The organism is Pseudomonas saliphila (genome assembly GCF_008638345.1).
Classification (GTDB): domain Bacteria; phylum Pseudomonadota; class Gammaproteobacteria; order Pseudomonadales; family Pseudomonadaceae; genus Halopseudomonas; species Halopseudomonas saliphila.
Window position 1 is genome coordinate 1 of sequence record NZ_VTVA01000011.1, and the last position, 115,343, is coordinate 115,343.

A 115,343-nucleotide genomic window follows, 5' to 3' on the forward strand; every position below is an offset into this window, starting at 1 on the left:
TGTGCGCCAGACAAAAGCATGGCGGATCCGAGGCTGGGTTGGGACAAGACCACACGGGTTGTCTAACTCTGTCTATAAGGAGCCAAGTCAAGGTCACGAGTAGTTAAGAAGGTGAATGCACTAGCGTCACCAGCAAGCTCAAAAATATCTGCCGGCTAATCAAACCGTTCGCCGCCAATTTAACTGCTCGACTTCCGTATATGCTTTAGTGTTTTAAGTAATAACCAAATACGTCTAAAAAACAATTTGTTCTATCTGTTGGGCTTAGGTAACCTTCCTGCTCCGATCGAATGTAAGAATGCGCGAGCATATATTTGGAGGTTTTATGGTCAGTTTTGTCGCTTTATCCAAGCGTACGGGTTCAACAGTCGCAATGTTATGCCTTGGCATTGGGTTGTCGATGTCGCCTGCCCAGGCTGCTGACCAGGAGCTGCTGAACTCCTCCTATGACATCGCTCGCGAGTTGTTCTCCGAATACAACGAGCTGTTTGCCAAGCAATGGAAAGAGCAGACTGGCAAGACAGTCGAGATCAAGCAGTCCCACGCGGGCTCTTCCCGTCAGGCGCAGGCTATTCTTCAAGGCTTGCGGGCCGATGTAGTCACGTATAACCAGGTGACCGATGTCGATATCCTGCATCAGCGCGGCAACCTGATTCCCGAGAATTGGCGCGAGCGCTTGCCAAACGCGAGTTCACCCTATTATTCAACGATGGCGTTTCTGGTACGCGAGGGGAACCCCAAGAATATCCGTAATTGGGACGACCTGGTTCGCGATGATGTCAGCTCAGTTTTACCTAATCCCAAGACTTCGGGAAATGGTCGTTACACCTACCTTGCGGCTTTGGGCTATGCCCAGAAGACCTTCGGCGATGATCAGGATGCCATCGATGATTTTCTGCGAAACATGCTTGGAAACGTAGCGGTCTTCGATACTGGCGGACGTGGCGCGACGACTACATTCGTTGAGCGAGGCATTGGTGATGTATTGCTCACCTTTGAGGCCGAGGTCAATAACATCGCGGCTCAGAACGAAGGCTACGAAGTCGTGGTACCTAAGATCAGTTTCCTGGCGGAATTTCCGGTGACCTGGGTTGACGAGAGCGTGAAGAAGAACGGTACTGAAGAATTGGCCAAGGCCTACCTTGAAAATCTGTATACCGAAGACGCGCAGCGCCTGATCGCGGGTTTCTATAACCGGGTGCACAACGAGACGGTCAAAGCCGAGTTTGCGGACCAGTTTCCCGAGGTGGAGTTGCTCCCTGTTGAGGAAATTGGCGGCAGCTGGGAGAAGGTGATGAAAGAACACTTCGCCAGCGGCGGCAAGCTCGACCAACTCCAACGTCGGTAATACGTCCCTCAGATGAATCAATCTCCCTCCGGCTTGTTGCCGGGCCGTTCCAGCCAACCCGGTAAGCGAGTCTTGCCGGGTTTCGCTTTGAGCCTTGGCGTTTCGCTATTCTTTATCAGCATCGTTCTCATCCTGCCAGTCACGGGTTTAATCGTGCAAACGGCGGGCATGGGTTGGGCTGAATACTGGGCAGTGATTACCGATGAACGCGTGGTCGCCTCCTACAAGGTAACGCTTTGGGCCGCTGCTTTGGCCTCCATCATTAATGGCGTTGTTGGCTTGTTACTGGCTTGGGTTCTTGTGCGCTATGAGTTTCCCGGCAAGCGGCTGATGGACGCGCTTGTGGATCTTCCGTTTGCCCTGCCCACCGCCGTTGCGGGCATCACCCTAACCGCGCTTTTTGCACCGGATGGCTGGTACGGTCAGCTGTTCGCGTTGCTGGGCATCAAAGTTGCCTTTACGCCGCTAGGTATCATCGTAGCGATGTCTTTCACCAGTCTGCCGTTCGTTGTCCGCACGGTGCAGCCGGTGCTGGAGGATTTTGCGCCGGAAGATGAAGAGGCCGCCGTGAGTCTCGGTGCATCGGACTGGACGGTATTCCGGCGCATTCTGTTTCCTGCAATGTGGCCCGCTCTGATGACCGGTGTAGCATTGTCATTCACCCGTAGCCTTGGGGAATTCGGCGCGGTCATCTTTATCGCAGGCAACATGCCCTACGTCAGCGAAATCATCAGTTTGATGATTTTTGTCCGCTTGCAGGAATTCGACCATGCCGCTGCGAGTGCGATAGCGTCCGTAGTGCTGCTCGCGTCGCTGATTCTGTTACTGGGTATCAATCTTTGGCAGGCGCGTTATTTGCGCCGGTTGCAGGGGCGATAACCGCATGGTTCAACGTAAAACGATGCGGGCGGGTGATCAGCCGTGGGTGAAGGCCACATTGATTGGTGCGGCGGTGGCCTTGACCGTGCTGATGCTGGTCATGCCGTTGGTGATCATCTTCACCCAGGCCTTTTCCGGTGGGTTACAGACGTATCTGGGCAACCTGACTGACAGCTTTACCTTGCGTGCCATTGGCCTGACTCTCTTCGTGGCGGCATTGACGGTGCCTATCAACCTGGTATTTGGTGTATTTCTCGCCTGGCTGGTCACGCGTTTCGAGTTTCCCGGGCGCAAGGCGCTGATCACGCTGATCGATATTCCCTTCGCCGTGTCACCCGTTGTAGCAGGCCTGTTGTATTTGCTGTTGTACGGCAGTAACGGCTGGTTGGGTAGTTGGCTGGCCGACCGTGATGTGCAGCTTATGTTCTCCTGGCCTGGCATTGTCATGGTCACAGTATTCGTTACTTGCCCCTTCGTTGCGCGCGAATTGATTCCGTTGATGCAACAGCAGGGGCGCGAGGAGGAAGAGGCCGGCGTGGTGCTGGGTGCCAGCGGTTGGCAGCTGTTTCGTCGGGTGACCCTGCCTAATATTCAATGGGCGCTCCTGTACGGCGTAGTGCTGACCAACGCCCGCGCGGTCGGCGAGTTTGGTGCGGTGTCGGTTGTATCAGGCAACATTCGCGGTGAGACCAATACCCTGGCACTGCATGTCGAGTTGTTATATCAGGATTACAACGTAGTTGGCGCCTTTGCCAGCGCCTCGCTCCTGGCGGGCATTGCGCTGATAACGATCGTTGTGAAGAGTTTTGTGGAGTGGCGGCAAGCGCGTCAGCGTGCCCCCTTGAATGATCAAACGGAAAACCGCTGATGAGTATTTCCATCGAAGGTATCACCAAGCAGTTTGGCTCCTTTAAGGCGCTCGACAATATTTCCCTCGAGGTGCCAGACGGCAAATTGATCGGTCTGTTGGGCCCATCCGGCTCCGGCAAGACAACCTTGTTGCGGATCATTGCGGGACTCGAAACTGCCGATAGTGGTCGTATCCTCTTCCACGGTGAAGATGTCACGCAGTTGCATGTGCGCGAACGCCGGGTGGGATTTGTGTTCCAGCATTACGCGCTGTTCCGGCACATGACCGTGGCTCAGAACGTGGCCTTTGGCCTGGAAGTTCTGCCCGCCAAGGAACGACCCAAGGCGGCGGAAATACGGCAACGTGTGGACACCCTCCTGGAAATGGTTCAGCTGGGTCATCTGGCCAACCGGTATCCTGCACAACTGTCCGGTGGACAGAAGCAGCGGATCGCGCTGGCTCGGGCTTTATCGATGAAACCGCAAATTCTGTTGCTGGACGAGCCCTTCGGCGCCCTGGATGCCAAAGTCCGCAAGGATCTGCGCCGCTGGTTGCGCACCCTGCATGACGAGTTTCACTTCACTAGCGTATTTGTGACCCACGATCAGGAAGAAGCGCTTGAGCTGTCTGATCAGGTCGCAGTCATGAGCGCGGGCAAGATTGAGCAGGTCGATTCGCCACAAGGTCTGTACGCTGAGCCGGATAGCCGTTTCGTGTTCGACTTTCTGGGGCACGTCAATGTATTCGCTGGCAGTCTTGAGGGTGTTCGGCTGGCACAAGGCGACGCATGGATAGATCTACTCCAGGCGTTGAGTGCGGTGACGGCGCAGCTCTATATGCGGCCCCACGAGGTCAGGCTGCAGGATGAGCCTCATACGTCGGCCAATCTGCCACTGCGGATCGAGTCGATCAGCCTGGTGGGGGCCGAGGTCCGCCTGGAGCTAATCCCCTGCGGATGGACGGCCGAAGAGCCATGGGAGATTGGCATCAATCACGCCGAGTTCAATCGCTGGAAGCCGCAGCGGGGCGACCGCTGCTATGCTGTACCCTATGTCGGACATCTGTTCGATGATCAGGGCGGGCAGCCGCAGACGTTGAGCTGGATCAGGCGTTGAGTGCGTAGCCGCCTTCCCCTGCGGAGGCTGGCCCGAATGAATCTTTACGATCAATACCTGTTGCCCCGTCTTATTGATTTCTCCTGCAGCCTGGGCGATGTCATGGATCTTCGCGCCCGCATAGTGCCCTACGCCGTTGGGGAGGTGCTGGAAATAGGCATCGGCACCGGGCTGAATCTCAAGTTTTACGATCCGCAACAGGTTACGCACATCGTGGGCGTTGACCCCGCTGCGCAGATGCAGAAGCTGGCCGAGCAACGCGCAGCCGCGTTAACCATACCTGTCGATATGGTCGCATTGGATGTACAGGGAATCGACGCCGAAACAGCGCGCTTTGACACCATTGTCATGACCTTCACGCTCTGCAGCATCGCCGACCCGATCTCCGCGCTGGTGGAAATGCGGCGGGTCCTTAAGCCCGAAGGACGCCTGTTGTTCTGTGAGCACGGCCTGTCCCCGGATGCCTCGGTACGGACCTGGCAGGATCGTCTGACACCCCTGTGGAAGCCCCTCGCTGGTGGTTGCCACCTGAACAGGGATATACGGGCGTTGCTCGAAGCGGGTGGGTTTCGCCTAGGCGAGCTGCACACAGGATATATCAAAGGGCCCAAGCCCATGACGTATGTGTATCACGGCTGGGCAGCGCCATCCAGCGACTGAGGCGCGAGCTGCATGGGGCAGGGCAGTGGCATCTTGGCAATGCCTCGGAGTACCATTGCGCGACCCGGACAGTGGATGCGCCGGGATGAAGGACGTGCTGCCACGAAGGCGGCCTATTACATCATCAGGAGATGACTTTTCAATGTTCAAGAAAACACTGCTTGCTGCGCTGGTATCCGGCGTAATGATTTCTGGCGTTCAGGCGGCCGAGATTCAGCCGAATGGTTATTTGTTCGGTAATGTTGGTCAATCGGATGCGGATGCATCTGATATAGGAAATGGTCTAGACGCCCTTTCAGAAGCTATCGCTACCGATTTCGGGTTCGAAGGAAGTTCTTCTTTTGATGAAAAGGACTCTGCATTTAAGATCGGCGCAGGGATTCAGCTAAATCCTCATGTTGCCGTGGAATTCCAATACATCGACCTGGGAGAAATTGCTTACAAATCGAAGGGCGTGAATAGTTCCGGTGAAACCGGTGTTCTAAAAGCCACTTCTGGGACCGAGGGTTTCGGTGCAAGCCTGGTGGGTACGCTACCTTTTGACCGGTTCAAACTGTTTGGCAAAGTTGGTTATCACAAGCTGAAAACGGAAGTTAAAGCGAGCATCGATCTGAGATTGGTGGGAGGAGCACAATTTAGCGATGAAGAAAAAGACGACGCCACCGAATGGGTCAACTCCCTCGGCGTAGGCGCTTCCTTCGCCTTCACTCCTACGGTAGAGCTGGTCGCTGAGTACGAGCGCTACAGTGATGTAGCTGACGAGTACGATGTGGACTTCGCCTCCATCGGCCTCCGTTACAACTTCTAAGCACTAACCAACCTGACTGTCCGGCCGCAGCGCCGGACATTCAGGCAGGTGACCATAGCCCACCGTTAAACTATTCCTTCCAGCTTCCAGCTTCCAGCTTCCAGCTTCCAGCTTCCAGCCCAAAGCCTACGAGCCCAGAAATCCCTCGCCACATCTTTCGCTCGAAGCCACTTCCCATTTCCACTATAATCGCGCGCTTTGTTCACGCCGGGGGCGACCCCCTGCTGCCGGGCTGGAAGGAGGTGACGCAGTGATCAACACGCCGTATTACCTGATCGACAAGAGCAAGCTGCTGCGCAATCTGGAAAAGATTGCCTATGTGCGGGAGCATTCCGGCGCCAAGGCATTATTGGCCCTCAAGTGTTTTGCGACCTGGTCGGTATTCGACCTGATGAGCCAGTACCTGGACGGCACCACGTCGTCGTCGCTGTATGAGGTTAAGCTCGGCAAGCTCAAATTCGGCGGCGAGACGCACGCCTATAGCGTGGCCTACGCGGATGACGAGATCCAAGAGGTTCTGGAGCATTCCGACAAGATCATTTTCAACTCCATCAGTCAGTTGCAGCGCTTCGCCGACGCCTCCAGCAATCACGTCCGCGGGCTGCGTCTCAACCCGCAGGTCAGTAGCTCGGATTACCTGATAGCCGACCCTTCGCGTCCGTTCAGCCGGTTGGGCGAGTGGGATGCGGAGAAGATCGCTGGCGTGATTGATCAGGTGTCCGGCTTCATGATCCACAACAACTGCGAGAACAGTGACTTCGACCTGTTCGACCAGATGCTCACTCAAATTGAGCAGCGCTTTGGTTCCTTGCTGGAGAAGGTTGAGTGGGTCAGTCTCGGTGGTGGGATCCATTTCACCGGGGAAGGCTATCCGCTGGACAAGTTCTGCGCCCGGCTGAAGGCATTCGCCGAGCGGTACGGCGTGCAGGTGTTCCTCGAGCCCGGCGAAGCGGCCATCACCATGAGTACTACGCTGGAAGTCACGGTGCTGGACACCCTGTTCAACGGCAAGAACCTGGCGGTGGTCGACAGTTCCATCGAAGCCCATATGCTCGATCTGCTTATTTATCGTCAACCTGCCAAGATGGAACCCTGTGATGGGCAGCATTCCTACATGGTATGCGGTAAATCCTGCCTGGCCGGGGATATCTTCGGCGAATTCCAGTTCGATAAAGCACTGGCCATTGGCGACAGATTGTCATTTATCGACGCCGCCGGTTACACGATGGTCAAGAAAAACTGGTTCAATGGCGTGAAGATGCCGTCTATTGCCGTGCGCCAGCTTGATGGCCAGGTCGAACTGGTCAAGGAGTTCGGCTTCGAAGACTTTGTTAACGGCCTCTCCTGAGGCCATCACCCAAGCCTTTTCCAAGGAGGCGTTTCGAGGAAGAGACATGAAGAAAAACGTTCTGATTATTGGTGCCGGTGGCGTTGCACAGGTGGTTGCGCATAAATGCGCGCAACATAACGACCTTTTGGGCAACATCCACATCGCTTCGCGCACTGTCGAAAAATGCCAGCAGCTGGTCGACAGCGTGCGGGAAAAGGGCAGCCTCAAGGTTGCCGGTGAATTGCAAGCCCATGCTCTGGACGCGCTTGATATAGAAGCGACCAAGGCGCTGATTGCCAAGACACAGTCGCAGATGGTCATCAATGTTGGATCGGCTTTCATCAATATGTCGGTGCTGCAGGCCTGTATCGAGACGGGCGCGGCCTACCTCGATACTGCCATCCACGAAGAGCAGGACAAGATCTGTGAGACGCCCCCATGGTATGCCAACTATGAGTGGAAACGCCGGGAGTTGTGCGCCGAGAACAACGTGACCGCAATCCTTGGCATCGGCTTTGATCCGGGCGTGGTGAATGCCTATGCGGCGCTGGCGGTGAATGAGTACTTCGACAAGGTCGACGAAATCGACATAATCGACATTAACGCCGGCAGCCACGGGCGCTATTTCGCCACCAACTTCGATCCGGAAATCAATTTCCGCGAGTTCACTGGTCGGGTGTGGTCCTGGCAGAACAGCCAATGGACGCAAAACCAGATGTTCGAAGTCAAGCGTACCGATGATCTGCCGGTAGTGGGCCAGCAAACCAGTTACATGACAGGTCATGACGAGTTGCACTCGTTGTCGCAGAACCTGAATGTGCCGAACATCCGTTTCTGGATGGGCTTTGGTGAGCATTACATCAACGTCTTCACTGTGCTGAAGAACCTCGGCTTGCTGTCGGAACAGCCGGTGACAACAGCCGAAGGGCTGGAAGTGATACCGCTCAAAGTGGTCAAGGCGGTATTGCCTGATCCATCTTCACTGGCGCCTGACTATCAGGGCAAGACCTGTATCGGCGATCTGGTGAAAGGGCAGAAGGACGGTAAGCAAAAGGAAGTGTTCATCTATAACGTCGCCGATCACGCAGAAGCCTATGCGGAAGTCGGCAGTCAGGGCATTTCCTACACGGCAGGCGTACCCGTGGTGGCAGCCGCCATTCTGATTGCGCAGGGAGAGTGGGACGTGCAGAAGATGGTTAACGTCGAGGAGCTACCGCCCAAGCCGTTCATCAATCTGCTCAACGAGCTTGGCCTGCCGTCGCGAATTCGCGATGAGCAAGGAGATCGTGCGCTGAGCTTCTGATTACGCGCGTCAAAAAAGCCGGCCTTGAGTAATCAGGCCGGTTTTTTCGTGTCTGACTATGCCGTGGGCATTTCCGCCGCGCCGCAAACTGGTCCGGCTGGCAGCGCTTCAGGGCAGACGGCTCACCAGTTCAACGCGACGGTTCTGTGTTCGGCCTTCTTCGGTGGTATTGCTGGCCAGTGGCGCATAGGGACCCATACCCGCCGAGTGCAAGCGCCCGGCAGCTACGCCGTAGTCCTTGACCAGCGCCTGGACCACAGATTCTGCACGCTCAGCTGACAGCCGCAGATTGAGCTCGAGCGAACCCACATCATCGGTATGCCCGACCACATAAAATTGCAGCGCGGGATAGTCATTCAGTAGCTCGGCAACCGACTCCAGAGCAGGTTTGGACTCCGGTCTGATGGTCGACTTGCCGGTGTCGAACAACACCCCTTCTATTGAAGCCTTGCCGGATTCCTCAAGCTCGGTATGCAGCAGGTCCGAATCCACAGCAACCAGGCCCATCTCGATGGGACCTGTTTCGATAATGGCCTGCTGCACGGCGGTATCGCCCCGGTATTCGCCAATAAACAGAGCGATATAGGCTTGGCCTTTTACTGTGTCGCGTCGGGCCACCAGATAATGCGGGTCACGATAATAGTTATAGACGTTGCCGGTATTGGCGATGAGTGCGCCAAGGGCGCGGATTTCAGTGGAATTGCCACAGGCGTCCCGTGAGCATTCGTAAAGGATTTCAAATCCCGCATCCGCCAGGGCGGAGGTGTAATTGCGGTACACCTTGAGGGTCGACACCTTGGTCAGTTCGTAGAAATGCCGGGTAAGCTCGCCGGTCAGGTCGATCTTTTCGAACTCGTCGACATTGCGCGCAGCCGTGACAACACTCACGGGAATGCTGAAATGCTCATAGTCACTGTGGGTGCGTTCGCGAATGCGTGCCCCCGGATAGCGCGAGAGCAAGGCATGATCACGCGCCCGCTGGGCTGGTGTTATGACGGCGATCTCGGTATCAAGGTCGCGTGGCTGGTCGAGATAGCTCAGATCGATGCTGATCAGATCGTCCCGTACCTGGGATTCCTCGATGATCACCTGTTGGACCGCAGCCTCACCGTCGTCGCCACCAATGAACAAGGCCAGATGAGCTTTGCCTCCATCGGCTTCGGCGAGGATGTAATAGGGATCTTGCCAGAAGGTAAACACGCTATTGCTGATGGCCAGCTTCCCGCCGAGATCCTGTATCTGACGCTGATTGCCGCATTCATCGCCGCTGCATTCGAACAGAATATTCATGCCGGCACGCTCGATCGCCGCCTTGTAGTTCTGATATACCTTCAACGTCGAGGTGTTGCGGATGCGGTAGGTATGTCGGGTCATGTCGCCGATCAGCGTCAGTTCCGGAAAGTCCATACTGGCGGCTTCGGGCGGCAGGCCGGTCGGTAAGGAAAACCGTTCAAAGCTGACCTGTTGGTGATTGGTCGCCCGGGCTTCAGGGAAGCGACTCAGAAGGGGATGGTCAGGCGATTTTGCGACAGCACACATCGGCGCAGCAATCAGAATCAGGGTCAACACGGCGTAGCGAAACATGAGGCTATATCCTTGGGCGAAACATTCCTGGGATGTCGGGCTCACCTACAGCATGCTCCGGAGGGAGCGGGGCCGCGAAAAGTCCATTGCATTGGCTAGGGAAGCGGCTGCTGAATGCATCGGATCACCCGGAACTGACAGCCGAAAGCCTTGAATAGTTCCGCTGGTGGCTGCGACACCAATTGTCGTGGTCGGGCCTGATACTATTCGCCCATTAACACAGCCGTGCAACATCGCCGGCCGTACAGCATGTTACGGAGTATTGATGCAGCATACTGAGCCGCTGGTATCAGGTCTGATGATTATTCACGGCAACCGCCTGGAGTCGCTTCGCCAGCTGGTGGTCAGCTGGGTAGCGGGTCATCCGCTGCGACCGCTCGAAAACGAAGTGGTGCTGGTGCAGAGCAATGGTATTGCTCAATGGCTCAAGCAGGCACTGGCGGCGGATGTAACGGATGATGATACCAGCGGTTGCGGTATTGCGGCGGCGTTTGATGTGCAGCTGCCGGCACGTTTTCTGTGGCAGGCCTATCGCAGCGTGCTGGGGGCCGAAGCGGTCCCCACCACGTCGCCGCTGGACAAGGCGCCGCTGACCTGGCGGCTGATGCGCCTGCTGCCAGCGCTGGTCGATCGTCCTGACTTCGAACCGCTGCAGCGATTTCTGGCTGACGACGATGACTGCCGCAAGCGCTATCAGCTTGCAGAGCGTCTGGCAGACCTGTTCGACCAATATCAGGTATACCGCGCCGACTGGCTGGCCGACTGGGCGGCAGGGCGAGACCAGATCCGCCATGCGCGCGAAGGCATCAAGCAACTCGAACCAGCTGATCGCTGGCAGCCGGCGCTGTGGCGCGCCTTGCTGGAAGATGTTGGTGCCGCGCGCCTGGCCGATAGCCGCGCCGGCATCCATCCGCGCTTCGTCGAGGCCTTGCACGCCGCAACCGAGCGACCTGCCGGTTTACCACGCCGGGTGATCGTATTCGGTATTTCTTCCCTGCCAGCACAATACCTTGAAGCCCTGGCGGCCGTCGGGCGCTTCAGCCAGGTGCTGCTGTGTGTACTCAATCCCTGTCAGCATCACTGGGGCGACATCGTCGGCGACCAGGATCTGCTGCGCCATGAATATCAACGGCAACAACGGCGCCCTGGTACACCGGCGCAGCTGGACGAGTACAGCCTGCATCAGCATGCGCACCCGCTGCTTGCTGCCTGGGGCAAACAGGGTAGGGACTATATCAATCTGCTCGACAGTCATGATGACCGCGCCAGCTATGAAGCGCAGTTCACTGGACTCAACGGCGGCCGCATCGACCTGTTCGACACGCCGGATACCGATCACCTGCTGGGCCAGCTGCAGGACGATATTCTCGACCTGCGGCCACTGGCGGAAACGCGGGCGTTATGGCCGGTAGTCGATCCGGCGACCGACCAATCCCTGCGCTTTCACCTGGGCCACAGTCCGCAGCGCGAGGTCGAGATCCTCCACGATCAGTTGCTCGCCTGGTTCAACGAAGACCGCAGCCTGCGTCCCCGCGATATCATCGTCATGGTCCCGGATGTAAACGCTTATGCACCGCATATCCTCGCGGTGTTCGGTCAATACGGCGTTGAGGACCAGCGCTTCATCCCCTTCACACTGGCCGATCAGGGCCAGCGGGGGATTGATCCGCTACTGATTGCGCTGGAGCACCTGCTTCGGTTGCCCGAGAGCCGGCTGCCGGTCAGCGAAGTGCTGGATCTGCTGGATGTGCCGGCGTTGCGGCAACGCTTTGCTATCCATGAAAGCGACCTGCCCACGCTGCGGCGCTGGATCGAAGGCGCCGGCATTCGCTGGGGGCTCGATGCCGAGCGTCGGGCCGAACTCGGGTTGCCCAAGGGACTGCACGCCAATACCTGGCGGTTCGGCCTGCGCCGGATGCTGTTGGGGTATGCGGTCGGTACTGGCGATCCCTGCGGTGATATCGAGCCCTATGACGAAATAGGCGGTCTGGATGCGGCTCTGATTGGCCCACTGGTAGAGCTGCTCGATACGCTGGATCGCAGCAGCAGGCAACTGGCCGGGCAGGCCAGTTGTGCGCAATGGGGAGAGCGTTTCCGCAGTCTGCTTGAGGATTTCTTTGCCGCCGACACCGAACGCGACCAGCGTCTGCTGACCCAGCTCCAGGAAGGGCTCGATGGCTGGCTGGAACTCTGTGAGAGCGTGGCGCTGGAAGATGCGTTGCCACTCAACGTCGCCCGCGAAGCCTGGCTCGGCGCGGTCGAACAGAGTCAGCTGAGCCAGCGCTTTCTGGCGGGTGCCGTCAACTTCTGCACGCTGATGCCAATGCGCGCAATCCCGTTCCGGCGTATCTGCCTGCTGGGCATGAATGATGGCGATTATCCGCGCGCGCAGCCGCCGCTGGATTTCGATCTGATGGGGCGCGACTACCGGCCCGGCGACCGTTCACGTCGGGAGGATGACCGTTACCTGCTGCTGGAGGCACTGTTGTCCGCCCGCGAACGGCTGTACATAAGCTGGATCGGGCACAGCATTCGCGATAACAGCGAGCGTCCCGCCTCGGTGCTGGTCGGGCAACTGCGGGATCACCTGCAGTCGGGCTGGCGCCTGGTCGAGCAGGGCGATCTGCTTGATGCATTGACCATCCAACATCCGCTGCAGCCCTTCAGCAAGCGCTACTTCCAGCAAGATAGCAGGCTGTTCAGCTACGCCAGCGAATGGCTGCCGATGCATGAGGCCCCCTCCGAAGCGCAGACCGATACGGCGTTGCCGGCGATGCCGCCCGAAGCGCCTATCGAGCTTGAGGCGCTGCAACGCTTCCTGCGTAACCCGGTCGCGCATTTCTTCAGTGCCCGGCTCAAGGTATTTCTCGATGACCGCACCGAGAACCTGATCGATCATGAGCCCTTCGCCCTGGATGGACTGCAGAATTATCACTTGAGCCAGACGATTCTGGAGCTGAGCCAGCGGCTCGAACCGGAGGTGGATATTGACCAGGCCTTGCAAGGATTCGCCACCCGGCTCAAGGGCCAGGGCCAGTTTCCGCTGGCCGGGTTCGGCGAGATCGCGGCCAGCGAACTGTTAGCGCCACTGGCTGATCAGTTGCGCCGTTACCAAGCCCTGTGCGCCGGCTGGGGCGCCGTGCAGGAGACGCCGTTGCCCTTGCACGGTCAGCACGCTGCGCTGCACCTGGCCAGCTGGCTGAGCGGATTGCGCGGTGCGCTGCATGGAAGTGCGCTGGCGCGGATTCGCCTGGCGCCAGGCAGGGTTCTTGACAGGAAAACCAATGGGCCGAACTGGCGCAAACTGCTGGCGGACTGGACCACCCACGTGGTTGCCTGCGCCAGCGGCTACGACCTGCACAGCTATGTGGTGGCAGGAGATGCCACCATGCACTTCAAACCGGTGCCGAAGGATCAGGCAACAACAGTATTGGGTGTCTGGCTCGAAGACTATCAGGCCGGGCTGGAACGGCCCTTGCCCTGCGCACCCGAAGCGGCCTTTGCCTGGCTCAAGGGCCTGGCCAAAAAGGATGAGGCGCTTGCCGCAGGCGAGGCCGTCAAGGCCTACGAGGGCAACTGGAAATCACCTGGCGAAGTGGGCAAGAGCGCGGTACTGCAGCGCCAGTATCCGAATTTTGCCAGCCTCAGCCTGAACGGCGAGTTCGCGCTGTATTCCGAGCGGCTGTATGCCCCCCTGGTGCAGGCCAGCCTGGATAAGCTGGTCACGCTTGTCGAACCGATGGAGGAAACGGCATGAGCACGGATGCGCGCCCACTGGCGCTGCGTTTCCCCCTGCGCGGGAGCCGGCTGATCGAGGCCAGCGCCGGTACCGGCAAGACCTTTACCATCTCCGCGCTGTATCTGCGACTGGTCCTCGGCCATGGAGGCAGCGAAGCAGGCCTGGGTCGCGAGCTGCTGCCACCGGAAATCCTGGTCGTGACCTTTACCGATGCGGCAACGCGCGAGCTGCGTGATCGTATTCGTGCCCGGCTGGTCGAAGCGGCGCAGGCATTTCGGGGTGAACTGACCGGAGCTGACGCGGTACTGCAGAGTCTGCTGGATGATTACGCCGCAGCGGATTGGCCGGCCTGTGCGCGCCGGTTGGACATTGCCGCGCAGTGGATGGATCAAGCCGCCGTCTCGACCATTCACAGCTGGTGTCAGCGCATGCTGCGCGAGCATGCCTTCGATAGCGGCAGCCTGTTTTCCCAGCAGCTGGAGACCGATCACAGTGAATTGCTGGCCGAGGTGGTGCGCGATTATTGGCGGCAGCAGTGCTATAGCCTCAGCGCCGGTGCGTTGAGCTGGGTGCGCCAGTTCTGGGGCGAGCCTGATCATCTGATTTCGCAGGTCAAAGCCTTGTTTCAGGAGTCGCTGGAGCATTCCGGACAACCGCTGGATGAGCTGATAGTACCGGTGTTGGCCCAGGCCGAAGAGCGTCTGGCGCAATTAAAAGCGCCCTGGGCTGCCTGGGTCGATGAGCTGGAGTCGCTGCTTGATAAGGCGGTGGATGCCGGCTATGTGGACAAGCGCAAGGTGCAGAAACGCTACTACGCGCCCTGGTGCGAGAAGCTGCGCGGTTGGGCCGGCGATGCGCCGATGCAGTTGCTGGATCTGCCGGACGCAGCCTGGAAACGTCTGTGCCATGACGGGCTTGCTGAAGCCTGGAAGAGCGGCGACGTGCCAGCGCATCCTGCGCTGGATGCGCTGGCCACGTTGCAGGCCGATCTTCAGGCGTTACCCAATCCCAGACAGACCGCGCTGCGTCACGCGGCTGCCTGGATCCGCCAACGGTTCGAGCAGGAAAAACGCCGCCGCGCCGAGATGGGTTTCGATGACATGCTGGTCCGTCTCGATGTCGCCTTGCATGGCGCCAATGGCGAGCGACTGGCGGACGTCATCCGCCGACAGTTTCCGGTGGCTCTAATCGATGAGTTTCAGGATACCGATCCGCTGCAGTACCGGATCTTCGATCGAGTGTACCGGGTAACGGATAACGATCCGGCGTACGGATTGTTTCTGATTGGGGATCCGAAGCAGGCGATCTATGCGTTTCGCGGGGCGGACATCCATACCTACTTGCAGGCGAAAAAAGCCACCGCTGGACGCCACGAGAATCTGGACACCAACTTCCGCTCCAGCCACTCGATGGTCAAAGCGGTCAACCGGGTGTTCAACCTTGCCGAGCAGCGCCCGGATGGCCGCGGCGCCTTTCTGTTTGCCGACGGCGATGAGCGGCCGTTGCCCTTCATTGAAGTTGCGGCCAAGGGCCGTCCGGAAGTCTGGACTGTGGGGCAGGAAACGCCGGCAGCGCTGACCGCCTGGCAGCTGTCCAGCGAAGAGCCGCTGGCCGGTGGCGCCTATCAGCAGCAAATGGCGGCGCGCTGCGCCAGCGAGATGGTCCGCTTGCTCAATCTGGGTCAGCAGAATCAGGCGGGTTTCCTGCATCCGGAGCATGGCATGCGCGCCCTGCGACCCGCTGACATGGCGGTGCTGGTAAGGAGTTTCCGTGAGGCACAGGCAATACGCAGTGAGCTGGCGGCACGTGGCGTGCGCAGCGTCTATCTGTCGGACAAGGACTCGGTGCTGGCCACCGGCGAGGCGACGGACGTGCTGCGCTGGCTGCGCGCCTGCGCCGAGCCGGATAACGACCGTCTGCTGCGCGCGGCACTGGCCAGCGCGACGCTAGGTCTGACCTGGACGGTACTGGACGAGCTGAACCAGGATGAACGCATCTGGGAGCAGCGGGTATTCCAGTTCCGCGACTACCGTCGGGTCTGGCTGCGCCAGGGCGTGCTGCCGATGCTGCGCAGGCTCATCCATGACTTTGACTTGCCGGCGCGTCTGCTGGCTGAAAGTGACGGTGAGCGGCGTCTGACCAATCTGCTGCATCTGGCTGAGCTGCTGCAACAGGCCTCCCGCGAGCTGGACGGCGAGCAGGCACTGGTGCGCCATCTGGCCGAGCTGCTGGCCAACCCCTCTGCCAATGCCTCGGATGAACAAATCCTGCGCCTGGAAAGCGATGCAGCCTTGGTCAAGGTGGTGACCATTCACAAGTCCAAAGGCCTGGAATACCCGCTGGTGTTCCTGCCCTTCATCTGTGGCGTCAGGCCCGTCAATAAGGACGCGCCGGTACGCCTGCATGACGGCGACACCGCGAAGCTGATACTCGAGCCGACGGACGAGGACGTGAAGCAGGCCGATGCCGAACGCCTCGCCGAAGATCTGCGCTTGCTGTATGTCGCGCTGACCCGTGCGCGGCATGCCTGCTGGCTGGGGATGGCAGATATCAAACACGGCAGCGCCAAGACCTCGATCCTGCACCGTTCGGCTGTAGGACAATTACTCAATGACGGTCAGCCGCTGGCGGATTCCGCCGCTCTTACCGGCTTGCTGGCGCAGTGGAGCGCGCCGGGCATCGTCGAGACGCTGGCGGCGCCATCGGCCTTCGATGAAACCTTCCAGCCCGTGACGGGGCCTGAGCCGGAACTGCATGCCCGACATACGCAGCGCCGCGCGGCCGAGCATTGGTGGATAGCCTCATACAGTGCCCTGCGCCCGGACGACAAGGTGCTGCAGCGCACCCGCTCGGATGATGCCGCACCGGACAGCCCGGCGGCGCAGAAGGCCACCGATGATGACCGGCGTTCGGTCTTCGTGCCGCTAAGTGCGGGGGAGGTGGCAACCATTCATCGCTTCCCGCGCGGCCCCGGGCCCGGCACTTTCCTGCACGGGCTGCTTGAGCTGGCGGGCATGGAAGGTTTCGACAAGTTGGCGACCGCAAGCGCCTGTGAACCCTTGCTGCGCCCGCGCTGCGTGCGCCGTGGCTGGGAGCTGTGGACGGCGCCTCTGGCCGAGTGGCTGAGCGGGTTGATCAAGCGACGCTGGCCGTTGCCGGAAACTGAAGCGCTGAGTCTGGCAGGGCTGGCGCCCGAGCAGTATCAAGTCGAGATGGAGTTCCTGTTTGCCGCCAGCCGGGTGGATGGCCAGCAGCTGGATGCGCTGGTTCAGGCCCACGTGCTGCCCGGCCAGCCGCGCGCGCCGCTGGCGCCGGAGCGGCTCAACGGTCTGTTCAAGGGCTACATCGACCTGGTGTGTGAGCATGATTCGCGCTACTACGTGGTCGATTACAAATCCAACTGGCTGGGGCAGGACGAAACGGCTTATACTGAGACGGCGATGGCGTCGGCGGTGCTCGAGCACCGTTACGATCTGCAGTTTGTCTTCTATCTGCTGGCCCTGCACCGTCAGCTCAAGGCCCGTCTGCCAGGCTATGACTACGACCAGCACGTGGGGGGCGCCGTGTACTGGTTTGTACGGGGCGCTGCAGCGGATAACGCCGGCATCTGGCATTGCCGCCCGCCGCGCCAGCTCATTGAAGCGCTGGACCGCCTGTTTACCGGTGAAGCCATAGTGCTGGACGAGGTTCTGTCATGAGCGTCGAACAACTAAATCTGCTCAGCAATCCTGAGATTGACCCTAACCCGTTGGCCCAGCCGAGTGCGCAGACCTTGGTTGCACTGACTGACACCCAAGCCACGCTGGGCTTGCTGGATCAGTGGGTAGCGCTTGGCTGGCTGCGCGCGCTGGATCGTGCGCTGGCCGCCTTCATGCTCGAACTGGATGCCGATAGCTCGCCGTTAACCTTGATGGCCGCCGCACTGACCAGTCATCAGCTGGGACATGGGCACGTGTGTCTGGATATCGGCGAGACGCTGCGCGCCCCGGATTTTGCCCTGTCGCTACCACCGGAGGGCGACGAAGCGGCGCTGGGTGTGGCGCTGCCTTCACAGGTGCTCGCTCCGGTACAGACGGCGGACTGGCTGGCGCTGCTGGCGGCCAGCAGCCTGGTCGATAGCGGCATCAGTGGTGATTGCGGTCAACCGCTGGTGCTGCACGGAGCGCGGCTCTACCTGCGCCGATACTGGCGGTACGAACGCCAGGTAATGGATTCGCTGCGCCAAAGGCTCAGCCGGCCATCGCCGTTACCGGAAGGATTTCAAGCAGGCCTCGAACGGCTGTTTGCCAGCAGCCAGACGCAGCCGGATTGGCAGAAGCTGGCCTGCGCCGTGGCAGCGCGGGGCGCGTTCAGCATCATCACCGGCGGGCCCGGGACCGGCAAGACCACCACTGTGGTCCGGCTGCTGGCGCTATTACAGGAGCCGGCCGTTAATGCAGGCCGACCCTTGCGCATCCGTCTGGCGGCGCCCACCGGCAAGGCCGCAGCGCGCCTGACCGAGTCCATCGGCAGACAGGTCGGGCAACTGACACTCAGCCCGGCGGTGCTCAGCGAGATTCCCACGCAGGTCACCACAGTTCACCGTTTGCTGGGCAGTCGCCCGGATACCCGGCATTTCCGCCATCACGCCGGTAATCCGCTGCCACTGGATGTGCTGGTGGTGGATGAAGCCTCGATGATCGATCTGGAGATGATGGCCAATCTGCTGGGTGCGCTGCCGGCTCATGCACGGCTGGTGCTGCTCGGTGACAAGGACCAGCTGGCTTCAGTGGAGGCCGGCGCAGTGCTGGGCGATCTGTGTCGCGATGCTGAAGCGGGGCGTTATAGCCCCCAGACCCGCGAATGGCTGGAACAGGTTGGCGGGCAATCGCTGGCGCCGGTGGGCCTGGAGGAGGGCGATCCGCAGCAGCACCCGTTGGCGCAGCAGACGGTCATGCTGCGGCATTCACACCGCTTCGGTGCCAACAGTGGTATTGGCGAGCTGGCGCGGGCGGTAAATCGCAGTGATCCGCAGGCAGCACGTGCGGTATTGAGCGCAGGCTATGCCGATATTCGCAGTCGGCTGCTGGGTTCGGTCGAAGATGCGGCGTTGAGCAAACTGATACTGGGCACCTTTGTCGACGGCTTACCCGGGTACGCCCAGTATCTCGGCGTATTGGCTGACGAGCGCCCCAGTGCAGACACGCCTGCGGCCAGTCCCGCGTGGGAGGAGTGGGCGCGCTCGGTTTTGATGTCCTTCGACAGTTTTCAGGTGCTCTGTGCGGTGCGCAAGGGCCCCTGGGGTATTGAAGGACTGAACCGGCGTGTTGGTGACATTCTGCAGCAGCGCGGTCTGCTCGATACCAGTCAGGTCTGGTACGAGGGGCGGCCGGTGCTGGTGACGCGCAATGATTACAACCTGGGCCTGATGAATGGCGATATCGGCATCGCCATGAAGGTCAAGGACAAGCCCCTACGTGACGGCGAGCCGGAACGGCTGGTGTTGCGCGTAGCCTTTCCGCGTAACGATGGCTCCGGCACACTGCGTTTCATTCTGCCCAGCCGTCTGACCGAGGTGGAAACCGTGTTCGCCATGACCGTGCACAAATCCCAGGGTTCGGAATTCGCCCATACGGTGTTGATCCTGCCCGAGACACGCAGCCCGGTATTGACCAAGGAGCTGGTCTACACCGGGATCACCCGTGCCAGTCAGCAGTTCACCCTGGTGGAAACCCGCCAGGGTATTTTTGAGGCGGCGGTGGCGCAGCCGGTGCGCCGCATCAGCGGCTTGAACCTGAGCACGACATGATCAGCTGACCGGTTGCTGTCCCTTACAGGCTGCCAGTAGCGCCTTGAATATGCGCCGCTGGCGGCTGATAAACAGCAGGAATTCGGGATGCCATTGCACACCGAGCAGGAACGGATGGCCCGGATCTTCGATCGCCTGGACGATACCGTCGAGGTCACGCGCGGTTACCTGCAAATCCACCCCCACCTGATCGATGGCCTGGTTGTGCAGACTGTTGATTCTGCACCGATGGGTGCGCAGCAGGCGACTGACAAAGGTGTCCGGCACGACCATCAGCGTCTTGAGCGGCAAAATGGTCCAGCGGTTGGAGGTCATTTTGCGGTGGGATTTGAGCTCCTGGAACAGATTGCCGCCGCGCCGTGCATTGAGCAACTGAGCCCCGCGGCAAATGCCGAGTAATGGCAGATGCCGTTTGAGCGCGTCGTCAATCACCGCGATTTCCAGCGCGTCGCGTTCAGCGTCGTATTTCGGGTGAACTTCTGGTTCGGCGGCATACAGCACCGGATCAATATCATGACCGCCAGTTACCACGACGCCGTGGTATGTCAGCGACTCTATCTGATCGCCAGGGCGCACCTGTATCGGCTCGCCGCCGTACAAGCGCACCACAGTGGCAACCAGAAATCGCGGGCCAAAGGCCCCTCGCATGGGACCGGTAATCGCAATAGTCGGTTTGCTCATTCAGCTTTGCGCAACCAATGCCTGCGAGTTTCCTCGGCCCAGCGTGACAATAGCCGCCCGACGCCACGCTCAAGATGATCGGAATAAGCCCTGCAACAGGCTTCGAGACGCGGCGCGTCGGCCGCCAGATACTCCACTTCAAGCCAGTCATTCCAGGCCAGATGCATGCCCCAGCCGGGCTGGTCAATACGGCAATCCGGCAGACGATAGTGCAGCGTGGGGCGTGGCTTGATCAGTTTGTCGCCGGTGTATGCCGCGACGCGGTGCGGATCCAGGTATTTGAACAAGGGCAACAGGTCCAACGCCCGGTTGCGCGTCGGGTTATCGCGCAGATAATCGCTGATCAGTGTGGGCAGATTCGGCCGGTAGGCCGGGTTGATCATCTGGCGGACATACACCGCCGGGAAGGGGTCGACATAGGAGGTGAGCTTGCGGGTCATGTTGATATTGGCACGGGCGTGCAGCCAGTCGTACAAACACATGAAGGCCTTCAGGTAGGCGCAGATGGTGTCGGCGTCAGTGTCAGGCATCTCTGGGTTGAACTGCATGCCGAAGGCATTGGTCACGCGGTCGGCGGTCCCCTTGGCGCCGGCTTCGCGCAGTTCGACGATCAGTGTGTTGACCTCGCCGAGCCGGTCCATGGGCAGCGGCGGGCTGACCAGTTCCAGCGGTACCAGGCTGTCGGCGACCCACTTGAGCAGGTCTTCGGCGGAGGACATGATCTCGTCGCCAAAATCCTCCTCCATGCGCTGTTCGCGCCCCATGTTCTTCAGCAGACGAAAATCCAGTTCCACCACCCAGTCGCCCGCCGGATCGCCATGCAAGGTGCGTTCATAGCGGCTGCTGGGCTCGACCGTACAATTAAGAAAATCAGCCGCAACGGATGCCAGCCGGTCGATATCCAGCCCGTTCATTTCCAGCTCTACACCGACCCGGCGCAGGTTGCCTTCGGCATTGGTTCGCCACGGCGGCAACGGAAAAGCAATATCCGATGTACTCATGCAAGGCTCCCCGGATTGTAAGTGTGGACAGACTCTAGAATACGACAGCGAAACAGAGTTCAATCTCCCAACGCAACGCCATCCAGCCGTGGGTCAGCCCCACCGCGCCAGTTGCCATCGATCCGCTCCATGCCATGCAGTCCACTGGTCATGGGGAGGATCCTGACTTCGTGGCCACGCTGCTCCAGCTCCGGGCCCAGGGCTTCAAGTTCGGTACCGGCTTCAAGTTCGATGCCCAAGCCGCGCTCGACCATGTTCGGCAGCGCCATGGCATCCTGGATATCCATCTCCCAGTCCAGCACGCCAATCAGTGTCTTGAGCACGTATCCGGGAATGCGACTGCCCCCCCGCGAGCCGATCACCATTCGAGGCCCGTTTTCATCGAACACGAACAGCGGCGTCATTGAACTGCGCGGGCGTTTACCCGGCCCCACCGCGTTGGGATGCGGGTGATCGTTCAGCAGTGGATCGAAGGTGAAGTCGCTCAGCTGATTGTTGATAACAAAGCCCTGGCTCAGCATGCGGCTGCCGAAGGGAGTTTCGTTGGAACTGGTCAGCGCAACCAGATTGCCGTCGCTGTCGACTACGCTGAAATGCGAGGTTCCCTGTTCCTCCGGTTCCGTCTCGGGGCTGAGCTCGCGCATTTCCACGCGTTGGCCCGGCTCGCCCGGTCGGGCAATTTCCATGGCCTTGCCTGGATCTATCAGCGCGGCACGCTGGCGCAGGTACTGCCGGTCGAGGAGCTGATCGACCGGCACCACGACAAAATCCGGATCGCCGACATAATGGTTACGGTCGGCAAAGGCCAGGCGGCTGGCTTCGGCGATCAAGTGCACTGTGGCGGATGCATGCGGTGGCATATCCGCTAGCGGGAAATGTTCGAGCATGCCGAGCGCCTGCTGCACGATCAGTCCCCCGGCGGAGGGCGGACCAGCGCTGCATAGCCGCCATTGGCGATAGGGCGCGCACACCGCATCACGCTTGATCGCCTGGTAGCTGGCAACATCCTCGACGGCCAAGTCGGTTTGGCCCCAACGCGCGTCCTGTACGCGTTCGACCAGACGTTCGGCAATCTCGCCCTGATAGAACGCCTCGGGGCCCTGGGTGGCCAGCGTGCTCAAGGTGTCGGCCAGTTGCGGATTGCGCAGGGTCGGCGCGTTGCCTTCGAGCTGTTGACGAAAATAAGCGCGCGTATCGGCAAATAGGCGCAGGGACCAGTCCGCTTCAATTTGCTTCTGCAGGCGCGGTGGCATGGGCAGGCCCTGCTCAGCGAGCGCAATGGCGGGCTCGAACAGTTCAGCCCAGGTCAGCTTGCCGTGCTCTCGATGGGCCTGCCCCAGCATAGCGATCAGGCCCGGCACGCCCACGGAGGAGCCGCTGGGGATAGTCAGCGCCCGGGGGTGGCTGACGCCTAAAGTCATAAAACGGTCGGCCTGGGCCGCGTGGGGCGCAGTTTCACGCCCGTCATACATGAGCGTGTGGTTATCCTCAGCATCATGCAGCAATAAAAAACCGCCGCCACCGATACCGGTCTCCGGCGATTCGATAAAACCCAGCACCATCTGCACCGCTATGGCGGCGTCGACTGCGTGCCCACCGCGGCGCAGCATGTCCAGTCCGGCCTCCACCGCGGCGGGGTGGGCCGCAGACACCATATGACGGGTTGCCAGACGCTGTTCGGCAGGTTGTTCGATGCGCTGGGTGGTGGCTGGATCGCTCCCTGAGCAGCCTGCCAAAACTGTGAGTCCCAGGCCGGTGAGGGCGATAATCGACGTTTTCAGTGAACAGGAGGCGTAGAAGAGTGATCTGAGCATGCAAACGAGGCTAATAGCTGATGAGCTGGCCGTCTACCGCAATGTTTCTTGGTGTAGAATTGCCGGCTAATCATTTGATATTCAACAGGCAGGATATGACGAAACTTGCAGAGTTCCGGGCCGCCGAGCGCAAGCTCGCCGAGCAACTGGCTCACTTGGAAGCCTTGCAGCAGGATACCCAACTGCAAAGCGAACTGGCTTTTAACGACGAACTGAAAACCTTGATGAAAGATTACAACATGCCGGCGCGAACTGTCCTGGCGATACTTCGCTCGGCATAACGGCGGATCTTCAGTCCAGTTTCGGTAATGTTCTGATGCCAGGCACGCTATTGTCGGCGCGGGCGGCAATGCAATTGTCTTGCCCAATCGATTGATGGCGATGTCCCATCTGGCTTCAGATCTATATCATGTGCGTCCTATTTAGCTAGCGAACCCTCACCAGGTTGCCCGGGTTCGGCAGCGGACGCAGATGCAGCGCACTTCCTTACGACTCTCAAGCCCCCGTGTGACGCTTGTCAGAGGGTTTGGGCTGAACTATGGTCCAGACAATCGTGATCGTCTCGCTTTATGTGCCGTGTTAACCGCGGCCGCCTTCAGGAGTATTCCCCCGTGGAAAAAGAACGGCCCACTAATCAACCTGCCCCGCCGGAGCAGGACAATCTGGAAGGCATCCCGGCTCCCAGTGGCGAAACCAACCTTATCGATACCGATTATGTGATTGGTCAGGACAATATCACCGGCCAGTTTTCATTCTCACTGGATATCCATGGCAAGGTGTTCCTGATCTCGTCGCTGACTATCCTGGTGTTCGTGATGCTGACGCTGGCATTGCAGAATGAGGTGGCGCCGATCTTCAACGCGATCCGTGACTGGATAACGGGGAACATGAGCTGGTTCTTCATCGGGGCCGCCAACGTATTCGTGGTGCTTTGTCTGTTTCTGATTGTCTCTCCGCTGGGCAAGGTGCGCCTGGGTGGCAAGGACGCCGTACCAGATCACTCCTATCTGGGCTGGTTCTCCATGCTGTTTGCTGCGGGGATGGGGATCGGTTTGATGTTCTATGGCGTGTCCGAGCCCATGTCGCACTATTCCGCTGCGATGGGTGGAACTGAACTTGCCGAAGGTGGCGCGCGTACGGATTGGGCACCGCTGGGCGGCGCCGAGGGCGACTCTGCAGCCGCAGCCCGGCTGGGTATGGCCGCGACTATCTTCCATTGGGGCCTGCATCCCTGGGCTATCTATGCCATCGTCGCGCTGGCGCTGGCCTTGTTCTCGTACAACAAGGGTCTGCCGATGAGTATCCGGTCGATCTTCTATCCGCTGCTGGGTGAGCGGGTATGGGGTTGGCCAGGGCACGTCATTGATATTCTCGCGGTGTTCGCCACGCTGTTCGGTCTGGCTACCTCGCTAGGGTTGGGTGCGGAGCAGGCCGCTGGCGGGATCGACTACCTGTTTGGCATTGCGTCGACGAATGCGGTCAAGGTACTGCTGATCGTCGCGATCACTGCAGTTGCGCTGGTCTCGGTTATGGCTGGGCTGGACAAGGGGGTCAAGCGCTTGTCGCAGCTGAATATGGGTCTCGCCATTCTGCTGTTGGCTTTCATCATAATCATGGGGCCAACGCTGGCCATTCTGTCCGGGTTCTTTGAAAACCTCGGCTCATACTTCATGCATCTGCCGGCGCTGTCCAATCCCATCGGTCGGGAGGATGCCAACTTCAGTCAGGGGTGGACTGCCTTCTACTGGGCCTGGTGGATCAGCTGGTCGCCCTTCGTCGGGATGTTCATTGCCCGGGTCAGCCGTGGTCGTACCGTCCGTGAATTCCTGATTTCGGTTCTGTTGGTGCCCACTCTGGTATCGGTGCTATGGATGACAGCCTTTGGCGGCAGTGGTATCAGCCAATTGGCGGGAGGCTTTACCGGTGTGCAGGATGCGGCGCTTGAGCTCCAGTTGTTCGTTATGTTGAGCGAACTGCCGTTGGCAGCGATCTCCTCATTTATCGGCATCATCCTGGTGGTCGTGTTTTTTATCACTTCCTCTGACTCTGGCTCACTGGTGATTGACGCAATTACCGCTGGCGGCAAGATCAATGCTCCGACCCCGCAGCGGGTGTTCTGGGTAATCATCGAGGGTGTGATAGCCATCGCCTTGTTGCTTGGCGGGGGACTGGTCGCATTGCAGGCCATGGCGGTATCCACGGGTCTGCCATTCACCCTTGTGCTGCTGGTCGGGTGTGTGTCGATCGTCAAGGGGCTGCGCTCCGAACCGCGCTAATACGAGCGACAACAGAAGGGCGCGATCAATGAGATCGCGCCCTTTTTTGTGCACGGTTATTCGCGTTCAGCTATCGCCAGAGCTCGCGCACGGGGATATCCGGGCGAAAATGCGTGGCCACCTGGGCCTGTAGCAGTTCTGCGGTGGCCAGTGCGTCAGTCAGAGCATGATGGGACTGATATTGCGGCAGGCCGTAGCGACTGCGACTGTCGGCCAGCCGAATGGATTCGGGCTGCCGACGCAGCAGCCAGTTGAATAGCCCGGTTTTCTGTCTGGGGTGAATCCGGGCTTCCAGGTCCATGGTATCGATGACCGGAAAATGGATGCCTTCGCCCAGATAATGCCGCAATGCCTGATCGAGAAACGCACGCTCAATATTCCGGTAGTGCACCACCATCACCTTGCCAGCCATGGCCTCGAGCAGCTCGTCCAGCACTTCGATCAAGCGTGGCGCCGTCTCGATATCCGAATGCGTGATGCGGTGGAACGTGACGGATTCGCTGATCAGCTCAGACGGCGGCTTGACGACCCGGTAGAGCGAGCCCTGGCAACGGATTCGTGCCAGATCCATCGGTACCAGACCGAAACTGAGGATGGCGTGTTTCTTCGCATCGAGCCCGGTGGTCTCCATATCGAGGGCCATCAGCGGCACCTCGTTCAAGGGCGTATCGGCTGCAACGGCCCCCGCCTGGTAATACTTCACCAGGTCCGGGTGGTGCGCGGTATTGGCCAGACTGGCAAACAGGGTCCGCCAGTCGGGTGTGCTTTCAGGCTGGGCAGATCGTCGCTGACGTTCCTTCATAGCGTCCGTGTCGACTGCAGGCTGGGATAGCGGAAGCGCAGGAATTTCTGTGCATTGCTGAGAACCTGGAACGCTTCCTTGAGGTTGTGCCGTTCAGCCGTGGTGACCATTTCCGGTTCCACATTATTGTCCGGCTCGCGATCCTGCTCGATATCCATCGCCTGATGCCGGGTACGCACCGTGGACAGGAACTCGAGGGCGTAGCGTAGCCGGTTCACCGCCTCCGGGGGCATCAGCTTGGTCTTCGCGATCGCGTCGAGGCGTTCGAACGAGTTTTGCGCCTTCGAGCCACAGGCCAGCGCATGTACGCGTATCAGATCAGTCAGCGGAGCGGTGCCACGGCGCTTGAGATTGATCACATTCTTCTGCTCGCCGTCGGTTTCCATGACAAAGGTGCGGAAAAACCCAAGCGGCGGTGTACGGTTCAGGGCATTGCGCGCCATTGCGGCAAGGAAGCGCTCATTGCGGCTGGCCTTCTCCGCCACAAGATCCTTCAATGACTCGACCATCTCGGCTTCGCCATACACGCTGTCCAGATCGAAGAAGATCGAGCTGTTCAACAGCGTTTCCGGGTTAGGCCGATCAATCCAGTTGTTGAAATAGGTCTTCCAGACGCTGAGCGGCTGCCGCCATTTGATATTGGTAGCCATGATTCCACCCTTGCAATAGGTATAGCCGCAGGCAGCCAGCCCGTCGCTGACCAGTGTCGCCAGCTCAAGGAAATAGGCATCGTGCTGCTCGGGAACAAAGCGATCATCCAGGATAAGCGCGTTGTCCTGATCAGACACAATCAGTTGCTCGTCCCGGGCCATGGAGCCGAGCGCCATGAAGCAATAGGGCACGGGCGGCGGGCCCAGGTGTTGCTCGGCGAGCTCAAGCAGGCGCTGGGTGAAATTGCGACCGATGCTCGACATGGCACTGCCGATCATCTGGGCACTGGCATCTTCATTGACCATCCTGAGAAAGGTGGCGCGCACATCCGGCAGCAGCTTGGCCAGATCCTTGATGCTTTGCTTGTTGAAGATGTTGTTGACCAGATACAGGCTGCTCTGGGATTCGTACTTGATGATGTCCGACAGGTTGATTACCCCGATCGGGCGCCTGCGGTGCACAACCGGAAGGTGATGGATATTGTTGCGCAGCATGCACAACATGGCCTCGAACACCGAGTCATCGGCCTGCATGGTGATGGGATGCTCGGTCATGACCTCGCTGACCAGCGTGTCCGATGGAAGACCTTCGGCCACCACGCGGGTCCGGAAATCCCGATCAGTGATGATCCCGACCATGATCTGTTGGGCGGTTGCCGCTGAGGTGCTATCGGTAGCGGCGGGGCCGCTGTCAGGAACGACGATGACCAGAGACGACACGCTCTCCTCGGTCATGATTGCGGCTGCCTCGCGAATCGTCGCGGTTAATGGCGCGGTCACTGGCGTACGCGAGACAAGCCTGCGCACCTTGATCTTCATCAGCTCGCTGGCCTTGGCATGCGTATCTACGGCGGTCTTCAGGCGGGACTGGCCTTCGGCCTCGACGAAATCCGCGAAGCTGTCATGCTCTTCGCAGAGTCGTTTGAACAGTTTGTCAGGAATCAGGTAGAGCAGGCTGTCTTCGATCGCTCGAGCGGGAAAACGCACCTTGTTGTCGCGCAACAGACCGAAATGGCCAAAGATGTCGCCCTCGGTCAGACGGTTGTAAAGATCACCGTTGCGGCGATAAATCTCGACCGCTCCGCTGCGCACATAATACAGATGATGGCATTCTTCATCGAAGTGCAGAATGTCGGTGTGCGCGCGGACGTAGCTGACCTCGACCTGAGGTGCGACCTCATTGAGGACGTCCTCATCCAGCATATCGAATGGTGGAAAGCGACTCAGGTGGTCACGTATTTCGATGAATTCAACCTGCATGCCACTTTCCTTTATTGGAGTCTGGTCCAGACCATGCCCAACTGCCGGCCAATCAGCAACCCGGGAATGCTTTATCTGCCTCGATTGTAGTAACGGCGAGCCACGGTGCAAATCCGGCTGACCAGCCAGCGTCCGGTTTTTTATCCACATGGCCATCATCAAGTCTCGACAGGGCCATCGCCTAAGCCACACAATCAATGCGCCTGAATGGCGGAAGTATCTCGGTTTATCAAACGTCGTAGGGATCGCCTGAATGACCCGCTATTTCAAGACCGCAGAACGCCTGGTGCTCGCCGGTCTGCTCATCCTGCTCATCTGGTTGCCACTGCCGCTGGGCAGCAACCGAGACTGGTCTGCCGCATTATTGATCTTCGCTGTGGGGGGGCTGGCAAGCGTCTGGCTGGCGCTGCAGATGCTGCAGAATCTCTCATTGGGTTCGGGCTTCAAAAAGAGCCTGCTGCCGCTCGGACTGTTGGTCGCAGCCCAGGGCTGGGTCGCTATCCAATGGGCTGCGGAGCTGACCATGGATTCAGCGGCAACCTTCCAGTATCTGATGTTAGGGTTGGCGTACTGCCTGCTCTATCTGCTCGTGATGGGTCTGTTCCGCACGCGCAAGCGCTTGTCGGTGTTGCTCGGTGTGCTGGTGGTCAGCGGCGTGGTACAGGCCTTCTACGGCACCATGATGACGCTGTCCGGGCTTGAATGGTTGATCGTCGGTCCGAAGGATTTCCACGTCGGCCACGCGACGGGCACCTTCGTTAACCGCAACCACCTGGCGGGCTATCTGGAGCTGACGCTGGCGGCAGGCATCGGATTGTTGCTCGCACTACGCCAGGTTGGCAGGTTCCGCTGGGCGGGTCTGTTCGACACCATGATGGGGCCGAAGATGCGGCTGCGTCTGGCGCTGATCATCATGGTGATTGGCCTGGTCATGACCCATTCGCGCATGGGCAATACCGCCTTCTTTTCGAGTCTGCTGCTCGCCGGTGGACTGTTCCTGGTGTTCGACAAGCAGCACCGGCTGCGCAACGGGCTTCTATTGGCAAGTATTCTGCTGATCGACATGTTGATTGTCAGCCAGTACTTCGGCCTGGATCGCCTCAAGGAGCGGCTGGTCAACACGCGCTTCTCGGACGTCGTGGTGGATGGTGCGGTGGTGGAGCAGGCCAACGAATTGCGTGGCACTGTATTCAATCAAGCGCTGCCCCTGGCGACGGAGCGGCCATGGATCGGCCAGGGCGCAGGGAGTTTTGAGACGGTGTTTCCACCCTACGCCGGCAATTTACCGCTGCATTATGATCACGCGCACAATGACTTTCTGCAGTTCTTCATTGAGTACGGCGTGATCGGAAGCCTGCCTCTGGCTCTGTTCGTACTGGTGTCACTGTTCTATGCGCTGAAAGCGATGACTCAGCAGCACTCACTCTACCGTAGCGGTGTGGGATGTGGGGCAGCGCTCGGTATAGTCGCGCTGATGCTGCATTCGCTGACTGATTTCAACCTGCAGATCCCTTCCAACGCCGCAACCTACGTCGTCATCTGTGCCATCGCTGTGTTGGCCAGTACGCACAGAGTTGGGTCGGGACGCAGCAAAAGGAAGCAGAGCAGCGAAGAGCAAGCAGAAGAAGGGAGCCTTGACCTGGCTGAAACATCAGTGCCAGTAGATCACTCGATTACATGACGTTTGTTATCACGCGGGCCACTTCGGAACCCGTTGCGTCCGACATAATAAAAGAATTGCGGAATACCTATCACATAGCGTCTGAATAGCCGTTTTGGCTCCTTGCCAAGACGGTAGACCCACTCCATGCCGGTCTTGCGAAATATCATCGGCGCGCGGGTAAAACGCTCGGCAGAGAAGTCCAGAATCGCGCCGCCACAGATCAACAGAGCCGGCAGGTCGAGTTCACGTTTAATCCGGATAGCCACGTCTTCTTGTTTGGGCATGCCCATTGCAAGCACGATCACAGGAACTTTATTGCTATCACAATGCCTCTCAACGTATTGCGCGTAACTTTCTTCGGGCTGGAAGCCGTCCATTGCATGAAACGGTTGGCCTTGAAAGAGCTTGCGTGCGCCCTTGGATAACCAAGGCTCACGGGTTCCCAGTGCGAAGAACTGGTAGCGACTGGCATCGGTTCGGATCAGGTAATCAATTACCTTCGGAATGAAATCTGAACCGTTCATATTTGCTTTCGGCGATCGCCCATTCAGCTTGCACGCGATCTTGACGCCAATACCGTCGCGCAGAAGGTAAGACATCTGGGAAAAACGCCGGCGCATTGGCAGATTTCGCTGCGCAAGGTTATAGGCGTGCTGATTAAGGAACGCCAGCGTCGTGGGGGAGTCAATGGCTGCGAGTTTCTGCAGTAGGGCATCAGATTGACTCTCATCGATCAGCAGCAATTTATTGATCAGGGGGTCGTGACGCTTGAGCAGAGAGTTAGTCATCGAGGACCTCGTATTACACAATGGTTCATATGAGTACGTTTCGACGGGTATTGGTTCAATTCGGACTGTGGAAATTAATGTCCAATACACAGGTTGTCGGATGACTCAATCGGGGTAGCCATTCAGCTGAGTCGTCGAATTCTCGGAGAAATTGTAGATGGCCTCGTGCTATGTGACTGGCCATCGATAAACCCATCAGGAGGATCTAGCAATGAGACAACCAGGCCTGAAGACAGTTCGTAAATGGTTGATGTGCGGCACCTTTGGTCTGCTTTCAGCAGGTGCAACGGTAGCGAGTGCATCGGTCGATCTGATCGGCATCAATGTGGCGGGCGCCGAGTTTACCGGGGGCAAGTTGCCAGGTAAGCATGGGACGCATTATTTTTTCCCGCCGGAGGGCTACTTCGAATACTGGAGTGAGCAGGGGATCCACACGGTAAGGTTCCCAGTCAAGTGGGAGCGGCTGCAGCCCAGCCTGAATGGCGAGCTGGATGACGTATACGCCTCGCTGGTGGACGACATGCTTGATCAGGCGAAGGAGTACGACATCAAGGTCATTCTTGACGTGCATAACTATGCGCGCTATCGCAAGAAGGTCATCGGGACCGAAGACGTCCCGGTCAGCGCTTATCAGGACCTGATGGAGCGGATTGCCAAGCGGTGGCAGGGGCACGACGCACTGTTTGCCTACGACATTATGAACGAGCCGTATGGGTCGGCCGACGAGTTGTGGCCGGAAGCTGCTCAGGCCGGGATTGACGGTGTTCGCAAATATGACAAAAAACGACCGCTGTTGATTGAAGGCGCTTCCTGGTCAAGTGCGGCCCGCTGGCCGCGCTATGCCGATGCGTTATTGGAGCTCGAGGATCCTGCCGACAATATGGTGTTTTCTGCGCACGTGTATATCGACGAGGATGCCAGCGGTAGCTACAAAAAAGGCCCTGGCAAGGATTTTGAGCCGATGATCGGGGTGAAGCGTGTGGAGCCCTTCGTCAATTGGCTGAAGGAGCACGGCAAGAAAGGCCATATCGGCGAGTTCGGTATTCCTAATGATGACGAGCGCTGGTTGGATGCCATGGACAAACTCCTGGCCTATCTCAACGAGAACTGTATCCCCATTAACTATTGGGCAGCCGGCCCTTCGTGGGGCAACTATAAGCTGTCGATAGAACCAAAAGATGGAGAAAAGCGACCTCAGGTGGCGCTCCTGAAGAAGTACGCGGCCAAGGACAATTGCTCTGACTTCGGACCTGCCAAGGGCTGAATGATGCTCAACGTCGGGCGGCAGATGAGCCGCCCGGCGTGGCCTGCCGAGCCGTCAGCGTTCGGAGGGTAGATGGAATCCGGACATTAGGCGCCGTATTTTGCTGATTGCCTTGCGTCTGAAGGTGAGTCCTTTGCGCATGACCTGGATCTTCAGCGCAGGCAGGCTCATGCCGGGTGCAAACATCTGGTTGGCCTGGATGCAAAACACCGGTTTGTTGGTCAGACGCATGATATACATGGCGACGTCTTCATCGTTCTCGATGAAGAGTATCGAATGCGGGTCCTGGTTGTAGATCCGAGCCTTGAATGCGGTTATTGCCGCATCCGTCGGCCCCAGGGGGGCTGGGGTATCCAGCATATGCAACTGGCCGAACTCAACGCCATGGCGTTCTAGCCATCGCTCCGTTTGCGCGCGGTATTTTTCCGGCCGGCGGGTGATCAGATGCGCGACGGGTACTGATGGGGTGAACAGCGGTGTAGCGTTCTCGATAAAGGCTGCATAGCTGTTGTTGTCATGCATATCCGCTGTGGTCGGCTCTACATACAGTATTCCGTCGATATCCAGGCAGGCGTGCCGCATCAGATTGTGGTGCAGAATATTCCACTCGAATAGTCGTGGTTGCTCTACCGTTTCCAAATATAGGTCCACATTGCCGGTGTTCTCCTTCTGAGCAAAGGCGGCCATAGTGATCACCTCTCCCTGATAGACCGACTTGACCATTTCGACGGCAGCCAGCATGGAGTTACCGGAGGCAATGCTATCGTCTACCAGCAGGATTTTTTTTGCATCCCAGGGCTTAGCCAGCTGCGCATGTTTATAGGTCCTGGTATTGCCCTTTTTCAACTCGTCGTTGCGGTGGAAGGAATACAGATCAGTGAGTGGCAAATTCAACTTGAGCGAGATAATGCTGGCCACCAGAATGCCGCTCCGCGGAATCCCCACGACGAGATCGACGTCGTGGGGCACCTTGCTTGCGTATTTGTTTGTCAGATTTGCCAGGTCGCTGACACTTCGATAGTTCATTGGCGCTGCTCCTTGCGTGCTGTTAGCAGCTCGGGTGATTACCTATCAATTCAGGTGGCGGAGGCCTTGGTATTGGCTTCCGTAACCCGCCCATAGTTATCAGCAAAGCGAATAATGTCGTCTTCTCCAAGATAGGAGCCAGACTGGACTTCAATGAGCTCAAGGGGAATCACACCGGGGTTTTCCAGAGAATGTACCTGGCCAATCGGGATATAGGTCGACTGGTTCTCGGTGACCATATAGGTCTCTTCTCCGTTAGTAACGCGGGCCGTGCCGGATACCACGATCCAATGCTCGGCACGGTGGTGATGCATCTGAACCGATAGCTTGGCACCCGGCTTCACGGTGATACGCTTGACCTGATAGCGCTGTCCGTTATCGATGGAGTCATACACCCCCCAAGGCCGGTACACTTCGCGGTGGTTAAGATGCTCGCCACGATCGTCGCGCTTGAGCTGTTCCACGATGCGTTTGACGTCCTGTGCCTGACTCTTGTGGGCGACCATGATCGCGTCTTTGGTCTCGACGATTATCAGATCCTCGACACCCACAGTAGCCACCAGGCGGTGTTCTGCATGCACATAGGTTCCCTTGGTGCTCTCGCTAAGTACATCTCCTTTGAACACGTTGCCCTGCTCATCCTTCGGGCTGACTTCCCACAACGCGGACCAGGAACCAATATCACTCCAGCCGACATCCAGCGGAACGACCACTGCATCGGTGGTTTTTTCCATGACGGCGTAGTCAATTGAGTCTTCAGGGCAGGCAATAAAGGCTTCCCGGTCGATACGCGTGAAAATCATGTCCTGGCTACTGCCGGCAATAGCTTTGCGGCAGGCGGCAAGGATATCCGGGCGGAATTTCTCCAGCTCTTCCAGGTAACGGCTGGCGCGGAACATGAACATGCCACTGTTCCAGTAGAAATCCCCCGATAACAGATAGTCCTTGGCGGTTTCAAGATCCGGCTTCTCGACGAACTTGGCGACTTTAAAACCACCAGGACCTTCAGAGGCGCCTTTTTGTACGTAGCCATAGCCGGTTTCCGGATGCGTGGGCACGATACCGAAGCTGACCAGCTTGCCCGCTTCGGCAAACGGCAAGGCGACGCCGATACGTTCACGAAAACCTGCTTCGTCCTGGATCAGGTGATCGGCGGCAAGAATCAGCAGTACGGGATCGTTACCGTCAGCAACAGCCTGCAGCGCAGCAAGCGCTACCGCAGGGGCGGTATTGCGGCCTGCGGGCTCGAGCAGGATCGGAGCCTGTTCCATCTTTAGCTTTCGCATCTGTTCTGCGGCAAGAAAGCGATGTTCTTCATTACAGATCAGTCTGGGTAGCTCGATATCGAGACCTTCCAGACGCTTGATCGTCGCTTGCAGCATGGACAACGAAGCATCCGCGAGTGGCAGAAACTGCTTGGGATTCAGCTGGCGCGAAAGCGGCCAAAGGCGCGAGCCGGTGCCGCCCGACATGATGATGGGGATCATTTCTAGACTCCTTTATATGATAGCGGCTGTCTGTTTTTGAGCTGCTTTACGAGTATGGGGATGAACCGCAAGCCGTCCCGTGCGTAACGACCGGACAGCCTGCGTGGTTCGCTGCAGATGCGGTGCAGCCATTCGAGATACAGTTTCTGTACCCATTCGGGCGCACGCGGCACGGCGCCAGACAGAAAATTCAGGGAGCCGCCGACGCAGAGGCCCACCCCCTTGGCTTTGCCGGTCTGCAGTACCTTGTGCGCCAACACTTCCTGGGTAGGACAGCCAAGGGCAAATACCACCAGCTGTGCAGGGTGGGCGACAATGAAGTCCAGGCAAGCTGCAGTGGCCTGTTCATCCTTGATAAAACCCATGGGGGGGTAGTGGTGGTAAAAGGTGATGCCGGGGAATTTCTCCCGCAGGAGCGCCACATTGGGTGCATCACAACCCACCACGCAGACTTTCCAGTGATGCTGGTCTGCCAGGTGAATGAGGCGAGCCGTCAGCGTGCTGCCCGGAATGGCTTCGGGGATATCCAGGTTACAGATCTTCAAAAACGGCAGCAGAACGCGACTGTCGCATATTCGGTGGCTGGCCTGCTCGTAGGCGGCACGAAGTTCTGGGTCATCCTTGAGTTGAACGACGTGATTGACATTGGGTGTGACAATATAACTAAAGTCATCCTGGCTGGTCGTGCGGATTTCCTCGACCAGTTGTTCCTCGGAGCCTTCGTAGAATTCAATATCAAAAGCTTTCAATGCAACCTCCCTGGCATTTGAAAACAGCCTACAAATGCGTACGTGTGAATGTGCTGCGTTCAGGCTGCGCGCTTATCCCGCGCAGCCTTGATCGATTTGATATGGGCATGGACGTAGTGCAACCCATACAGGACGTAGTTCTTAAATGAGGATAGCTTGAGAAAACGCCTGCGGATGTGTACATCTTCCTTGATCGCGGCGAACCGGCGCTGCTCGGAAACGCCCGTCAGATCGAAGATGCACAGCGGTTCGGCAAGCTGCAGAACGTCGCGCGGTTTCTCGATACCGTTGGTAAATTCGATGATCATGCAATAATCGGCCGACAGCTTGTAATCGTCGCGAAAGCGCACGCTGCTCAGGTGTTCATTCTCGAAGTACATCGCCTGATGGCTTGAAGGCATGCCGATAAACAATCGATCGATCGGTTTGGCGAGTGATTCGATCAGTTTGCCGCTGCCCGTGCGCAAGTAAAAATCACCGTAGATGAATTTTGGACGAACCTCCGCCTTCTCGACCGCCGCAGCAACCTTTTCCAGGACGGTTTCGTCATAGAACATGTCGCCGCTGTTCAGAAAGATCGTATAGCCAGGCAACGCGGACCCTTTGACCAGCCCCTTGTTCATGGCGTCATACAAACCCTTGTCAGGCTCAGACGTGATGTCTGCCTGTGGATCCTTAATGTGTCCAAGCCATTCGACCGCTCCGTCATTGGACGCACCATCGATCACTATCCAGGTAAAGTTCCGATGGGACTGCCGAACAACACTCTGATAGGTCTCCTTGAGGCCTGCCAGGTTATTCCAATTTATAGTTACGATACTGAAGTGGACCATTGCTCACCCGGTTGAGTTGTCGAGGCGACGTTGTTTCGGTTGCTTGCACCTTGGAGTAATAGAGGAAACAGGCTGTTGTAATACCCAGCATGTCTCCCCCGTACATGATCGCGTTGGACATCACCATGTTGATGATGCTGAAAATGAAGCTCAGCTGGAAGGCTGCCAGCAGGTCGCCCTTGTGCTTGCAGCGCCGCATGATGGTCAGATACATGCCGTAGAAAATGATGGCGATAAAGGGAGTCAGGAAGCCAAAGCGATGGTATACGCCGACAATACCAACATCCGATAAGTAGAAGTGCGGGTTGTACAGCGCGTGGAAGCCTTCGTTCCACTGCAGCGACAACGCGCCCTTGCCTATATAGTTGTTCTCCCTGATGGCCTGCATGATCGTGGCAATGGTGTTGTCCCGTACCCCTGGTCCGGTGGTGGCTTCTTCGAACAACATATTGAAGCGCACGATCTGCTCTGCCCAGAACTCCGGAATCAGGAAGAATGAGGCGACCAGAATCAGGCCCGCCATCGCCCCGACCTTGATCATCGAGTCGACACGGTTGCGGAAGATCCACAGCGCCGCCAGGGCCCATATAAGCATGGTGCCGCGGGTCTGGATGACCAGCCAGAGGTAGGCCGCGAAGTACAGGACCAAGGCCAGCTTGCCGATCGACAGCTTTTCCTTGAGCTGATACAGCAGCATGAATACCGCAATCGTGACGTAACCCGAGCCTATGCGATAACGGTTCGGTCGCAGAGGGTTGTTACCCCAGTCGACCTCGTCCTTGGCGAAGGAAACCGACGCGTTGTCGGGGATGATGCTGAGGTAGTACATGAAGCCGATGACGGTCGCGAATACCGCCGAATACAGGAAGTACTTCTCGAGATGCTTTTGAGTTGGTGCCGTTTTGATCAACAGTAACAACGCAACAAAGAAACTCAGCCACATGAAGCTCCGGCGCTCTTCGAGCAAGCCGTAGACCAGCGGTTGGCCATAGTTGAGGTTGGCGAGGACCGCCGACGAGACGGGCAGCAGCAGTCCGAGAAAGATGATCCATAGGGCTGTTTTTGATTGATAAACCCGTCGCCAGGTAACAAACAGAGCGCCCGCTACAGCAATCACGCCCAGCAGATACAGTTCACGGAGAAAGGGGATGCCCGCCTTCTTATCGTCGGTCAGGAAGAAGACTTCCGAATTCAACAGAATAAGAATAAAAAGCAGGTTCCTGTACGCAAGCAATTGCTTGAACAATGGCGATTTCCCTTTCTGTGTTGAGACTAGTCACGGCTGCGAGGTAATGGACGACCATTCGGCAACAGAATTTGGCCCTAAAGCTGACAAATAGTTCCCGCCATACGTCGGCCGGGGTTGTTCAGAGTCAGGCGACGTAGGCCTTGGTATGCAGATGGACGTCCTGCGAGGCTAGCATCTCCGGCTCAGGCCACCATCGATAGGCGTCATGCTGGATCGATGGTGGTTGCAAATCGCAATCGGGCGGCAGCTTCAATTCGTAGGCTACCACCACGTAATGGGTGTCTGGAGTGGCACCAAACACACTATCGCGATAAAAATGTTCGAAGATGCCAAGTAGGGTGGCACTCTCACGGGAGAATGCCTGACCCAATTCGACCTTCGTCAGCCGCTGGAAAGCGGCGTCGAGCTTTTCATTTTTATAGATCCGGCCTCCTGGCACAAACCATGACCCCTGGGCGGGGCGGTTTAACCGCTGGCCCAGGAGGATCTCGCCTTGAGGGTTACGCACAACCAGGTCAATCGAAACCAGCGGGGTGCCGACCACGACGGTGCGGAAGGCGTCTGCTTCGAGGAACATATCAGCCGCGCGCCTCGTCCATGTGCTCGACAAACCAGCTATAGGCATCACGCAGACCGTCTTCCAGACCAATCTGCGCGGACCAGCCAAGTGCTGCCAGGCGCGATACATCCATGAGTTTGCGTGGCGTGCCGTCGGGCTTGCTGGCATCAAAGCTCAAACGGCCCTTGAAGCCGGACACCTGACTGATGGTTTCCGCCAGCTCGCGGATGGTGCAATCCTGACCGGTGCCCACGTTGATATGCGAGAGCATGGGTTGAGTATGCTGCTGATAGGTGCTGCTATCCAGGTTCATGACATGCACACTGGCGGCGGCCATATCGTCCACATGCAGAAACTCGCGCATCGGCTTGCCGCTGCCCCAGACCACCACTTCCTCATCACCACGCTGGGTCGCTTCATGGAAGCGGCGCAGCAGGGCAGGGATGACGTGGCTGTTTTCCGGATGATAGTTGTCATGCGGGCCATAGAGGTTGGTCGGCATCACGCTGCGGTAGTCACGACCGTACTGGCGGTTGTAGCTTTCGCAAAGTTTGATGCCGGCAATCTTGGCAATGGCGTAGGGCTCGTTGGTCGGTTCCAGCACACCGGTCAGCAAGGCTTCTTCGCGCATCGGCTGGTCTGCATTCTTCGGATAGATGCACGACGAGCCGAGGAACAATAGCCGCTGAACATCATTGGCATGCGCTGCCTGAATGATGTTGGCTTCGATCATCAGATTCTCAAAGATGAACTCCGCCGGATAGCTGTTGTTGGCGTGAATGCCGCCGACCTTGGCGGCAGCCAGGTAGACCTGGTCGATGCGTTCTTCAGCGAAGAACGCATTCACCGCTGCCTGGCTGAGCAAGTCGAGCTCGTGCCGGCTGCGGGTGATGATGTTGCGGTAGCCAAGGGCCTCCAGCCGGCGCACGATGGCTGAGCCGACCATGCCCCGGTGTCCCGCCACGAAGATTCGCTGGTCGAGATCCTGTTGCATACTCAACCCTCCACGGTAACCGGAATGTCGTGGCCGTGTTCTTTGAGCAGGGCGTGACGCTTGGCAACCTTGAGATCCTCGCGGACCATCTCGGCGCACATTTCCTGAACCGTTATTTCAGGCGTCCAGCCTAGCTTGGTCTTGGCCTTGGTCGGATCACCCAGCAGGGTTTCCACTTCGGCCGGCCGGAAATAACGCGGATCGACTCGCATCAGCACATCCCCTACCTTGACGCCTGGGGCCAGATCGCCTTCGACGCTTTCGACGATGGCTTGCTCATCAACACCGGTGCCCTCGAAACGCAGGGTGATGCCCAGCTCGGCGGCCGACCAGCTGATGAATTCGCGCACTGAATACTGCACGCCGGTGGCGATCACGAAATCCTCAGGCTGGTCCTGTTGCAGCATCATCCACTGCATACGCACGTAGTCCTTGGCGTGTCCCCAGTCCCGTAGCGAATCGATGTTACCCATGTACAGGCAGCTTTCCAGGCCCTGGGCGATGTTGGCCATACCGCGGGTAATCTTGCGCGTCACGAAGGTTTCACCGCGACGGGGCGATTCGTGGTTGAACAGGATGCCGTTGCAGGCATACATGCCATAGGCTTCGCGGTAGTTCACAGTGATCCAGTAGGCATACAGCTTGGCCACCGCGTAGGGCGAGCGCGGGTAGAAGGGGGTGGTTTCCTTCTGCGGTGTTTCCTGCACCAGACCGTACAGCTCGGAGGTGGACGCCTGATAGAAACGGGTCTTCTTCTCCAGACCCAGCAGACGGATCGCCTCAAGAATACGCAGGGTACCCATGGCGTCAACATCAGCGGTGTATTCCGGTGCTTCAAAGCTCACGGCTACGTGGGACTGTGCGCCCAGGTTATAGACCTCATCGGGCTGCACTTCCTGCAGGATGCGGGTCAGGTTGGACGAATCAGACAGGTCGCCATAGTGCAGCACGAAGTTCTTGTTCTCGACATGCGGGTCCTGATAGATGTGATCGACGCGCTGGGTATTGAACAGCGAAGCCCGGCGCTTGATGCCGTGCACTTCATAACCCTTCTCGAGCAGGAACTCTGCGAGGTAAGAACCATCCTGCCCGGTGATACCTGTGATCAAAGCCTTTTTGCGTTCCATTTTCTTAATACTCCGGTCGTAATTGCAATGAGTTGAATTCGTTTGAATCTGGTCGTCGTCTATCGTGATCTGGCGCTGCGAAGCAGAATTTGAACGCGCTCGCGGAAGCCGAAAAGAATGACCTGTACCGATGGGAACTTGTAAAAAAAGCGGTACATGTCGTATTCGGTTTTCGGCGTAGTCAGGCTGGCGCCATTCAGTTCGGCAGAATCGATCAGGGCAATGCCGTCGCCCTCTATGTCATGCATGACGCTGAGCTCCATGGGCTTCATAGATAAGCTGAAGTTGAACAATCCCTTCTGACTGGTGCGGGTCAGTTGCAGCCCGCTGCGGCAATCCTTGCAACCGTAGAGGTTTACGGTGAAGTCGTAGGCGGCAAGCCTTTCATTCTGCTTCTTGACGCTGGCGGGGAGCAGTTCGCTGAACGCGTCGTACATAGCCAGGCTGCCTTCCCGAGGCGCGAACTGGTAGTCGATACTCTGCTGCTGGATGGCAACCTGAAAGCGTGAAGAAGCGATGTTGAAATGTTGGCCCGGGTCGCCAAAATTAGTGGTAAGCGACCGATAGGGGTACACGAAGAACTTGTTGCGCGAAATGATATAAGCGTTGTACAGCTTGAGCCACGACGATTCCGGCCAGCTGCGGATGTCCGCGGGAATATTGTCGATGTGCGCGATATCCGTGCCGTTCTTTTCCATCCATGTGCGAAACCCGGTCCATTGATTCCGCGACCAGGCCTGCCCCCAGGAGGCCGCCAACTGCATGAAATAGACATCGGCATTGCCGTTGTCGATGGGGGTGAACGGAAGATTTGCCGTCTGGTTAAACTGCAGGCTATACAGGCTTATGCCGGCAATTTCCGGATCGTTGGCATAAAAGCCAAGGGCGGCCGTGGTGTATTGATAGAAGTAGGGCGACGCAAAGAGGTCGTCCTCGAGAATGATGACGTCCCCATACTCTTCGGTCAGATCGCCACAGCTAAGCACGTGCTCTCGCAGCCCAAGACGGGTCTTGTGCGCGATGATGCGCTTTTCGCCAAACGGCCAGTCGAACTCCTCTGCGACCTCGCGCGGTTCATCCATGCCGGAGTTATCCAGGCTGATGACCAGCCGCACGTTACCAGGCGGATAATGTGCCTTGCGCAGCGAGCCCAGCAAGCGGCTCAGACTCTTCGGTCGGTTGTACCCGATGACAATAATGGTAGGTAAATTCAGGGGCATAACGTCTCGCAACCAGAGTTGAGGAAAATTGATAAAGGTGCACCGGTCAGGTAATCAGGCACTACGGTACCCCCGGGCAAACCTTCTGCGCGATTCAACAGCTGTCAGCACAACCAGACACAAATAAATGGCGACACTGGCGATGGTGAAAGCGATCACCGTGCTCAGTGAATCCTCTAGTAGCGCCGCACCGATGAACAACGCGGATATACGCAGGGTGGTGCTGACGATTTCAAATACCAGTGACAATCTCTGCATAGAAAGAGCAGGGAAGGCTACGGTGCAGGGGCGGCTGACAAAAATGGCGTATTCGGCCAGTGCCAACCAGCTGGCGAATTCGCCCGCTGAGGCCCACTCTGAGCCGAATACCAAGGCAAACATCCAGGGCCCGAAGAAGAACACCGCGCCAAAGGGCACAAGACCCACAATCGCCAGCCCGGCAACTGCCTTCATCAACATCGCGGTGATGGGTTCCTGGCGGTGGATGGCCTGAGTGATTTTCGGGTAATACACGTCCGCGACCGATTTGCCGATCAGATGTGTCGGCATGCTCAACGCTTGTTTGCAAAGCGTGAAGTAACCGGCGGCAGCCGGCCCGAAATAGGCGGCGAGCACGAGTGTCGGAAGGTTCTGCGATACGGTGTTGATAAACATCTGTGGTGCGCGGAACAGCGGAAAGTCACTGTAGCGCTTGGCAACCTCAAGGGTGTCGCCTTTCACGTGCTGCTCGCGAGGCGAATCATCGACCGTGCTGGCGCCGCCGCTCCTGCGAATGCCAAACAGCAGCATCAGGGCATGCAATAGCGGACCGAGCGCGGTGGTAATGACCAGCACCGCGGCGGAGGCGTGAATCCAGCCCGCCGCGCTGCGGATCAGGTTATGTAGTAGGGAATGCGTTATGGCCACCTTGGCCGTGACCCGGAACAGCTGATGGCGGATCAGCCATTGCTGTGCAATTTCCAGGGCTGCGCCAAAGAACATCGTCAGCGGCAACAGCATCAGGAAAGGCGTGATTTCGTCGACGCCCATCTTCTGCACCAGTGGCGCGCCGAAGAAGTACAGCAACAGTGCCGAGAGCCCGGCCATGCCGACGGCAATCATCAGGGACAGCCTGACCACCGCCCCGGCATCTGCGTTGCGTTTGGGCAACACAATGGCCATCGGATAAGACAGGGCGGCAGCAGGGACGATCATCATGACCACACCCATGAACACCCCGAGAACGCCGTAACTTTCCGGGCCGTACAGCCGGGTAATAACCGGCATGAACAGCATGGTCAGCACCTGCGCGCCGGCGGTACCCGAGACGACGGTGAGGATGTTGCGAAGCAGTTTGCTACGCATCTGCTGGCGCAGCCGCTCGCTAAACCTAGACCATCGGGATCCGGGTTGTCCGTTTGCGTTGATGTCGACCTCCACTGTCGGCGCGCTGTTAGGCATTGATACTCATGCGGCCGATGCCGTAATAATCAAACCCGGCACGCTTGATCTGAGTCAGGTCGTACTGGTTGCGGCCATCAATGATCAGAGGCTGCTTCAGCAGCTTCTTCAGGGCTTTGAGGTCTGGGCGACGGTAGGGTTTCCACTCTGTAACCAGGATCAGCGCGTCGGCATCGATTGCGGCTTCGTACTGACCTTCAACGATCTCCAGCTTGCCGTCGGCGAACCACTCTTCAGGGAACTCGCGCCGAGCGGTTTCATGCGCCACAGGGTCACAGGCTTTGACCGTCGCGCCGGCATTAATCAGGCTGTTGATCAGCACCACGCTTGGCGCTTCGCGCATATCATCAGTGCCTGGCTTGAACGCCAGACCCCAGACTGCAAAGCTCTTGCCGGCCAGATCGCCGTTGAAATGCCCGTTGACCTTGCTGAATAGTGACTGTTTCTGCAGGTCGTTCCTCGCTTCCACAGCCTGGAGCAGCTTGGGCTCGAAATCGTTCTTATGGGCCATACTGATCAGTGCTTTGACGTCTTTCGGAAAGCAGGAGCCGCCATAGCCGCAGCCGGCGTAGATGAAGTGGTAGCCGATCCGCTGATCCGAGCCGATGCCCAGGCGAACATTTTCCACATCCACATCAAGCCGCTCACACAGGCTGGCGATCTCGTTCATGAAGGAGATCTTGGTGGCGAGCATGGCATTGGCTGCGTATTTGGTCATCTCTGCGTCACGCACACCCATGAACATCATCCGCGGGTGGTTGCGGATGAAGGGCGCGTAAAGCTCGTTCATGATCGTGCGGGCCCGCTCGCTGTCGGTACCGATAACGATGCGGTCGGGATGCATGAAATCATCGACGGCAGCGCCTTCCTTGAGAAACTCCGGGTTCGACACGACGTCGAATTCGATATCCAGGCCGCGTTTCTCGAGCTGTTCGGCTACAGTAGCGCGAACCATATCGGCGGTGCCGACTGGGACTGTGGACTTGTTGATGATGACGGACGGGCGGGTGATCAGGCTGCCGATCTCCCGTGCTACGTCGACGACATACTGAAGGTCCGCGGAGCCGTCTTCGCCGGGCGGCGTGCCAACGGCGATAAAGAACACCTCGGAGTCGTCGATGGTGTCCTTGAGCGACGTCGTAAAGCGCAAGCGGTCTGCTGAAAAGTTGTCAGTGACGATATCTTCCAGACCGGGCTCGTAGATCGGCAAGATGCCCTTCTTCAAGTTATCAATCTTGTTCGGGTCGATATCGACGCAGTAAACGGTGTTGCCCATCTCTGCAATACAAGCGCCCGTTACGAGTCCTACATAGCCGGTTCCAACAACAGTAATATTCATGGCGCTTCCTTAAAATTGAACGAAATCTACTTGCACACCCCGGCGGTGGCCGGGGCTGCGTTTCATGTCTGGGGGTGTCTTTCTATCAACCCGAGTAGCGGTAGCCGGTCAGTACACGTCCCGCGAGAACAGCGTAAAGGGCGTGCGGAACAGGATCTTGATATCCAGCCACAGTGACCAATTGTTGATATATGCCAGGTCCTGTTCAACGCGTTGCTGCATCTTCTCGATGGTCTCCGTCTCGCCGCGATGTCCGGTGACCTGGGCCAGCCCGGTAATGCCCGGCTTGATGCGGTGACGTGCCATATAGGCAAGGATCTTGTCGCTGTAATAATCGTTGTGCGTCACAGCGTGCGGACGAGGGCCGACCAACGACATTTCGCCGCGTAACACATTGAATAGTTGCGGAAGTTCATCGATTGAGGTGCTGCGCAAGATCTTGCCCACCGGCGTAACGCGCGGATCGTCGCGGGTAGCCTGTTTGACGATGGTGTCATCGTCATGCATCCGCATGGACCGGAATTTCATCACATGGATGATCTCGCCATTCCAGCCATGGCGAGGCTGGCGGAACAGTACCGGGCCGGGCGAGGACATCTTGACGGCGATAGCTGCGCCGATCAGCAGCGGGCTGAGTGCAACTATTGCCAGCAGCGCAACACCTCTATCGAGCAATTCCTTACTGAACACAGAAGCAGGATGAGAGCTGAGCGGCGTCTCATTCAAATAGATGGCAGGTAGTTGCTCTATCTGCGAAATCGACTGATTCAGGAGCGGCATCCGACCGAAATCAGGAATCCAGACCACGTCGACACTGAGATCGAGCAGGGTGATGTACAGTTTCTCGATATAGGCGACCTCATCGAGGCTCAGTGCGATGTAAACGCGACGGATACCGTACTGTTCGACCAGTTCGCGAACCTTGGACAGATCGCCAAGGACCGGGAAACGCGGGTCCAGGGTCTCGGTATCAGGCTTCGATGTGATCAACCCGACCAGCGGAACGCGATTGGAGCCGTGCAACCGCTTCGCCAGCTCATAGGCGGCAGGACCGGAACCGATAATAACGGAGGTTCTGCCAAGCCGGAGCTTGCTGGAGTGGCTGTTCCCAAAGTAGCGCAGGGGAATATAGGCCGCTGCCTGGATCAGGTAGCCGAGTACCGCCCACTGCAACAGGATCTCGGAAGAAAACAGATGCATGCTCTGACTGGCATAGGTAATCGCCATCAAGCCCGCCAGCAAGGTCGCCCACCCACCCATCAGATGCACCAGGCCGGACAGGTAGCTATGCCGTTTGTGGTAGACATGAAGCAACATATACGCAGGCACGGACCCGAAAACGGTGATGACGATCAGCAGTCGGTACTGAGTGGAAACCACGCCCAGATGCTGGTAAACCAGATAGCAAAGTAGTCCGCTGACCAGAAAGATAGCGCACAGCCATTGGCCCCAGAAGGTAAGCCCCCGACGATTCACGGCGGGGTTGGTGCGTTTGGCGATCATTGTGAACCTTCCTCCTTACATATCTGCTGTTTAGCTTTGGTAGCCGAGCCGAGACTCCAGCACAGCGGGGTGGCGAGACCTGAAGTGCTGGCCAGGTTATACATCTGCAATGCTTCCCTTTTGCTGACCGCGGCTGAACGGCTCGCGGCCTGGAGTGTGATGGCACGCTGGTGCGTATTCAGATCGCTCCATGCCGAGAATCCCAGCGCCGCGAGATCACTGTCCAACTCAACGCGGCCCGCGCCCAGTTCGCTGGTGCGACGCAGGGCCAGATCAAATTCATCATCCAATTGCTGCAATCCCTGTTTTGCATACGCCAGCCTGAGCCATGACCACGGCCAGGCTGGACGTACCTCAACTGATTTACGGAAGGCTAGCAGCGCGTCTCGTTTCTGAGCCTCGATCCCGGAACCCTCGGGTGCGACCAGAGGCCCCCATAACAGGATCCTGCCCAAGCGATCCAGATACTCGCCATTGGCGATGGGAGCGCGCGCGACGGCACTTTCGGCTCGCTGTAAAGACATGTTCCAGTAGCCCTCGCTGGGCGGTTGGTCCGAGTTTTGCCAATAACGCAAGGCCAACTCCGCATGCTCGCTGGCTACCCCTGCGTATAACATCGGAACCGAGAGCATCAGGCAGACGATGGAGGCCGGCAACGCAACGATAAAAGCCAGCTTCTGCGCGAACGGCGCCTGCTCGGAGACGCGGCGGGGGGGCGTGCTTTTTGTATATGGGCCGTTAACAGCGGATATGGTCATTTCCTAACATCCTTGCCTTTGTCCTTCGCCAAGTTGGCATCACACATCTGATCGTCCGCGATCAGTAATTTCCAGTATTCCGTAATGCGCTCATGCAGGATGAGCCGTGATGTATCTACGACAAGCCATTGCACGTTGTGTTCCCTAAACAATCAGATGGACTTGGCAATTTTTGCTACCGGCCAGATAGACGGTAATCACGCAGCCGGATCTGCTTCCAGGCTAGTCTCTGGAGGCATAGCTCAGGTGGGCTCAAAGCAGCGTACGCAGGATAAAGTCGAGGTTGCCAGTGTCGTGCCGTGCCACCGTCAGGTGGACCGCACGAAGGCAAAGGAAATGAGAAGGCTCGTATGTTTACCTTGAATATTAACGGTAGAGCTTAAGCGTTCTGCTCGCTGTAACCGTAATGATCGTAGTAACCACTGTATTCACCCTTCTTGGCGGCTTTCTTTACATCGACCTGGTTGAGCACTACGCCGACGATGGATGCGCCGCTCTGCAGCAATTGGCCCACACCCTTCTGCGCCATATTAATGGAGGTGTGCTCCGACTTGATGACGTAGATAACCGAGTCCGCGTAGGTCGACATCAACACCGAATCGCTGACTGCCTGGGTTGGAGGCGAATCGATGAGGATGTGGTCGTATTGCTCCTTGGCGCGCTCGAGGAACTTGGCAAAGCGCGGCGATGCAAGCAGCTCCAACGGGTTCGGCGGTACGGCACCCGCAGTCAGCATATCCAGCTGATTATCGACAGTCTGGATGCAATCCTCGGCCTTTGCGGTACCCGAGATCAGGTTCGCCAAGCCAGGCGTGCCAACCGGGAAGTCGAAGTTTTTCGCCAGTGTTGGACGACGCAGATCGGCGTCAATCAACAACACGCGTTGCAGCTGACTCAATGCGAATGCCATATTTGCCGCCACCGAGCTCTTACCTTCGGAAGGCACAGAAGAGGTCACCACGATGACTTTCTGCGGCCGGCTCATATCGGCCAGCATCACACTGGTACGAATGGTCCGGATCGCCTCGCAGAACCGCATGTCGTCGCCTTTCTCGAACAAGTGTGCCACCTTCTTCTGCTGCTTCTTGGCAACCAGAGGCACGATACCCAGTACTGGCAGGTTGAGGTTGTTCTCAACGTCCTCGGCACTCTTGAAGGTGTTGTTGAGGAAGTCAGCAATCAGCGCTATAGCTACCCCGGCAATGAATGACAGCACACTGGCCAGCATGATCAGCAAGCGCGTATTAGGTGCAGCAGGCGTGGCTGGTGGCAAAGCCTCATCGACAATGCGCGCATTAGTGCTGCTCAGGTCCTGTGTCGCAGTGGTTTCACGCAAGCGGTTCTGGAAGGTTTCGTACAGTTCCCGGTTACTTTCCACGTCACGCTCGAGCTCCCGAACCTTGAACTCCTTGCGGGAAATATCCTGGATCTCTTCCTTATTCTGGTCGAAGGAGGCGCGCAGTGAGCTTTCGTTCGCTACGGCGAGCTGATAGTTACGCTCGATACCTGCTACCACCTGTTCAACCTGCGCTCGCAAGCTTGCGGTGGCCGCAGCCAGATCAGACTGGGCCGCTTGCATGGCGGGGAAGCGTTCGCCATAACGGCGGGACAATTCCTCGACCTTTGCACGGGCGCGCGCCTGCTCGGATTTGAACTGCTGGATCAGAGGATGGCCCAATACGGCTGGCACGCTAGCCATCCGTTCCCAGCCCTGGTCTTCCATTGCCTGAACCTGGCGATACTGACTTTCCGCCTCAGCACGCTGGCTGCGGGCATCAATCATACGGTCGCCGGTCATTGCGAGATTATCTGCGCTAACGGTGCCTACGCCACCGACATCTACCAGGCCTTCTTCTTCACGAAACTGCTGAAGACGGTTTTCTGCTTCCTTAAGGGAGGTACGCAGCTCGGCAAGACGGCTATTCATCCAGGTGGTTGCCGCCATGGACATTTCCATCTGGGCCTCGAGCTGACCTTCGATGTAGCTGTTGGCCAGGGAGTTGGCTGCCTGCGCCGCAGTCAATCGATCGGCCATTTCCACGGAGATCCTGACCAACTGACTCTTGCCTTCAACATCTGCAGTGGTGCGTGTCATGAAGTCACGTGTGACGGCGTCCATGATGTCCGCTTCGGTCATCGGAGCGGCCGTTTTTGACGGATCTTCTCCAAGTACCATGCTCTTGGTGCGACGCACCATGCCCTTGACGTCGATCAACGGCTGGGGACGCTGACGCGGGTCGAATTCAGGGTGTTCGGTAAGATTAAGCTCGCGCACCACACGTTCAGCAACGCCGCGGCTGTTAATCAGACCAAGCTGAGTTTGCAGATATTCGCTTAGTTGTCCGGTGTTGTCGTAAACGCGCTGAAAATCTACCAGCTGATCGCCTTTGGATTCGATCATCATGGTGACGCTGGCCCGGTAGATGGGTGTCATCTGCATGACAGCCAGCGTAGCCAGCATGGTGACGACCAGCACGAGCGAAATAATGCTCCATTTACGGGACCATAGCGCGTGCCAGATCTTTTTCAGGTCGATATAGTCTGCGTCGTCGTCAGTCTGCATAGGCTGCCACTGGCGGTCAGGTCGTATGGAGCTGTTCATGCTCAGAAGAATCCTTGGTCAATAGTAATGGTGTCACCTGGCTGAACGATAGTGCCCAGTGACGCCCGCTCTGCGGCACGATTTTCATCAGATCCGCGAACGATGGTTATGCGGCGCGTCGAGGCGCGCTCGGTAAGCCCGCCCGCGAGCGCGATGGCGCGGTCAAGCGTCAGGCCCGGCTGGTAGGGATATCCACCAGGCTGTTTGACCTCACCGCTGATATAAAATTCGCGATAATTGATTACGCTTACTGACACCCGTGGGTCGACCAGGTAACCGTCTTTCAGAGCCTCGGTGATCAGTTGCTCGATTTCTCGTGGGGTCTTGCCCTTCGCTTCAACCGCGCCGAGGAAGGGATAAGAGAAGGTCCCTGCATCGTTCAGCCGGATTTCTGCAAAGGTGAGATCAGGCTCGCCAAAGACGCTGATGCGCAACACGTCTCCGGAGCTGAGGCGATATTGTGTATTTGCTGTAGCCTGAAAACTCAGGCCGAGCATTAATAGGATTGTTGCTGTTCTAAGAATATGTTGGATAGACATGTTTGCTCTCTCCATCTAGCTGTTTTTCAGCGCTGTGGGGGATGTCATCCCCATAGCCTGGCCTGAATCCGTTTACGGATTCAGGCGTTGCGGCAGGTGTTAATGTTATCGAAGCAGCGCTCAGCCGGACGCTGAGCGTCAAAGGCTCATGTTAAGGCTAACTAGATAGACATTGCGTTCGTAGCTATTGAAGTAACGTGACGAGTCATTTTCCGACCGACGGTACCCGACGGTGATGTCAGCCCAGCGATCAAATGCATAGTTGACCCCAACACTGTAGGCAGTCCGTTCGTCGTCACGGTCACTGGCCTTGTATTCCCGATCGGAGAACTGATACTCGAGCTCAGTACTGATACGCGGCGTCCAGCCATGTGTCCAGCTGAGCGCCGTGGTGACATCTTCGACGGTTGAGGCATCATCTTCACCCTCGTCGAAGGCGCGGCGGGCATTGACCTCGAACGTTGAATAGGTGCGTGGGGACCAGGCGACACCCACTTCCCACATGGGGCTGGTGAAATCGTCGCGCGCGTCACTGTCGAACTTCTTGCGTTCAGCACCAACGCGGACTGTACCAGTGGTTTTCGCTGTAGCATCCCAAGTGGCGCCCACCAGGCCTGCCGTGTTGGTTCCGTCGCGGCTGAAGCGGTCGTCAACGTAATCGTGTTGAGTGTGGCGGACCTCAACGATTGAGCGCGTGCGGCCACCGATACGGTGGAACCAGGTGCTGCTGACGCCGAGGCTGTCGCGTTCCTGATCTTCGTTGATATTGCCGCTGTTGTGGTACCGGCGCTGCTCGTAGTTGGTGGCGAAGTCGAGCTGGTTGGAGGCGCTAACGGCACCAAAGGTATAACCCAGACCGGCTATTGTACGACTGTATTTGTCGTTGTAAAAGTCACGTCCGGACAAGTCGCCAGCTAGCTCGTCGGTGCGGCTTTTGGTGTCATCGTTGATGGTGTCTTCAATGCGGTGATAGCCGATATTGCCGCGCACTCGGTGGCGAGAGGTCAGTGCCAGGGCGCTCTTGAGTGTGAGGTGATGGTCTGTATTGGAAGCGTCGCTGTCATCGTGATAGATGTCACTATTGAAGGAGTACTTCAACTCGTGCTGGCTGTTGCGATTTTCCGCGCTCAGAGCAAAGGTCGGCTCAATGCCCGTAACCCATGAATCTTCTGCGTCGTCACGCACGCCGCGATAGTTGTCATCGTAGGCTTCGGAAACGAGCAAGGTTGGCGTGAACTGAAAGCCGCGGACATCAATGCTCATTGGCTCGATTGCCCAACTATAGGCAGATACGGAGGTCGCGAGCGAAGCGGTCAGAAATTTGGAGAGCCTCATAAAGCAGTCTTCCTTCTCGGAAATGAAAGATTGTTGTTCTCTTGAACGGTAGTGATCAGCTGGAACTAGCGGTGGTTCCGCCGCCGGTTCCGCCCCCTGAGCCGCCTCGTGGGACGTTCAGGGAGGATGGCGCCAGGATCTTCGAGGGTGCCGCGCCAGCAGCGGCGGGCAGTCTGTCAGTCACTGCGCTGACAATTTCCTCGGCTTGATCAGGTGCTGCTGCTACCGCCGCTTCCACAATCTCTGCAATCTGATCGGGCGCTGCATCGATAGCGGCCAAAGCGATATCGCTGGCCAGCTCGGGAAAAGCTTGAACGGCCCGCGTGACGATGTCGACGACTTCATCGTTACATTCCGTGATGCGCTGCTGAACCGCGACAGTTACCGCCTGCCGTTTATTAGCAGTGTTGTTGAACTGGTGCTCTGCAGAACTCGCACAAACGTCCGCCGCCAGGGCTGGCAGGCTGGTAAAGCCTAGGCCCGACATAGCGAGCGCCGTAAGTGGCACAAGCAAAGTTTTCCTCATCATCAACTATCTCCTTGGTAGATATAGACTACCCATGCTGACGCCGTAGCGTTGTTGACTCAGTCACAGATGCAGGAAAGTGCGCAGTGCGCCTCACCCGCTCTCAGTTTCAGGTCATGCCTTGTTTCAGTGCGTTCACCTAACCAACAGGCACGCTACCGCCCAAAGGTAACACCTTTGTTTTCAGCGGGTTGATCAGCCGATAGGTCGCAATTTGTACGCCCTCCGGTTTCCCTGTTATCGCTCAATTCAAAACGCTGCAAAATGTGCACCCGCCCTGTTAATCATGCTCGTCAAAGATTTCTGGCCGCAGCCACTGACAACGCGCGAAATATCGCGGGTCGCAGGAAGGGCAGCCCAGTTGTCCTGAGTTTTTATTATTGCGAAGAGGTTACCGGGAAACATAGGCTGCTCCTGCCGCTTCACCTTGCCGGCGGGAAGCTTTTCTACCCGACTGCTCGGGTTGAAGCGCTCGAGGCCTTGATGCGCGAGGTGCTCGCCCGTACGATCTTGCTGTCGGGTTCTGCACTGTATGGGAGACCAGGCGACTTCCGGCATTTCCCTATGGTTGTTCATAAGCCCTCCTAGCCTTGAGGCACATACCGCGGAACATGTTTGCTGCCATTAAATCCGTTGAGGCATCAAATCGCTATCAGCGGATTCGATCGCTCCGAAAGACTAGACAGAGCTTTGATCGAAGAGTTCCAAAAGTTTTATCCAGCGAAGCATGCTTTTCGATGGCTGGCATTCTGGCAAATTGGTCCCAACTGTCAGGCGAGGTCCGGTGAGTATTCATGGACGACTTAGGTGAGGAAAAACCTGGTTTGAAAAGCTGTTGCGAATCAGTGGGATGGGGTTCGAAGCCGCGCAGTGCGGGGGTTGGCGCCACGTTTCTGTCGCCTGGAGTCAAGTGGGTTTGAGCATCCTCAGCGCTGCCGAACACAGCGCAACGCTTAGCGCGCCTTGACAGACAATCGCTTTCCGTTCATTGCCAATCAGGCCCGTCCACGCGCCGTCTATTCCTGAGGGTGCAGCGAACGCCACTTTTGCCGAGCTCGGTTACCGAGCGGGGCGTTCCATCGCTCGCTCACCAAGGCATAATGATGGCATCTCGGGGTTGGGTGCGCGGCTCTTCAGGCGAGGCCTCCTTGCTTGAACGCCTTTACCTGATCGGTTTCTATTCCTATGGTGAGTATCAGACAGCTCGGGAGTGCCCATGTCAGAGAAATTGAGCGAACAAGATGAGCAACCCTCTGCGCCGGCTTGCACCCTTGACTATATGGAGCTGGGCGTGGAGCTCGGCGAGCCAGTTCGGACGAGCCAAACCTTGCCTGAAGAGGTCGCTCTCGCGGTGAGTTACAACGGCATAAGCCAGGCGGTGATGATGGTCACGCCTGATGCGCTTGAAGACTTCGTGATTGGATTCAGCCTGACCAGTGCCATGGTGGTCTCACTTGGGGATATCTATGACATCAGGCTGAGCGGTGAGGGCGAAGAGCGACGAGCGGACCTGGAAGTGAGTAGCCGTGCGTTCTGGGCCATCAAGCAGCAGCGTCGTCATCTGGCGGGTAACAGCGGTTGTGGGTTATGTGGTGTAGAGGCCCTGGACCAGGCGCTGCCGAAACTGACCCCGCTCGAACGGGGCGCGCTGCCTGATTCTGCTCTATTAGAAAATATGCGTGATCGCATCGCCGATGCGCAAATACTTGCACGCCAGAGTGGTGCACTGCATGCCGCGGTATTCGTCGACCGAGCGACTGGTGACATCCTGTTATGTCGCGAAGACATCGGCAGACATAACGCCCTCGATAAACTCATAGGGGCTATCTATCGAAGCTCGCTGAGTCCGAGTGCTGGTTTCGCGGTAGTGACCAGCCGCTGCAGTCTCGAACTCATACACAAAGCCGTGCGTGGACGAATCTCCACCCTGGTGTGTCTGTCCGCGCCCACCGCCTTGAGCGTACAGTGGGCACGGGCGCACGGGCTGAACCTGATTCACATTCCACATCGCAGCAGGCCACGGGTGTATAGCCCCGCGCCTTCGAGTTAGATTCATTGCTGCGTTGCTGCAGATGCAAGAGCCCGTGTGCAAAGACTTCCCGATGGTGCTTTGTTTGTTTGGCTCACTGAGCCTTGAGCAGCGCCTCCACTTCGCCAGGCGTAAGTACCTTGCCTACCGATACGACCTTGTCGTCGATCGCCAGGGCAGGGGTAGACATCACGCCGTGGGCGGCGATATCGACCACATCGGTTACTTTGATGATCTCTGCGTCAATGCCCAGATTGCGTGATGCCTGCTGAGCGTTCTCAGTGAGCGCGACGCATTTCTTGCAGCCGGACCCGAGTATTTTGATGATCATGGATAGTGCTCCTTGAATGGATCAGAGAAACAGATAGCTGAAGGTGTTGAACAGATAACCAATCAACATGATGCCGATCACCACAATGCTGAAAAACATTACCAGCAGGGGCGTCTTGACGACTTTTTTGAGCATGATCAGTGCGGGCAGCGACAGTGCGGTCACCGCCATCATGAATGCGAGCACGGTGCCGAGGCCGACTCCCTTGGCCACCAGCGCCTCCGCAATCGGTAAGGTCCCGAATATGTCGGCATACATCGGCACGCCGACCAAGGCGGCCAAGGGCACCGACCACCAGTTGTCCTGACCTATCGCGGCAGAGATCAGATCTTGTGGAATCCAATTGTGAATTGCCGCGCCAATACCTACGCCGATCAGGATATACAGCCAGACTTTCTGGATGACATCGGCGACCTGCTCTCGCGCATAGCTTAGGCGGTCGCCAAGCGTCAGTTGTTCCAGCGGAAGATCCAGCGCCTTGTGCTGGGTAACGAACGCTTCGACGTATTGTTCCATCCGTGCCTTGCCTATCAGCGAGCCGCCGACGACGGCCAGGACGATACCGACCACCACGTAGGCCAGCGCGATAGACCAGTTGAAGATGCTGGCAAGCAGGATCATGGATGCCAGATCGACCAGCGGCGATGAGATCAGGAAAGAAAAGGTGACTGCCAGTGGGAGTCCCGAGCTGGTGAAGCCGATGAATAAAGGGATCGATGAGCAGGAGCAAAACGGTGTGACCGTACCGAGCAATGCGCCGGTCAGGTTTGCCCTGAAGCCGCGCATACCGCCGAGAATTTGCCGGGTGCGCTCAGGAGGAAAGTAGCTCTGCACCCAGGAAATCGCGAAAATGAGCACCGACAGCAAAATGAAAATCTTGATCACATCGTAGATAAAGAAGTGCAGGCTCCCGCCCAGACGGCTGGACATGTCCAGGCCGAACACGTCTTCGACCAGCCGTTGCACCAGATAGACGAGCCAGTCCATGCGCAACAGCTGGTCATTCAGCCACTGGAAAACAGCCATTGTCGTTCCTTCAGCTAGCGGGCAGAGCGCGCTCGTACCAGGCGCGGCTATTGTTCACAGTGCGTACCAGCCAGAGCATAACTGGCACTTCGATCAGCACACCCACGACGGTAGCCAGCGCTGCGCCAGAGTTGAAGCCGTAGAGCACGATCGCCACCGCCACTGCGAGTTCGAAGAAGTTCGATGCGCCGATCATGGCGGAGGGTCCGGCGATATCATGCCGCACCTTCAGCTGGCGGTTGAGCCAGTAGCCCAGCGCGGCGATGAACAGCGTTTGCAGCAGGATGGGTACCGCGAGCATGGCGATGATCAGCGGCTGTTCGACAATGGCTTCCCCCTGGAAGGAAAACAGCAGCACCAGCGTGGCCAGCAGGGCGATGGTAGAAAATGGCTGGATGCGAGACAGCGTGGTCTGAAAGACGTCCTCGCCCCGCTTGCGCAGACGGTTCCGGATGAACTGAGCGATGCTCAACGGGATGACGATATACATCACCACCGACAGGATGAGCGTGTCCCAGGGGACGGGAATTGACGAAACGCCGAGCAGCAATGCAACGATGGGCGCAAAGGCGAAGACCATCACTACGTCGTTTACCGCTACCTGAGTAAGGGTGAAGTTGGCGTTGCCGTTACACAGGTTGCTCCAGACGAAGACCATCGCGGTGCAAGGGGCCGCGCCGAGCAGGATCAACCCCGCCACGTAACTGTCGATCTGATCAGCCGGCAGCCAGCCGGCGAACACGTGACGTAAAAACAACCAGGCCAGAAAGGCCATGGTGAAGGGCTTGATGGCCCAGTTCACCACCAGGGTGATACCCATTCCCGCCCGGTGCTGGAAAACCTCATGCAACGCACTGAAGTCGATTTTCATCAACATCGGAATGATCATCACCCAGATCAGTACGCCGACCGGAATGTTTACCTTGGCGATCTCGAGGGCACCGACGGCTTGGGCCGCTTCCGGGGCGAACAGGCCGATCAAAGTGCCGGCAACAATGCACAGAAAAACCCATAGGGTCAGGTAGCGCTCGAAAAAGCCGATCGGTGCACCGGCAGCTTTTTTGCCAAGGGTTTCGCATTGGGTAGACATAGAGCGTCGCTTATCTCAAAGGGTGAAACGGGTCTTGGGTAAGGAGTGGCGCGGCGTTGAGCTAGCAGCTGTCGCCTAGCTCGCTACGCATATACGTTTTTTCGAATATGAACCGCTGGCCGGTATTATGCAAGCGGTTGTTATCGCACGGGGGCGTCTTATATCGTGTAAATATTCGCTTTACAGTATATATGCAAATCAATATATTCGGCTCTTGCGATAGCGCTGTCCGTTCGCACCGGTACGTCAGTTGCGTACCGGTCCACTCGCCATCAAGCAGCGAGCGGGTGAGGATCAGGGTGAAAAGCGCGTGACGAGGTAAATCATGGTTGAACATCTAACGCCAGCCACTGTGTTCAAGTGTCTGTCCGATGAAACCCGGGCCCGCATCACATTGTTGATTGCCGGTGAAGGGGAGTTATGCGTCTGTGAGCTGACCGCTGCGCTGGAGCAGAGCCAGCCCAAGATATCGCGGCATCTATCGCTGCTGAGAGGGTGCGGCATCCTTGAGGACCGGCGGCAGGGTCAGTGGGTCTACTACCGTCTGCATCCGCATTTGCCGGACTGGGTGCATGACATGCTGCAGGTGGTGCTGTTGGCCAACAAACGATGGATGCGCCCTGATGCCGAGCGACTCGAAGGCATGCGCGACCGCCCTGGGCGGTTGGCGGCCTGCAGCTGATAGAGCGGCGCCCAGGAAGGCTATGTCCCGGCTTGAAGCAATACTGAAATAGCGCGAATCGGCGCCCTGATGCGGAAAGAGATATGAACGACACCTTGCCCAATATCGATCCTGAGCTTATCGACCTGCCAAGCGCGGACAAGCTCGGGCTGTCTGGAGACCTGGCGCATAAGCCGCGCATCTTGCTGCTGTACGGCTCCAACCGTGAGCGGTCGTTCAGCCGTTTGCTGGTTCGGGAGGCGGCCCGCCTGCTGCAAAGCTTCGGCTGCGAAACGCGGATATTTGATCCATCCGGGCTGCCACTACCCGACGACGCGCCAGATACCCACCCCAAAGTGCGGGAGCTGCGCGACCTCATGCTCTGGTCTGAGGGGCAAGTGTGGTGTTCGCCGGAGCGTCACGGCGCGATGAGTGCGGTGTTCAAGGCACAGATCGACTGGGTCCCGCTGAGTCTTGGCGCGGTGCGGCCTACCCAGGGCAAGACCCTTGCGGTGATGCAGGTCTGTGGTGGCTCGCAATCGTTCAATGCGCTGAACCAGATGCGCGTGCTGGGGCGCTGGATGCGCATGATCACCATCCCCAACCAGTCATCGGTGCCCAAGGCGTTTCTGGAGTTTGACGAGGCGGGGCGCATGAAGCCTTCGGCCTATTACGATCGGGTAGTCGACGTGATGGAAGAATTGGTCAAGTTCACGCTACTGACACGGGGGCGCGGTCATTATCTTGTCGATCGCTACTCGGAGCGCAAGGAGTCGGCCGAGGCGCTGTCATCACGGGTCAATCAGCGCTCGATCTGAGATCTGGCAAACATATCATCGCGCCGCAGGCGCCTGACGTAAGGATTCAGCATGACCATCAAAGTAGGCATCAACGGCTTTGGCCGCATCGGACGACTGGCCCTGCGGGCCGCATGGGACTGGCCGGAATTCGAGTTTGTGCAGATCAACGACCCGGCAGGTGATGCAGCGACCCACGCGCACCTGTTGAACTTCGATTCCGTGCACGGCCGGTGGCAGCATGAGGCGACAGCTGAGGGCGATCACATCCTGATCGAGGCCAAACGCATCCAGGTCACCGCCAACAAGGCGATTGCCGATACCGACTGGTCCGCCTGCGATCTGGTGATCGAGTGCAGCGGGAAGATGAAAACCGTTGCGGTGTTGCAGGGCTATCTGGATCAGGGCGTCAAGCGCGTGGTCGTCAGTGCGCCGGTGAAGGAGCCTGGCGCGCTGAACGTCGTGATGGGCGTCAACGATGAGCTGTTCGATCCCGCGCAACATCGGATCGTCACCGCTGCGTCCTGCACCACCAACTGCCTGGCGCCGGTGGTCAAGGTGATTCATCAGAATCTCGGTATTCGGCATGGCTCCATCACGACCATCCACGATCTGACCAACACCCAGAGCATTCTTGATCAGCCGCACAAGGACCTGCGTCGCGTCCGCGCTTCAAGCATGAGTCTGATTCCGACCACCACGGGCTCGGCCACCGCCATCGCCGAGATATTTCCCGAGCTGCGCGGCAAGCTCAATGGCCACGCCGTGCGCGTCCCGCTGGCCAATGCCTCGTTGACCGATTGCGTTTTTGAGGTCGAGCGGGAGACCACGGTGCAAGAGGTCAACGATCTGTTCAAGGCGGCGGTCAGCGAAGGGTCGTTGAAAGACATCCTGGGCTACGAGGAGCGCCCTTTGGTCTCCATCGATTATCGCACCGACCCACGTTCCTCGATTATTGATGCACTGTCGACCATGGTGGTTAACGGGACCCAGGTGAAAATTTATGCCTGGTACGACAACGAATGGGGCTACGCCAACCGCACTGTTGAGCTGGCGCGCAAGGTCGGGCTGGCCGGCTAATTCGTCGCTGTCAAAATAACTCGGATCCGATTCATGCAAGCCATTGCTCTCCTTTCCCCGGAAGTCCGCCAATACCTGGTGGTGACAGGAAACTACTGGGCCTTCACCCTGACTGACGGGGCGTTGCGCATGCTGGTGGTGCTGCATTTTCACCAGCTGGGGTATCTGCCCCTGCAGATTGCGATGTTGTTTGTCTTTTATGAGATTTTCGGCGTCATCACCAATCTGGTCGGTGGTTGGCTAGGCGCGCGCCTGGGTTTGAACCGGACGATGAACATAGGCCTGGCCCTGCAGGTGGTGGCGCTGCTGATGCTCACCGTCCCCAGTGTCTGGCTGGCGGTCCCCTGGGTCATGGCGGCGCAGGCGATGTCCGGTATTGCCAAGGACCTCAACAAGATGAGCGCCAAAAGCTCTATCAAGTTGCTGGTTCCCTCCGCTGCCCAGGGCACGCTGTACAAGTGGGTGGCACTGCTCACCGGATCGAAGAATGCACTGAAAGGCGTAGGCTTCTTTCTCGGTGGCGTGCTGCTGGTGTGGCTGGGATTCCGCGGGGCCGTGCTGGCCATGGCCGTGGTGCTGGCGCTGGTCTGGATTAGCAGCCTGGTATTGCTGAAAAAGGATCTCGGCCGGGCGAAAGCCAAGCCGAAGTTCAAGGACATCTTGTCCAAGAGCCGGGCAATCAACGTGTTGTCGGCCGCACGTATGTTTCTGTTCGGGGCGCGGGATGTCTGGTTCGTGGTCGCGCTGCCGGTTTACCTGGCGAGCACCTTCGGTTGGGATCACTGGCGCGTAGGCGGCTTTCTGGCGGCCTGGGTCATCGGCTACGGTATCGTGCAATCCTTCGCGCCGTTGATAACCGGGAAGGCGCGGGGCCATGTTCCGGATGGTCGGGCTGCATTGGTGTGGGCATTGCTGCTGGCCGGATTGCCGGCAGCTATTGCGCTGGGTCTGGGCGCTGAGCTCCCGGCGCAATGGGTGCTGCTCGGCGGTCTGATGCTGTTTGGCGTGCTGTTCGCGGTCAACTCCTCACTGCATAGTTACCTGATCGTTTCCTATGCCAAGGAAGACGGGGTGTCGCTGGATGTGGGCTTTTATTACATGTCGAACGCCATGGGCCGGTTGATTGGGACGGTGCTGTCGGGCTGGGTATTTCAAGCCTACGGACTGGAAGCCTGTCTCTGGGTTTCAAGTGTCTTTGTGTTGTTGGCCGCTTTGATCTCGATTGCGTTACCGCGGCACGTGCCGGTGGAATCCTGAGCGTTGTCTTGATTCGTTGAAGCGGGACCGGCAGATGGCAAGCCGGCCCGCACTTCTTGTGTCCATGCGGCGAGGTCTCAATTGCCTTTCAAAGGCTCAGCCCGGGTATTCGAATACCGCGTTCATGGTGACTCCTGGTCGTCGGCCCAGCGGTCGGCGGCCTCAAGGTCGCTGAACCGGCCTTCCACCCAGTGGCTACCGGCTGCGGTGTGTTCCTTTTTCCAGAAGGGCGCGCGGGTTTTCAGGTAGTCCATGATAAAGGCACAGGCTTCGAAGGCATCCTGCCGGTGGGCGCTGGCGGCAGCAACGAACACAATGGGTTCGGCCAGTTCCAGCTGCCCGACACGATGTACTACGTGTACTGCCTGCAGTGGCCAGCGTTCGCCAGCCAGCTCGGCAATACGTTGGAGAGACTTTTCGGTCATGCCGGGGAAATGCTCGAGAAAAAGCCCCTGCACCGTCTGCTGTTGATTGAAGTCGCGTACATAACCGGTGAAGCACACCAGCGCGCCGATAGCTGCATCGCCGGCATGCACGCTGTTGGTCAGTTCACCCGGATCGAATGGTGCAGTCTGCACCTTGATAGTGATCACGACTAACCTCCGGTAACCATGGGGAAGAACACCACTTCATCGCCTGCCTTGACCGGCGTGTTCAGCGAGCACATTTCCTCGTTCAGCGCACACATCAAGGTGGAGTCTTCGAGGATGGTCCAGGGTGCGCCGCGTCTTGCGAGGTGATCGCGCACATCTCCGAGGGTCCGCCAGTCCTGCTGCCAGTCCAGTTGCAGCCGTTCAGTCTGCAGCTCTTCCTTGTATTTAGCGAAAAACAATACGGTGATCATCACGGGCTCCTGTCAGTCCTGGTTGTTGCGCAGATAGTGGCCGGATTTGCCGCCAAGCTTTTCCTGCAGATGGACATGTTGGATCTGCATATCCTTGTCCACCGCCTTGCACATGTCGTACAGCGTCAGTGCGGCGATCGAGGCGGCAGTGAGGGCTTCCATTTCAACGCCAGTTTGGCCGGCCAGCTTGCAGGTAGCGGTGATCAGCACATGCTCCGGCGGCCGGGCTTCCAGATTGACCTTGATGCTGGTCAGCAGCAGCGGGTGGCAGAGGGGAATCAGTTCATGGGTGCGTTTTGCGGCCTGGATGCCGGCGATACGCGCGACGGCAAACACGTCCCCCTTGGGATGGCCGCCGTCCTGGATCATGGCCAGTGTCTGCGGCCTCATCTGCACCAGCGCCTCGGCGGTGGCCTGGCGTTCGGTGACTGATTTGGCCGTGACATCAACCATGTTGGCGCGGCCCTGGTTATCGAGATGGGTAAGCATGTGCAATCCTATGGTGGCGCCTGGGCCAGCAGTGCGAGTTCGTTGAAGTTGCCCAGTCGCGGGTCGTCGGGCGGGTAATCCAGCGCGACGGGTTCAAGGTCAAGCAAGGCCCGCTGAACGCTGCGCTGCCCGGCCTGCCACTGCGCCTGCAGATTCAACAACAGGGCCGTGGGTAGCAGACTGAACAGCGGTTGCCAGTAACCCTCTTGGCGAATCATTACCGGGCGCTTGCCTGCGTGTCGTTGCAGATCCTGCAGGAGCTGACTGTCGATCAGGGGCGCATCGCAGGGCAGCACTAACAGGTATGGGTGCTGCGCGATTTTCAGCGCTTCAATGATGCCGATAAGCGGTCCGGGAAAATCGTCACTGGGGTCGCTGATCAACTGGTCGGCCAGCGTGCGGTAACGCTGGTGGTTGCGATTGCAGGAAATGATCAGGTCATCGGTCAGCGGCTGGGCCACGCGCTGCACATGTTCAATCAGCGCATGCTCGCCCCAGCGTACCCAGCCTTTGTCCTGTCCACCCATCCGCTGCCCGCGACCGCCGGCCAGCAGCAGGATGCTGCAGCGTGCCAGAGCTAGAGGGGTAGGGCGGTGAGTGCCGGACATGCTCAGTAGTACCTGTTCGAGGGGTTATGGATGTTCGCTATGCTCAATAGTGTGTCACAAACGGCTGTATTTGAAGCGTGGCCCCATCCCGGCGTTGAAACAAAAAATATACATTCGCAACACCGTTCCGTGAAGCCAGGCCTTGCGCTGCACTCAAATGCCTGGGGGAGTCAGTAGTATGGCCTCTACCCGGTCGATGGCTTAGGTCGCACGTCGACTGCGTGCGAATGTCGGTGACCGATTGCTGCGTCGCTGTATTTACTGCATATCCGAAGACATGACCTTTCTGCCGCGCCAACAGGTGCTGACGTTGTAATGAGAGCAGCGGTCGACCGGCGCGTTATGTGCGCCTGCAGCATCACCCGCAAACCCGTATTGGTTTCATCTCCCCGCATAATCATAACTTCAGCCGTACCCGCAACCGGGTACGGCTGACCGCCGAGGGTCGCTTGCTGTTATATCTGGGCAACGATCATGACCTGGATATGCGTGCCTTACTGCGGTGGCATCCGCTGGCTGACCCTTCGGTGCTTGAGGCAGTCAAAACAGCCCTGAAATACAAGCTAGAACGCCATGGTATGCGAAGCTTTTCCGGTGCATTTTCGCGGGTGGTGGGCTTGGATGCGGCTCACTCTCGTGACTTGGCAACATCTGGCTATACTTGAGCGGTGAGGGTGCCCGCTTGCTCTGAAGTCAGGTCAAGATGGCTAGCACCGTCCATAACAGGAGCGTTCCCATGTCAGGCACATTTGAAGTTTACGAGGACAAGAAAAATGAGTTCCGTTTCCGGCTCAAGGCCGGCAATGGCCAGGCGCTTCTCTCCAGCGAAGGGTATAAGAACAAATCCAGCTGCTTGAATGGTATTGAATCGGTCAAGAAAAATGCGCTAGACGCAGCCCGCTACGAAAGCAAGGACACCGCCGCCGGCAAGTTCATGTTTAATCTCAAAGCGGCAAATCACCAGGTGATTGGCACCAGTCAGTCCTATGCCTCGGCTGCTTCTCGCGACAACGGGATCGAGTCAGTGAAAAACAATGCCCCCGAGGCGAAGGTCGTTGATGTTGACGGCTGACCGGTGACGAGGGCGCGGCCATTCTGTGCGTCCCTGATACCTATCGACAGCTCGCTCGGCGGTTTCGGACAGTAGCTTGCCGTAGGTCATTGATTCCCCTTTGTACCAGACACAAAAAAGACGCCTGTAGATTGCTCTTGAGTAATCCGGCGATATGACGCTGAGCGGTGCGTCGAGCGATCTCTGGGTGCAGAGCAAGTAGCTCTCCCAAGCTCAGGCCGTCATTGGTTGCCTGGATGCTGCTCAATCGTTTGGTGCTGGATGACATGACAGAAGTGGCGCCATATTTGAACAATATGGCACCGTTATGGCGCGGTTTGAGGAATCGCGCCCTATGCGGAGTAGATTGTGGCGCGGTTCTGCTTGCAAGCACCTTGAGTGGAATACCCCATGGCATACCGGAGCTCATGGGCCGTCGTGGGCGCTATCAAATATTGATGATGCCGAAATCCCGTGCTCACTGGATTGCAGGCACAAAAAAAGACGCCCGGAGGCGTCTTTATTTGCTTTATTTGGTGGAGCCGGGGGGATTTGAACCCCCGTCCGCCAGTCCGCCGCTGTCGGTTCTACATGCTTAGCCATCTCAACTGAGTTAACTCCTCACCGCCCGAGTGGCAGGGTGTTTGGAGCGAGTTGTGTAAGTTTTTAGCCGCTTCGTCCACAACGTACTAGGCGACGATTCTGTTCTATATGACAATCATTTCGAGTTTACAGAAATCCTCTAATGATTGCTGGAGCCGAAGCTACCAGTAGTGCGACTAGGCTGCTTACGCAGCTAGTTGAGCACCGTAATTGTCATCATTGGCAATTATAGGTTTTGCAACAGTTTATTTACGAGTTCTGTTACCAACTCGGCATGCCCCTCAAGTTTTGTAACCGTCGTCGAATCCTAATCGGCCCCAAAACCATCTTGGTACGGGACGGAGTGTAACGTAAGCGGAGAGTGTTACCAAGGGGGGGGATGTTTCAAAAAGCTACCAGCGCAAAGAGGGGAGCGTCTACCTCACGGACTGAGTTACCAGAGACTTCCCGGCTACGCGAGCATGCCAGGCGAGGGCCGGTCATGCGACGCGCAACGTTTATATATCAGCGGTGATTTTCGCGCACTATCCTGGCTTTGTCACGCGCCCAGTCGCGATCTTTTTCAGTTTCGCGTTTATCGAAATCCTTCTTGCCGCGTACCAGGGCGATTTCACATTTCACAAGGTGTCGCTTCCAGTACAGCGCGATGGGCACACAGCTAAAGCCTTTCTGCTGAACGCCAGTGAGCAGCTTGTCCAGCTCGCGCGCCTTGAGTAGCAACTTGCGGGTGCGTGTCGCGTCGGCATACACATGGGTGCTGGCGGTCGTTAGCGGCGTGATGTGTGCGCCAAGCAGGAATGCCTCGCCGTCCTTGAGCAAAATGTAGCTGTCGACCAGCTGGACCTTCCCGGCCCTCAAGCTTTTGACTTCCCACCCGGTCAGGGCAACGCCCGCCTCGAAGCGATCTTCGATGAAGTATTCGTGTTTGGCCTTCTTGTTCAGCGCGATGGTGCCGCTGTTGGCCTGGGGTTTCTTTTGGTTGCTCATAGGCGGCGTATTATAGGGAGTGAACATTGATTCGGCTATCACCGTCATCGCCCGCTCTTGTGGCGACTGCGCAGAATCTGGACAATGCCGTTCTTTTCCAATATGGATCGGGCATTCAGATGGCCAACGAAAGCGTATCGATACATGGAATCTGGTCAAGTCGGTGGGTGTTTATCCTGGCGGCGACTGGATCGGCGGTGGGCCTGGGCAATATCTGGAAGTTCCCTTACATGGCGGGTGCATACGGCGGCGGTGCCTTCGTGCTGGTGTATCTGGTGTGTATCGCGCTGATCGGCCTGCCGATCATGCTGGCGGAAACGGTGCTCGGCCGCCGCGGGCGACAGAGTCCGGTCAATACTCTACGCAGCCTTGCGGTGCAATCCGGCGCCTCCCCGCGCTGGTCCTGGGCGGCGACCATGGGCATGACTGCCGCCTTGCTGATCCTCTCCTTTTATAGTGTGGTCGCGGGCTGGTCGCTGGATTACATCATTGGAATGGGGCGGGGCGAGTTCGCCGGTATTGACGGAGCGGGAGCCGGTGCGCGTTTCGATTCGATGACGGCAGATCCCTGGCGGCTGACGCTATGGCACACGCTGTTCATGCTGGTAACCGGTTATATCATCGCCAAGGGCGTGGTCGCGGGGCTTGAGCGAAGCCTGCGGATCATGATGCCGCTGCTGTTCGTCTTGCTGGTCGTTCTGCTCGGTTACAGCCTGACCACCGGCTATTTCATGCAAGGCGTCCAGTTCCTGTTCCACTTCGATTTATCCCAGGCGCGGGCGGGCATTCTTGCAGCGATGGGCCATGCGTTCTTTACGCTGAGCATTGGTGTCGGCTCAATCATGGTGTTCGGCTCATACATGCCGAAGAAGTCCTCCATCGGTGGCACGGTGCTCACGGTCGCGCTACTGGATACAGTGGTCGCGCTGACCGCCGGCCTAGCGTTGTTTCCGATCGTGTTTGCCGCCGGTCTGGAGCCCTCTGCGGGTCCAGGGTTGATGTTCGTCACGCTGCCGATTGCCTTCGGCAATGTGATGGCGGGCCAGGTTTTCGGGGTGATTTTTTTTGTATTGGTCGCTATTGCGGCCTGGAGCTCGGCGATTTCCATGCTTGAGCCGGCGGTCGCCTTCTGGATTGAGCGCTCCGGAAAAAGCCGTGCGCGAATTACCGCCGTCATCGCCAGTATCTGCTGGGTGGTCGGGCTGGGGTCGGCGCTGTCCTTTAACGTGCTGGCAGATGCCAAGTTTTTCGTCGTGGATGCCGATGGCTGGAGGCTGTTTGCCTGGGGCGCCGAAGGCGGCAAGACGTTCTTCGATACCGTTGACTATGTGACCAGCCGCATCATGTTGCCGCTGGGCGGGCTGTTGTTTGCATTGTTTGCCGGCTGGGTACTGGGGCGCGACGTGTTCAAGGCAGAGCTGGGGCTAAAATACCCGCGGCTGTTCCCGGTGGTGTATTGGTTGCTACGCTATGTGGCACCTGTCGGCGTGGCGATCGTATTTGTCACAGAACTCTACAATTGAAGTGCCCATGACTCATATCCAACGTTCTGCATTGCTGCCCTATCCGGCAGAGAGCCTGTTCGAGCTGGTCAATCGTGTTGAGCGCTACCCGGAATTTCTCCCCTGGTGCACGGCTGCAGAGGTTCTGGAAGAAAGCGAGCACAGCATGCGGGCAAAGCTGACAGTAGGCAAAGCGGGTATCCGCCAGTCATTCACGACGGTCAATCAGCTTGAGCCCGGTTCCAAGATTGATATGCATCTGGAAAACGGACCTTTCACCTCTCTGCACGGGGTCTGGGAGTTCCGCGCCCTGAGTGATCACGCTTGCAAGATCAGTCTTGACCTGCAATTTACATACTCGGGGCCGGTGGTGAAGGCGACACTGGGACCGCTTTTCAATCATGCCGCCAACACGCTGGTCGAAGCGTTCTCGCAGCGCGCCAAGGAGCTCTACGGTGGTTGATAAAACCATAGCGGTGGAGGTGGCCTACGCGCTACCGCAGAAACAGAAAATAATCAGTCTGGTGGTGCCAGAGGGTACAACCATGCTGGAGGCAGCGCGGCTGTCGCGAATCGACGAGCATTTTCCCGAGCTGGATATCGAGCAGAGTGCCATGGGGGTTTTTGGCAAGACGGTGCCCAAGCCGGCGGAACGGCAGCTTAAAGCGGGAGAGCGCGTGGAGATTTACCGCGCGTTGATTGCGGACCCCAAAGAGGTTCGCAAGCAGCGGGCCGCCAAGGCTAAAGAGGCCAAGGCGGAAGAGGCAAAACAGGAATAGAGCAACTCAGGTCGACGGATCTGAGCATCTTGCGATGCTGCTTCCGCTTCACATGGCCAGGTTATTCGCCGGTGCCCAGTGGTGCACCCAGATCAACCGGATAGCTTTCGGTCGTGGGTGTTTCCGGACTCTGGCCACGCATGATGGCTTCGTCGCGGCTGGTGCCAGGCTGGAAATCGCCTGCAAGCCCTACCAGTTGGTCGTTTTCAAAGGTCAGGCTGACGCGCTCCTGCTCCCGGGTATCATGACCGGCTCGCATGCTGTACAAATAATCCCAGCGGTTCGGCGCAAAGGTATCCTGGATCAGCGGCGTACCCATGATAAAACGGACTTGCCGAGTGGTCATACCTGGGCGAAGCTGGTCAATCATTTCCTGCGTGACTACATTGCCCTGCTGTACATCGATTTTATATACGCCAGGAAAGCCACAACCAGCGAGGCTCAAGGCAGAGGTACATATAAGGACACAGAGGATTCGGTTCAGACTGTTTGGCATCGCGTGGTAACATCCACTATCGTGAGTCGGCTGAATGGCCTTGAATCATACCCGACAGATCCCGCCCTGCGAAGCGCTGAACGAGAAACTACCCATGGTTGAAAATCAAGAACTGCGGAAAGCTGGCCTGAAAGTCACGCTTCCGCGCGTCAAGATCCTGCAGATGCTGGATAACTCACCAGACCGCCACATGAGCGCCGAAGACGTCTACAAGGCACTGATGGAAGCGGGTGAGGATGTCGGCCTTGCCACCGTTTACCGGGTATTGACCCAGTTCGAATCCGCCGGTCTGGTGGTGCGCCACAATTTCGACGGTGGACACGCTGTATTCGAATTGGCCGATGGTGAGCACCATGATCATATGGTCTGCCTGGATACCGGTGAGGTGATCGAATTCTACGATCCGGAGATCGAGCGCCGCCAGCACGAGATCGTCAAGGAGCACGGCTACGAGCTGGTGGACCATAATCTGGTGTTGTACGTGAAAAAGCGCGTCTAAAAAGACGCTTTCGGTGGCAATAACATAACGCCCTTCCTGTACCAGGGAGGGCGTTTGTCGTTGTGCAGCTGACTGCTATTCAGGGCTGACCAGCAGCTTGCGTGCGTGGGCTAGAGACTCCTCGGTCATGTCGATGCCGCCCAGCATGCGTGCAACCTCATGGACGCGGCCGTCACGGTCCAGGTTGTCAATGCAGGTGCGCGTTGATTTGCGCGACTGTTCCTTGCGGACAAACAGATGCTGATGTCCCTGTGCAGCGACCTGGGGCAAATGCGTGACAGTCAGCACCTGGCCGCGCGCGCCGAGCTGGCGCAGCAACTGTCCAACGATCTCAGCGGTGGGCCCGCCAATTCCCACGTCTACTTCATCAAACACCAGGGTCGGCACCCGCGAGGTCTGAGCAGTGATGACCTGGATACCGAGGCTTATCCGCGACAATTCGCCCCCCGACGCGACCTTGGCCAGAGGTTTGGCGGGCTGGCCGGGGTTGGCGCTGACCAGAAATTCGACATTTTCCAGCCCGTGCGGTGAATGCTCGTCCGATTTGTTCGCCGTTAACTGCACCACTACCTGACCACCGGGCATGCCCAGTTGCTGTATTTCGTGGGTGACGGCTTCCGCCAGCCGGTTGGCCGCCTTCTTTCGCGCCGTGGTCAGTTGGCCTGCCAGCTGCTGATAGTGAATACGAAAGGCATCCAGTTCCTCGGCCAGTTGTCCGGAGTCGGCGTGGCTCCGCTCGATGCTTTCGAGTTCGTCGATCAGCGTCTGCTGCAGGGCCGGTAGTTCGTCCGGATTGACCTTGTGCTTGCGGGCTAGCTCGTAAATGGTGCCAAGACGCTCTTCGATCTGTTGCTGGCGCACCGGGTCAGCTTCGAAATGATCCAGGTAACGGGTCAGTTCGCCGACGGCTTCTTCCACCTGAATTTGCGCACTGGCCAACAGGGTATTAGCTTCATCGAGATTCCGATGGCTCGCCTGCAGGTTGCCCATGCGCTGCAAGCTGGCGGTGAGCGATTGCAACACGCTGCCGCTGTCGTTCTCGCTGCACAGGTTGATCACCTGTTGGCATGAATGCAGGATCTGCTCGGCATTGGCCAGCTGCCGCTGATCGTTTTCCAGCTGATCCAGCTCGCCGTCCTGCAGGCTGAGATTGTCGAGCTCTTCCAGTTGGTAGGTCAGCAATTGTAGGCGAGAGCTTTGCTCATCACCGCGCTGGCTCGCCTTGAGCAGCGCCTGCTCGGTTTGCCGGCAGCGTTGCGCCGCCAGTTGTACCTGGCGGGCCAGCTCGCTGGCGTTGGCGTAATTGTCCAGCAACCGGCGGTGGGTGTCCGTCTTGAGCAGTGACTGGTGCTCGTGCTGACTGTGAATATCAATCAGCATTTCGCCCAGTGCCTTGAGATGTTGCTGCGGGCAGGGGCTGCCGTTGATATAACCGCGCGATCGACCCTCTGCAGTCACCACGCGACGCAGGATAACCTGATGGTCTTCACCGGCAAGGTCGCGCTCATCCAGCCAGGCAATGGCTTCCGGGATCTCGCTGATATCAAAGGTCGCCAGCAGATCGGCCTTGCTGGCGCCGGGGCGTACTGCGCCGCTGTCAGCCCGGTCGCCGAGCGTCAGTGCCAGGGCATCCAGCATGATCGACTTGCCTGCACCGGTCTCACCGGTGATGACCGTCATGCCGTTGGCCAGCTCCAGTTCGAGGTGATCGACAATGGCATAGTTGTTCACCGCCAGATGTACCAGCATCGCCGTGCTCCTGGGTAATAGGTCTGGTTATTTATACAGTAGTCCCGCTTTGCCGTTCAAGTCCCCGGATGATCCTTTTGTCATGAAGGTTGTTAGCCTTGAATCACCGGTGGCCGACCCCATATAGAGGTCAGAGCATTTTTATGTACTTATTATCGACAGGAGAGATTCATGGCGGACGAACAGAAGCAGGACCTGAACGATCAGGAGCCCGTTTTCGAGGAAGCGCTGGAAGGCGATGAATCAGAGGATCTGGCTGCGAAGGTGGCCAGTCTCGAAGAGCAGTTGGCTGCTGCGCAGGATCAGGCTCTGCGAGCGGCCGCTGATGTACAGAACGCACGCCGGCGCGCCGAGCAGGAAGTTGAAAAGGCGCACAAGTTTGCCCTTGAGCGTTTTGCCAATGACCTGCTGCCAGTACTCGACAGTCTGGAGCGCGGCATCGAATTGTCTGATGAGCGTGATGAAGCCCTCAGGCCAATGCGCGAGGGTATGGAGCTGACGCTGAAGATGTTTGCCGACACGCTCGGTCGTTATCAGATTGAAGAAGTGGATCCTGAAGGTGAACCCTTCAACCCCGAATTGCATCAGGCGATGACCACAGAGGAGCGGGACAGCATGGAGCCCAACACCGTGGTCCGGGTGTTTCAGAAAGGCTATACGCTCAGTGGTCGGCTTCTGCGCCCGGCGATGGTGGTAGTGAGCAAGGCTCCCGCCAACAAGCCCGCCTCACCTTCGATCGACGAACAGGCTTGAAATTAAATCGAGTGACCCCACTAAGGGTTCATCAGTAGACAATCCCGCCGCGGGTATCACGCGGCATACAGATTCGGAGAATTTAGATGGGCAAGATAATCGGTATCGACCTGGGAACCACCAACTCCTGCGTGGCCATTATGGAAAACGGTACGGCCAAGGTAATCGAGAACGCTGAGGGTGGTCGCACCACTCCTTCGATTGTGGCGTATACCAACGACGGCGAGACGCTGGTTGGTCAATCTGCCAAGCGTCAGTCAGTGACCAACCCGCAGAACACCCTTAACGCGGTCAAGCGACTGATTGGTCGCCGCTTTGAAGAAGATGTCGTTCAAAAGGACATCAAGCTGGTCCCTTACAAGATTCTTAAGGCCGACAACGGCGACGCCTGGGTAGAAGTAAAGGGCGAGAAAATGGCGCCTCCGCAGATCTCTGCTGAAGTGCTGAAGAAGATGAAGAAGACTGCCGAGGATTATCTGGGCGAGCCAGTAACCGAAGCGGTCATCACGGTGCCTGCTTACTTCAACGACAGTCAGCGCCAGGCCACCAAGGATGCCGGTCGGATTGCTGGTCTGGATGTAAAGCGGATCATCAACGAGCCAACTGCTGCCGCACTGGCATACGGTATGGACAAGTCGCGTGGCGACTCCACTATCGTTGTTTATGACCTTGGCGGCGGCACCTTTGATATTTCGGTTATCGAAATTGCCGAAGTTGACGGCGAGCATCAGTTTGAAGTGCTGGCTACCAACGGCGATACGTTCCTCGGCGGTGAAGACTTCGACATGCGCCTGATCGACTATCTGGCCGACGAATTCAAGAAGGAAAACGGTGTTGATCTGCACAACGATCCACTGGCCCTGCAGCGACTGAAAGAAGCGGCCGAAAAAGCCAAGATCGAATTGTCTTCCAGCAACCAGACTGATGTGAACCTGCCCTACATCACCGCAGACGCATCCGGTCCGAAACACCTGAACGTCAAGGTTACCCGGGCCAAGCTGGAATCGCTGGTCGAGGAACTGGTCAAGCAGAGCATTGAGCCTTGCCGCATCGCCATGAAGGACGCTGGTCTGGATGTGTCCGAGATCAACGAAGTGATTCTGGTCGGTGGTCAGACCCGTATGCCGCTGGTACAGCGCACCGTTGCTGAATTCTTCGGCAAAGAGCCACGCAAGGACGTGAACCCGGATGAGGCGGTAGCTGTAGGCGCTGCGATCCAGGGTGCGGTTCTGTCCGGTGATGTGAAGGATGTTCTGCTGCTCGACGTTTCCCCGCTGTCTCTGGGTATCGAGACTATGGGTGGCGTGATGACCACATTGATCGAGAAGAACACCACCATCCCGACCAAGAAGTCGCAGGTGTTCTCGACGGCTGATGATAACCAGACCGCCGTGACCATCCACGTGATGCAGGGCGAGCGTAAGCAGGCGTCGCAGAACAAGTCGCTGGGCCGTTTCGATCTGGCAGACATTCCGCCAGCTCCGCGCGGTGTGCCGCAGGTCGAGGTGAGCTTCGATATTGACGCCAACGGTATCCTGAACGTGTCCGCGAAGGACAAGGCGACTGGCAAGCAGCAGTCGATCATCATCAAGGCTTCTTCGGGTCTGACCGATGAAGAAATTGATCAGATGGTGCGTGATGCTGAGGCCAATGCCGAGGAAGACCGCAAGTTCGAGGAGCTGGTCACTACCCGTAACCAGGCTGACCAGTTGGTTCACGCCACGCGCAAGACGTTGACCGAAGCTGGCGACAAGGCGACTGAGGAAGAGAAGACTGCAATCGAGACCGCTTTGGCTGACCTCGAATCCGCAATCAAGAGCGATGACAAGGCCGATATCGAAGCCAAGATCAACGCTCTGTCCGAAGCTTCCGGTCCGCTGGTGCAGAAGATGTATGCCGAGCAGGCGCAGGCTGCCCAGGGCGGCGAGTCTGATGCAGACGCCGGCCAGGATGGTGCTGATGACGTAGTGGATGCCGAGTTCGAAGAGGTCAAGGACAAGAAATAAGTCCTTGAAAGAACGGTGTAACTACTGACTGTATGCAACGCGGGAGCTATTCCCGCGTTGCTGTTTGTAACGGACCCTTGGGTCTGTTGACGTTTCCCCGCGGCGCGCGGCGAAACGTCAACAGAGCTTGAATGAAGGAATGATAAAACGATGGCCAAGCGTGATTATTATGAAGTGCTGGGCGTAGAGCGCGGCGCTAGCGATGCCGAGCTGAAAAAGGCCTACCGCCGCCTGGCGATGAAGCATCATCCGGACCGTAATCCGGACGACCAGGGCTCGGAGGAGAAATTCAAGGAAGCCAACGAGGCTTATGAAGTTCTCACGGACGCCAACAAGCGCGCAGCCTATGATCAGTACGGCCATGCTGGCGTCGATCAAAGCATGGGTGGTGGCCCCGGCGGATTCGGTGGTGGCGGCGGCAACTTCTCGGATATTTTCGGGGATGTCTTTGGAGACATTTTCGGCGGTGCCGCAGGCGGGCGTGGTCGTTCCAATGTGCAGCGCGGCAGCGACTTGCGCTATACGCTGGAGCTTGATCTCGAAGAGGCGGTACGTGGCACGTCGGTCACTATTCGCATACCTACCCTGGTTGGCTGTAAAACCTGTGACGGCAGTGGCGCCAAGAAGGGCACCAAGCCAGTCACCTGTACTACGTGCGGTGGTCACGGCCAGGTGCGCATGCAACAGGGATTCTTCTCGGTTCAGCAGACCTGTCCCCGCTGCCACGGTACGGGCCAGATGATTGCCGATCCCTGTAATGACTGTCATGGCCAGGGGCGCGTCGAAGAGCACAAGACCCTGTCGGTCAAGGTTCCAGCGGGCGTCGATACGGGCGATCGTATTCGGTTGGCCGGTGAAGGCGAGGCGGGCGTTAATGGTGGGCCGGCGGGCGACCTCTATGTGGTGGTCTCGGTTCGCGAGCACAAGATATTCCAGCGCGACGGCAAGAACCTGTACTGCGAAGTACCGATCAACTTTGCTGATGCAGCCTTGGGTGGTGAGCTTGAAGTGCCAACGCTGGATGGCCGCGTCAAACTGAAGATCCCGCAGGGCTCGCAAACCGGCAAACTGTTCCGCCTGCGCGGCAAAGGTGTGACCCCGGTGCGCGGCGGTTCGGCAGGTGACCTGTTGTGTCGGGTGGCGGTCGAGACGCCGGTCAATCTGACCAAGCGTCAGCGCGAGCTGCTCGAGGAGCTACGCGAAACCCTGGAAGCGGAAGGCAGCAACCAGTCGCCCAAAGCGAAGAGCTGGTTCGAAGGCGTGAAGAACTTTTTCGAGGACATGAAATTTTGACCGGGGCAGATATGAGACGCGTAGCGGTGACAGGTGCGGCCGGTCGCATGGGCAAGACGCTGATCGAGGCGGTCATTCAGACCGAGGGCGCCGCTGTACTAACGGCGGCGATCGAGCGAGCGGGTAGCTCGCTGGTCGGCGCCGATGCCGGCGAGCTCGCCGGCGTGGGCCGGCTCGGCATTGCTGTAAGTGGCGCGCTTGAGAACGTTATGGACGAATTCGATGTACTGATCGATTTCACTCATCCGAGCAGTACCCTGGTCAATTTGGCGCTCTGTCGCGATGCCGGCAAGGCCATGATTATCGGTACCACCGGGTTTTCTGAGGCGCAGAAGGCCGTAATTGCCGAAGCGGCGCAGGACATTCCGATTGTCTTCGCGCCGAATTTCAGCGTAGGCGTCAATCTGTGCTTCAAGCTGCTGGATATGGCGGCGCGGGTCATGGGCGATGACGCCGATATCGAGATCATCGAAGCGCACCATCGGCACAAGGTCGACGCGCCATCGGGCACGGCGTTGGGTATGGGTGAAGTGGTGGCCAAGGCGCTCGGGCGGGATCTGCAGCAAGTAGCGGTCTACGGCCGCGAAGGTCAGACCGGCGCGCGGGATCCCCAGACGATTGGCTTTGCGACTATTCGAGCCGGTGATGTAGTGGGCGACCATACCGTACTGTTTGCCTCCGAGGGCGAGCGTGTCGAAATCACCCACAAGGCATCCAGTCGCATGACGTTCGCCAAGGGGGCCGTGCGTTCGGCTCTCTGGCTGGGCGGTCGACGGGCGGGTCTATATGACATGCAGGATGTGTTATCGCTGCGCGACTAGGCAGTGTGTAGTCGGGAGGTATTCAGTCGGGCGCTATCGCTAACCGTTTCTCGACAGCGTTCAGCGCCTGGCGCCTGCCTCGCTTGAGGTCAGGCGTTAGGTATCAGGCATGCTGGAAGATCAAACCCCGCGTTTGAGCGCGTCGCGGGAAAGGTTGTTAAGCGTGCTGGTATTACGCAATAGGTAGAAGGCTGCAATGGTCGGCACCCAGTCCGCGCGGTGATCCAGCAGTCGAGGCTTGATGAAGTTGTACTGCTTCTCCAGCTGATCGAAGGTCGCTTCCAGCTCGGGGAACAGCTGGCGCAGTTCACCGGCGCGCTTACTGATACTCGCATCCATTTCGTCGAATAATCCTTCCTTGGTTTCCACGAAATACACCCCGATAGAGCTGAACATACTGTTCTGGTAGAGCAGCAGGATCTGGTTGGTTTCCAGGCTCTGGCGGTGCAGGGTGAGCAGATCCTGCGGAGCCGTCTCAGTCAGTGCGTCGTAGGCTGCGGCTGCGGCCTTGTCCAGTTCAGCGTGGGCCATCATGATCTGGTTGACGGTCGCCAGATGGTAATGCGCTTCTTCGGTTGACTGACCTTCGAGCTGACGAATCAGCGATACCAACGCATCGTAGGGTCTGCGCAGGTCAGATGGGTTATCCATTTTACGTAACAGCTGGTCCATATTCTTCAGGGCGCTGTTATAGGTCTCGCGATTGCCGGGTTCGCGTACGCGCTCGAACAGGTTGTTGTCGATCAACACATAGGTGCCGGTGACATAACCGTCGCTGCGAAATTCGTGGAGGTTTTGCAGGTTCTGAAGTTCTGTCGCTTGAATCAGGGGTGCGACACTAAGCAGTGCCAGCACGAAGTAGCGTCTTAGGCGCAATATCATGGGAGTTCTCTCCATCCTTTTTTTATTGTCACACAGCTCTGCGCTTCACAGCATCAGTGGCTGGGCTGTATCCGTTCACACTTGTTTTAACACAACTGCCACAGCTTTAGAAACAGATTGACATTCTGTCCCGAGCGATAAAGATCGGCGGTTGTGCCTTGCACCAATTCCTGTGGTGGTCCTTCGGTCTGGATATATGCTGGACGATCCCTTAGAATGCCGAGCTAATCTGTCTATCCAGCGCGCATCTGACAATGCCATAAAGTAAACGGGATGAAGTGTCCAACACCTCGTTCCCGCTTTTGTGCAGCCCGCGTTTAGTAAAACTTGTCCGCTCTAATCGGAGGTTTTCTTGTCCAAACCAGCCATTCTCGCCCTTGCTGACGGTAGCATTTTCCGTGGTGAGTCCATCGGGGCCGACGGTCAGACCGTAGGTGAGGTTGTTTTCAATACAGCCATGACCGGTTATCAGGAGATCCTGACCGATCCGTCCTACGCGCGCCAGATCGTCACGCTGACCTATCCGCACATCGGCAACACAGGGACTGTCGCGGACGATAGCGAGTCGTTCAAGGTGTGGGCTGCCGGTCTGGTCATTCGTGATCTGCCGCTGCAGGCCAGCAACTGGCGCAACACCCAGCCTCTGGACGCTTACCTGGTCGAGAACGGTACGGTTGCCATCGCCGGTATTGATACGCGCCGCCTTACACGCATTCTGCGTGAGAAAGGCGCGCAGAACGGCTGCATTCTCGCAGGTGAAGATGCAACTGAAGAGCGGGCGCTGGAATTGGCGCGTGAGTTCCCGGGGCTGAAGGGCATGGACCTGGCCAAGGAAGTCAGCGTCAAGGAGCGTTATGAATGGCGCTCGAGCGTCTGGTGCCTGGAAAGCAATAGCCACGCAGAAATCGCCGCGAGCGAGCTGCCTTACCATGTGGTTGCCTTCGATTACGGCGTCAAATACAACATCTTGCGCATGCTGGTCGCCCGTGGATGCCGTTTGACGGTCCTGCCGGCGCAATCCACTGCTGCTGATGCGCTCGCCTTGAACCCGGATGGCATCCTGCTGGCTAACGGACCAGGCGATCCGGCGCCTTGTGACTATGCAATCGAGGCGATCCAGGAGTTGCTGAAGACCGATATACCGATTCTGGGTATCTGCCTGGGGCACCAGTTGCTGGCCCTGGCTGTAGGCGCGCGCACGATGAAGATGGACAACGGACATCACGGTGCCAACCACCCGGTGCAGGACCTGCGCACAGGTGAAGTAATGATCACCAGCCAGAACCACGGTTTCGCTGTGGATGAATCCACCTTGCCGGCCAATGTGCGCGCGACCCATAAGTCGCTATTTGACGGCACCCTGCAGGGTATCGAGCTGACGGATAGAGAAGCGTTCAGTTTCCAGGGACACCCGGAAGCCAGCCCGGGCCCCCACGATGTGGCTCCGCTGTTCGATCGTTTCATCGAGACCATGGCCAAGCGCCGCTAAGCCGCCGGTTCACTTAGGATTTTTAGACGACTATGCCAAAACGTACAGATATCAAAAGTATTCTGATCATCGGCGCTGGTCCGATTGTCATCGGCCAGGCCTGCGAGTTTGATTACTCCGGTGCTCAGGCCTGTAAAGCGCTGATGGAAGAAGGGTTCCGTGTCATCCTGGTTAACTCCAACCCGGCCACCATCATGACCGACCCGGCGATGGCCGACGCGACCTATATCGAGCCAATCAAGTGGCAGACCGTGGCGCGGATCATCGAGAAGGAACGTCCGGACGCCGTGTTGCCGACCATGGGCGGGCAGACCGCACTGAACTGCGCGCTGGATCTGGAAAAACACGGCGTGTTGGAGAAGTACAACGTCGAGATGATCGGCGCCAATGCCGACACCATTGACAAGGCCGAAGACCGCTCACGTTTCGACAAGGCGATGAAATCCATCGGCCTGGCGTGCCCGCGTTCGGGTATTGCCCATGATATGCAGGAAGCTAATAACGTCCTGGATCAGGTCGGTTTCCCCTGCATCATTCGCCCCTCTTTCACCATGGGCGGCTCGGGCGGCGGTATTGCATACAACCGCGAAGAGTTCGAAGAGATCTGCACCCGCGGCCTCGACCTATCGCCAACCAACGAGCTGTTGATCGACGAGTCGTTGATTGGTTGGAAAGAATTCGAGATGGAAGTGGTCCGCGACACCAAGGACAACTGCATCATCGTCTGCGCCATCGAGAACTTCGATCCCATGGGCGTGCACACCGGTGATTCCATCACGGTTGCCCCTGCGCAAACGCTAACTGACAAGGAATACCAGGTGATGCGTAATGCGTCACTGGCGGTGCTGCGTGAGATCGGTGTGGAAACCGGCGGCTCCAACGTCCAGTTCGGCATCAACCCGGTCGACGGCCGCATGGTTGTCATCGAGATGAATCCGCGGGTGTCACGCTCCTCCGCGCTGGCCTCCAAGGCCACTGGCTTTCCGATCGCCAAGATCGCCGCCAAGCTCGCAGTGGGTTACACCCTGGATGAGCTCAGCAACGATATTACCGGCGGACGCACTCCGGCTTCCTTCGAGCCGTCTATCGACTATGTCGTGACCAAGATTCCGCGTTTCGCCTTCGAGAAATTCCCCAACGCCGACGCACGCCTGACCACTCAGATGAAGTCGGTGGGTGAAGTCATGGCCATCGGTCGTACTTTCCAGGAATCCCTGCAGAAAGCGCTGCGTGGACTGGAAGTGGGTGTGTCTGGCCTCGACCCCAAGGTCGATCTGAGCAGCAGTGACGCCCAGACTGATCTGGTACGTGAGCTGACGGTGCCTGGCGAGCAGCGCATCTGGTACATCGGCGATGCGTTCCGCTCAGGCATGAGCGTTGAGGACATTTTCGAGCTGACCAATATCGATCCCTGGTTCCTGGTGCAGATCGAAGATCTGATCAAGGACGAAGAGCGCGTCAAGACCCTGGGACTGGCCGATTTTGACCATGACCTGATGTTCCGTCTCAAGCGCAAGGGCTTTTCCGATATTCGCCTTGCTGCGTTGCTGGCCGTCAGCGAGAAGAGTCTGCGTCGTCACCGGCACAAGCTGAACGTATTCCCGGTATACAAGCGGGTGGATACCTGTGCGGCCGAGTTTGCGACTGACACCGCCTACATGTACTCGACCTATGAGGAAGAGTGCGAGTCCAACCCCTCCGACCGTGAAAAGATCATGGTGCTGGGTGGTGGTCCGAACCGCATCGGTCAGGGCATCGAATTCGACTATTGCTGCGTCCACGCGGCGCTGGCAATGCGCGAAGATGGTTACGAAACCATTATGGTCAACTGCAATCCGGAAACCGTATCGACTGACTACGACACCTCGGATCGTCTGTATTTCGAGCCGGTGACCTTGGAAGACGTGCTGGAAATTGTTCGCGTCGAGAAGCCTAAGGGCGTCATCGTGCAGTACGGTGGTCAGACCCCGCTGAAGCTGGCCCGTGCGCTGGAAGAAGCCGGTGTGCCCATTATCGGCACCAGCCCTGAGTCGATCGACCGCGCCGAAGACCGTGAGCGCTTCCAGCAGATGGTCGAGCGGCTGAATCTGTTGCAGCCGCCGAACGCTACCGTGCGCAGTGAAGAAGAAGCCATTCGCGCTGCGAGCAAGATCGGTTATCCGCTGGTGGTGCGTCCGTCTTATGTATTGGGCGGTCGGGCGATGGAGATCGTCTACCAGGAAGAGGAACTCAAGCGCTATTTGCGGGATGCCGTGAAGGTGTCCAACGACAGCCCGGTGCTGCTGGATTACTTCCTCAACTGCGCAATCGAGATTGACGTGGACGCGGTATCGGACGGCACCGACGTGGTGATCGGCGCGATCATGCAGCACATCGAGCAAGCGGGTGTGCACTCGGGTGACTCCGCGTGTTCGCTACCGCCTTACTCGCTGCCGGCACATATCCAGGACGAGATGCGCGATCAGGTCAAGAAAATGGCCCTTGAACTGGGCGTAATCGGCCTGATGAACGTGCAGCTGGCGCTGCAGGATGACCGCATCTACATTATCGAGGTCAATCCCCGTGCCTCGCGCACGGTGCCCTTTGTATCCAAGTGCATTGGTGAATCCCTGGCGAAAATTGCGGCGCGCGTGATGGCCGGGAAGACGCTCAAGGAGATCGGTTTCACCAAGGAAATCGTGCCCAAATTCTACAGCGTCAAGGAAGCGGTATTCCCCTTTGCCAAGTTCCCTGGGGTTGATCCGATCCTGGGGCCGGAAATGAAGTCCACCGGCGAAGTGATGGGCGTGGGCGACAGCTTTGCCGAGGCGTTTGCCAAATCACAGGTTGGTGCCGGCGAGGTGCTTCCGCAGGGCGGCACGGTGTTCCTCAGCGTACGCGAGGACGACAAGCCGTTCGTCGCCGAGATGGCTGGCGAGCTGATCGAGCTCGGCTTCGATGTGGTCGCGACCAGCGGTACAGCGAAGATTATCAAGGCTGCCGGACATCAAGTGCGTCGGGTTAACAAGGTGACTGAAGGGCGTCCGCATATCGTCGACATGATCAAGAACGATGAGGTCAGTCTGGTGATCAATACCACCGAAGGCCGTCAATCCATTGCCGATTCGTACTCCATTCGCCGCAATGCGCTGCAGCGCAAAGTGTACTCCACGACCACTCTGGCCGGCGGTCAGGCGGTGTGTATGGCATTGAAATTTGGTCCTGAGCGCGCTGTCCGGCGACTTCAGGATCTGCACGAGGGGGTCTGATCCATGAAATATCCAATGACCAAGCAAGGCGCAGAGGCGCTTGAGACAGAGCTAAAACACCTCAAGAACACCATGCGTCCGCAGATCACCCAGGCGATCGCCGAAGCGCGAGAGTTGGGTGACCTCAAAGAGAACGCTGAATACCATGCGGCCCGCGAACAGCAGGGTATGGTCGAGGCGCGCATTCGTGACATCGAAGGTCGGTTGTCAAATGCCCAGGTAATCGATCCCACCACGATCCCGCATTCCGGGAAGGTGATCTTTGGTACCACGGTCGAAATCGCCAACGTCGATACTGACGAGTCAGTGGTGTACCAGATCGTGGGTGAAGATGAAGCCGACATCAAGATACGCAAGATTTCGGTCGGCTCGCCGATTGCCCGGGCGCTGGTCGGCAAGGAAGAAGGCGATGTCGTTGCGGTCAAGACCCCGAGCGGCGTGGTTGAGTATGAGATCGTCGAGGTGCGTCATCTGTGATCGGAGCGCCCGCCGTGCCCGCGTTGCGTAGCGGTCGTGTTGCCTGGCAACTGACCGCTACGCTCTGGGTGGGCGGCATCTGGATGTTGCACTTTGTATTGTTGCCCGCTCTGGAAAGCTTTGGGTTGGCGCCGATGCTGACCGACGAGATCGGTAGCTTCATGCGGCCTTTGATGGTGGCGTTCGCTGCCATTTGCGCCGTTCTCCAGTTGATAATTGTCTGGACGGCGGTGGGCGGAGATTGGTGGAGGGATGTGCGTGGCCAGCTATTGCTGCTGGTGTTGGCTGCAGCAGCGGTCTTTTTCGGGGCAAAATTCATTGCAGCGGGAGATTATATCCAGCTGTTCTGTTACCTGATTCTGGCTTTCGCAGGTCTGGTGCTGGTTCTGCAACCACGTCCGGATGAAACCGGACGCTAGCCGCAATCCAGTCACAGGTTCTTGTGGCGCACCAGATTGGATAATTGCGCATTGGGCTTCTTGGCGGGGCGCAGTAGAATCGCCATCTTGCCGATCACCTGCACCAGCTCAGCGCCGCTGGCTTTGCACAATTCTTCAATCAGCGCCCGCTTGCTGTCACGATCGGCAACGCTAAGACGAATCTTAATGAGTTCGTGGTCGGTGAGTGCACGATCAAGTTCAGTCATCACGCCTTCGGTGAGGCCATTTTCGCTGACCATGACAACCGGCTTCAGGTGGTGACCAATACGTTTGTAGGCTTTCTTCTGTTCGGAGCTAAGCGCCATAATATTCTGATGCGTTCCAGTTTCGTTGAATGTAAACGCGACTAGTTTAACTGTCAGCGACACACGCTGCACGAGGTATTCCGTGGCTCAATCCAAAACCAGCAAAAGCTGGCTGAAAGAACATTTCGACGACCCCTATGTGAAGAAGGCGCAGAAGGACGGATACCGTTCGCGCGCCAGCTACAAGCTGCTTGAAATCCAGGAGAAGGACCGGCTGCTCAAGCCCGGTATAACGGTGCTGGATCTGGGTGCGGCACCGGGAGGCTGGTGTCAGGTGGCCAGTCGTCTGATTGGTGACAAAGGCCGAATCATTGCTTCGGATATTCTGCCGATGGACAGTATCGCCGATGTGACCTTCATAGAAGGCGACTTTACTGAGGACGCGGTATTTGAGGAAATCCTCCAGGCGATCGGCGATCAGCAGGTTGATCTTGTTATTTCTGATATGGCCCCCAATATGAGTGGGACGCCTGAAGTAGATCAGCCGCGGGCAATGTATCTGTGCGAGCTGGCGCTGGACATGGCGGGTCAGGTGCTTCGTCCCGGTGGCAACTTCCTGGTGAAGGTGTTCCATGGTGAAGGTTTTGATGAGTACTTCCGGCTAATGAGAGGTCAGTTTGACAAGCTGGTCACCCGTAAGCCCGGCGCATCAAGGGGGCGGTCCCGTGAAACCTACCTGTTGGCTAAAGGATATAAAGGCCCGCAAGCGTAAGTGGCGCGACATAGCGCGTAACATTGCCGTGCCTGCCGTGATGCCAGAAACTGGTGTAAGGTAGGCATATATATGAAGAATTCAGTCAGGCCTGGTCGCTGTCGCGGCGGGGCAAGAGGGTAGCGATTTGAACGATATGGCGAAAAACCTCATCTTGTGGTTGATCATTGCCGCGGTCCTGGTGACGGTGATGAACAATTTCAGTACTCCCACCGAAACCAATACCCTCAACTACAGCCAGTTTCTCGAAATGGTCGAGGATCGTCAGGTTGAGCGCGTCGTTGTTGACGGGTTCGAGATCGAAGGGCGTCGCCGTGATGGCACTACCTTCACCACAGTGCGTCCGGCAATTCAGGACAGCGGGCTGATTGGTGACCTGCTCGAGAATGACGTCATCATCGAGGGCAAACAGCCTGAACAACAGAGCATCTGGACTCAGTTGCTGATTGCCAGCTTCCCGATTCTGATCATCATTGCCATCTTCATGTTCTTCATGCGTCAGATGCAGGGTGGAGCGGGTGGCCGCGGCGGTCCGATGAGCTTTGGCAAGAGCAAGGCGCGGATGCTCACCGAAGATCAGGTCAAGACGACCTTTGCGGACGTGGCTGGTTGCGACGAGGCCAAGGAAGAGGTCAGCGAACTGGTCGAGTTCCTGCGTGATCCGGGTAAGTTTCAGCGCTTGGGCGGGCACATTCCCCGTGGCGTGTTGATGGTGGGTCAGCCAGGTACCGGTAAGACGTTGCTTGCCAAGGCAGTTGCGGGCGAAGCGAAAGTGCCGTTCTTCACCATTTCCGGCTCGGATTTCGTTGAGATGTTCGTGGGCGTCGGTGCGAGCCGCGTGCGCGACATGTTTGAACAGGCGAAAAAGCACGCACCTTGCATTATCTTCATCGATGAGATCGACGCCGTCGGTCGTCACCGTGGAGGCGGTATGGGCGGTGGCCACGATGAGCGTGAGCAGACGCTGAACCAGCTGCTGGTGGAAATGGACGGCTTCGAAGCCAACGACGGTATTATCGTTGTGGCCGCGACCAACCGTCCGGACGTGCTCGACCCGGCGCTGATGCGTCCCGGCCGTTTTGACCGTCAGGTCGTCGTCGGCTTGCCCGATATCCGTGGCCGTGAGCAGATTCTGAAGGTCCACATGCGCAAGGTACCGCTGGGTGATGACGTCGCGCCGACCAATATTGCGCGGGGTACGCCGGGTTTCTCGGGTGCCGACCTTGCCAACCTGGTCAACGAGGCCTCGCTGTTCGCCGCCCGGGGGGGTAAGCGCGTCGTCGAGATGAAAGAGTTCGAGATGGCCAAAGACAAGATCATGATGGGCGCCGAGCGCAAATCGATGGTCATGTCTGACAAGGAAAAGCTCAACACCGCTTACCACGAGTCAGGCCATGCGATCGTTGGTCGCCTGGTTCCAGAGCATGATCCTGTGTACAAGGTGTCGATCATTCCGCGCGGCCGTGCGCTGGGTGTAACCATGTTCCTGCCCGAAGAAGATCGCTACAGCCTGTCCAAGCGGGCACTGATCAGTCAGATCTGTTCGTTGTTCGGTGGTCGTATCGCCGAAGAGATGACCCTGGGTTTCGAAGGTGTGACCACCGGCGCCTCCAATGACATCATGCGTGCCACGCAATTGGCCAAGAACATGGTGACCAAGTGGGGCTTGTCCGAAAAGCTGGGTCCATTGATGTACGGCGAGGACGAAAACGAAGGTTATCTCGGCCGTATGGGTGGTGGACAATCTTCCAGCGTGTCCGGTGAGACGGCCAAGCTGATCGATCAGGAAGTGCGTCGTATCATCGACGAGTGCTACGCCACTGCGCGCCAGCTGCTGGAAGAGAATCGCCACAAGCTCGATCTGATGGCGGAGGCGCTGATGAAGTACGAGACCATCGATGCCGAGCAGATCAACGACATCATGACTGGCAAGCCACCCCGCGAGCCCAAGGGTTGGCAGGGCGACGATAGCCAGGGACCGGGCGCCTCGGCGAGTGTCGGTGATGATCCGGCCACAGATGTGACTACCGGCGACGACAAGCCCAAAGATGGCGGTATAATCGGCGGCCCTGCTGGCGAACACTGAAGCGTAGATGACTAACTTGCCTACCAGCTCCCGATTGCCTTGTGGCGATCGGGAGCTTGATCTTTCCCGCACCCATGTCATGGGTATCCTCAATATCACTCCCGATTCCTTCTCTGATGGCGGCCGGTTCACGCTGATGGACGCTGCGTTGGCGCATGTCGAGCAAATGCTGGCTGCTGGCGCTACACTCATTGATGTGGGCGGGGAGTCGACCCGCCCGGGCGCTGCGACCGTAAGTGTTGCGCAGGAAGTCGAACGGGTGGTGCCGATGGTTGAAGCCATCAAGGCGCGATTTGATACCGTTGTTTCGGTCGATACCAGTACGCCGGAGGTGTTCACTGAATCGGCCAAAGCGGGTGCTGGGTTGATCAACGATATTCGCGCTTTGTGCCGCCCTGGCGCGCTGGAAGCGGCTGCCGCAACGGGGTTGCCTGTGTGCATCATGCACATGCAGGGCGAGCCCGCGTCCATGCAGGAGGCGCCGGTGTATGCATCGGTGCTCGATGAAGTAAACCAGTTTCTAATGGAGCGAGTTGCGGTCTGCGAAGCGGCGGGCATCCCGCGCGAGCGCTTGGTGCTCGACCCCGGTTTCGGTTTCGGCAAGTCGCTCGAGCATAATCTTCAGCTGTTCAATCGACTCGATGCATTACAGCCGGCTGGATTGCCCGTGCTGGTTGGCGTGTCACGCAAAAGCATGATTGGCCAGGCACTGAATCGTCCTCTGGATCAGCGTCTGGCCGGCGGTATCGCCCTGACAGCGCTTGCGGTAACCAAGGGCGCGCGCATCATTCGGGTACATGATGTGGCTGAGACCGTGGATGCCGTCCGCATGATCGAAGCAGTGCTCTCCGCCTGAGCCAGGCTGAACCAGACAGAATTCTAAGGATTTTTGCACCATGGAAAAACGCTATTTTGGAACCGATGGCATTCGCGGTCGGGTTGGCAGTCATCCTATTACCCCTGAATTCATGCTCAAGCTCGGCTGGGCGGTAGGCATGGCATTTAAACGCCAGGGCCAGTGTCGGGTCTTGATCGGCAAGGACACGCGGATTTCAGGCTACATGTTTGAATCGGCGCTGGAAGCAGGCTTGTCCGCCGCCGGTGCCCAGGTTCAGCTTCTCGGGCCGATGCCGACGCCTGCGATCGCCTATCTAACGCGTACCTTCCAGGCTGATGCCGGAATTGTGATCAGCGCATCGCACAATCCCTTCTACGACAACGGCATCAAGTTTTTCTCGGTTACCGGGAGTAAGTTGCCGGATCATCTGGAACTGGAAATTGAACGACTGGTTGATTCGCCGATGGAAGTCGTGGATTCGGCGTTACTGGGTAAGGTGGCGAGGGTTGAGGATGCTTCAGGCCGCTATATTGAATACTGCAAAAGCAGCGTGCCTACCAGTACCAGCTTCAAGGATTTCAAATTGGTGCTTGATTGCGCGCATGGTGCTACCTACAAGGTCGCGCCGAGCGTATTCCGGGAGCTTGGCGCCGACGTCACAGTGATTGGTGCTCAGCCGGACGGGCTGAACATCAATGCTGGCGTTGGGTCGACCGATCTGGGTGCACTGCGTCAGGCGGTGCTTGAGTCGGGTGCGGGTCTGGGTATCGCGTTTGACGGTGACGGCGACCGGGTGTTGATGGTCGACGAGCGGGGCGAGGAAGTCGACGGGGATGAGCTGTTGTTTATCATCGCCCGCGATATGCAGCAACGCGGACTGCTGCGCGGGGGCGTGGTCGGGACCCTGATGACCAATCTCGGGCTCGAGCTGGCATTGAAGGACGCGGGAGTGCCTTTGGTGCGCGCCAAAGTCGGTGATCGCTACGTGATGACCGAATTGCGAGAACGTGAGTGGATCCTCGGAGGCGAGTCGTCAGGGCACCTGGTATGCCTGAATCATACGTCCACCGGGGATGGAATCATCGCTGCGCTGCAAGTGATGCGTGCGCTGCAGCTTTCGGGAATGACGCTCGGTGCAGCGCGCAAAGGGATGCGCAAGTGTCCGCAGAAGCTAGTGAATGTGCGCTATCAGGGCGGGCAGGGTTCGCCGCTCGATCACCCCGAACTGCAGGCTGGCGTAAGGCAGGCAGAGCAGCGCATGGGTGAAGCGGGGCGTGTGCTGTTGCGTCTGTCCGGCACCGAGCCAGTCATCCGCGTAATGGTCGAGGGCCAGGATGCCGAGCAGGTTGAAACCGAGGTCGGTATTCTGGCCGAGCTGGTAACCCGGTTGTTCGGTGCTTGCTGAGTAAAATGCGGTTGTTTCACCCGGGCATCTTGGGTAAGATTGGCGCCCGCTTGAGCTGAGAGGTTTGGCATGCGTCGTTCGCTGGTCGCCGGAAACTGGAAAATGCACGGTACTCGGCAATCCGTTGAGACCTTGCTTGGTGGACTGAATCAGCAGGATTGGCCTGAAGAGGTTGATCTCGTTATCGCGCCGCCTGCGTTGTATATCCAGCAGTGTCGCGAAGCGCTGGAGGGTTCTCCAGTCAGCCTTGCGGGGCAGTCATCCGCCACCCAGGCCGAGCCTGGCGCGTTGACCGGGGAAGTGTCACCGGCGCAGCTGCGTGATGCGGGATGTGAATATGTGCTTGTTGGTCACTCCGAACGACGCAGTTTGTTTGGCGAGACGGACGAGATGGTATGCAAGAAGTTTGCAGCCGCGCTGGCCTGTGGTTTGAGGCCTATTTTGTGCGTTGGTGAAACGCGCGAGCAGCGGGATGCGGGTGAAACCGCTGAGGTTGTCGGGCGTCAGTTGCAGGTCGTGCTGGAGTCTTTCGGTGTTGGCGGTCTGGCCCAGGGTGTGGTCGCGTATGAGCCAGTCTGGGCAATAGGTACGGGCCTGACGGCATCGCCAGAAGAAGCTCAAGATGTACACTCGATGATCCGTGGTCGGCTGGCGATGCTCGATGATGAGCAGGCCCGCTGTGTGCAGATTGTCTACGGCGGCAGCGTCAAGGCAGATAATGCCGAAGCGCTTTTTGCCATGCCGGATATCGATGGGGGGCTGGTTGGTGGAGCTTCCCTCAATGCAGATGAATTTGGTGCGATAGCTCGTGCCGCGGGACGCGCATAATGATTGAGACGGTAGTTATAGTTGTTCACCTGGTCGCTGCAATTGCTCTGGTCGGTCTGGTACTGATCCAGCAGGGCAAGGGTGCTGATGCAGGCGCGTCCTTTGGGTCCGGCGCCTCCGGTACGGTATTTGGCAGTCAAGGTTCAGCTACTTTCCTAAGTCGCTTGACAGGCGCGCTGGCCGCTGTATTCTTCCTGACTTCTTTGGGTCTGGCCTACTACGCCAGCGATTATGCAGCACGATCGCTCGACAGTGGTTTGCCTGATCCGGTGTTGCGTTCCGAGCCGGCTGCGCCGGTTCTGAGCGAGGATATTCCTGTTCTTGAAGAGCAGGCACCTCAGGCTCCTGCTGCGACGGATGATGTACCCGCCGTCAAGTAAGCCTAAAGTTTTGCGGAAGTGGTGGAATTGGTAGACACGCTATCTTGAGGGGGTAGTGCCTTAGGGTGTATGGGTTCGAGTCCCATCTTCCGCACCAATCACTCAGGGTCTGCTCTTGCAGGCCCTGCTTTGTTTTCGGGCTGTGCGTGCCGGTTGTCTTGTTGGGCTGCCGGGCGTATAATTCATGCCCTAGATTCGACGCGGGGTGGAGCAGTCTGGTAGCTCGTCGGGCTCATAACCCGAAGGTCGTAGGTTCAAATCCTGCCCCCGCAACCAGTCAAAGGCCCCTTTTTAGGGGCTTTTTGTTAGATGTCTGGACTTCCTCGGAAGTGGCCAGCAACCAGGATGGGCTTAAAGGCCCATTTTTTATTCATGCGAAGCAAGGTGGTGAATTTGTCCGGCAAAGTATCTGAGTTGGAAATGCTTCTGGTCCCGATTATCGAAGCTTTAGGCTATCGTTGTTGGGGCATCGAGTATTTGTCTCAGGGCCGTCATACCCTTCTACGCGTTTATATCGATCATCCGGACGGGATCAGTGTCGAGGCCTGCGCAGCAGTTAGTCGCCAGGCCAGCGCCGTACTGGATGTTGAAGATCCCATTACCGGGGACTATACCTTGGAGGTATCCTCCCCCGGCATGGATAGGCCGCTGTTCACTCTGGAGCAGTTTGCCGCTTATACCGGTGAACAGGCCAAACTCAAATTGCGCGTCCCGTATGAAGGACGGCGGAATTTTCAAGGTGTCATCCGCGGTGTTGAAGGTGATGAGGTGATTCTTCAGGTCGGGGAACACGAATACCTGCTGCCCATCGACTCGATCGACAAGAGCAACATTATTCCGCGGTTTTGAGCATTTTTCGGGCTCCAGTGGCCCCAATGGACGGCGTTAGGCGAGGCATACGATGAGCAAAGAAGTGCTGCTGGTTGTGGAATCTGTTTCCAATGAAAAGGGCGTACCGCCCGATGTGATTTTCGAAGCATTGGAACTGGCATTAGCCACAGCAACCAAGAAGCGTTACGAAGATGAAGTAGATGTACGGGTGCAGATCGATCGGCAAACGGGCAACTATGACACCTACCGTCGCTGGACTGTGGTGGCTGATGAGGATTTCGAAGAACCCGACATGCAACTGACGCTTGATCAGGCCGAAGCGCGTGATCCGGATCTGAAAATCGGCGATATGATCGAAGAGAAGATCGACTCCGTGGAGTTTGGTCGCATCGCGGCGCAGATCGCCAAGCAGGTTATCGTGCAGAAAGTGCGCGAAGCCGAGCGCGCGCAAGTGGTCGATGCCTATCGCGATCGCCTGGGCGAAATCATCAGCGGCACAGTCAAGAAGGTTACGCGTGATAGCGTGATCGTGGACTTGGGCAACAATGCCGAGGCCGTTCTGCCACGTGAAGAGATGATCCCGCGTGAGACGTTCCGCACCGGCAGTCGCATTCGTGCTCTGCTCAAGGAAATTCGGGCGGAAAACCGTGGTCCTCAGCTGGTGCTGTCACGCAGTGCGCCGGAGATGATCATTGAGCTGTTCCGTATTGAAGTGCCGGAGATTTCCGAGGAGTTGATCGAGGTAATGGGCGCAGCTCGTGATCCGGGCTCCCGGGCGAAAATCGCCGTGCGCTCCAAGGACAAGCGTATTGATCCGCAGGGCGCCTGTATCGGCATGCGCGGTTCGCGCGTCCAGGCTGTCTCTGGCGAGCTTGGTGGTGAGCGGGTCGATATCGTACTTTGGGACGATAATCTGGCGCAGTTTGTCATCAATGCGATGGCGCCTGCAGAGGTTGCCTCTATCATCCTCGATGAAGACACCCACACGATTGATATTGCAGTTGCCGAGGATAACCTCGCGCAGGCTATTGGTCGTAGCGGACAGAACGTTCGCCTGGCCAGTCAACTGACTGGCTGGACGTTGAACGTAATGACCGAGGAAGCGATCGTTGCTAAACGTGAAGCCGAAACGGGCGACATTCTGCGCGGGTTTATTGAAGAACTGGACGTAGAAGAAGAGCTGGCCCAGATGTTGGTCGAAGAAGGGTTTACTTCACTCGAAGAAATCGCCTACGTCCCAATGGAAGAAATGCTGGGAATCGACGGTTTTGACGAGGATATCGTCAGTGAACTGCGCGCACGAGCCAAGGATCGGCTACTGACCAGGGCGATTGCCAGCGAAGAGAAGCTGGAAGAAGCCCAGCCCGCCGAAGACCTCCTGAACATGGAAGGTATGGATCGGGCGCTGGCGTTCCAGCTTGCAGCAAAAGGCATCATCAGCATGGAAGACCTCGCTGAGCAATCGGTCGACGATCTGCTGGATATTGATGGTATTGACGAAGCCCGTGCTGGCACGCTGATTATGGCTGCCCGGGCTCCCTGGTTTGAATAACCGGTCGGTATAGCAGTACCCCCCTGCGAATACGCAGGGACCCGACTGAGGAGAGAAGTGAATGGCGGAAGTGACGGTCAAAGAATTGGCTCAAGTAGTAGGTACTCCGGTTGAGCGCCTGCTACAACAAATGCAGGAAGCCGGGTTAGCGCATTCAAGCGCTGAGCAGCCTGTATCCGATGATGAGAAACAAAAGCTGCTGACGTTCCTGAAAAGCGCCCATGGTGATTCAGGTTCCGAACCGCGCAAGATTACGCTCAAGCGTAAGACGATGAGCACGCTTAAAGTGGCGGGTAGCAAAACCGTCAACGTCGAAGTGCGCAAGAAGAAGACCTACGTAAAACGCGAGCCCGATGCGCAGGAAGCCGAGCGTCAACGCGAAGCTGAAGAGCAGCGGATTGCTGAAGAAGCACGTCTGGCAGCCGAGGCGGAAGCCAAGCGGCAGGCAGAGGAAGCTGCCCAGCAGGCTGAGGAGGCTCGCAAGGCCGCCGAGCAGCAAGCTGCTACAGCTACCCAAGTCAGCGCTGCACCTGAACAGGCCACAACACCGGCCGCAGCGCCCGTTGCTGCGCCAGTGCAGGCTGAAGCGACTCCGGTCGAGCAGCCCAGAAAGAAAGAAGAGCAGCAGCGCCGCAAGGCAGCGCCCACGCGTGACGACGATAATGAGCGCAACCGTAACAAGCGCGCCAGCGGGGCCAAAGGCCGCAACGCACCGCGTGCTTCCGACGATGATGACGCGCTTGCGCGACGTCGCGGCGGTGGTGGCAAGCTCAAGGCGCACAAAAAACGTAACCAGCACGGCTTCGAGAAGCCGACAGGACCAGTAGTGCGAGAAGTAGTAATTGGCGAGACCGTGACCGTAGCGGAACTGGCACAGAAGATGTCGGTTAAAGCTGCTGAAGTCATCAAGTACATGTTCAAGAACGGCAACATGGTGACCATCAACCAGGTGCTGGATCAGGACACCGCGTCCATTGTCGCCGAAGACATGGGCCACCAGGTCAAGCAGGTCAAGGACAGCGATATCGAAGACCGCCTGGTAGAAGCTTTGCATTTCGAAGGCGAAGACGTGAGTCGTGCTCCGGTCGTGACCGTGATGGGTCACGTTGACCATGGCAAGACCTCGTTGCTCGACTATATACGTCGCACCAAAGTAGCGTCCGGCGAAGCGGGCGGCATCACCCAGCACATCGGTGCCTATCACGTCCAAACCGACCGTGGCATGGTGACCTTTCTCGATACGCCCGGTCACGCGGCATTTACTGCGATGCGTGCCCGAGGTGCCGAGGCGACCGATATCGTGATTCTGGTTGTTGCAGCCGATGATGGCGTAATGCCTCAGACCGAAGAAGCGGTCGCGCATGCCAAAGCCGCCGGCGTGCCGCTGGTGGTTGCAGTCAACAAGATCGATAAGGAAGGCGCGGATCCGGATCGCATCAAGCATGATCTGGCTGCACGTCAGGTTATTCCTGAGGAATGGGGCGGTGATACCCAGTTCGTACACGTATCGGCGAAGGTCGGTACCGGTATCGATGAGTTGCTTGAGGCGGTTCTGCTGCAGGCTGAATTGCTTGAGCTCAAGGCCCAGCCTACTGCTCCAGGCCGCGGCGTTGTGGTTGAGTCGCGTCTTGACAAGGGCCGTGGTCCGGTCGCAACCGTATTGGTTCAGAATGGTACGCTGCGCCAGGGCGACGTCGTGCTTGCAGGCGTCAACTACGGCAAGGTCCGGGCGATGTTTGACGAGAACGGCAAGAGTATCAAGGAAGCTGGCCCATCGATCCCTGTTGCTATCCTTGGTTTGGACGGCACCCCGGGCGCTGGTGATGAACTGACGGTTCTCACCGACGAAAAGAAAGCGCGCGAAGTGGCGATGTTCCGTCAGGGCAAGTTCCGCGAGATCAAGATGGCGCGTCAGCAGTCCGCCAAGCTCGAGAACATGTTCGATAACATCGGCCAGGGCGAGAAGAAGACGCTCAACGTGGTGCTCAAGGCCGACGTGCGTGGCTCGTTAGAGGCACTTCAAGCCTCCTTGGTTGAGCTGGGCAACGAAGAAGTTCAGGTCAAGATCGTGTCCGGTGGTGTGGGTGGTATTACCGAAACCGACGCGAACCTGGCACTGACTTCCAATGCGGTGATCTTTGGTTTCAACGTGCGGGCTGATGCTTCGGCGCGCAAGATCATCGAGAGCGAAGGTCTCGACCTGCGTTACTACAGTGTGATCTACGAGATCATCGATGACGTCAAGAAGGCCTTGACGGGTATGCTGGGCAGCGATGTGCGCGAGCAGATCCTGGGTGTGGCCGAAGTGCGCGACGTGTTCCGTTCACCCAAGTTCGGTGATATCGCTGGCTGTATGGTCATCGAAGGCACCGTCTACCGTAATCGCCCGATCCGCGTTCTGCGCGAAGACGTGGTGATCTACGAAGGCGAGCTGGAATCCCTGCGCCGCTTTAAGGATGACGTCCCTGAGGTGCGCAACGGCATGGAATGTGGCATCGGCGTGAAGAACTACAACGATGTCCGTCCCGGCGACCGTATCGAAGTATTCGAGCGGATTCAGGTAGCGCGGACGCTCTAAGGCGTTAACGGCAAGCGGCAAGCTATAGGTCTTCCGGCAGTCCAATGTGACTGCCGAGGCTCGGCTTGCCGTTTGTTGTTTTAGGGTTATACCGATTTCTGGTGTAACGCGGATTGAGGTAGTCAGGGCTGCTCTCGTTCGGCAACGAGCTTCGGCTGACACTGGCAACCAGAGGTGAATTATATGGCCAAAGAATACAGTCGTACCCAGCGCGTTGCTGATCAGATGCAGCGTGAATTGGCTCAGCTGATCCATCGTGATGTGCGCGATCCGCGGATCGGCATGGTCACCCTTACTGCGGTCGAGGTCAGCCGTGATCTGGCGCACGCCAAGGTCTATCTCACGCTGATGGGTGAAGCAACCGAAGAAGAAATTGCTCAGAACCTGTCTGCTCTGAAAGACGCGGCGGGATTTCTCCGGGTTCAGCTTGGACGGTCCATGAAGCTGCGCAGCGTCCCGCAACTGCACTTCCATTACGACGAAAGTGTTCGCCGCGGCGTGCATCTGTCTTCGTTGATCGAGCGTGCGGTCGAGGAAGATCGCCAGCATCCCCGGGAAAGCGAGGAGTAACGGGTGTCAGCACCGCGTAGCAAACGCCGGGATATCGACGGCGTACTGATTTTCGACAAGCCGTTGGGGATGACTTCCAACGCGGCCCTGCAGAAAGTGCGCTGGTTGTTCAATGCGAGCAAGGGCGGCCACACCGGCAGTCTGGATCCGCTGGCCAGTGGTGTATTGCCGCTGTGCCTGGGGGAGGCCACCAAGTTTTCGCAGTACTTGCTGGACGCTGACAAGGGGTATGTCACCGAAGCACGCCTGGGTATGACCACCACCACTGGTGATGCCGAAGGCGATGTGCTCGAGATGAAGCCGGTCCAGGTCAGCCAGGCCGATGTGGAAGCAGTGCTACCCCGGTTCACCGGAGATATCGAACAGATCCCGCCGATGTACTCGGCGCTCAAGCATGAAGGGCAGCCGCTTTACAAACTGGCCCGCGCTGGTGAAACAGTGGAGCGCAAAGCGCGATCTGTTACCATACAACGCTTGATTCTGCTTGGTTTGGAAGGCGATCGGTTGCGGCTGGAAGTGCACTGCACCAAAGGCACGTATATCCGTACGCTGGTAGAAGACATTGGCGCAGCACTCGGCTGCGGCGCACATGTATCCGAGCTCAGACGTATTCAAGCCGGCCCGTTCGACCTGAGCAAGGCGGTTACCCTGGACACGCTCGAGGCGTTGCACGCCGAAGGCGGACACCTCGCGCTGGACCATCTGCTGTTGCCCAGCGACAGTGGGCTGGAAGACTGGCCTGAAGTGCAGCTTACCGAGCAGACGGCCTACTATCTGAACCACGGTCAGGCCGTGCGAGTGCCAGGCAGTCCGGCGTTCGGCAAGGTTAGATTACGCGACCAGACTGGCAAATTTATCGGCATCGGTGAAATGACCGATGACGCGCGTGTCGCACCGAAGAGATTGATGCGATTCAATGGTTAAAGGTTAATGATTAAAGGGAGCGTTGCAACCCACGGGTTGATACGTTCTGATGAAGTCGATCCATGTGGATCACAACGAGGGTGGCTGTTAACAGGCACGGTCATTCCTCGATTCAAAACACGGGACGAAACGTCCTGGCCTGTTCACTCAGAGGAAAGCTGTCATGGCACTGAGCGTCGAAGAGAAAGCTGCAATCGTAACTGAATATGCCCGTGGCGAAGGTGACACCGGTTCTCCGGAAGTCCAGGTAGCTCTGTTGACCGCAAACATCAACAAGCTGCAGGGTCACTTCAAGGATAACAAGAAGGATCACCATTCCCGTCGCGGTCTGATCCGGATGGTAAACCAGCGTCGTAAGTTGCTGGATTACCTGAAGTCGAAAGACATTCCGCGTTACAGCAGCTTGATCAGCAGTCTGGGTCTGCGTCGCTAAGCGACCATTCCCTTTTGGACGTGGTCGGGTCCGAAACCCGGCCATGCCCAGAGTTTCCCCAAGGCAAAAACAAAGAGAGAAGACACCGTGAAACCGGTTATCAAGCAATTCAAATTAGGTAATAACACCATTACCCTGGAAACGGGCCGTATTGCCCGCCAGGCAACGGGTGCCGTTCTGGTCAGCATTGATGATGCCGTCAGCGTTCTGTGTACAGTGGTCGGCGCGAAGAAAGCCGACGCAGGTCGCGACTTTTTCCCTCTGTCTGTGCACTACATCGAAAAAACCTACGCCGCCGGCAAGATCCCCGGCGGTTTCTTCAAGCGCGAAGGACGTCCTACCGAAAAAGAGACGCTTACCTCGCGCCTGATCGACCGTCCGATTCGTCCGCTGTTTGCCGATGGCTTCATGAACGAAGTTCAGGTCGTGTGTACCGTTGTCTCCACTGACAAGACCACTGATCCTGATATCGCTGCCCTGATCGGCACCTCTGCCGCGCTGGCAATTTCCGGCATTCCTTTCAACGGCCCCATCGGTGGCGCCCGTGTAGGGTTTGACGAAAACAATGGATACGTCCTCAACCCTACCTACGAGCAGCTCAAGACGTCGCGTCTGGACATGATCGTAGCGGGTACGGAAGACGCCGTGTTGATGGTTGAATCCGAAGCACAAGAACTGACCGAAGACCAGATGCTGGGCGCCGTACTATTTGCCCACATGGAGTTCCAGCCTGTTGTTCAGGCGATCAAGGAACTGGCAGCCGAAACCGGCAAGCCACGCTGGGACTGGACTGCTGCGCCGGAAAACACCACGCTGCTTGACGCGATCAAGGGTCAGTTTGGTGCCGGCATCGCCGAAGCCTATACCATCACCGACAAGCAGGCGCGTTATGCCCGTCTGGGCGAGCTGCGCAATCAGACCATCGACGCGCTGTCCGGCGACGAAGACGGTAAACCTTCGGCTTCCGAGGTCAAGGATGCATTCGGCGAGATCGAGTACCGCACCGTGCGCGAGAGCATCGTTAACGGTAACCCGCGTATTGATGGCCGCGACACCAAGACCGTCCGTCCGTTGCATATCGAAGTGGGCGTTCTGAATCGCACCCACGGTTCGGCATTGTTCACCCGTGGCGAAACGCAGGCGTTGGTTGTTACCACCCTGGGCACCGCACGTGATGCGCAGCTGCTGGACACGCTGGAAGGCGAGAAGAAAGACCCCTTCATGTTCCACTACAACTTCCCTCCCTATTCGGTAGGCGAAGCGGGTCGCATGGGCGGCACAGGTCGCCGCGAAATCGGTCACGGTCGTCTGGCTCGGCGTGGCATCCAGGCGGTTATGCCTGATATGGACCAGTTCCCCTACAGCATTCGGGTTGTTTCGGAAATCACCGAGTCCAACGGTTCCAGCTCCATGGCTTCGGTCTGTGGTGCATCCCTGGCGCTGATGGATGCCGGTGTGCCGCTCAAGGCGCCAGTTGCTGGTATTGCCATGGGTCTGGTCAAGCAGGGCGACAAGTTTGCCATCCTGACTGACATCCTTGGCGACGAAGATCACCTCGGCGACATGGATTTCAAGGTAGCCGGTACCGAGAAGGGTGTGACCGCCCTGCAGATGGATATCAAGATCAACGGTATTACCGAAGAGATCATGGAAACCGCTCTGCACCAGGCGCATGACGCGCGTCTGACCATCCTGCGTCAGATGAACGAAGTGCTGCCTGAGTCGCGCAAGGAGCTGTCCTCCAATGCGCCGACCATGATCAGCATGAAGATCGATTCCGACAAGATCCGTGACGTGATCGGTAAGGGTGGCGCCACCATTCGCAGCATCTGCGAAGAGACTGGCGCGTCCATCGACATCACTGACGACGGCACTGTGAAGATCTTTGCTGCCAGCAAGGATGCCGCCAACGCTGCCAAGGCACGCGTCGACGGTATCACTGCCGAAGCGGAAATCGGCAAGGTCTACACCGGTAAGGTTGAGCGCATCGTCGACTTCGGCGCATTCGTCAGCATTCTGCCCGGCAAGGACGGTCTGGTACACATCTCGCAGATCGCCAATCAGCGTATCGAGAAAGTGACCGACGTGCTGCAGGAAGGCCAAGAAGTGAAAGTCCTGGTTCTCGATGTCGACAACCGTGGTCGTATCAAGCTGTCCATGAAAGATGTCGAAGCGGCTGAAACCAGCGGCGTCTGATAGCAGCGTAATACAGCAGTAATGCAAGAAGCCCCGGACCTCCGGGGCTTTTTGCGTTTAACGGCTGGCAGTTTGCGGGCTGCTTCTGGGCGTGGGCCGCCTCAGGTATGCTGTGGGTCACTTCATTTCTTTAGAGGCGTTCCCCATGCCAGCCTGGTTACCGCTGTTAAAAACCACGCTCCCCTATGTCACGCAGATCGTGGCGACCGCTATTCCCGCCTTTACCTCCAAGCCGGATGCCAGCAAGGCAGACCCAGTACTCGCCCGGCAGATTGAAGAGCTGCAGACCGCGGCTACCAAAAACGCTGAATCCATCCATACCCTCGCCGAAAATTTCGAGCGTACGGTACTGGGGATTGATGACGCGGCGGCAAAGCTGCAACAGGAAGTGGACCGGCTGCAGAAGCTGGTCATGTTTTCTTCGGCCGTGTCGCTGGTCGCAGTGGTGGTTGCTGCCATTGCGCTGATCAGATGATGTCCGGCGGTCAGGATGAGTCGTCTCGTGGCAGTTCATGGCGGGTGCTCAATCTTGGCGATCCATTATTGGCGGACCAGCGGCTGACGCAGGTGCTTGATGCCGCGAGCTCCGCCTGTCTGAATGCGGCTCCTGGCGCGGATATGGCGGTGTTTCAGCGTCATGAATCAGAGGGACGGTTACATTGCGAGCTGAAACTGTACTTCAGCCCGGCCCTGGACGAACTGGCGCGGTCGTATGGTGCGCGCCGATGCCGACCACCCACTGCGCATGATATGTCCCAGGTTGCCGGCTGCGAACAGGCGGCGCAGCGGTTATTGAGTCAGGAGTAGGCGATCGGTATTCAGCCTTCGATCGACGCAATCTCCAGCGGCGTCAGTGGCCGGCTAGCGGCCACTGCGAGCGTTGCATCCAGACGGATTGCGCCCATGCTTTCCCGGTGCAGCGCCACCACGTGGTTCCCCACGGCGTGAAACATCCGTTTGACCTGATGATAGCGCCCTTCATAGATCGTTAGACGCGCCTCGCACTCATCCAGTTGCTCAAGTTGGGCGGGGGAGGTGGTCAGATCCTCGAAGGCAAAGTAGATGCCGTCGGCGAAGCGTTGATGCGTCTCGTGCGTGATCGGTCTGGCGGTCGACACTCGATAGGTCTTCGGGATGCCTTTGCCCGGTTCGGTCAGGCGTCGGGACCAGAGCCCATCATTGGTGAGGATCAGTAACCCCGAGCTGCTGCGGTCGAGACGTCCGCCAATATGCAGCAGCGCACGCAGCGGGGCGGGCATAAGCTCCATGACGGTGGGGTGAACGGGGTCGCTGGTCGCGCTGAGATAGCCGGCTGGCTTGTGCAGCATCAGATAATGCGCTGTCTGCTGTTGCAGTAGCTCCTCGCCCAGCGTCACCGTCATGAATTGATCGATGTCTGTGCGCGGATCCTGCATCACCACCCCATTTACGCGCACCTGCCTCCGCGCAATCATCAGACGTGAGGCCTGATGACTGTGAGCAGTGGATTTACTGATGAAGCGGTCGAGTCTCATGGCGGCGGATTATAGCCGCATGCGACGCATAGCAGAAATCGCGAGTCAGACCAGATTGACGACTGAACGGGGGTCGAAGGTGGTCCAGTGGCCGTCGCGCAGTTCGCCTTCGGCATGCTCGATGTCCACGCCGCCGTGTACGCGGAGTATTTCGACGGCCTGCTGCGCACGGCTATCGCTGTCCCCTGCGCGGACTGCCACGTAAGTCCCTGCGTGCCGTTCGATAGCCTTGTGCTGCCTGACCTCCTCTTCGCTGAGTTGGCCTTTGGACGCGGCTTCCTCTACCTCGGAACCCTGGTCTGTCTTGCCCATGGCGCCTGCCAAGGAGCCTGTATAGGCGCCTATGCCAGCACCGATTGCCACGCCTAACGGGCCGGCTACCGGTATTGCCGCTAGCCCGACTGCAGCCCCGACTGCCGCGCCGACGCCGCCTCCAATAATGGCGCCCTTGCCGGATTCACGTGCACCGGGTGAGACTTTCTCGTCCCCGCCAATGGGATAGATAGCATGCTGGCCGTGCGGGTTAACGTAAAACAGGGATATGCCCTCCGGAGAGAATCCCGCTTCGCGCAGTGCGGCGACCACTTTCTCTCCGTGGTCTTGATCTTCGAACCTCGCGGCGATGATCGTGCTCATTTCGGTCCTCCATCGGGAGACACATGTATGCAGACAGATTAGTCACGCTTCAATGAGTACGCAAACCGCAACGGAGCGCCGGGCGAAACGTCAGGGCATGGAAGGAACTGCAGCGGTTGACGCGTGCCAGACTGTTCAGAAGCACAGTTCATCGCGAGGAAAATAGCATGCCGATTTATTATCTCAACTGCGCCGACCAGACCAAACACGAGTGTGAGGAGGAAGTGCGGGTGAAGCTCGATATAGTCGGGTTGACTGATGAACAGATAGAAGCGATCGAACAGGGCCGGTCTTTTCGTATCAGCGCCGAACAGGTTGAGGCCAGTGCCCTCGCACTCGACGATGAGCAAACAGTCGAGCTGAAGCGCAACGGCAGCATCACTTATCGGATTGATATCCTGTCTATCTGTGATGCCTGTGGTGCGTAGGCGTGGCCGGTAACCGGGAATATCGTCGGCCAGCCAATCACAGGAGGTCAAGGTGATGTCTCGTTTGTTTCTCGCCTTCGAGTTACCGGAGCATATCAAGCAGCGCTTGCTGGATATCCGCGAGCCGTTGCGTGGTGCGCGCTGGCAGCGGGCCGACCAGCTTCATCTGACTTTGCGCTTTCTGGGGGACGTGGACGATACGGCGACGCTGCAGATACTCGAAAGCCTTTCCGGGCTCCGCTCGGCAGCGCCGGAAATACGCTTGCATGGCACAGGCTGTTTTGGCGGTTCGCATCGGCCTTTTGCATTCTGGGCTGGGGTGGCGCCAGAGCTGCCTCTGGTGCAGGTGCGTGAGGAAATTGATTCGCGGCTGGTACCGCTGGCATTAGCGCCAGATCGCCACGCCGGGTTTAAACCGCATGTCACGCTTGCACGTATCCGCGGCGGAGATGCGTCAGCTGTTCGGTGTGCCGAGCGGCACGCGGGACTGACATCGGAGCCTTTTACATTGGACGCGGTGAGTCTGTTCTCCAGCCAGCAGGGGCTGCAAGGGTCAATCTACTCGGTGCTGCACAGGTTCCCTCTGTCTGGCTCAGGCAATATCGCGCCGGAACCTGGCTGTTAGGCGCCGGTCCGAATAGCGAGACGTAACCTATTCAGTCCCTGCCGTTGTCGAGCCGCAAGTCTGCGAAGTGAGGAGATCTGATGTTTTTTGAAAGCTGGGAAGGGCTGGGGCGTGTGCTCGTGGTTGGCACATTGGCCTATATCGCGCTGGTTGTGTTGCTGCGTGTATCCGGCAAACGCACGTTGTCCAAGCTTAACGCCTTTGATCTGGTCGTCACTGTTGCCCTGGGTTCGACTCTGGCGACCGTGCTGCTGTCCAAGGATGTGCCGCTGCTGGAAGGTATTCTTGCCTTCGGCCTGCTGATTTTTGCGCAATTCATCATCACCGCATTGTCTGTGCGCTCCGCCATGGTGCGGCGCTTCGTCAAATCCGAACCGAGATTGCTGTATCACAACGGGCAGATGCTGGAGGATGCGCTGCGTCGTGAGCGGGTGACCGAGAACGAGATTCTGGCCGTGGCGCGGGCTAGCGGTTATGCGGATCTGGGCAAGGTCGGCGCAGTGATTCTGGAAACCGATGGTAGCTTCGATGTGATCGGGCAAGCCGAGGCGCCAACCAGGTCGACATTGAAAGATGTGCGCGGAGTCTAGCCACAGGATTGACCGCTTGGCGCAGCAGCGGGGTGCGACGGAATTTTCGAAGCCCTGCAGGTTCCTATATAGACAATGATCGCCACCAGTGGCTACCGCTGAAGGCATTGCCTGAGTCAGGAGTGCAGATGTTGACGCCCGATATGCTTCACAGAACCGCCACACCGAGCCAGACCGAAACAGTCAGTAACCGCCGAGCCAGACTTGTCTATGACGCCCTGATGGATCAGCCCGGGTCAGCTGGCAGCCTTAGCCTGTCGCGCCAATATCTGGAAGACCAGCTGCAGCAGGCGGCTGGTTTGCCCTGTGATCTGCCCTTGCGGCCTGAGGCCATACTCGGCTGGATGGAACACCAGGCAATAGCGACCGGTGATCGGTACGCAGCCTATCTGGACAGCCGCAAGGCTGGCCAACCCAGACGGTATTTCAGTTGCAAATCGCATGCGCTGGCATTTTTACAACGGGTCGCGCCCACCAAGCTGGTCGATGGCTCGTGGCTTTATGGCGTTCTGGATAAGTGGAACGATAGACGCTTTTACGGGCTCATCCGGACCTATCTGGAGGAGCTCGGCGATGGCATCCCCGCGCAGAATCACGTCGTGCTGTATCAGCGGCTACTGGCTGAAGAGGGCTGCGAAACGTTGCCCGAGTTCAGTGATGAGCACTATCTGCAAGGGGCAGTGCAACTTGCGCTGGGCTATCATGCTGAGGAATTCATGCCCGAACTGATTGGTTACAATCTCGGCTATGAACAGTTGCCTTTGCACCTGCTGATTACCGCTTTCGAACTGAATGAGCTGGACATCGATCCCTATTATTTCACTCTGCATGTAACGATCGATAACGCAGCAACCGGACATGCGCGCAAGGCGGTACAGTCGGTGCTGGATACCATGCCGGGGGTTGGTGACAAGCGGGCCTTTCTCAAGCGGGTCGCTAACGGCTACCGCTTGAATGATCTGGGCATCGGCACCCTCGACGTGATCGAAGCCTTTGATCTGGAGTCGGATTTGGTCGACATGTTCGAGCGTAAGCGGGCATTCGGCCAACAGATGCATTCGGACTTTTGCCGAATCGGTGGACGGACTGTGAATGAATGGTTGTCGCGCCCTGGCAACATTCCGGATTTTTTGCAGGCGCTCGAGGAGCGCGGCTGGATCAAACGCCACGAAGACCCCCGCAATAGCCGATTTTGGCAGTTGATCGATGGCCCGGATGCGCAAATGTTCGGCGTGTTCACCGGCTTTGAAAAACAGCTGCTACGTGACTGGATCGCCGGCGACTGGTTTGGCAATGCCGGGTCCACAGCGACCGCGGGCGGGCGAGCCACTGCATTCCGGCCGCGCGCGCGGCGTCGGGCAGTGAGCAACGATGTGCCGTCTGTTCAGGCGCACAAGGCCGGCGATCTGGATCAGGAGCTGGTCGAGTTGCAGCGCACATTGCGTGAACTACCCACGCAGGCACGCATGCAGCGGCTGGCCGAGCTGATGGCGCCCGCATCGCACAGCAGTGCAGCGGGGCTGCTGGCCACCCGTCTTTTTACCGCTGCCCTTGGCTGATCTAACCAGCAAGGATTTTCGCAATGACTTCGGAACTGTCGCTGGCCACAGTAGCCGATAGCGCTCCGGCTGTTGAGGCTGAGGATACGAAACAGGGCATGTTGGCGCTCGGCCGCTATCTGCGAGCAGCGGATTATCGGTTTGTTGCCGTGACGCCGGATACGCACCAGCATTATCTGAAGCGAATGGCCGCACGGCCGGTACGCGATCTGAGAGATATTTTCGGTTGGAGTAGGGCATTCCGAGAGGATCAGGTCAGCATCGAAACGTTTCGGTTGATGCAGCAGGCCGGTGTCCTAATGCGCAAAGGAGAGTTGTGGCGTAGCCGCGTGCGCTGGTCCAGTCTGGGCGATCTGCTGTGTGCCCACTCGGCCTATCCGACCGACTCGGCGGACGCGGTATTTTTCGGGCCTGATACCTATCGTTTCGCCCGGCTTATCCAGTCCCACCTTAGTGATAACGCGGGCTCGGTGCGCTGCGCGGTGGATATCGGCTGTGGCTCCGGTGCGGGTGCGATGCTGGTAGCCGGCGCTTGCCCGGCGGCGCACGTGCTGGCGCTGGATATCAATCCGCAGGCTCTGCGCCTGGCTGCGCTCAACAGCGAATTGGCGGGTCTGAGTAATATCCATACAGCTCAGAGTAATTTGCTGGCTGATGTGGATGGCACTTTTGATCTGATCATCGCCAATCCGCCGTACATGATGGACTCCCAGGAACGGGCCTACCGCCATGGTGGGGGTAAGTTGGGGGCAGGACTGTCCGAGCAGATCGTCAACACGGCACTGGAGCGCCTGGCCCCCGGCGGAAGTCTGGTGCTGTATACCGGCGTTGCGATAGTGGCGGGGCGTGACGTCTTTCTCGAAGGGTTACAGCAACGGCTGACGAATCAGCCATGTGATTGGCACTACGAGGAACTCGATCCCGACGTGTTCGGCGAGGAATTGCTGAAGCCGGCCTACGCCGAAGTGGAGCGCATAGCTGCGGTCGGTCTGGTGCTTACCCTGAATCGTTAAGCTCTATCAGTACAGTGCAACTTTATTCTGGCGCGCGAGTCACGAGGTTAGGGTTGTCTGTCCTGCGGCATAACCGTCGGAGCGCAGGCTGAAATTTCTTCTCTGGAAGGATTTCAACACCATGACGGAAATCCACACGGCTAAGCGCAAGCCTCTCGTGGTCATAACGGGTGGTTCCGGCAATATCGGCACCGCTCTGGTCCGGGCGTTGAAGCGTCACTACCGCATCGTTTCGCTGGATCGGCGTCTTTCCGAAGAGGCGGACTTCAGTTACGAATTCGACCTCACATCCCTCGACTCGGTACAGCAGGCTCTGCGTAATATGGCTGCAGAGCATGGCAGCGAGATCGCCGCAGTCGTCCATCTGGCGGCCTACTTCGACTTTACCGGTGACGATTCGCCGCTGTATCGCAAGGTGAATGTAGAGGGCACTCGTAACCTGCTGACCGCCCTGCAGGATTATCGGGTGGAGCGGTTCATCTACTCGAGCACCATGCTGGTGTATAAGCCAGGCGTGCCGGGGCAGACAATCAACGAGCAATCCCCCGACGAGCCAAGTTGGGCCTATCCGCAATCGAAGGCTGAGACTGAAGCAGTGATTCGTGAGCAGGCCGGCGCTATGCCCTACACGCTGCTGCGCCTGGCGGGGTTGTACAACGAGATCAGCTGCGTGCCGACCCTGGCGCACCAGATCGCGCGCATTTACGAAGAAACCGTCAAGAGCCATCTTTACGCCGGTAACCCTGATGCGGGGCAGGCCTTTATCCATCAAGAGGACATGATCGACGCGTTTCGCCGGACCATCGATAGGCGCAACGCGCTGCCGCCGGATAACGTGATGCTGATTGGCGAAGAGCGCAGCGAGAGTTACCAGGCCCTGCAGAATCGTCTCGGAGAGCTGATCCACGGGGCGGAAAAGTGGCAGACCATGGCCGTACCCAAGCCCGTCGCCAAGGTGGGCGCCTGGGCTCAGGAGCATGCCGAGCCGATGGTGCCGGATGACTTTGACAAGGGAGAGAAACCTTTCATACGCCCGTTCATGATCGACATGTCATCGGATCATTACCAACTGGATACGGCGCTCGCCCGCCAGCTGCTGGGCTGGGAGCCCAGGCATAATCTGTACGACGAGCTGGAGAAGCTGGTCGGCAACCTAAAGAAAGACCCTCTCGGCTGGTATCAGGCCAATGGCATCACCCCGCCAGACTGGCTGGCTGAGGCCGCGGAAAAGGGCCAACACCCGGATAAGATGCTGACGTGCTATCAGCGCCAGCAGGAACGTGAGCACTATCAGTTTCTCTGGGCCCATTTTGTCAATATGGCGCTCGGGGCCTGGCTGATCAGCTCGCCGGCGACTCTGGGTTATTTCCCTAGTGCGATGGGCTACAGCGATATTGGCACTGGGATGGTGCTGTTGCTGTTCGGCGGGATTTCGCTGTCGCTCCGGCAGCGCTGGGCGCGTTTCGTTTGTGCAGGGGCAGGGGTATGGCTGCTGCTGGCACCGTTAGTGTTCTGGACTACCAGCGCAGCGGCCTATCTCAACAGCACGCTGGTGGGGATACTGGTGATCGGCCTGGCGGCCGCCGCTCGGCCTATGCCAGGCGTTTCACCGGTGGCTGTCATGAGCGGGCCGACCCAACCACCCGGTTGGGATAACAATCCGTCCAGCTGGTTTCAGCGTCTGCCTATCATCGGCCTGGCGTTGTTTGGCTTGCTCATGTCGCGCTACCTAGCGGCCTATCAGCTGGGTCACATCGACACGGTGTGGGATCCTTTTTTTGCTGGCGCTGGCGCTGGCACACGGCTGAACGGTACCGAGGAGATTATAACCTCAGAGGTTTCCGAGGCCTGGCCAGTGCCTGACGCCGGGTTGGGCGGTATGGTTTATGCGCTGGAGATCCTCCTCGGGCTGATAGGCTCGACGCAGCGCTGGCGCACCATGCCCTGGGTGGTGGCGAGCTTTGGGCTGCTGATCGTACCGCTGGGCGTGGTGTCGATCACCTTTGTAATCATTCAGCCTATTTTGATCGGCACCTGGTGCACGCTGTGCCTGATAGGCGCCGCGGCCATGTTGCTGCAAATCGCTTATGCCTTCAATGAACTGGTCGCGACCGGACAATTTCTTCGGCGCCGGCAACGAGCGGGTGCGCCGCTACTGAAAATATTCTTTACTGGCGACACCGACGAGGGCTCGGATGCCGCACCGGAAGACAATTTTCGCCGCGGTCCTGGTGTGATTGTGCAGGAGGTGCTGGGCACTGGCGTCAGTCTGCCGTGGAATCTGGCACTGTGCCTGCTGATTGGTCTGCTGTTGATGCTGACCCGGCTTACCCTCGGCAATGAGGGCAGCCTGGCTAATTGGGACCACTTGTTAGGCGCGTTGATCATCACGGTGACCGGTATTGCCATCGCCGAGTCGGCGCGTCCGCTGCGCTACCTGCTGATACCGCTGGGTGCGGCGCTGTTTGTCACGCCCCTGGTGTATGACGCCGGGTTCCCTTCGCTGCTGGCCAGCATTGGCTGCGGCACGGCGGTGATACTGCTGAGTCTGCGCCGCGGGCCGGTGTTTTGTCGGTATGGCAACTGGGACCGGTTGTTGATCTAGCGGCCAAACCCTCTTGACTGGAGAACTGCTCAATGGAAGTGCTCAGACCCATCGCTGATCTCGCCGCCGTCGCAGTCGGCGGTATTGGACTCGCGATCATCGCAGGCGCGGCCTTTTACTCGATAGTCATCGCCATGGTGCACATGGTTTATCATCGCCATGAAACCGAGACCATTTTCCGCGAGGTGCGTCAGCGACTGGGCCGGGGAATACTTCTCGGTCTGGAGTTTTTGATAGCGGCCGATATTATGCTGACCGTCGCGGTGGATCTCTCATTCGAGAACGTAGGAGTCTTGATTGTGATTGTGCTGGTGCGGTCATTCCTGAGTTTCACGCTGGAAGTGGAGCTGACCGGCAAGTGGCCCTGGCAGATGAACCCCAAGAAAGAGACGGAATCCTCCTGATCGCTGTGAATCATTGCTGCTTTACATAAGCGACCCGCCAGCCTGCGTTGCTCCCACAGATAGGGTGCGGTGTAATACCGTCCTGAGAGTCTGTTGAGGGTTTCAATCGTGCGCATATCGGCAGACCCTACCCTATAGATCCGAGGAATTCTGATGAACAAACATTGGCTGGCAGGCGTGTTCCTGCTGCTGCCGGGCACCGCTCTGGCAGACGGGCTCTGCGAGGATGCCGAAGATACCGCGGCCTTGAACAAGTGCATCCACGCAGAGGTGGAGAAGGCCGAAGATGAGCTCAATCGCTATCTGGAGGCGAGCCGTACGTTGCACGCCGAGCGCGTGGATGCGGTGGTGACAATGGAAGCGGCGCAGGGCGCCTGGGTGCGGTATCGCGATAGCCACTGCCTGGCGGTTTACGATCTCTGGAATGAGGGTACGGTCCGCGGCGCAATGTTGGGTACCTGCCTGCTTGACCACACCCGGCGCCGCACACATGACATCTGGGAGGTTTACCTCGCCAGTTCGGATGATGAGCCCGTGTTACCGGAGCCATCGCTGGACCTGTAAGTAACCAGGATCCGCTTATGAACGGCTGGAATCTGTATCAGACATTGGCCGACATCGTGCTCACCATGCATGTGATGTTGGTCGCCTTCGTCGTGCTGGGTCTGGTGATCATTATTCTGGGGAATCTGCGTCACTGGGCTTGGGTCAACAACCTCTGGTTCAGGCTGGCCCATCTGAGCACCATTCTGGTGGTAGTGGCAGAAGCCTGGCTGGGCGTCGTCTGTCCGCTGACCACGCTGGAGTCCTGGTTGCGTCAACGAGCGGGCACTGCAGGCTATCAGAGCGGATTCATCGAGTACTGGCTGCAAAACCTTTTGTACTACAACGCGCCGGATTGGGTATTCATGATGCTCTACACGCTGTTCGGACTGCTGGTGTTGGCAACCTTCTGGTGGTATCCGCCGCATTTCAAATGGCGTTGAAACGGTGCCGGAGCTGCGCCAGCGTTGCGCTGGCGCCTACCCTTACTTCACTTTATCTCAGTCCCGTTCCAGGGCCAGTGCTACGCCCTGGCCGCCACCGATACAGAGTGTGGCGAGGCCTTTTTTGGCATCCCGGTTCAGCATTTCATGCAGCAGGGTGACCAGTACCCGACACCCGGAGGCACCGATAGGGTGCCCCAGAGCGATGGCACCGCCGTTGACGTTGACCTTGTCCATATCCCATTTCAGTTCGCGGCTGACCGCTAGCGCCTGGGCTGCGAAAGCCTCGTTGGCTTCAATCAGGTCCAGGTCCTGGATAGTCCAACCGGCTTTGCTCAAGCAGCGCTGAGTCGCGGACACCGGGCCAATGCCCATGATTGCTGGATCGACGCCTGCATTGGCATAGGCTGCGACCCGTGCCAGCACCGGCAATCCCAGCTCCTTGGCCTTGGCGGCGCTCATCATCAATACGGCGGCAGCGCCGTCGTTCAGACCGGACGCGTTGCCGGCGGTGACTGAGCCGCCAGGCTTGAAGGCCGGACGCAGCGCGCCGAGCGATTCAGCGGTGGTTCCGGGGCGTGGCTGCTCATCCCGGGTTACCAGCACGGGTTCGCCCTTGCGCTGGGGGATGCTGACGGGGGTGATTTCCTTGTCGAAACGGCCGGCCTGCTGGGCGGCGACAGCCTTTTGCTGGGACGCTGCAGCGAAGGCATCCTGCTCCTCGCGGGTAATCTGGTATTTATCCACCAGATTCTCGGCGGTGATGCCCATGTGATAGTCGTTGAAGGCGTCCCACAGTCCATCGTTGATCATGGTGTCGATCAGTTTGCCATGGCCCATGCGTTGGCCGGTGCGTGAGTTGGGTAAGACGTGGGGTGACAGGCTCATGGACTCCTGGCCACCGGCAATAATCACCTCGGCGTCGCCGCAGCGAATAGCCTGCGCGCCCAGATGGAGTGCCTTGAGACCCGAGCCGCAGACCTTGTTCAGATTCAAAGCGGGTACAGCGTGGGGCAGCCCGGCGTGGATGGCCGCCTGTCTGGAGGGGTTCTGGCCGCAGCCAGCAGTCAGTACCTGCCCGAGGATGACTTCGTCCACACTGGCTGGGTCGATCCCGGATTGCTCCAGTAGCGCCCGAATGACCGTGGCCCCCAGTTCGTGGGCCGGAACGCTTGCAAACTGGCCGCCAAACGTACCTATGGCGGTGCGGGTGGCGGCAACAATTACGACGTCTTGCATGAACGACTCCTCTGGTCCCGTTCTGAAAAGGACCAGAGTAGCGCTCACAGTCATTTAGGGCAACTGTGGGTCACCCCGAAGGAGGGATCAAGACGGCTTGTTTTGACGGTTCTTGATCAGATCGTCTACCACTGAAGGATCCGCCAGTGTGGAAGTGTCGCCCAGGGTATCAAGCTCGTCGGAGGCGATCTTGCGCAGCACGCGCCGCATGATCTTGCCCGAACGGGTTTTCGGCAGGCCGGGGGCCCACTGCACGAAATCCGGTTTGGCGAAGGAGCCTACCTGCTCGGCGACAAAGGCGCGGATTTCCTCCACCAGCTCGGCACTGGGGGTGACCCCGTGCATGGGCGTGATATAGGCATAGATACACTGACCCTTGATGTCGTGCGGGCACCCGATTACCGCCGCTTCGGCGATTGCATCGTGCAATACCAGCGCGCTTTCCACTTCGGCGGTGCCAATGCGATGGCCTGATACGTTGAGGACGTCATCTACCCGGCCAGTGATCCAGTAATAGCCATCTTCGTCACGGCGGGCGCCATCGCCAGTAAAGTACACCCCTTTGTAGGTGCTGAAGTAGGTGTCTATCAGTCGCTGATGGTCACCGTATACAGTGCGGATCTGGCTCGGCCAGGACCGCTTGATGACCAGATTGCCGCTCGCTGGACCGCTTAGCTCGTTACCTTCGGGGTCCATGAGTGCGGGTTCGACGCCGAAGAATGGGCGCGTAGCCGAGCCGGGCTTCAGATCCGTGGCACCGGGTAATGGCGAAATCATGATTGAGCCCGTTTCGGTCTGCCACCAGGTATCCACGATCGGGCAGCGCATATCGCCGACAACATGGTAGTACCATTCCCAGGCCTCGGGGTTGATAGGCTCGCCAACGCTGCCCAGCAAGCGCAGGCTGGCGCGGGATGTTTTGCTGACGTATTCGTCACCCTTGGACATCAGTGCGCGGATAGCGGTGGGCGCGGTATAGAAAATATTAACCTTGTGCTTGTCGATGATTTCCCAGCAGCGTGACGCATCCGGGTAGGTCGGCACGCCTTCGTACATCAGCGTAGTGGCGCCATTGCACAGCGGGCCGTAGACGATATAGGAGTGGCCCGTGACCCATCCGACATCCGCCGTACACCAGTAGACCTCGCCCTGGTGATAATCGAATACGTAATGGTGGGTCATCGCCGAGCTCAGCAGGTAGCCGCCGGTGGTATGCAGTACGCCCTTGGGCTGGCCGGTTGAGCCTGAGGTGTAGAGAATGAAGAGCGGATCCTCGCTGTCCATCGGCTCCGGTGCACACTCAGGGCTAACGCCGGCGCATGCCTCGTGGTACCAGATGTCGCGCGACTCGTTCCATTCAATGTCGCCGCCAGTGCGTTGCACGGTGATCACGGTATGGACATCGGGGCACTCAGTCAGCGCCTTATCCACATTTCGCTTCAATGGGACACGCTTGCCAGCGCGGACGCTTTCATCGGCGGTGATGACCGCGCGGCAATCGGCATTCAGGATGCGATCGCGCACTGCGTCGGGGGAAAATCCACCGAATACGACCGAATGCACAGCACCAATCCGGGCGCAGGCCAGCATGGCAAAAGCCGCTTCCGGAATCATCGGCATGTACAGGCATACGCGGTCGCCTTTCTTGACGCCACGCGCCCTGAGGACATTGCCCAGCCGGGACACCTGCTCATGCAGCTCGCGATAGGTGATGTTTTTGGAATCGGCGGGGTCGTCACCCTCCCAGATGATGGCTACCTGATCCGCGCGTGTCGCCAAGTGCCGGTCGATGCAGTTAGTGCTGACATTGAGCTTGCCGCCGATAAACCAGGCTGCTTCGCCTTTGTTCATATCGCTTTCATGTACTTTGGACCAGGGCTGGTCCCAATCGAGGAAGCGCTTGGCCTGCTCGGCCCAGAACTCGTCCGGCTGCTCAATGGATTGCTTGTAGAGACGATTATAGGTGGCTTCGTCGGCATGCGTATTGACGCGGGCAGCATCGGATATCTTGTGATTCTCGATCTTGTACATGGATAGTCCTCTATTGTTATTAATGGCGCGCGTTCTGTCAGGACCGCGAAGTCTCACGCAACAGAACCCTATGCCCCAAGACTTGCCGATAATAGAGGCTGCTTCAATCCTTCTTTGGTCTGATACGAAGGAGACAACAGCAGACATGCGGACCGCTAGCGGGCGGTTGCAGGGTATACGCAGGCGGGGCCTGGAGTTGATGCCAGTGTAGTTCAGGGCAGACGAAGCCGCCGGACGACGCCGGCAGCCGTGAAACCTAGTTCAATTCAAAGCTGAGATTATCGATCAGGCGGGTGGTGCCCACGAACGCTGCAACCAGCACGATCAGTTGTTGGCTTTCCTCAGTCACCGGACGGAGACTGACTGGATCGCGCAATTCCAGATAGTCAGGCCGTATGCCCGCTTCTGACAGCTGCTGGCGCGCTTCGTTAAGCACCGTCTCATAGTCACGGCGTCCGCCCTGTATCTGAGCGGCGACCTGCTGCAGAGCCTGATAGAGGCGGGGAGCAAGCTGGCGTTCGGCAGCGGTGAGAAACCCGTTACGCGATGAAAGCGCCAGCCCGTCAGGGTCGCGGACGATGGTCTCGCCCATGATCTGCACCGGCATGCACAGATCCTGGGCCATCTTGCGGATGACCGCCAACTGCTGGTAATCCTTCTTGCCGAAAATGGCCAGGTCCGGCTGGGTCATATTAAGCAGTTTGCTCACCACCGTGGCGACACCCTCGAAGTGACCGGGACGGCTGGCGCCACACAGGTCCTCGGACACCAGCGGGACGCTGATGCGCGTATGGCCTTCCATGCCGTCGGGATACATCTCCTTCGCGCTCGGGGCAAATACCAGGTTGGCACCGACGTCGAGCAGCTTGCTCTGGTCCGCTGCCAGGGTGCGCGGGTAGCTGTCGAGATCTTCGTTCGGCCCAAATTGCAGCGGGTTGACGAAGATGCTTACGACAACGTAATCCGTGCTTTGCAGCGCTTTCTGCACCAGCGCAAGATGCCCGTCGTGCAGGTTGCCCATAGTCGGCACCATGCCGATCCGTTTGCCTTCCTGGCGTGCGCGGGCGACCGCAGCACGCAGCTGAGCAATAGTATGTACGGTATTCATTTATTCAGAACTCGTGTTCGGCGGCGGGGAATTCGACGGCCTTGACCGCTTCGACATACGCGCGGACCGCTGACTGGATATCCGGCTGCCCGGTCATGAAATTCTTCACGAAGCGCGGCATACGCCCGCTGAGTGACAATCCAAGCATATCGTGGACCACCAGAACCTGGCCGTCGGTCTCGCTGCCCGCGCCAATGCCGATGACCGGGACATTCGCCGCGCGGGTAATTTCCGCAGCCAGAGTGCTGGGTACACATTCGAGCAACAGCATGCTGGCGCCTGCCGTTTCAAGTGCTTTGCAGTCCGCCAGCAGCGCCTTGGCCTGTGCCTCCTCGCGACCCTGAACCTTGTACCCGCCGAGCACGTTGACGGTCTGGGGTGTCAGGCCCAGATGCACGCAGACCGGTATGCCGTTGCGCACCAGCGTGGTCACTGACTCGGCGAGCCAGCTGCCGCCTTCGATCTTGACCATATGCGCGCCAGCCTGCATCAGCCTGGCGCTGTTGGTCAGCGCCTGGTCCAGGGTGGCATAGGTCATGAACGACAGGTCAGCCATGATCAGCGCGCCCTTGTTGCCGCGCTTGACGCACTGTGTGTGGTAGGCCATATCGTCGGTGGTCACCGGCAGGGTACTGTCGTGCCCCTGCAGCACCATACCCAATGAATCGCCGATCAATATGACCTCTACGCCGGCCTGGCTTTCCATATGAGCGAAGGTCGCGTCGTAGGCAGTCAGACAGACGATCTTTTCGCCATTCCGCTTGAGCTTGTTGAGCGTCGTCAGAGTTACGTCAGGCATGGTTGATCCCAGTGATGAGGATTGGTGGGCGATTATATCCGCAGTTAATATCCATGGTTCGTTCCCGACGACCCGCGTACTCACGGGAGGGGTCCCTGTCCTGGCCATTCTGGCAAGTATAGCCGTGCCGCTGGGGCAAACCGTCCTGGTTCATCAGCAATAGGTCCGAGCACTGTCGGCGATGGTGTCGATACCCGTGGCCGGGCAGGCTTGCAGCAAATCCCGTAGGGGCGAGCCATTGGGCATGACCAGTTCCGCATTCAGCTCAGCGAGAGGGTAGAGCACGAAGGGTCTGGCATGCATATGGTAGTGCGGAACCTGCAGGCGTGGCGTATCGATCACCTGGTTACCGAACAGCAATATATCAAGATCCAGTGTGCGTGGACCCCAGCGTTCGGCCTTGCGTGTCCGTCCCTGCTGACATTCGATGGCTTGTAATTGGTCCAGCAAAGCCTCTGCCTCCAACTCGGTGTCGAGCATCACCACGGCGTTGATATAGGAGGGCTGATCCTGGGGTCCCAGGGGGGCACTCGAATACAGCGAGGAGCGCGCGCGCAGTGACACGCCGGGCAGTTGACCGATGGCGTCGCAGGCTTGCTCAATCTGTGCAGCGGGATCGGCCTGATTGCTGCCGAGCCCAATAAAACACCGTTCGGGCATTGCTCAGTCAGCCTGGGCGCGGGGTTTGCGTTTGCGGCGGCTACGTGGGCGCTTGGGACCTGATGCCTTGTCGCCGACCGCGCGAACCATGCTGCGTCGCTGGTCTTCGGTTGCACTCTGATACCGTGTCCACCACTCTCCGAGCCCGTCGGTCTGCTCGCCTGCAGCTTCCCTCAGCAGCAGAAAGTCATAGGCCGCACGAAACCGTGGGTGTTCCAGCATCTGGTCAGCGCGGCGACCGGAACGTCTTTCCAGTCGCGGCTGCATGTCCCATATCTCCCGCATGGGTACGCTGAACCGCTTGGGGATCGCAGTGTGACGGCATTGCTCAAACAGCAGCTCATGCGCCGCTTGTTGATGGGCTGGAATACTGGGTATACCGCTATCTTCCAGCGCTTTGATCCGGTTAGGCAAGGCAGGCCAGAGCAGGGCAGCAAACAGGAACGCCGGGGTTACCGGCCGGCCTTCGCGGATGCGGTCATCCGTATTGCGCAGGGCATGTCGAATCAGCTTGAGGGTATAGTCCGGGTTGTCTTCGATTGCTTCATCGGTGTCCGGAAACAGCGGTGCAAACAGATCGTGATGGTGCAGAAGCTCAAAGGTCTGTTCGCCCTGGCCGCTCATCAATAGCTTGAGACATTCATCAAACAGGCGCGCCGCGGGGATGTCATGCAGCAGCTCGGACATCTCAACCAGTGGGGCTGCGCTGTGTGGTTCAATTTCAAAATCCAGCTTGGCGGCAAAGCGCACCGCCCGCAGCATCCGCACGGGGTCTTCATGGTAGCGTTGAACCGGATCGCCAATCAGGCGGATCTCGCCGTTGCGAATGTCCCGCAGGCCATTGGCGAAGTCATGGATATTGCCGGTGCGCACATCGTAGTAAAGGGAGTTGATGGTGAAGTCGCGGCGCTGCGCATCCTGCTCGAGCGTACCGTACACATTGTCGCGCAGCAGTCGGCCCGTTTCACTCTGGCGAGAATGCTCGTCGCTCTGCACTTCGCCATCGGTGGATTCTTCGCCATGGTTGGAACGAAAGGTGGCGACTTCGATGATTTCGCGGCCGAAATGCACGTGCGCCAGTTTGAACCGGCGACCGATCAGGCGCGAGTTGCGAAAGGTCGCGCGCACCTGCTCGGGGGTGGCGCTGGTTGCCACGTCGAAATCTTTGGGCTCCATGCCTATCAGGAGATCGCGTACGCAGCCGCCTACGGCGAATGCCTCGTACCCGGCCTGCTGCAAACGATCCACAACCGTTACGGCGTTCCTGTTCATGCGCTCCCGGCTCAGATTGTGCTGGCTGGAGGGGATGATTGCAGGCGTCGTACGCCGCCGAGCAGGCCGGCCAAAGGGGTAGGGGATTTTTTGCAGCAGCTTTCGAATCATAGGGGCAGGCGTTCCACCGGCATATTCCCGTCCAGGGCTAGGGCTAAGGAAAAGAATGTGAGTTACATTGGCAAACTTGAACCCTTTGCCGACGGCGACTGGCGTGATTGCACCAGCAAGAGCGATCCGGACAAAACGGTGGCAGTGTTGCCTGTTCTTGATAGAGAGGTATTCTAGCGTGAAGCCGAAGGAATTGTAAGGAAGGGAGATAAAGCTCAAGGGGAGTATTCACTCCCCCTAATGGTAGTTTTTTTATTTTTGTTTGAATCGAGCTATTGTTTTTCTTAGGTCCAGGCGACTAGGTCGCCTTATGGATTACCCATCCCGGGTTGTCCTAAACCAAACGGATTGCTTTGGAAGCTTAGGTGTGCGGCTCGGGCCTCTTCGGCATTGGAACGGCAGGTTGCTTAGGCAACTTTTATTATTCTCGAATCCAATCGAACATCCTGTTCGCTAAAAGAGTTCCCACTCTCCAAAAAAATCAGTTTGCTACGCCCGCACGTTTTGTTTTTGTTGTGGTGAGAGCAAATATTGTTTTTGTTATGTGTCGTTGGTTTTTATTGTTGTTGTACTGGATATAAAGCATTAGCCGTGCCACTTTTTAAAATACTCTGTATATCAATAGGTTAGGTATTTGGGGAGATGCGATGAGGTGAGCGGGTACGGGATTCGTTACCAATCAACCCGTTCTGGTGTTACGTAAATTCGGGTAGGGGTAACAGTTTTGCGGATGTGGGGTGGGGTAACAGGTAACAGACCCGCTCGAAGCGGGTCTTTTGTCGTCGGATGTCAGCTGCTGGCGGTTTTCTTGCGCGGGATGCCCAGGCGTTGGCGACGTTCCCACAGGCATTTGCGACTGATGCCAAGCTTGTTGGCCAGCTCGGTTTCGGTCATATGGACCTGGTGCTCGAGCACGAAGTGTTGAAAATAATCTTCGAGCGACAGGTCCTCGGTGGGATCCTGCTGCGCTTTGGGTGTTGCATGGCGCATGGTCTCCAGCGCGCTGGCGGCTTCCGAAGCGCGCTGGTATTCCGGATCCAGTTCGATGCCGAGCAGGTCAGTGGATATTTCATCCTCGTCACAGAGAATGGCGGCGCGCTCGATTGCATTCTCCAGTTCGCGGACGTTACCCGGCCAGTTGTACTGACGAATGCTGTCTGCTGCTTCACGACTGAAGTGCAGACCACTCAAGCCCATCTTCTTGGCAGCGCGGCGCAGCAATGCTTCGGCGATCAGCATGACGTCGTCGCCACGCTCGCGCAGGGGCGGCAGCCGCAGTTCGATGACGTTCAGCCGGTAATACAGATCTTCACGGAACAGGCCCTGGCGGGCCAGCGTCTTGAGGTCGCGGTGGGTGGCGGCGACCAGTCGTACATTAACCTTGTGTGACTGCACTGACCCTACGCGTCGAATCTCGCCTTCCTGAAGCACGCGCAGCAAACGCGCCTGTGCTTCCAGGGGCAGCTCACCGATTTCATCGAGGAACAGTGTTCCTCCGTCAGCGGCTTCAACCAGACCGGTACGGCCGGCGGTGGCGCCCGTGAAAGAGCCTTTTTCGTGTCCGAACAGTTCGGACTCAATCAGGGTTTCCGGAATCGCGGCGCAGTTAACCGAGATCATCGGTGCCTTGATACGGGGGGAATGTTCATGCAGGGCGCGGGCGACCAGTTCCTTGCCTGTCCCGGATTCGCCCTGGATCAGAACAGTGGAGTCGGTAGGTGCGACCTTGCCGATTCGTTTGAACAGCGTTTGCATGGATGAGCTGTCGCCGATGATGCCCATGTCGCCGACTGTGGCCGCCTCGCCGAGACCGTCCGGTGCTGCTGCTTGAGGTTCGGGCTGTGCCAGCCGCTTGCTATGGTCCTCGATAATGCGTGCGACCGCAGCCAGCATCTCTTCGTTGTCGAATGGCTTGGCGATGTAATCCACTGCGCCGAGCTTCATTGAAT

The 115,343-nt window shown here is 58.0% G+C and carries 102 protein-coding genes, 2 tRNA genes, 1 other RNA gene and 2 pseudogenes (1 of these 107 running past the window's edge); 60 read left to right on the forward strand and 47 right to left on the reverse strand.

Annotation, left to right across the window (positions count from 1 at the left end; all coding sequences use genetic code 11):
• Positions 1–400 precede the first annotated feature (400 nt).
• The 8 genes from cysP to FHK95_RS12725 all read left to right on the forward strand — a co-directional run bounded on the left by cysP (position 401) and on the right by FHK95_RS12725 (position 8,293).
• A complete protein-coding gene (gene cysP, locus FHK95_RS12690; protein WP_408003620.1) occupies positions 401–1,348 on the forward strand; it encodes a thiosulfate ABC transporter substrate-binding protein CysP in 948 nt (315 codons plus the stop codon).
• 12 nt (positions 1,349–1,360) lie between these two features.
• A complete protein-coding gene (gene cysT / locus FHK95_RS12695; RefSeq protein WP_150305007.1) occupies positions 1,361–2,227 on the forward strand; it encodes a sulfate ABC transporter permease subunit CysT in 867 nt (288 codons plus the stop codon).
• A gap of 4 nt (positions 2,228–2,231) precedes the next feature.
• Positions 2,232–3,095: a sulfate ABC transporter permease subunit CysW gene (cysW, locus tag FHK95_RS12700; protein WP_150305008.1), complete on the forward strand. Its 864-nt coding sequence runs from the start codon at positions 2,232–2,234 to the stop codon at positions 3,093–3,095.
• Positions 3,095–4,192, forward strand: a complete 1,098-nt coding sequence (locus tag FHK95_RS12705; RefSeq protein WP_150305009.1) for a sulfate/molybdate ABC transporter ATP-binding protein — start codon at positions 3,095–3,097, stop codon at positions 4,190–4,192. The genes cysW and FHK95_RS12705 overlap by 1 nt, the downstream gene beginning before the upstream one ends.
• A 36-nt stretch (positions 4,193–4,228) precedes the next feature.
• Complete coding sequence (locus FHK95_RS12710) at positions 4,229–4,852, forward strand: class I SAM-dependent methyltransferase (RefSeq protein ID WP_150305010.1); 624 nt, start codon at positions 4,229–4,231, stop codon at positions 4,850–4,852.
• Positions 4,853–4,994: 142 nt separating this feature from the next.
• A complete protein-coding gene (locus FHK95_RS12715; RefSeq protein WP_178114789.1) occupies positions 4,995–5,660 on the forward strand; it encodes a porin family protein in 666 nt (221 codons plus the stop codon).
• Positions 5,661–5,910: 250 nt separating this feature from the next.
• Positions 5,911–7,008 (forward strand): carboxynorspermidine decarboxylase, encoded by a 1,098-nt coding sequence (gene nspC, locus FHK95_RS12720; protein ID WP_150305012.1) that lies wholly within the window; start codon positions 5,911–5,913, stop codon positions 7,006–7,008.
• A gap of 46 nt (positions 7,009–7,054) precedes the next feature.
• Positions 7,055–8,293, forward strand: a complete 1,239-nt coding sequence (locus tag FHK95_RS12725) for a saccharopine dehydrogenase family protein (RefSeq protein ID WP_150305013.1) — start codon at positions 7,055–7,057, stop codon at positions 8,291–8,293.
• A gap of 108 nt (positions 8,294–8,401) precedes the next feature.
• Here the strand turns inward: FHK95_RS12725 and FHK95_RS12730 are convergent, their stop codons facing one another.
• Positions 8,402–9,877, reverse strand: coding sequence for an OmpA family protein (locus FHK95_RS12730; RefSeq protein WP_150305014.1), 1,476 nt, complete (start codon positions 9,875–9,877; stop codon positions 8,402–8,404).
• Between the two features lie 265 nt (positions 9,878–10,142).
• Between FHK95_RS12730 and recC the strand changes: the two genes are divergently transcribed.
• From recC to recD, 3 genes are read left to right on the forward strand one after another with little or no spacing between them, the layout of a single operon-like run.
• Positions 10,143–13,634 carry an exodeoxyribonuclease V subunit gamma gene (gene recC, locus FHK95_RS12735; protein ID WP_150305015.1) on the forward strand — a complete coding sequence of 1,164 codons (3,492 nt, stop codon included), beginning with the start codon at positions 10,143–10,145 and terminating at the stop codon, positions 13,632–13,634.
• Complete coding sequence (gene recB / locus FHK95_RS12740; protein ID WP_150305016.1) at positions 13,631–17,314, forward strand: exodeoxyribonuclease V subunit beta; 3,684 nt, start codon at positions 13,631–13,633, stop codon at positions 17,312–17,314. The genes recC and recB overlap by 4 nt, the downstream gene beginning before the upstream one ends.
• Positions 17,311–19,404 carry an exodeoxyribonuclease V subunit alpha gene (gene recD, locus FHK95_RS12745; protein WP_150305017.1) on the forward strand — a complete coding sequence of 698 codons (2,094 nt, stop codon included), beginning with the start codon at positions 17,311–17,313 and terminating at the stop codon, positions 19,402–19,404. Before recB ends, recD begins: the two co-directional genes overlap by 4 nt.
• On the opposite strand, the gene FHK95_RS12750 is transcribed toward recD, so the two are convergent.
• From FHK95_RS12750 to ggt, 3 genes are read right to left on the reverse strand one after another with little or no spacing between them, the layout of a single operon-like run.
• Positions 19,405–20,085, reverse strand: coding sequence for a gamma-glutamyl-gamma-aminobutyrate hydrolase family protein (locus FHK95_RS12750; protein WP_150305018.1), 681 nt, complete (start codon positions 20,083–20,085; stop codon positions 19,405–19,407).
• Complete coding sequence (locus tag FHK95_RS12755) at positions 20,082–21,086, reverse strand: amidoligase family protein (RefSeq protein ID WP_150305019.1); 1,005 nt, start codon at positions 21,084–21,086, stop codon at positions 20,082–20,084. The genes FHK95_RS12750 and FHK95_RS12755 overlap by 4 nt, the downstream gene beginning before the upstream one ends.
• A 59-nt stretch (positions 21,087–21,145) precedes the next feature.
• Positions 21,146–22,900 carry a gamma-glutamyltransferase gene (ggt, locus tag FHK95_RS12760; protein ID WP_150305020.1) on the reverse strand — a complete coding sequence of 585 codons (1,755 nt, stop codon included), beginning with the start codon at positions 22,898–22,900 and terminating at the stop codon, positions 21,146–21,148.
• Between the two features lie 20 nt (positions 22,901–22,920).
• Here ggt and FHK95_RS12765 point away from each other — a divergent pair, with 20 nt between their 5' ends.
• Positions 22,921–23,181, forward strand: coding sequence for a hypothetical protein (locus FHK95_RS12765; RefSeq protein WP_150305021.1), 261 nt, complete (start codon positions 22,921–22,923; stop codon positions 23,179–23,181).
• A gap of 330 nt (positions 23,182–23,511) precedes the next feature.
• Entirely contained in the window at positions 23,512–25,176 is a 1,665-nt protein-coding gene (locus FHK95_RS12770; RefSeq protein WP_235906774.1) for a BCCT family transporter, read from the forward strand.
• Between the two features lie 70 nt (positions 25,177–25,246).
• Here FHK95_RS12770 and FHK95_RS12775 read toward each other — a convergent pair whose 3' ends face one another.
• Both FHK95_RS12775 and FHK95_RS12780 read right to left on the reverse strand, forming a co-directional pair.
• Positions 25,247–25,978 (reverse strand): 3'-5' exonuclease, encoded by a 732-nt coding sequence (locus FHK95_RS12775; protein ID WP_150305023.1) that lies wholly within the window; start codon positions 25,976–25,978, stop codon positions 25,247–25,249.
• The gene (locus tag FHK95_RS12780; protein ID WP_150305024.1) at positions 25,975–27,888 is read right to left on the reverse strand and encodes a DUF294 nucleotidyltransferase-like domain-containing protein; all 1,914 of its coding nucleotides are present in this window, start codon (positions 27,886–27,888) and stop codon (positions 25,975–25,977) included. The genes FHK95_RS12775 and FHK95_RS12780 overlap by 4 nt, the downstream gene beginning before the upstream one ends.
• 253 nt (positions 27,889–28,141) lie before the next feature.
• Here FHK95_RS12780 and FHK95_RS12785 point away from each other — a divergent pair, with 253 nt between their 5' ends.
• Complete coding sequence (locus FHK95_RS12785) at positions 28,142–29,569, forward strand: O-antigen ligase family protein (RefSeq protein WP_150305025.1); 1,428 nt, start codon at positions 28,142–28,144, stop codon at positions 29,567–29,569.
• Here FHK95_RS12785 and FHK95_RS12790 read toward each other — a convergent pair.
• Complete coding sequence (locus FHK95_RS12790; RefSeq protein WP_150305026.1) at positions 29,554–30,339, reverse strand: WecB/TagA/CpsF family glycosyltransferase; 786 nt, start codon at positions 30,337–30,339, stop codon at positions 29,554–29,556. The two genes, FHK95_RS12785 and FHK95_RS12790, sit on opposite strands and share 16 nt — an antisense overlap.
• 250 nt (positions 30,340–30,589) lie before the next feature.
• Between FHK95_RS12790 and FHK95_RS12795 the strand changes: the two genes are divergently transcribed.
• On the forward strand, positions 30,590–31,603 hold the full coding sequence (locus FHK95_RS12795; protein ID WP_150305027.1) for a glycoside hydrolase family 5 protein: 1,014 nt from the start codon (positions 30,590–30,592) through the stop codon (positions 31,601–31,603).
• Between the two features lie 54 nt (positions 31,604–31,657).
• Here the strand turns inward: FHK95_RS12795 and FHK95_RS12800 are convergent, their stop codons facing one another.
• The 18 genes from FHK95_RS12800 to FHK95_RS12885 form a co-directional block, all read right to left on the reverse strand.
• Positions 31,658–32,629: a phosphoribosyltransferase family protein gene (locus FHK95_RS12800; protein ID WP_150305028.1), complete on the reverse strand. Its 972-nt coding sequence runs from the start codon at positions 32,627–32,629 to the stop codon at positions 31,658–31,660.
• 50 nt (positions 32,630–32,679) lie between these two features.
• The gene (locus FHK95_RS12805) at positions 32,680–34,116 is read right to left on the reverse strand and encodes a mannose-1-phosphate guanylyltransferase/mannose-6-phosphate isomerase (RefSeq protein WP_150305029.1); all 1,437 of its coding nucleotides are present in this window, start codon (positions 34,114–34,116) and stop codon (positions 32,680–32,682) included.
• 2 nt (positions 34,117–34,118) lie between these two features.
• Positions 34,119–34,865 (reverse strand): WecB/TagA/CpsF family glycosyltransferase, encoded by a 747-nt coding sequence (locus FHK95_RS12810; RefSeq protein ID WP_235906775.1) that lies wholly within the window; start codon positions 34,863–34,865, stop codon positions 34,119–34,121.
• Positions 34,866–34,924: 59 nt separating this feature from the next.
• Complete coding sequence (locus FHK95_RS12815; protein ID WP_150305031.1) at positions 34,925–35,698, reverse strand: glycosyltransferase; 774 nt, start codon at positions 35,696–35,698, stop codon at positions 34,925–34,927.
• A complete protein-coding gene (locus FHK95_RS12820) occupies positions 35,661–36,944 on the reverse strand; it encodes a hypothetical protein (RefSeq protein WP_150305032.1) in 1,284 nt (427 codons plus the stop codon). The genes FHK95_RS12815 and FHK95_RS12820 overlap by 38 nt, the downstream gene beginning before the upstream one ends.
• A gap of 127 nt (positions 36,945–37,071) precedes the next feature.
• Positions 37,072–37,524: a GDP-mannose mannosyl hydrolase gene (locus FHK95_RS12825; protein ID WP_150305033.1), complete on the reverse strand. Its 453-nt coding sequence runs from the start codon at positions 37,522–37,524 to the stop codon at positions 37,072–37,074.
• Position 37,525: 1 nt separating this feature from the next.
• Entirely contained in the window at positions 37,526–38,500 is a 975-nt protein-coding gene (gene fcl / locus FHK95_RS12830) for a GDP-L-fucose synthase (protein WP_150305034.1), read from the reverse strand.
• Positions 38,501–38,502: 2 nt separating this feature from the next.
• A complete protein-coding gene (gene gmd, locus FHK95_RS12835) occupies positions 38,503–39,627 on the reverse strand; it encodes a GDP-mannose 4,6-dehydratase (protein ID WP_150305035.1) in 1,125 nt (374 codons plus the stop codon).
• 59 nt (positions 39,628–39,686) lie between these two features.
• Positions 39,687–40,847 carry a glycosyltransferase gene (locus tag FHK95_RS12840; protein ID WP_150305036.1) on the reverse strand — a complete coding sequence of 387 codons (1,161 nt, stop codon included), beginning with the start codon at positions 40,845–40,847 and terminating at the stop codon, positions 39,687–39,689.
• 54 nt (positions 40,848–40,901) lie between these two features.
• On the reverse strand, positions 40,902–42,191 hold the full coding sequence (locus FHK95_RS12845; protein WP_235906776.1) for a lipopolysaccharide biosynthesis protein: 1,290 nt from the start codon (positions 42,189–42,191) through the stop codon (positions 40,902–40,904).
• 88 nt (positions 42,192–42,279) lie between these two features.
• Positions 42,280–43,626: a UDP-glucose dehydrogenase family protein gene (locus tag FHK95_RS12850; protein ID WP_150305038.1), complete on the reverse strand. Its 1,347-nt coding sequence runs from the start codon at positions 43,624–43,626 to the stop codon at positions 42,280–42,282.
• Positions 43,627–43,734: 108 nt separating this feature from the next.
• Positions 43,735–45,129, reverse strand: a complete 1,395-nt coding sequence (locus tag FHK95_RS12855; protein WP_150305039.1) for an undecaprenyl-phosphate glucose phosphotransferase — start codon at positions 45,127–45,129, stop codon at positions 43,735–43,737.
• Positions 45,126–45,887 carry a hypothetical protein gene (locus tag FHK95_RS12860; protein WP_150305040.1) on the reverse strand — a complete coding sequence of 254 codons (762 nt, stop codon included), beginning with the start codon at positions 45,885–45,887 and terminating at the stop codon, positions 45,126–45,128. Before FHK95_RS12860 ends, FHK95_RS12855 begins: the two co-directional genes overlap by 4 nt.
• A 379-nt stretch (positions 45,888–46,266) precedes the next feature.
• Complete coding sequence (locus tag FHK95_RS12865; RefSeq protein WP_150305041.1) at positions 46,267–48,489, reverse strand: GumC family protein; 2,223 nt, start codon at positions 48,487–48,489, stop codon at positions 46,267–46,269.
• A 2-nt stretch (positions 48,490–48,491) separates the two neighbouring features.
• Positions 48,492–49,043 carry a polysaccharide biosynthesis/export family protein gene (locus FHK95_RS12870; protein ID WP_408003621.1) on the reverse strand — a complete coding sequence of 184 codons (552 nt, stop codon included), beginning with the start codon at positions 49,041–49,043 and terminating at the stop codon, positions 48,492–48,494.
• A 123-nt stretch (positions 49,044–49,166) separates the two neighbouring features.
• A complete protein-coding gene (locus FHK95_RS12875; protein WP_150305042.1) occupies positions 49,167–50,363 on the reverse strand; it encodes an outer membrane beta-barrel protein in 1,197 nt (398 codons plus the stop codon).
• A 55-nt stretch (positions 50,364–50,418) separates the two neighbouring features.
• On the reverse strand, positions 50,419–50,892 hold the full coding sequence (locus FHK95_RS12880; RefSeq protein ID WP_150305043.1) for a hypothetical protein: 474 nt from the start codon (positions 50,890–50,892) through the stop codon (positions 50,419–50,421).
• Between the two features lie 246 nt (positions 50,893–51,138).
• Positions 51,139–51,465 (reverse strand): transcription termination/antitermination NusG family protein, encoded by a 327-nt coding sequence (locus tag FHK95_RS12885; protein ID WP_150305044.1) that lies wholly within the window; start codon positions 51,463–51,465, stop codon positions 51,139–51,141.
• A 703-nt stretch (positions 51,466–52,168) separates the two neighbouring features.
• On the opposite strand from FHK95_RS12885, the gene fdhD reads away from it, so the two are divergent.
• A complete protein-coding gene (gene fdhD, locus FHK95_RS12890; RefSeq protein ID WP_235906781.1) occupies positions 52,169–52,939 on the forward strand; it encodes a formate dehydrogenase accessory sulfurtransferase FdhD in 771 nt (256 codons plus the stop codon).
• Between the two features lie 73 nt (positions 52,940–53,012).
• Here fdhD and FHK95_RS12895 read toward each other — a convergent pair whose 3' ends face one another.
• From FHK95_RS12895 to arsB, 3 genes are read right to left on the reverse strand one after another with little or no spacing between them, the layout of a single operon-like run.
• Positions 53,013–53,249, reverse strand: coding sequence for a thioredoxin family protein (locus FHK95_RS12895; protein WP_150305046.1), 237 nt, complete (start codon positions 53,247–53,249; stop codon positions 53,013–53,015).
• A 21-nt stretch (positions 53,250–53,270) separates the two neighbouring features.
• Complete coding sequence (locus FHK95_RS12900; RefSeq protein ID WP_150305047.1) at positions 53,271–54,275, reverse strand: permease; 1,005 nt, start codon at positions 54,273–54,275, stop codon at positions 53,271–53,273.
• A 10-nt stretch (positions 54,276–54,285) separates the two neighbouring features.
• Positions 54,286–55,365: an ACR3 family arsenite efflux transporter gene (gene arsB, locus FHK95_RS12905; RefSeq protein WP_150305048.1), complete on the reverse strand. Its 1,080-nt coding sequence runs from the start codon at positions 55,363–55,365 to the stop codon at positions 54,286–54,288.
• Positions 55,366–55,690: 325 nt separating this feature from the next.
• Here arsB and FHK95_RS12910 point away from each other — a divergent pair, with 325 nt between their 5' ends.
• The 4 genes from FHK95_RS12910 to arsJ all read left to right on the forward strand — a co-directional run bounded on the left by FHK95_RS12910 (position 55,691) and on the right by arsJ (position 59,160).
• Positions 55,691–56,047 (forward strand): metalloregulator ArsR/SmtB family transcription factor, encoded by a 357-nt coding sequence (locus FHK95_RS12910; RefSeq protein WP_150305049.1) that lies wholly within the window; start codon positions 55,691–55,693, stop codon positions 56,045–56,047.
• Between the two features lie 83 nt (positions 56,048–56,130).
• Positions 56,131–56,844, forward strand: coding sequence for an arsenical resistance protein ArsH (gene arsH, locus FHK95_RS12915; RefSeq protein ID WP_150305050.1), 714 nt, complete (start codon positions 56,131–56,133; stop codon positions 56,842–56,844).
• 51 nt (positions 56,845–56,895) lie between these two features.
• Positions 56,896–57,903, forward strand: a complete 1,008-nt coding sequence (locus tag FHK95_RS12920) for an ArsJ-associated glyceraldehyde-3-phosphate dehydrogenase (RefSeq protein WP_150305051.1) — start codon at positions 56,896–56,898, stop codon at positions 57,901–57,903.
• Positions 57,904–57,936: 33 nt separating this feature from the next.
• Positions 57,937–59,160 (forward strand): organoarsenical effux MFS transporter ArsJ, encoded by a 1,224-nt coding sequence (arsJ, locus tag FHK95_RS12925; protein ID WP_150305052.1) that lies wholly within the window; start codon positions 57,937–57,939, stop codon positions 59,158–59,160.
• A gap of 122 nt (positions 59,161–59,282) precedes the next feature.
• On the opposite strand, the gene FHK95_RS12930 is transcribed toward arsJ, so the two are convergent.
• From FHK95_RS12930 to mobA, 4 genes are read right to left on the reverse strand one after another with little or no spacing between them, the layout of a single operon-like run.
• Complete coding sequence (locus tag FHK95_RS12930; RefSeq protein ID WP_150305122.1) at positions 59,283–59,750, reverse strand: molybdenum cofactor biosynthesis protein MoaE; 468 nt, start codon at positions 59,748–59,750, stop codon at positions 59,283–59,285.
• A gap of 5 nt (positions 59,751–59,755) precedes the next feature.
• Positions 59,756–60,004 (reverse strand): molybdopterin converting factor subunit 1, encoded by a 249-nt coding sequence (moaD, locus tag FHK95_RS12935; RefSeq protein WP_150305053.1) that lies wholly within the window; start codon positions 60,002–60,004, stop codon positions 59,756–59,758.
• A gap of 12 nt (positions 60,005–60,016) precedes the next feature.
• Positions 60,017–60,493 (reverse strand): cyclic pyranopterin monophosphate synthase MoaC, encoded by a 477-nt coding sequence (moaC, locus tag FHK95_RS12940; protein WP_150305054.1) that lies wholly within the window; start codon positions 60,491–60,493, stop codon positions 60,017–60,019.
• 8 nt (positions 60,494–60,501) lie between these two features.
• Complete coding sequence (mobA, locus tag FHK95_RS12945; protein WP_150305055.1) at positions 60,502–61,101, reverse strand: molybdenum cofactor guanylyltransferase MobA; 600 nt, start codon at positions 61,099–61,101, stop codon at positions 60,502–60,504.
• A 317-nt stretch (positions 61,102–61,418) separates the two neighbouring features.
• Here mobA and FHK95_RS12950 point away from each other — a divergent pair.
• Both FHK95_RS12950 and FHK95_RS12955 read left to right on the forward strand, forming a co-directional pair.
• Positions 61,419–61,766, forward strand: a pseudogene (locus FHK95_RS12950) (hypothetical protein); the annotation flags it as partial.
• Between the two features lie 71 nt (positions 61,767–61,837).
• Positions 61,838–62,173, forward strand: coding sequence for a YegP family protein (locus FHK95_RS12955; protein WP_150305057.1), 336 nt, complete (start codon positions 61,838–61,840; stop codon positions 62,171–62,173).
• Positions 62,174–62,686: 513 nt separating this feature from the next.
• On the opposite strand, the gene ssrA is transcribed toward FHK95_RS12955, so the two are convergent.
• Positions 62,687–63,074, reverse strand: a transfer-messenger RNA (tmRNA) gene (gene ssrA / locus FHK95_RS12965).
• A 185-nt stretch (positions 63,075–63,259) separates the two neighbouring features.
• Positions 63,260–63,742 carry an SsrA-binding protein SmpB gene (gene smpB, locus FHK95_RS12970; RefSeq protein WP_150305123.1) on the reverse strand — a complete coding sequence of 161 codons (483 nt, stop codon included), beginning with the start codon at positions 63,740–63,742 and terminating at the stop codon, positions 63,260–63,262.
• 119 nt (positions 63,743–63,861) lie between these two features.
• Here smpB and FHK95_RS12975 point away from each other — a divergent pair, with 119 nt between their 5' ends.
• From FHK95_RS12975 to FHK95_RS12985, 3 genes are read left to right on the forward strand one after another with little or no spacing between them, the layout of a single operon-like run.
• The gene (locus FHK95_RS12975) at positions 63,862–65,265 is read left to right on the forward strand and encodes a sodium-dependent transporter (protein ID WP_150305059.1); all 1,404 of its coding nucleotides are present in this window, start codon (positions 63,862–63,864) and stop codon (positions 65,263–65,265) included.
• Positions 65,266–65,272: 7 nt separating this feature from the next.
• Complete coding sequence (locus FHK95_RS12980) at positions 65,273–65,707, forward strand: type II toxin-antitoxin system RatA family toxin (RefSeq protein ID WP_150305060.1); 435 nt, start codon at positions 65,273–65,275, stop codon at positions 65,705–65,707.
• Positions 65,700–66,023: an RnfH family protein gene (locus FHK95_RS12985; RefSeq protein WP_235906777.1), complete on the forward strand. Its 324-nt coding sequence runs from the start codon at positions 65,700–65,702 to the stop codon at positions 66,021–66,023. Before FHK95_RS12980 ends, FHK95_RS12985 begins: the two co-directional genes overlap by 8 nt.
• A gap of 112 nt (positions 66,024–66,135) precedes the next feature.
• Here FHK95_RS12985 and FHK95_RS12990 read toward each other — a convergent pair.
• A pseudogene (locus tag FHK95_RS12990) lies at positions 66,136–66,519 on the reverse strand (outer membrane protein assembly factor BamE); the annotation flags it as partial.
• A gap of 94 nt (positions 66,520–66,613) precedes the next feature.
• On the opposite strand from FHK95_RS12990, the gene fur reads away from it, so the two are divergent.
• Positions 66,614–67,018 (forward strand): ferric iron uptake transcriptional regulator, encoded by a 405-nt coding sequence (fur, locus tag FHK95_RS12995; RefSeq protein ID WP_150305124.1) that lies wholly within the window; start codon positions 66,614–66,616, stop codon positions 67,016–67,018.
• Between the two features lie 75 nt (positions 67,019–67,093).
• Here fur and recN read toward each other — a convergent pair whose 3' ends face one another.
• Positions 67,094–68,767, reverse strand: coding sequence for a DNA repair protein RecN (gene recN, locus FHK95_RS13000; protein ID WP_150305063.1), 1,674 nt, complete (start codon positions 68,765–68,767; stop codon positions 67,094–67,096).
• Positions 68,768–68,938: 171 nt separating this feature from the next.
• Between recN and grpE the strand changes: the two genes are divergently transcribed.
• The 4 genes from grpE to dapB all read left to right on the forward strand — a co-directional run bounded on the left by grpE (position 68,939) and on the right by dapB (position 73,640).
• On the forward strand, positions 68,939–69,520 hold the full coding sequence (gene grpE, locus FHK95_RS13005; RefSeq protein WP_150305064.1) for a nucleotide exchange factor GrpE: 582 nt from the start codon (positions 68,939–68,941) through the stop codon (positions 69,518–69,520).
• A gap of 86 nt (positions 69,521–69,606) precedes the next feature.
• Complete coding sequence (gene dnaK, locus FHK95_RS13010; protein ID WP_150305065.1) at positions 69,607–71,526, forward strand: molecular chaperone DnaK; 1,920 nt, start codon at positions 69,607–69,609, stop codon at positions 71,524–71,526.
• Between the two features lie 150 nt (positions 71,527–71,676).
• Complete coding sequence (gene dnaJ, locus FHK95_RS13015; protein ID WP_150305066.1) at positions 71,677–72,819, forward strand: molecular chaperone DnaJ; 1,143 nt, start codon at positions 71,677–71,679, stop codon at positions 72,817–72,819.
• Positions 72,820–72,830: 11 nt separating this feature from the next.
• Entirely contained in the window at positions 72,831–73,640 is an 810-nt protein-coding gene (gene dapB, locus FHK95_RS13020; protein ID WP_150305067.1) for a 4-hydroxy-tetrahydrodipicolinate reductase, read from the forward strand.
• A gap of 120 nt (positions 73,641–73,760) precedes the next feature.
• Here the strand turns inward: dapB and FHK95_RS13025 are convergent, their stop codons facing one another.
• Positions 73,761–74,522 carry a hypothetical protein gene (locus FHK95_RS13025; RefSeq protein ID WP_150305068.1) on the reverse strand — a complete coding sequence of 254 codons (762 nt, stop codon included), beginning with the start codon at positions 74,520–74,522 and terminating at the stop codon, positions 73,761–73,763.
• Positions 74,523–74,874: 352 nt separating this feature from the next.
• On the opposite strand from FHK95_RS13025, the gene carA reads away from it, so the two are divergent.
• The 4 genes from carA to FHK95_RS13045 are packed head-to-tail and all read left to right on the forward strand — an operon-like array spanning position 74,875 to position 80,155.
• A complete protein-coding gene (carA, locus tag FHK95_RS13030) occupies positions 74,875–76,011 on the forward strand; it encodes a glutamine-hydrolyzing carbamoyl-phosphate synthase small subunit (RefSeq protein ID WP_150305069.1) in 1,137 nt (378 codons plus the stop codon).
• 32 nt (positions 76,012–76,043) lie between these two features.
• Positions 76,044–79,259, forward strand: a complete 3,216-nt coding sequence (carB, locus tag FHK95_RS13035) for a carbamoyl-phosphate synthase large subunit (protein WP_150305070.1) — start codon at positions 76,044–76,046, stop codon at positions 79,257–79,259.
• 3 nt (positions 79,260–79,262) lie between these two features.
• Positions 79,263–79,736, forward strand: coding sequence for a transcription elongation factor GreA (greA, locus tag FHK95_RS13040; RefSeq protein WP_150305071.1), 474 nt, complete (start codon positions 79,263–79,265; stop codon positions 79,734–79,736).
• Positions 79,733–80,155 carry a DUF4149 domain-containing protein gene (locus tag FHK95_RS13045; protein ID WP_235906778.1) on the forward strand — a complete coding sequence of 141 codons (423 nt, stop codon included), beginning with the start codon at positions 79,733–79,735 and terminating at the stop codon, positions 80,153–80,155. The genes greA and FHK95_RS13045 overlap by 4 nt, the downstream gene beginning before the upstream one ends.
• An 11-nt stretch (positions 80,156–80,166) precedes the next feature.
• Here FHK95_RS13045 and yhbY read toward each other — a convergent pair whose 3' ends face one another.
• On the reverse strand, positions 80,167–80,481 hold the full coding sequence (yhbY, locus tag FHK95_RS13050) for a ribosome assembly RNA-binding protein YhbY (RefSeq protein WP_150305126.1): 315 nt from the start codon (positions 80,479–80,481) through the stop codon (positions 80,167–80,169).
• Between the two features lie 82 nt (positions 80,482–80,563).
• Here yhbY and rlmE point away from each other — a divergent pair, with 82 nt between their 5' ends.
• The 17 genes from rlmE (at position 80,564) to FHK95_RS13135 (ending at position 96,621) form a co-directional block, all read left to right on the forward strand.
• On the forward strand, positions 80,564–81,193 hold the full coding sequence (gene rlmE, locus FHK95_RS13055) for a 23S rRNA (uridine(2552)-2'-O)-methyltransferase RlmE (RefSeq protein ID WP_150305072.1): 630 nt from the start codon (positions 80,564–80,566) through the stop codon (positions 81,191–81,193).
• A 136-nt stretch (positions 81,194–81,329) separates the two neighbouring features.
• On the forward strand, positions 81,330–83,279 hold the full coding sequence (ftsH, locus tag FHK95_RS13060; RefSeq protein WP_150305127.1) for an ATP-dependent zinc metalloprotease FtsH: 1,950 nt from the start codon (positions 81,330–81,332) through the stop codon (positions 83,277–83,279).
• 7 nt (positions 83,280–83,286) lie between these two features.
• A complete protein-coding gene (folP, locus tag FHK95_RS13065) occupies positions 83,287–84,135 on the forward strand; it encodes a dihydropteroate synthase (protein WP_150305073.1) in 849 nt (282 codons plus the stop codon).
• A 40-nt stretch (positions 84,136–84,175) separates the two neighbouring features.
• Complete coding sequence (gene glmM, locus FHK95_RS13070; RefSeq protein ID WP_150305074.1) at positions 84,176–85,522, forward strand: phosphoglucosamine mutase; 1,347 nt, start codon at positions 84,176–84,178, stop codon at positions 85,520–85,522.
• Positions 85,523–85,591: 69 nt separating this feature from the next.
• Positions 85,592–86,350, forward strand: a complete 759-nt coding sequence (gene tpiA, locus FHK95_RS13075) for a triose-phosphate isomerase (protein ID WP_150305075.1) — start codon at positions 85,592–85,594, stop codon at positions 86,348–86,350.
• Entirely contained in the window at positions 86,350–86,730 is a 381-nt protein-coding gene (gene secG, locus FHK95_RS13080) for a preprotein translocase subunit SecG (RefSeq protein ID WP_150305076.1), read from the forward strand. Before tpiA ends, secG begins: the two co-directional genes overlap by 1 nt.
• A gap of 12 nt (positions 86,731–86,742) precedes the next feature.
• Positions 86,743–86,827 (forward strand) — tRNA-Leu (locus FHK95_RS13085).
• A 102-nt stretch (positions 86,828–86,929) separates the two neighbouring features.
• A tRNA-Met gene (locus FHK95_RS13090) sits at positions 86,930–87,006 on the forward strand.
• 117 nt (positions 87,007–87,123) lie between these two features.
• Positions 87,124–87,579: a ribosome maturation factor RimP gene (rimP, locus tag FHK95_RS13095; protein ID WP_150305077.1), complete on the forward strand. Its 456-nt coding sequence runs from the start codon at positions 87,124–87,126 to the stop codon at positions 87,577–87,579.
• Positions 87,580–87,631: 52 nt separating this feature from the next.
• A complete protein-coding gene (gene nusA, locus FHK95_RS13100; protein ID WP_150305078.1) occupies positions 87,632–89,113 on the forward strand; it encodes a transcription termination factor NusA in 1,482 nt (493 codons plus the stop codon).
• Between the two features lie 61 nt (positions 89,114–89,174).
• A complete protein-coding gene (infB, locus tag FHK95_RS13105) occupies positions 89,175–91,691 on the forward strand; it encodes a translation initiation factor IF-2 (protein WP_150305079.1) in 2,517 nt (838 codons plus the stop codon).
• Positions 91,692–91,874: 183 nt separating this feature from the next.
• On the forward strand, positions 91,875–92,261 hold the full coding sequence (gene rbfA / locus FHK95_RS13110; RefSeq protein ID WP_150305080.1) for a 30S ribosome-binding factor RbfA: 387 nt from the start codon (positions 91,875–91,877) through the stop codon (positions 92,259–92,261).
• Between the two features lie 3 nt (positions 92,262–92,264).
• A complete protein-coding gene (gene truB / locus FHK95_RS13115; RefSeq protein ID WP_150305081.1) occupies positions 92,265–93,185 on the forward strand; it encodes a tRNA pseudouridine(55) synthase TruB in 921 nt (306 codons plus the stop codon).
• 163 nt (positions 93,186–93,348) lie between these two features.
• On the forward strand, positions 93,349–93,618 hold the full coding sequence (gene rpsO / locus FHK95_RS13120; RefSeq protein WP_150301436.1) for a 30S ribosomal protein S15: 270 nt from the start codon (positions 93,349–93,351) through the stop codon (positions 93,616–93,618).
• 87 nt (positions 93,619–93,705) lie between these two features.
• Positions 93,706–95,814 (forward strand): polyribonucleotide nucleotidyltransferase, encoded by a 2,109-nt coding sequence (gene pnp / locus FHK95_RS13125; protein WP_150305082.1) that lies wholly within the window; start codon positions 93,706–93,708, stop codon positions 95,812–95,814.
• Between the two features lie 145 nt (positions 95,815–95,959).
• On the forward strand, positions 95,960–96,289 hold the full coding sequence (locus tag FHK95_RS13130) for a hypothetical protein (protein ID WP_150305083.1): 330 nt from the start codon (positions 95,960–95,962) through the stop codon (positions 96,287–96,289).
• Positions 96,289–96,621: a hypothetical protein gene (locus FHK95_RS13135; protein ID WP_178114790.1), complete on the forward strand. Its 333-nt coding sequence runs from the start codon at positions 96,289–96,291 to the stop codon at positions 96,619–96,621. The genes FHK95_RS13130 and FHK95_RS13135 overlap by 1 nt, the downstream gene beginning before the upstream one ends.
• Before the next feature lie 11 nt (positions 96,622–96,632).
• On the opposite strand, the gene FHK95_RS13140 is transcribed toward FHK95_RS13135, so the two are convergent.
• Positions 96,633–97,328 carry a pseudouridine synthase gene (locus tag FHK95_RS13140; RefSeq protein ID WP_150305085.1) on the reverse strand — a complete coding sequence of 232 codons (696 nt, stop codon included), beginning with the start codon at positions 97,326–97,328 and terminating at the stop codon, positions 96,633–96,635.
• 45 nt (positions 97,329–97,373) lie between these two features.
• The gene (locus FHK95_RS13145; protein ID WP_150305086.1) at positions 97,374–97,964 is read right to left on the reverse strand and encodes a hypothetical protein; all 591 of its coding nucleotides are present in this window, start codon (positions 97,962–97,964) and stop codon (positions 97,374–97,376) included.
• A 167-nt stretch (positions 97,965–98,131) separates the two neighbouring features.
• On the opposite strand from FHK95_RS13145, the gene FHK95_RS13150 reads away from it, so the two are divergent.
• The 9 genes from FHK95_RS13150 to FHK95_RS13190 all read left to right on the forward strand — a co-directional run bounded on the left by FHK95_RS13150 (position 98,132) and on the right by FHK95_RS13190 (position 106,174).
• Complete coding sequence (locus tag FHK95_RS13150) at positions 98,132–98,392, forward strand: hypothetical protein (protein ID WP_150305087.1); 261 nt, start codon at positions 98,132–98,134, stop codon at positions 98,390–98,392.
• 55 nt (positions 98,393–98,447) lie between these two features.
• A complete protein-coding gene (gene thpR / locus FHK95_RS13155; protein ID WP_150305088.1) occupies positions 98,448–99,017 on the forward strand; it encodes an RNA 2',3'-cyclic phosphodiesterase in 570 nt (189 codons plus the stop codon).
• An 80-nt stretch (positions 99,018–99,097) separates the two neighbouring features.
• Positions 99,098–99,607, forward strand: coding sequence for a DUF421 domain-containing protein (locus FHK95_RS13160; protein ID WP_150305089.1), 510 nt, complete (start codon positions 99,098–99,100; stop codon positions 99,605–99,607).
• A 128-nt stretch (positions 99,608–99,735) separates the two neighbouring features.
• Positions 99,736–101,166: an iron-containing redox enzyme family protein gene (locus FHK95_RS13165; RefSeq protein WP_150305090.1), complete on the forward strand. Its 1,431-nt coding sequence runs from the start codon at positions 99,736–99,738 to the stop codon at positions 101,164–101,166.
• 98 nt (positions 101,167–101,264) lie between these two features.
• The gene (locus tag FHK95_RS13170) at positions 101,265–102,179 is read left to right on the forward strand and encodes a methyltransferase (RefSeq protein ID WP_235906783.1); all 915 of its coding nucleotides are present in this window, start codon (positions 101,265–101,267) and stop codon (positions 102,177–102,179) included.
• A gap of 121 nt (positions 102,180–102,300) precedes the next feature.
• Positions 102,301–104,784: an NAD-dependent epimerase/dehydratase family protein gene (locus tag FHK95_RS13175; protein ID WP_150305092.1), complete on the forward strand. Its 2,484-nt coding sequence runs from the start codon at positions 102,301–102,303 to the stop codon at positions 104,782–104,784.
• Positions 104,785–104,816: 32 nt separating this feature from the next.
• Positions 104,817–105,188 carry a DUF1622 domain-containing protein gene (locus tag FHK95_RS13180; RefSeq protein WP_150305093.1) on the forward strand — a complete coding sequence of 124 codons (372 nt, stop codon included), beginning with the start codon at positions 104,817–104,819 and terminating at the stop codon, positions 105,186–105,188.
• Between the two features lie 153 nt (positions 105,189–105,341).
• Entirely contained in the window at positions 105,342–105,752 is a 411-nt protein-coding gene (locus tag FHK95_RS13185) for a lysozyme inhibitor LprI family protein (protein ID WP_150305094.1), read from the forward strand.
• A 17-nt stretch (positions 105,753–105,769) separates the two neighbouring features.
• Positions 105,770–106,174 (forward strand): DUF2784 domain-containing protein, encoded by a 405-nt coding sequence (locus FHK95_RS13190; RefSeq protein WP_150305095.1) that lies wholly within the window; start codon positions 105,770–105,772, stop codon positions 106,172–106,174.
• A gap of 57 nt (positions 106,175–106,231) precedes the next feature.
• On the opposite strand, the gene FHK95_RS13195 is transcribed toward FHK95_RS13190, so the two are convergent.
• The 7 genes from FHK95_RS13195 to FHK95_RS13225 all read right to left on the reverse strand — a co-directional run.
• The gene (locus FHK95_RS13195; protein WP_150305096.1) at positions 106,232–107,413 is read right to left on the reverse strand and encodes an acetyl-CoA C-acetyltransferase; all 1,182 of its coding nucleotides are present in this window, start codon (positions 107,411–107,413) and stop codon (positions 106,232–106,234) included.
• A gap of 87 nt (positions 107,414–107,500) precedes the next feature.
• Positions 107,501–109,444, reverse strand: coding sequence for an acetate--CoA ligase (gene acs, locus FHK95_RS13200; protein WP_150305097.1), 1,944 nt, complete (start codon positions 109,442–109,444; stop codon positions 107,501–107,503).
• A 256-nt stretch (positions 109,445–109,700) separates the two neighbouring features.
• A complete protein-coding gene (gene panC, locus FHK95_RS13205) occupies positions 109,701–110,552 on the reverse strand; it encodes a pantoate--beta-alanine ligase (RefSeq protein ID WP_150305098.1) in 852 nt (283 codons plus the stop codon).
• Between the two features lie 4 nt (positions 110,553–110,556).
• Positions 110,557–111,351, reverse strand: coding sequence for a 3-methyl-2-oxobutanoate hydroxymethyltransferase (gene panB, locus FHK95_RS13210; RefSeq protein ID WP_150305099.1), 795 nt, complete (start codon positions 111,349–111,351; stop codon positions 110,557–110,559).
• Between the two features lie 153 nt (positions 111,352–111,504).
• The gene (folK, locus tag FHK95_RS13215; protein ID WP_150305100.1) at positions 111,505–112,011 is read right to left on the reverse strand and encodes a 2-amino-4-hydroxy-6-hydroxymethyldihydropteridine diphosphokinase; all 507 of its coding nucleotides are present in this window, start codon (positions 112,009–112,011) and stop codon (positions 111,505–111,507) included.
• Between the two features lie 3 nt (positions 112,012–112,014).
• Positions 112,015–113,394, reverse strand: coding sequence for a polynucleotide adenylyltransferase PcnB (locus tag FHK95_RS13220; protein ID WP_150305101.1), 1,380 nt, complete (start codon positions 113,392–113,394; stop codon positions 112,015–112,017).
• Between the two features lie 789 nt (positions 113,395–114,183).
• A protein-coding gene (locus FHK95_RS13225) for a sigma-54-dependent transcriptional regulator (protein WP_150305102.1) crosses the window boundary here: on the reverse strand, positions 114,184–115,343 show its 3' portion. It continues 256 nt past the right edge of the window; the window shows 1,160 of its 1,416 coding nt (coding positions 257–1,416); the start codon falls outside the window, past its right edge; its stop codon occupies positions 114,184–114,186.

What these genes read in the sequence shown, in the direction of transcription:
- dnaJ (WP_150305066.1), top strand. Translation starts at nt 71,677, where the DNA reads ATGGCCAAGCGTGATTATTATGAAGTGCTGGGCGTAGAGCGCGGCGCT.
- cysT (WP_150305007.1), top strand. Translation starts at nt 1,361, where the DNA reads ATGAATCAATCTCCCTCCGGCTTGTTGCCGGGCCGTTCCAGCCAACCC.
- FHK95_RS12860 (WP_150305040.1), bottom strand. Translation starts at nt 45,887, where the DNA reads ATGACCATATCCGCTGTTAACGGCCCATATACAAAAAGCACGCCCCCC.
- dnaK (WP_150305065.1), top strand. Translation starts at nt 69,607, where the DNA reads ATGGGCAAGATAATCGGTATCGACCTGGGAACCACCAACTCCTGCGTG.
- FHK95_RS13180 (WP_150305093.1), top strand. Translation starts at nt 104,817, where the DNA reads ATGGAAGTGCTCAGACCCATCGCTGATCTCGCCGCCGTCGCAGTCGGC.
- FHK95_RS12840 (WP_150305036.1), bottom strand. Translation starts at nt 40,847, where the DNA reads ATGCCCCTGAATTTACCTACCATTATTGTCATCGGGTACAACCGACCG.
- grpE (WP_150305064.1), top strand. Translation starts at nt 68,939, where the DNA reads ATGGCGGACGAACAGAAGCAGGACCTGAACGATCAGGAGCCCGTTTTC.
- FHK95_RS12895 (WP_150305046.1), bottom strand. Translation starts at nt 53,249, where the DNA reads ATGATCATCAAAATACTCGGGTCCGGCTGCAAGAAATGCGTCGCGCTC.
- fdhD (WP_235906781.1), top strand. Translation starts at nt 52,169, where the DNA reads ATGGAGCTGGGCGTGGAGCTCGGCGAGCCAGTTCGGACGAGCCAAACC.
- FHK95_RS12975 (WP_150305059.1), top strand. Translation starts at nt 63,862, where the DNA reads ATGGCCAACGAAAGCGTATCGATACATGGAATCTGGTCAAGTCGGTGG.
- FHK95_RS12755 (WP_150305019.1), bottom strand. Translation starts at nt 21,086, where the DNA reads ATGAGTACATCGGATATTGCTTTTCCGTTGCCGCCGTGGCGAACCAAT.
- FHK95_RS12845 (WP_235906776.1), bottom strand. Translation starts at nt 42,191, where the DNA reads ATGCGTAGCAAACTGCTTCGCAACATCCTCACCGTCGTCTCGGGTACC.
- FHK95_RS12715 (WP_178114789.1), top strand. Translation starts at nt 4,995, where the DNA reads ATGTTCAAGAAAACACTGCTTGCTGCGCTGGTATCCGGCGTAATGATT.
- moaD (WP_150305053.1), bottom strand. Translation starts at nt 60,004, where the DNA reads ATGATCACCGTATTGTTTTTCGCTAAATACAAGGAAGAGCTGCAGACT.
- FHK95_RS12875 (WP_150305042.1), bottom strand. Translation starts at nt 50,363, where the DNA reads ATGAGGCTCTCCAAATTTCTGACCGCTTCGCTCGCGACCTCCGTATCT.
- FHK95_RS12900 (WP_150305047.1), bottom strand. Translation starts at nt 54,275, where the DNA reads ATGGCTGTTTTCCAGTGGCTGAATGACCAGCTGTTGCGCATGGACTGG.
- cysW (WP_150305008.1), top strand. Translation starts at nt 2,232, where the DNA reads ATGGTTCAACGTAAAACGATGCGGGCGGGTGATCAGCCGTGGGTGAAG.
- FHK95_RS12795 (WP_150305027.1), top strand. Translation starts at nt 30,590, where the DNA reads ATGTGCGGCACCTTTGGTCTGCTTTCAGCAGGTGCAACGGTAGCGAGT.
- FHK95_RS12805 (WP_150305029.1), bottom strand. Translation starts at nt 34,116, where the DNA reads ATGATCCCCATCATCATGTCGGGCGGCACCGGCTCGCGCCTTTGGCCG.
- recN (WP_150305063.1), bottom strand. Translation starts at nt 68,767, where the DNA reads ATGCTGGTACATCTGGCGGTGAACAACTATGCCATTGTCGATCACCTC.
- FHK95_RS12955 (WP_150305057.1), top strand. Translation starts at nt 61,838, where the DNA reads ATGTCAGGCACATTTGAAGTTTACGAGGACAAGAAAAATGAGTTCCGT.
- tpiA (WP_150305075.1), top strand. Translation starts at nt 85,592, where the DNA reads ATGCGTCGTTCGCTGGTCGCCGGAAACTGGAAAATGCACGGTACTCGG.
- arsJ (WP_150305052.1), top strand. Translation starts at nt 57,937, where the DNA reads ATGCAAGCCATTGCTCTCCTTTCCCCGGAAGTCCGCCAATACCTGGTG.
- FHK95_RS12980 (WP_150305060.1), top strand. Translation starts at nt 65,273, where the DNA reads ATGACTCATATCCAACGTTCTGCATTGCTGCCCTATCCGGCAGAGAGC.
- FHK95_RS12865 (WP_150305041.1), bottom strand. Translation starts at nt 48,489, where the DNA reads ATGAACAGCTCCATACGACCTGACCGCCAGTGGCAGCCTATGCAGACT.
- FHK95_RS13140 (WP_150305085.1), bottom strand. Translation starts at nt 97,328, where the DNA reads ATGAGACTCGACCGCTTCATCAGTAAATCCACTGCTCACAGTCATCAG.
- nusA (WP_150305078.1), top strand. Translation starts at nt 87,632, where the DNA reads ATGAGCAAAGAAGTGCTGCTGGTTGTGGAATCTGTTTCCAATGAAAAG.
- panB (WP_150305099.1), bottom strand. Translation starts at nt 111,351, where the DNA reads ATGCCTGACGTAACTCTGACGACGCTCAACAAGCTCAAGCGGAATGGC.
- fcl (WP_150305034.1), bottom strand. Translation starts at nt 38,500, where the DNA reads ATGCAACAGGATCTCGACCAGCGAATCTTCGTGGCGGGACACCGGGGC.
- FHK95_RS12815 (WP_150305031.1), bottom strand. Translation starts at nt 35,698, where the DNA reads ATGGTCCACTTCAGTATCGTAACTATAAATTGGAATAACCTGGCAGGC.
- FHK95_RS13160 (WP_150305089.1), top strand. Translation starts at nt 99,098, where the DNA reads ATGTTTTTTGAAAGCTGGGAAGGGCTGGGGCGTGTGCTCGTGGTTGGC.
- acs (WP_150305097.1), bottom strand. Translation starts at nt 109,444, where the DNA reads ATGTACAAGATCGAGAATCACAAGATATCCGATGCTGCCCGCGTCAAT.
- mobA (WP_150305055.1), bottom strand. Translation starts at nt 61,101, where the DNA reads ATGTCCGGCACTCACCGCCCTACCCCTCTAGCTCTGGCACGCTGCAGC.
- FHK95_RS13165 (WP_150305090.1), top strand. Translation starts at nt 99,736, where the DNA reads ATGTTGACGCCCGATATGCTTCACAGAACCGCCACACCGAGCCAGACC.
- ggt (WP_150305020.1), bottom strand. Translation starts at nt 22,900, where the DNA reads ATGCTCAGATCACTCTTCTACGCCTCCTGTTCACTGAAAACGTCGATT.
- moaC (WP_150305054.1), bottom strand. Translation starts at nt 60,493, where the DNA reads ATGCTTACCCATCTCGATAACCAGGGCCGCGCCAACATGGTTGATGTC.
- FHK95_RS12750 (WP_150305018.1), bottom strand. Translation starts at nt 20,085, where the DNA reads ATGAGCAAACCGACTATTGCGATTACCGGTCCCATGCGAGGGGCCTTT.
- FHK95_RS13175 (WP_150305092.1), top strand. Translation starts at nt 102,301, where the DNA reads ATGACGGAAATCCACACGGCTAAGCGCAAGCCTCTCGTGGTCATAACG.
- panC (WP_150305098.1), bottom strand. Translation starts at nt 110,552, where the DNA reads ATGAATACCGTACATACTATTGCTCAGCTGCGTGCTGCGGTCGCCCGC.
- FHK95_RS13150 (WP_150305087.1), top strand. Translation starts at nt 98,132, where the DNA reads ATGCCGATTTATTATCTCAACTGCGCCGACCAGACCAAACACGAGTGT.
- rbfA (WP_150305080.1), top strand. Translation starts at nt 91,875, where the DNA reads ATGGCCAAAGAATACAGTCGTACCCAGCGCGTTGCTGATCAGATGCAG.
- FHK95_RS12780 (WP_150305024.1), bottom strand. Translation starts at nt 27,888, where the DNA reads ATGCAGGTTGAATTCATCGAAATACGTGACCACCTGAGTCGCTTTCCA.
- FHK95_RS12765 (WP_150305021.1), top strand. Translation starts at nt 22,921, where the DNA reads ATGAGCTGGCCGTCTACCGCAATGTTTCTTGGTGTAGAATTGCCGGCT.
- folK (WP_150305100.1), bottom strand. Translation starts at nt 112,011, where the DNA reads ATGCCCGAACGGTGTTTTATTGGGCTCGGCAGCAATCAGGCCGATCCC.
- recB (WP_150305016.1), top strand. Translation starts at nt 13,631, where the DNA reads ATGAGCACGGATGCGCGCCCACTGGCGCTGCGTTTCCCCCTGCGCGGG.
- infB (WP_150305079.1), top strand. Translation starts at nt 89,175, where the DNA reads ATGGCGGAAGTGACGGTCAAAGAATTGGCTCAAGTAGTAGGTACTCCG.
- ftsH (WP_150305127.1), top strand. Translation starts at nt 81,330, where the DNA reads ATGGCGAAAAACCTCATCTTGTGGTTGATCATTGCCGCGGTCCTGGTG.
- FHK95_RS13190 (WP_150305095.1), top strand. Translation starts at nt 105,770, where the DNA reads ATGAACGGCTGGAATCTGTATCAGACATTGGCCGACATCGTGCTCACC.
- glmM (WP_150305074.1), top strand. Translation starts at nt 84,176, where the DNA reads ATGGAAAAACGCTATTTTGGAACCGATGGCATTCGCGGTCGGGTTGGC.
- FHK95_RS12775 (WP_150305023.1), bottom strand. Translation starts at nt 25,978, where the DNA reads ATGAAGGAACGTCAGCGACGATCTGCCCAGCCTGAAAGCACACCCGAC.
- FHK95_RS13145 (WP_150305086.1), bottom strand. Translation starts at nt 97,964, where the DNA reads ATGAGCACGATCATCGCCGCGAGGTTCGAAGATCAAGACCACGGAGAG.
- FHK95_RS13135 (WP_178114790.1), top strand. Translation starts at nt 96,289, where the DNA reads ATGTCCGGCGGTCAGGATGAGTCGTCTCGTGGCAGTTCATGGCGGGTG.
- fur (WP_150305124.1), top strand. Translation starts at nt 66,614, where the DNA reads ATGGTTGAAAATCAAGAACTGCGGAAAGCTGGCCTGAAAGTCACGCTT.
- FHK95_RS12920 (WP_150305051.1), top strand. Translation starts at nt 56,896, where the DNA reads ATGACCATCAAAGTAGGCATCAACGGCTTTGGCCGCATCGGACGACTG.
- FHK95_RS13025 (WP_150305068.1), bottom strand. Translation starts at nt 74,522, where the DNA reads ATGATATTGCGCCTAAGACGCTACTTCGTGCTGGCACTGCTTAGTGTC.
- FHK95_RS12800 (WP_150305028.1), bottom strand. Translation starts at nt 32,629, where the DNA reads ATGAACTATCGAAGTGTCAGCGACCTGGCAAATCTGACAAACAAATAC.
- FHK95_RS13185 (WP_150305094.1), top strand. Translation starts at nt 105,342, where the DNA reads ATGAACAAACATTGGCTGGCAGGCGTGTTCCTGCTGCTGCCGGGCACC.
- FHK95_RS13195 (WP_150305096.1), bottom strand. Translation starts at nt 107,413, where the DNA reads ATGCAAGACGTCGTAATTGTTGCCGCCACCCGCACCGCCATAGGTACG.
- cysP (WP_408003620.1), top strand. Translation starts at nt 401, where the DNA reads ATGTCGCCTGCCCAGGCTGCTGACCAGGAGCTGCTGAACTCCTCCTAT.
- carB (WP_150305070.1), top strand. Translation starts at nt 76,044, where the DNA reads ATGCCAAAACGTACAGATATCAAAAGTATTCTGATCATCGGCGCTGGT.
- gmd (WP_150305035.1), bottom strand. Translation starts at nt 39,627, where the DNA reads ATGGAACGCAAAAAGGCTTTGATCACAGGTATCACCGGGCAGGATGGT.
- FHK95_RS12825 (WP_150305033.1), bottom strand. Translation starts at nt 37,524, where the DNA reads ATGTTCCTCGAAGCAGACGCCTTCCGCACCGTCGTGGTCGGCACCCCG.
- FHK95_RS12730 (WP_150305014.1), bottom strand. Translation starts at nt 9,877, where the DNA reads ATGTTTCGCTACGCCGTGTTGACCCTGATTCTGATTGCTGCGCCGATG.
- FHK95_RS12855 (WP_150305039.1), bottom strand. Translation starts at nt 45,129, where the DNA reads ATGATCGCCAAACGCACCAACCCCGCCGTGAATCGTCGGGGGCTTACC.
- FHK95_RS13220 (WP_150305101.1), bottom strand. Translation starts at nt 113,394, where the DNA reads ATGATTCGAAAGCTGCTGCAAAAAATCCCCTACCCCTTTGGCCGGCCT.
- recC (WP_150305015.1), top strand. Translation starts at nt 10,143, where the DNA reads ATGCAGCATACTGAGCCGCTGGTATCAGGTCTGATGATTATTCACGGC.
- smpB (WP_150305123.1), bottom strand. Translation starts at nt 63,742, where the DNA reads ATGAGCAACCAAAAGAAACCCCAGGCCAACAGCGGCACCATCGCGCTG.
- FHK95_RS12885 (WP_150305044.1), bottom strand. Translation starts at nt 51,465, where the DNA reads ATGAACAACCATAGGGAAATGCCGGAAGTCGCCTGGTCTCCCATACAG.
- FHK95_RS12725 (WP_150305013.1), top strand. Translation starts at nt 7,055, where the DNA reads ATGAAGAAAAACGTTCTGATTATTGGTGCCGGTGGCGTTGCACAGGTG.
- dapB (WP_150305067.1), top strand. Translation starts at nt 72,831, where the DNA reads ATGAGACGCGTAGCGGTGACAGGTGCGGCCGGTCGCATGGGCAAGACG.
- FHK95_RS13170 (WP_235906783.1), top strand. Translation starts at nt 101,265, where the DNA reads ATGTTGGCGCTCGGCCGCTATCTGCGAGCAGCGGATTATCGGTTTGTT.
- greA (WP_150305071.1), top strand. Translation starts at nt 79,263, where the DNA reads ATGAAATATCCAATGACCAAGCAAGGCGCAGAGGCGCTTGAGACAGAG.
- folP (WP_150305073.1), top strand. Translation starts at nt 83,287, where the DNA reads ATGACTAACTTGCCTACCAGCTCCCGATTGCCTTGTGGCGATCGGGAG.
- FHK95_RS12710 (WP_150305010.1), top strand. Translation starts at nt 4,229, where the DNA reads ATGAATCTTTACGATCAATACCTGTTGCCCCGTCTTATTGATTTCTCC.
- yhbY (WP_150305126.1), bottom strand. Translation starts at nt 80,481, where the DNA reads ATGGCGCTTAGCTCCGAACAGAAGAAAGCCTACAAACGTATTGGTCAC.
- secG (WP_150305076.1), top strand. Translation starts at nt 86,350, where the DNA reads ATGATTGAGACGGTAGTTATAGTTGTTCACCTGGTCGCTGCAATTGCT.
- FHK95_RS12790 (WP_150305026.1), bottom strand. Translation starts at nt 30,339, where the DNA reads ATGACTAACTCTCTGCTCAAGCGTCACGACCCCCTGATCAATAAATTG.
- FHK95_RS13130 (WP_150305083.1), top strand. Translation starts at nt 95,960, where the DNA reads ATGCCAGCCTGGTTACCGCTGTTAAAAACCACGCTCCCCTATGTCACG.
- FHK95_RS12705 (WP_150305009.1), top strand. Translation starts at nt 3,095, where the DNA reads ATGAGTATTTCCATCGAAGGTATCACCAAGCAGTTTGGCTCCTTTAAG.
- rpsO (WP_150301436.1), top strand. Translation starts at nt 93,349, where the DNA reads ATGGCACTGAGCGTCGAAGAGAAAGCTGCAATCGTAACTGAATATGCC.
- FHK95_RS12850 (WP_150305038.1), bottom strand. Translation starts at nt 43,626, where the DNA reads ATGAATATTACTGTTGTTGGAACCGGCTATGTAGGACTCGTAACGGGC.
- FHK95_RS12785 (WP_150305025.1), top strand. Translation starts at nt 28,142, where the DNA reads ATGACCCGCTATTTCAAGACCGCAGAACGCCTGGTGCTCGCCGGTCTG.
- arsH (WP_150305050.1), top strand. Translation starts at nt 56,131, where the DNA reads ATGAACGACACCTTGCCCAATATCGATCCTGAGCTTATCGACCTGCCA.
- thpR (WP_150305088.1), top strand. Translation starts at nt 98,448, where the DNA reads ATGTCTCGTTTGTTTCTCGCCTTCGAGTTACCGGAGCATATCAAGCAG.
- FHK95_RS12880 (WP_150305043.1), bottom strand. Translation starts at nt 50,892, where the DNA reads ATGATGAGGAAAACTTTGCTTGTGCCACTTACGGCGCTCGCTATGTCG.
- FHK95_RS12870 (WP_408003621.1), bottom strand. Translation starts at nt 49,043, where the DNA reads ATGGAGAGAGCAAACATGTCTATCCAACATATTCTTAGAACAGCAACA.
- FHK95_RS12910 (WP_150305049.1), top strand. Translation starts at nt 55,691, where the DNA reads ATGGTTGAACATCTAACGCCAGCCACTGTGTTCAAGTGTCTGTCCGAT.
- arsB (WP_150305048.1), bottom strand. Translation starts at nt 55,365, where the DNA reads ATGTCTACCCAATGCGAAACCCTTGGCAAAAAAGCTGCCGGTGCACCG.
- recD (WP_150305017.1), top strand. Translation starts at nt 17,311, where the DNA reads ATGAGCGTCGAACAACTAAATCTGCTCAGCAATCCTGAGATTGACCCT.